The following is a 115,343-nucleotide window of genomic DNA, read 5'->3' on the forward strand; positions in this document are numbered from 1 at the left end:
GGACGCGGAATCGCTTTTTGCCAAGGCTCGAAATGTTCGCGCACTGGTGATTGGCGATCTGATGCTCGACGAGTATCTGTGGGGGAAAGCCGAACGCATCTCTCCCGAAGCGCCTGTTCAGGTGGTCGATATCATCCGTGAGGATCTGCGCCTCGGGGGGGCGGGCAATGTGGTGAACAACCTGGCCGCGCTGGGGTGCAGCGTCTCGATCTGCAGCGTCATAGGCGCGGACGAGAACGGCACAACCCTGCAGCATGTCTTTACGGGCAAGGGAGTGGATGTCGCCGGAGTATTCGAAGACCCTCTTCGCACCACCAGCAAGAAGACCCGCGTGGTGGCGGCCAATCAGCAGATCGTTCGTATGGACCGGGAAACGAAGGAGCCGCTGCGCCCTGAACTGGAGGCTCAGGTTATCGAGTACGTGGAGCGTCATGCAGATGAGTTCCAGGTGCTTCTCCTGTCCGACTATCTCAAGGGGGTCCTCACCGAGAGGGTAGTTCAGGCGGCAGTAGAGGCAGGCAGGAAACGAGGCATTCCAGTAGTGATCGATCCGAAGGGGAGCGATTACAGCAAATACCGCGGTGCGACAATTCTTACGCCGAATCGGAAGGAAGCAGAGCAGGCTGCCGGGATGCCGATCGCCAACGAAGATGATCTGGGTCGCGCTGCCGAACGCATACTTCGGGAGTGCGAACTGGATGCGCTCCTCATCACCCGAAGCGAACAGGGGATGTCCCTCTTCGGGAGCGGAGGATGGCTGACCCACATTCCCACCTTCGCCCGGGAAGTTTACGATGTCACGGGTGCAGGCGATACCGTGCTAGCTGTTATGGGGGTCGCGCTCGCCTGCGGTATAGGCTATGAGGATGCCGCTAGGGTCGCCAATGTGGCGGCTGGTATTGCCGTCGGCAAGGTAGGGACTTCCACCGTGACGCCTTCCGAGGTCATCGGCCTCATCGGTCACGGACATGCCGACAGTGACGCCAAGATCAAGAACCTGGACGTCCTGGTTGAGGTGATCGAGAAGGAGAAAGGGCGGGGGAAGCAAGTTGTGTTCACCAACGGTTGTTTCGACCTCCTTCACGTGGGGCATGTGAAATACCTGCAGAAGGCGCGCTCTTTTGGTGACCTTCTCGTCCTGGGCCTCAACAGTGATGCTTCTGTCAGGCGGCTCAAGGGAGATAAGCGGCCACTCATCCCGCAGGAAGAGCGTGCCCATCTCCTCGCAGCCTTGAACTGTGTCGACTACGTGGTATTCTTTGACGACGATACGCCGCTTGCTCTCATTGAAACACTCAAACCAATGGTGCTCGTGAAAGGGGGGGATTACACGCCGGATACGGTAGTGGGCCGGGATGTAGTGGAATCTTGCGGAGGGCGCGTGGAATTGGTGGAATTTGTGGATGGTAAATCGACAACCAACATCATCGAGAAGATTCTGACCAGTTACGGAGAAGGGCAGTAAAACAGGTTGAAAAGAGGAAGAAGCTCGTATATAGTTCAAATTTTTTGAGGGTCATTCTGAAAGGAGGGTTAATGAAGAAAGCGCTGATCACCGGGATCACCGGCCAGGACGGCTCCTACCTCGCCGAATTCCTCGAGAAAAAAGGGTACGAAGTTCACGGCATCATCCGCCGTTCATCTTCTTTCAATACCGGCAGGATCAATCATATCTACCGGGACCCCCATGAAACGGGAGTCCGCCTTTTTCTCCATTACGGAGACCTCAATGACGCCAGCTCCATCAACAAGGTGCTGCGCGATGTTCGCCCCAACGAAATCTATAATCTCGGTGCCCAAAGTCATGTGCGCGTCTCCTTCGATGTGCCGGAGTACACCGGAGAAGTTGACGCACTCGGTGCCGTGCGAATCCTCGAAGCGATCCGCGAGACAGAGCTGAACACGAAGTTTTACCAGGCGTCCTCCTCGGAGCTTTACGGAAAAGTCGTTGAGACTCCGCAGAAGGAAACCACCCCTTTCTATCCCCGCTCCCCCTATGCGTGCGCAAAGGCGTACTCATACTACATCACCGTCAACTATCGTGAGAGTTACAATCTCTTCGCCTGCAACGGAATACTTTTCAATCACGAGTCGCCGCGGCGCGGCGAGACCTTCGTTACCCGCAAGATCACGCGTGCTGCCGCACGGATCAAGCTAGGGCTGCAGGAGTGCCTCTATCTTGGAAACCTGGACGCCAAGCGCGACTGGGGTTTTGCCGGCGACTACGTGGAGGCAATGTGGCTCATGCTCCAGCAGACGGAGCCGGATGATTACGTCGTCGCCACCGGCGAAACCCATGCCGTACGGGAGTTCGCAGAGAAAGTTTTTGCACGGCTCGACATGCCGCTGGAATGGAAGGGGAGCGGCGTGCACGAGAAAGGGATCGATTCGAAAACGGGCAAGATCGTCATCGAGATAGATCCGAAGTATTTCCGGCCCGCAGAGGTGGACCTGCTTCTCGGGGACCCGGCGAAGGCAAGGCGACAACTAAAGTGGGAGCCGCGGGTCGATTTCGACGGGCTGGTCAACATGATGGTGGATTCCGACCTGAAGCTCGCCGAGCGCGAAAAGCGGGCGAACGGGTGCTGAAATAGAGGTGGAGAATGAGATATTTTTTGCTTTTACTGCCGGAAGTGATGTTGTAGGATTCGGCAGCTGCATCATGAAAGGAAGCAGGACGTAGGCGGTATGAGCATCTTGGTTACCGGGGCAGCCGGTTTTATCGGATTTCACCTCACCAGAAGACTGTTGGATCAAGGCGCAGAAGTTGTCGGTTTTGATAATCTGAATGATTACTACGACGTCAACCTGAAGTTAGCCCGCCTGCAACAGCTCGACGATGAGCATTTCACATTTGTGAAAGGTGATCTCGCGGACAGGAAGGCGGTCGCCGACCTGTTCGCGGAAAACCGTTTCGACATAGTTGTAAATCTCGCTGCCCAGGCCGGCGTCAGATATTCCCTTCAAAATCCCTACTTATATATCGACAGTAACATTTCCGGATTCATCAACGTCCTCGAGGGGTGCCGGCATAATGGTGTCCGGCACCTGGTTTACGCCTCTTCCAGCTCCGTCTATGGTGCCAACACCAAGATGCCCTTCTCAGTTCGTCATAATGTGGACCATCCCGTTTCTCTATATGCCGCAACCAAGAAAGCCAACGAGCTGATGGCGCACACGTACTCCCATCTCTACGGGCTGCCAACTACGGGCCTGCGGTTTTTCACTGTCTACGGACCATGGGGGCGGCCAGACATGGCACTCTTCCTCTTTACGAAAGCCATTCTTGAGGGAAAATCGATCGACGTCTTCGATAACGGCAAAATGCAGCGGGATTTTACCTACATCGACGACATCGTCGAGGGTGTGCACCGTGCGATGTACAACACGCCCAAGCCGAACCTTGCCTGGAGTGGTGACACCCCCGATCCCAGCACGAGCCGCGCTCCTTACCGTATCTACAACATTGGTAACAACAATCCGGTGGAACTGTTGCATTTTATCGAGGTGCTGGAGGAGTGTCTCGGGAAGAAGGCGGAGAAGAATTTCCTTCCTATCCAGGCAGGTGACATGCCGGCTACTTATGCAGATGTCGATGACCTGATGAAGGATGTCGGGTTCAAGCCGGCGACGTCCATCGAACAAGGCGTCGGGAAGTTCGTCGAGTGGTATCGCCGGTATTTCAATTGCTGAAGGAGAGCCATCCGTTGGAAGAGCACCAGAGGAAGGTTTCGGTCATAGGCCTTGCGGTTGCTGTTGCTTTCGGTAAAGAAAAAGAAACCATTCGGGTTCGACATCAATGAAGCACGCATAGCTGAACTTCAGCAGGGGCACGATCGAACGGGAGAGGTGGGTCCCGAAGATCTACGTGCCACCAACATCTCTGCTCTGATCATTGCTGTAGCCCACAATTTTTATCGCGAAATGACATTGGATTCCTGTGTAAAGCTGCTAAAAAGAATTCGGTCTTCGCGGATGTCAAAGGTATATTCGATCCGGAACACGTGAGACTCAAAGAAATGCGTCTTTGGCGCCTGTAAGAATCAGGTGGACGTTTTCGGGCGATTTCCCAATAGAAAGCCAGCCATGGAACTTAAAAACAGAAAAATTCTAGTCACCGGTGCAGATGGTTTCATCGGGTCTCATCTTATCGAGGAACTTGTAAGGCGGGGTTGCGATGTCCGTGCTTTTGTTCTCTACAACTCTTTCAACTCTTGGGGATGGTTGGATCACTCAGAGGTGGAGATCAGAAAGAGCCTGGACGTTTTTTCGGGGGACATTCGTGATCCTCACGGGATAAAGGAAGCCATGAAAGGCTGTGATGTGGTGCTGCACTTGGCTGCGCTGATAGCCATTCCCTACTCCTACCATTCTCCTGATACCTACGTGGACACTAACGTCAAAGGCACATTGAATGTCATTCAGGCCGCCCGTGAACTCGGGGTGGAGAAGGTTGTACATACTTCAACCAGCGAAGTTTATGGAACCGCTCGGTTCGTACCGATAACGGAAGAACACCCCTTGCAGGGGCAGTCACCGTACTCTGCGTCAAAGATCGGCGCGGACCACATTGCCATGTCATTCCATACATCCTTTGGGACGCCAGTGTCGATCATTCGTCCCTTCAATACTTATGGTCCCCGGCAGTCGGCACGTGCGGTTATTCCGACCATAATTTCTCAGATCGCCAGCGGGAGCAGAAAGATCAAGCTCGGGTCCCTTCACCCGACACGGGATTTCAATTACATCAACGATACGGTGGAAGGATTCATCGCCATTGCGGAATCGGACCGGTCCGTGGGCGAGGTGATCAACGTGGGGAGCAACTTCGAGGTTTCCATCGGCGATACCGTCCGGACGATTGCGGATATAATGGATGTCAGCATAGAGATAGAGACCGACGACGTGAGGCTTCGCCCAGAGAGGAGTGAGGTTGAGAGGCTCTGGGCCGATAATCGGAAAGCGCTGGAGGTAACCGGCTGGCAGCCATCGTATGCTGGGTTGTCCGGGCTTAGGCGGGGGTTAACCGAAACTGTGGACTGGTTCTGCAAACCCGAGAATCTCAGACGATACAAGGCGGACCGGTACAATATATGAGGAAATCGATTGTCGAACCGCTAGTCGAGGCACTTCGGACCGTTTTGCCGCCGGTGGGTGCGGTCAGTCTGCATGAACCGTGTTTCACCGGCAATGAGTGGAACTATGTCAAGGAATGCCTTGATACCGGCTGGGTTTCTTCAGTCGGCAAATTCGTGGATCGTTTTGAGGAGGAACTTGCCTCTTTTACCGGTGCCAACTGTGCCATCGCGGTTGTGAACGGTACCGCCGCCTTGCATGTCTGTCTGCTATTGGCAGGTGTCCTCCCTGGCGATGAGGTGCTCATACCTTCACTGACCTTTATTGCCACGGCTAACGCAGTTTCCTACTGTGGTGCAGTTCCTCATTTTGTAGATAGCAACGAGAGGACCCTGGGGCTTGATCCTGTGAAGTTGGAGCAGTACCTAGCGGAGATTGTCGATCTGCAGGCTGGGAGCTGTTACAACCGCAAGACCGGGCGGAGGATCAGGGCAGTTGTACCTATGCACACTTTTGGACATCCCGTCGATCTGGATGCGCTCGTTGATGTATGTGAGCGTTTTTGTGTGGAATTGGTCGAAGATGCAGCTGAATCCATCGGGTCGTACTACAAGGGAAAGCATACCGGCAACCATGGCCGTCTCGCTGCGCTGAGCTTCAATGGCAACAAGACAATAACAACCGGCGGCGGTGGCGCTGTGATCACCAATGACGAGGAGTTGGGCCGACTGGCGAAACACCTGACAACGACGGCAAAGGTTCCTCATCCCTGGAAGTTCAACCATGACATGGTAGGTTTCAACTACCGCCTTCCAAATTTGAATGCAGCTCTGGGGTGCGCGCAGTTGGAGCAGCTCCCGCGCTTTCTGGCGGCAAAGCGCCAGCTTTTCGAAACGTACCATGGAGTGCTGAGAGGATTTGAGGGCGTCAGGCTGATGTCCGAGCCGGAGTTCACCCGGAGCAATTATTGGTTGCAAGCGATTATACTCGACGAATGTATTGCCGATCAGCGTGACATCATTCTTGAGAGGACAAATGCCAGAGGTATAATGACTCGCCCCTGTTGGACTCTGATGCAGAACCAGCCGATGTTTACGGAGTGCCCGAGGATGGAAACCCCGGTAGCGCAAAGTCTTGAGCGGCGGCTGATCAACATTCCGAGCAGCGCTATCCTTACAGACGTGGCAAGGTAAGTCATAGGAGGGGGCCATGACGAGAGAGCCACTAATACTGGTTGGCGGCGGCGGCCATTGCAAATCGTGCATCGACGTCATCGAACTTGAGGCGAATTTTGAGATCGTAGGCATTCTTGACCTTCCTGAAAATGTGGGGCAGCAGATCCTCGGTTACCCGGTGATGGGTACCGACGCCGACATTGGAGGTTTGGCCAAAGAGGTCCGGAATTTTTGTATCACACTCGGTCAGATAAGGAGCCCAGAGAGAAGAATATCCCTCTACCAGCAGCTGAAGATGTACCGATCACGGTTGCCGGCGATTATTTCACCATTGGCTCATGTTTCAAGACATGCCATTGTGGGGGAGGGAACGATTGTCATGCACCAGGCAGTGATCAATGCGGGCGCGCAGGTCGGGATCAACTGTATCATCAATACCAAAGCACTCATTGAGCATGATGCTGTTATCGGTAATCACTGTCATATTTCCACCGCCTCGGTGGTGAACGGCGGAGTGACGGTAGGCACTGGGACATTCTATGGCAGCGGTGCTGTCAGCAAACAAGGAATTACCATTGCAGAGAAAAGTTTTGTGAAAGCGAACAGCCTTGTGACGGGGATTTAAATAGAGATGGTCACGCATCCCTTAGCCGTCGCCGGAGTCATCTATCCTGGAGTTGAGTCTTTTCTCGAGGACTTCCTCGACTCTCTCAGAGCTCAGACCTACACTGCCTTCGACCTCCTCATATTCAATGATGGCGTCGATCAAGGGGTGAAGGCGCTCTTTCCCCCGCAAACCGTGTGGCTTGAGAGCGAGACCCAGATGAGCGTGGCTGAAATCAGGGACTACCTGATCGGCTGCGCACGAAAAAAGTATCTTCAGCTGATCTTCGCGGATTCGGACGATTATTTCTCGCCGAACCGGGTTGCGGAATCAGTGCGATGGCTTTCCACCTACGATTTTGTCTATAACGAGGTTTCGCTGGTAGACAAGGGGGGAGGGATCCAGAAGCCGGAGTATTTCTCATCCATTGGGGTAGCGGAAGAGTTGACACATCCGGCCCAGGTGGAGCATAGCAACATTATTGGTCTGTCGAATTCCGCGGTGAACCTAGCGCGCCTCCCGGAAGTTGCTATCCCTGCTGATTTGATAGCAGTGGACTGGTGGATCTATACAGTTTCCCTGATTAATGGCCTCAGAGGCCGGTTCCTGCGGGATGCCATAACCTTTTACCGGCAGTACGACGCGAACACCATTGGGATGAAGGAAGGCCTTACAGAAGAAAAGCTCAGGCTTGGGTTGAAGGTCAAGAAACTGCACTACGGGAACCTCGTTTGTTACTGCACATCAAGTGGCCGTGTGTCGCTCGCTGAGAGATTCCACAAAAAGTTGGACGAAATTGCGCGGTTGGAAATGCTGGTAGCTGATCAGTCTGTGTGCCGGCAGTACCTGGATAGGGTGAATGCTGATTACATCAGAATCAACGACGGCTGGTGGAGTGAAATAATTTCACTGGATAGGTTGGAGTGTCATGACGTCAAATAGTTTTTACCAGAAAGTATTGACCGGAAAATACCCGTATGTGATCGCCGAGATCGGCTCGAACCACAATGGCGACATTGCTCTGGCAAAGGAGATGATCCGCTCGGCGGCTGGTTGCGGGTGCGATGCAGTCAAGTTTCAGTCGTGGACCCCATCCTCATTGATCTGCCAGGCGGAGTATGACTGCAATCAGAGCTATGACGACTCTCCCAAAAAGCACTTCGGGTCGCTGCGAGATATGGTAGAGCGTTACTATTTGAGAGAAGAGCAGCATTTCGAACTGAAGGAGTTTTGCGATCAGATCGGTGTCGACTTTTGCTCTTCCCCTTTTGCCCCTGAGGAGGTCGACCTGTTGTGCAGGATCGACGTGCCGTTCATCAAGGTAGCATCAATGGATATCAATAACGACGCGTTACTAAGACACATTGCAGGAAAGGGAAAGCCGGTGGTGCTGTCTACGGGGATGGCGTCCATGGCTGAAATCGACAACGCAATAAAGACAATTGAAACTACCGGCAACAACGAAATCGTATTACTGCATTGCATTTCCATCTATCCGCCAGTTAATGACGACATCAACCTGCGAAACATAGTAATGCTGCAGCAGAGCTTTGGATATCCAGTCGGCTTTTCCGACCATTCCCTAGGGGTTAGTATCCCACTCGCGTCAGTCGTGCTCGGTGCCAAAGTAATAGAGAAGCATTTCACCACGGATAAAGACCTGCCGGGGTGGGACCATGAAATCTCTGCTGACCCCGGAGAGATGAAGAGCATCGTGGTGGAGTCGCATAAGATTTGCGATGCCCTTGGATCGTATAAGAGAATTGTTTCCGGGGCGGAGGAGCAGAAGAAGTCCAAGTTTCGCAGGAGCATCGTTCTGAAAAAAAATCTAGTAGCCGGCGAGGTAATCGGGCACGAGGATCTTGACTTTAAGCGGCCAGGAACGGGAATACATCCGGACGAGGTCCGCTATGTTGTTGGCAGAAAGGTGAACCGAAGCATTAATGCTGACGAATTATTGAAATGGAACGATCTTCTTTAGGCCAGAGTATGCGCGAATACAGCAAGGTTAAGATCAGTCACAAGTTGGACATCCGTTCTGCTGTGAAAAGTATCAATGAGACGGGAATTGGGTTTGCTGTCATAGTTGACGATGATGATCTTGTCGTTGGTATCCTGACTGACGGTGATTTTAGAAGAGCTGTCTTGAAAGGTTTGGACCTTAACGACAACGTGCTCAAGATCACCAACCGGGACTTCCGATCTTTGCAGTCTGGGTTCTCACAAGAGGAAGCCATTTGTCTGCTGAAAAGTGGAAATTTCACATTTTTACCGGTAATTCAGGACGGTAGACTGATCGGGATTCTTTCTGAGAATGACTTGCAACAGCCCGAGATTGGGGCGCTGAATAAGAAACTGCAGTCTGAGGTGGTAATTATGGCGGGTGGTAAGGGGACAAGAATGGAACCCTTTACGAAAATACTCCCGAAACCATTGATCCCCATCGGGGACAGGACGATGCTCGAAGTTATTATGGATGAGTATGCGAAATACGGAATCAAAGATTTTCATATCTCAGTTTGTCATAAAGCAAAAATGATCAAGGCGTACTTTGAGTACATCGAGAATGGGTACAATATTCATTACATCAACGAGGATTCTCCCCGGGGTACGTGTGGTGCACTGAAGCTGGCCGAGGGGAAGTTCAATGGTCCTTTCTTCGTCTCAAATTGCGACATTATCATCAAAAGTGACTACTCAAAAATCTTCGAGTATCATCAGTCTCAAGATTTCATGCTCACTATAGTGACATCCATACAGCACATGGTGATCCCTTATGGCGTCTGCGAGTTAAATGATGTAGGTGGATTAAGCCGGATAAACGAAAAGCCCAAATTCGACTATCTGATAAATACGGGTATGTACGTCCTGAACCCTGAAGTACTTCAATACATTCCGACGGATACCTTTTTTGACATTACTGACCTGATTAAGAAGCTTCTCGACCTTAATTTAAAAGTTGGTGTTTATCCGGTTCCCGAACAGTCATATGTGGATGTCGGTCAGTGGGCAGAGTATAAAAAAGCAATAAACATTTTGACAGTTTAGTCTCTGACCCAATACGTAAAAATGTCGAGAAATCAGACTGCAAGCGAAGCTACTAATTTCACGAAGCAGATACTCGGGTAGTACCGAAGATGTTGCAGTTCTGCCGCGGATGGAAGAGAACCAGGAAACGAACAGAGGGCGAAAGTGGCTGAAACGATTAAGATAGGGAACCAGGAAGTAGGAGGGGAAGCGCTCTTCTTCACTATAGAGGAGGGGATGGCGAATCTCGGGAACCTCGATAAGGCCCGCCAGATGGTGGATGTCGCTGCCGGCACCGGTGCTGATGCCATCGAGTTCCAAATGGTGGTGGCAAGTGATCTGTACACCGCGGGCTCGCCCGGACACGAATTCTGCCTCAAGTGCGAGTTCAGTGACACCCAGATTACAGAGCTTGTGCGCTATGTGAAAGGGAGCGGATTAGAGTGTCTGGTGGCACCTCTGAGCCACCGTTTGGTTGAGGTGCTGGTCGCAGCCGGCTGTTCCGGGTTCAACATTAATGCTTCGGACATCAACAATCCGCTGATCATCGACGCCGTTGCTTCCAGCGGAATTCCATTCTTCCTGAGCACACTGCTGGCTACGGAGCAGGAAATTGACTGGGCGGTGAGGCGAATTTTACAGCGGGGTGCATCTCGCTTCTCCCTTTTGCATGGCCAGCACACCATGATGTCTAGCGGCAACGGCGTCCAACCCGCCCAAACGGCGATTGGCTTCGTGACCACTCTAAAAGAGAGGTATGACGTGCCGGTCGGCTTCATCGACCATACCCCCTACACCTGGATGCCTGCTGCCGCCGTCTCAGCCGGCGCCGACGTGGTCACCAAGCACATGGCCTTGTCACGGGCAGACCACGGGCCGGACTGGCAGGTCTGCCTTGAGCCGGAAGAGATGGCGGATGCAGTTGCCTGGGCCCGCGGAATGCGCGTGAGTGTGAAGCGGACTGAGAAGAGGCTTGCCGATGGGGAGGAATTGGATCGCGGGAAGATGAGGAGGAGCATTGTCTCCGCAAAGCCTCTTGCAGCTGGGAGCGTGATCGGTGCCAATGATCTTGTGTTCAAGAGACCGGGTAGCGGAGTAGAGCCCCCGAGATTCACGGAGATGATAGGTAAAGTGCTTTTGCGGGACGTCGAGGAGGACGAACAGGTTTATTTTGCGGATTTTAAGGAGGAATGACAGTGGAACTGGGACTCAAGGGGAGATGCGCGCTGGTTGGCGGGGGGAGCAAAGGGCTCGGCAAAGCCTGCGCCATGCAGCTTGCACGGGAAGGGGTTAACGTTGCCATCTGTGCGAGGAGCCCGCAAATACTTGAGTCGGCGGCAGCTGAGATCAGGGCGGCGTCCGGTGCGAAGATACTCCCGATACAGGCCGACCTCTCCAACCTTGAGGACGTGAACCGAACAGTAGCGCAGACACTGGAGGAATTTGGCAGAGTCGACGTGCTCATCGTGAATTCTGGAGGGCCCCGCCCGGGGAAGTTTGGTGACCTCTCCCGTGAAGACTGGGACGCTGCTTACCGCTCGGTCCTCTACTACGCGGTGGAGTTGTACCGGCTGGTCATCCCGCAGATGAGGGAGAATAAGTGGGGGAGGATCATCAACATCGCGTCGGCCACTGTGAAGGAGCCTTCCGAGACCCTGCTTCTCTCCAACGTGTTCCGCACCGGGCTGGTAAGCCTGGCAAAGACTCTGTCGAGGGACCTAATCAAGGATAACGTCACCATCAACACCATCTGCCCCGCCGCGTTCAGGACAGATCGGGCCATTCAGCTCATGACTGAGCAGGCGAACAGTCAGGGGATTAGCATTCAAGAGGTGGAGCAAAAGATTGTGGAGGGACTGCCTCTCCAGAGGTTCAATGCTCCGGAGGAACTCGCGAACCTCGCCCTGTACCTATGCTCGAATCTTGCCCTGGGTATCACGGGGACAACGATTCAAGTTGATGGCGGGTTGCAGAAGTTCATCTTCTGAGATAGGAAGCAGTTGAAATGAAAATAACCGCGCTGATACAGGTAAGAATGAAATCCGAACGGCTTCCGGGTAAGGCGCTTCTTCCGGTGGACGGCACTCCGGTCATTGGGCACGTCGTGGAAAACCTCAGGGAGTCAAGGTACCTGGACGACATCGTCATCTGCACCACCCGGGAAAAAGATGACGACGCTTTGGAGGCCTTCGCGGTCGACAAGGGAGTCGCAGTGTACCGCGGCGACGTCGAGGACGTAATCAAGAGGTTCCACGGCGCGGCGCTGTGCCATGGCGGCGACGTCATCGTCCGCATCGCCGGCGACTGCCCGATCGTGAGCGTGGACGCGGTGGACCTTCTGGTGGAAAACCATTTGGCCGCGGGGGTAGATTATACCTCGATAGAGCCGGATGCGACACCGATAGGGTCCTTCCCGCAGGTATTCTCCTTCCAGGCGCTGGACCGGCTGACTCGCTACCCGCTCGACTTCAACTACAGTGAGTACATGCTTTACTACTTCACGAACAATCCTGAAGTGTTCTCGCTGAACACTGTCCCGGTACCGGCACAGTACCGCTACCCGCAGTACCGCCTGACCCTCGACTACGAGGAGGACCTGAGGATGTTCGAGGCACTCTTCAAAAAGCTACGCGAGTATCGTCTGTCTTTCAGCCTTAAGAACGTTCTGCTCGTGCTGCAGCGCCACCCGGCGATCGCTGAGCTCAACTCGCACTTGATCCCCAAATACAAGAACATCTACGACGGCCTGATGGACGCCATACACCGCGCGACCACCATCACTTCGCCGCTTCCGAGGTGAAGAAGTGATTTACTGTAAGAAATGCCTGCAGCCTAACACCCGCCCGAACATAAAGTTCAACGAGGAAGGCGTCTGCCCGGGGTGCCTCTACGCCGCCACCCTCGTCGATGTTGATTGGGCCAGCCGCCAAAGCATCCTCAAGGAGATCTGCGAGTTCGGCAGGGCGCACAACTCTTCGGGTTATGATTGCATCATAGGGGTGAGTGGGGGGAAGGATAGCACACGCCAAGCGCTTTATGTGAAGCATGTACTGAAGCTGAAGCCCCTGCTGGTTTCCTGCATTTTCCCCCCGGAGCAGATCACTCACCGCGGCGCGTACAACGTCGAGAACATGATCAAGCACGGCTTCGATACCGTGACCATCGGCCCCGCCCCTGGGATCTGGCGCGAGAACATGAGGCACGGCTTCTTCAAATATGGCAATTGGCAGAAATCGACGGAACTCGCACTTTTCAGCACGGTGCCAAGGCTCGCCACCGCATACCAGATTCCCCTAATTTTTTGGGGGGAGAACCCGGCGCTCACACTGGGGGAACTCGGGACCAACTCCTTGGACTATGAGGGGAACCAGATGAAGCACGGAAACACTCTGGCGGGGGGGGATCCCTCCTGGATGTTCTCGGACAACATAAAGCTCAGGGACCTGCTCTGCTACAGCTACCCCTCCGACGAAGACATGGAGCGGGCCAAACTGCGCATCATCTACCTCGGCTATTTCTGGAAGATCTGGTCCAAGAAGGACAACGGCTCCTTTTCCTGCCTGCATGGCCTCGACATCCGCGACGACCGCCCGGAGGATATGGGGGACATCATGGGAGTGGACGCTCTGGACGAAGACTGGATGAACATGAATCAGATGATCAAGTACAGGAAGTTCGGCTTCGGGCGTGTTACCGAGTTCGTCAACGAGGAGATCAGGTTTGGCCGGATGACCAGGGAGGAGGGGATCAACCTGGTTACCCGTTACGACGGTAAAATATCTGAAAAGATTATCGCAGATTACTGCAGATACCTCGAGATTTCGGTCGAGGAGTTCCACCGCGTGGTAGATTCTTTCACCAATGAGGAGATATTCCAACGGGATGCCCGGGGGGAGTGGAAGCTCAGATATCCGATCGGTGGTACCCATGCGCAATAAGATTGTGATAATTGACTATGGGGTAGGGAACGTGCACTCGGTGGCCCACGCCCTGAAGTTCCTCGGGTACCGCAATGTGGTCTCGAGGGAACCTGAGGTGATCGCGCAGTCCGATGCCTTCGTTCTCCCGGGGGTGGGGGCCTATAGTGAGGCGGCCGTGAACTTGGAGCGCTATAACCTCGTCGAGGTGCTGAATCGCGAGGTGGTGGAAAGGGAGAAGCCACTTCTTGGAATCTGCCTTGGCATGCAGATACTTGGGAACTGCTCGCAGGAGTCCCCCGGCTACCGCGGCCTTGGCTGGATCGACTTCGACGTGGTGGAGATACCCGCTGGGCAGGATCTTAAGGTTCCGCATGTGGGATGGAACACGGTCACGGCCCGGGAAGAGCACTTCCTCCTCAGGAACCTCGAGGAGGAACCCCACTTCTACTTTGACCACAGCTATTACGCCCATGCCAAGAAAGCCGCTGTTGCCGCCTACTGCGACTACGGCAGCCAGCTTCCCGCCATAGTCACCAGCGGCAACGTGGTCGGCGTACAGTTCCATCCGGAGAAGAGCCAGAACAACGGCCTGAAGCTTTTCAGAAACTTCTTCAATTATTTCGGGGTGAAGCCTTGCTAAAGAAACGGATCATTGCGACCCTCATCGTTCGTGAGGGGATCGTAGTGCAGAGCATCAACTTCCGCAAGTATCTTCCGGTAGGGAAGCCGGAAATAGCCATCGAATTCCTGAACTCCTGGGGAGTTGACGAGATCGTTGTGGTCGACATCACGGCTAGTAAGGACAGGGGGCGCAAGGACTACCGCTTCGTGAACGGCATCACCCGTTCCTGCTTCGTCCCGCTTACCGTCGGCGGCGGCATCGACTGCATTGAGGACATCCGCTCGCTGCTTAACTTAGGTGCCGACAAGATCTGCATCAACTCCCATTGCCTTGGCTCCCCAGAGTTCATCACTGAGGCAGCCGACATCTTCGGGAGCCAATGCATCGTGGTCTCTATCGACGTGGCGGGAAATTGCGAAAGCGACTATTTCGTCTACGATGCGTCGCGCGGGGTGGTGACCGACCTGCGGCCGCTAGAGTGGGCGAAGGAGGTGCAGAAACGGGGTGCCGGCGAGATCTACCTCACCTCCGTGGAGCGAGACGGGAGCAAGGCGGGCTATGACCTGAAGCTTGTTGACACGATCGCCAGCGGAGTCGAGATTCCGGTGATCGCAAGCGGCGGTGCGGGAAACGCAGGCGACATCCACGAAGTCTTCTCCAAGACCGGCGCCAGCGCGGCCTCTGCGGCCAATTTCTTTCACTTCTTCGAACACAGCGTCATAACCACCAAGGCGGCCCTTACCAGGTCCCACGACGCCATCAGGCTCAACACGCATGCCAGCTACGCCAAGGCCGACTTCGACGGCGACTTCAGGCTAAGGAAGCTGGCCGATGAGTACCTTCGTGACCTGCTGTTCGAAAGGATCCAGAAGGAAGTGATATGAACTACTGCAAGCGCTGTCTCTACCCCTCCAATCACCCACTGTACCTTACTTTCGATAACGAGGGGGTCTGCTCCGGGTGTCGAGTGCACGAGGAGAAGGACATCCTGGACTGGAACGAGCGGGCCCGAAAGCTGGCCCGCATCTTCGACGAGTACCGCAACCGATCGGGCGCCAACTACGACTGCATCATACCGGTGAGCGGCGCAAAGGACTCCTACTTCATCGTGCACACGGTGAAGAACGTCTTCAAAATGAACCCGCTGCTGGTCTCGTACAACAAGCAGTACAACACAGAGATCGGCATCAGGAACCTCGCCTACCTGAGGACCAGCTTCGACTGTGACTTCTATCAAATGACAGTCTCACCGGAAACGGTGAAGAAGGTAACCCGTGCGACCCTGAGGAAGAGGGGGAGCATCTATTGGCACTGCATCGCCGGACAAACTGTCTATCCGGTCCAGATGGCGGCTAAATTCAAGATCCCTCTGATTGTCTGGGGTGCGCACCAAGGGGTAGACCAGGTCGGAATGTTCTCACATCTGGACGAAGTAGAGATGACCCGCAAGTACCGCAAAGAGCACGACCTGATGGGGCTTGAGGCGGAGGACCTGGTGGACGACTTTGACTTCCTCGGCGAGCAAGACCTGGCCCCGTTTTTCTACCCGGATGATAAGGAGTTGGAAAGCGTCGGGGTGCGTGGTATCTACCTGAACAACTACATTCGCTGGGACAGCAAACAGCAGCATGAAGAGATGATACGGCTCTATGGCTACGAGACGGCCGACCAGACAAGGACTTTCGACCGCTACAACGATATTGATTGCTTTAACTATTCTGATTTGCACGATTACATCAAGTTCCTGAAATGGGGTTACGGGAAGGTGAACGACCATGTGGCCCGGGAGATACGATTGAAAAGGCTCACCGCAAACCAAGGGGCGGAGCTGATACAGCAATATCTTTACCGAAAGCCACAACACTTGGCAAAGTTCCTGGAGTGGATCGGGATGTCGGAGCGCGGCTTCAATTTCATCATCGACCAGCACCGCAGCTCCCAGGTCTGGGAACGGGACGGCGATTGGAATTGGCAACGTAAAGCTGCTTTCGATCAATCTCTGATTGATGATTCCTTTGATGCAGTAGCGCTTGAAAAGAAAGGAGCTTGCGAGTTCGTCCTAACCCCGAGCAGGAACCCCGCTCATAAAGAAGACCGATATGTCCTAGTCGGTAAGGGCTATGTTGATTGACCTGCCATGGTTACGGAATAGTCGATCATCCCTGTACTGCATATGCAGCCTGACTGTTCCAGTTGGTTTCAGGAGTAATAAAATGCTTAAGCAGCCTGTCATGGAGAGGATTATTACCCAGCATGATCAAATCCGTCCTTTCCTCTGAGCTGTGCAAATCTGCCAGCATCTATACATTATCTCGAATCATTAATGCCGCTATACCGTTTTTGATTATGCCCGTGCTGACGAGGTACTTGACACCAACCGACTATGGCATCGTTGCCATGTTCGGAATTCTGGTCGGCATAGTAAGTCCTTTTGTGGGGTTAAGCCTTCATGGAGCCGTGAGCGTCAAATATTTCGACAATACTGAATTGAATCTCCCGAAATATATCGGCAACTGTGTTTTTGTACTGCTGGCGAGTACGGTTCTTGTTTCAGGTGTGATGTGGCTTTTTTCAGAACCAATCGCCAAACTCTCGTCTTTTCCCACTGAGTGGCTATGGGCGGTAGTTCTTGTTGCCTTTGCACAATTTATTTCGCTTATAGCTCTAACGATATGGCAGGTTGAGAACAAACCGGCACGGTTTGGAGCATTTCAGAATCTGCAAGTGCTTGTAAATGTCGGTCTCAGTGTCTTTTTTGTTGTAGTAATGGGCAGGGGGTGGCAGGGGCGGCTTGAGGGGCAGATAGTAACGCTCGTCTTTTTTGCGGCTATTGCACTTGTTCTCCTGCGAAAAAATGGTTGGCTAAAGTACGATTTCGACAGAGGAGCTATCAGGCATGCCTTAGCTTTCGGCGTACCTCTTATACCTCATGCACTCGGTGTTCTGCTCATAATGCAAACTGATAGGATTTTTTTGACCAACATGGCGGGCATAGCAACAGCGGGAATCTATTCCGTCGCGTACCAGTTTGGTAGCATTATTGACCTGGGTGCTTCCTCTTTTAATCAGGCTTATGCGCCTTGGTTGTATCGCCAGTTGCCCGAAATCAATGATGAAGGAAAAAGGCGCATTGTGAGGATGACGTACGCCTATTTCGTTTTTGTATTTTTTGCGGCAATTCTTCTTTCTACTGTTGTGCCGTTTTTTCTTTCCTTTTACGTCGGTAAAGATTTTATTGGTGCACAGGCATATATTTTTTGGATTTGTCTGGGTTTTTCCTTCAGCGCGATGTATTACATGGTAACCAACTACATCTTTTTCGCAGGTAAAACAGGTATTCTGGCATGGGTCACTTTTATTTCCGCCATGCTGAACATCGGTTTCAACTACCTGTTTATCAAATTAAATGGTCCAGTCGGTGCTGCTCAAGCTTCAGCGCTAACTTTTTCTATTTCTTTTGTCCTTACCTGGATATTAAGCGCTAAAGTGTATCCCATGCCTTGGAATCTGTTCAAGAGAGCAGCATGCTGACATCAAAAATAATGGATTTCATAAACGAGGTAGAAGGAGTTTTTCCCGTAGACCGCTGGGAGGTCGATGGCTTGAAAGTCTGGCCTCTAATTCGTATCCACCTTTATTTTTCACTTTTTGCTCATCACCATGTAAAAGTCACTACACGACCTAGACGCAATAAATATGTTGCGGCTGTCAATAACATTGTCACCGATATTTTCAAATTTGCTTATGCGAACTACAAAGACGAGAAAAAATGCGCTGCTCTCAAGGAATCAGATGTATTGTTTTTAAGTGACGGGATATCATTTGCTAGTGTGGATGGATATTGGTATGAGAAATTTTGCGATCCTTTGATAAGCGCCTTAAGCGACAAGGAACTCTCTTCCTTGTTGATTACTCCTTCAAGCCGTTATCTTGTTCCGAGAAATACATCTTCCAAATTTATTCAGCCGGGCCTTAGCCTTGCTAAGATACAAGGAGTTCTGCATTCTAAACTCAAGCCAGCATTACGTTGTGATTTGCCGGAATTTCAAGAGTTCATCAATTTTGTAAATGATGCAGATGTGGGCATTTCTGTTCCGAACCTTGATGAGCTAACTCGATTGATATCGTGTCTCAATCAATATGTTATCTATTATGACAAGATTCTGGACAATGTCAGGCCACAAATAGCTGGTATTGTTTGCTATTACAACATTGAGGGCTTGGCTTTTTGTCTGGCGTGCAGAAAAAACGACATTCCATGTTTTGACCTCCAGCATGGATTGCAAGGACCTTTGCATGTGGCTTACGGGCGATGGAACAAGGTGCCACAGGATGGGTATGAAATGCTTCCTTCTTTGTTCTGGTGCTGGAGCGAATCAGAAGCTTCCGCTATCAGGCAATGGAGCCATGCCGCTGATAGCTATCATCACCCGATAGTGGGTGGGAACCCGTGGCTGAATTTGTGGAAACGAAACGCCAGTGAGTTGACAACCAAATACGACAAAATTATCACTAATTCCAGCAAAATGGGCTGGCAACAAAAGAGAGTAATTATCTCTCTGCAATTTGGTGTTGATGATAAAGAAACACTTCAGCCAATACTGGATACAGTAGCTGGCTCTGACTCTTCATATTTCTGGTGGATACGGCTTCACCCGTGTATGCTCGAAAAAAGAAGTGTTGTCAAAGAAATGTTTGACACTTGTGGAAACACAAACATTAATATTGATGAGGCTACCGATTTGCCTCTTTATGCTTTGCTACGCCATGCAGACCTCCATGTTACCCATAGTTCCTCAACTGTGATAGAAGCGGAAAGCTTCGGCGTTCCTTCCATAATTACAAGTGAGTATGGCGCAGAGTTTTTTCCGGATCAGATAGCTTCTGGGTGGGCTGTTTTGGCTTTAAAGAAAGATGTCATTTATGAGGCTATTGCCCGGCAAATACAGCGTTATCCCAAACGTCCGGTGGTCGATGATATAAATGAATCACCTGCCATGGAATACATGGTGGAAGTCGCTAAAAACAAACGGAAGGTAATGAAATGTCAGTAAAATTCGCAATTGTAGGTTGTGGCGCGATAGGTTCACGCCATGCTGCTGTCATCGATGCTGAAGCCAGAGGCAGTATAGTTACGTTCTGCGATACAGTCTCAGAGAAAGCTCGTCTGCTTTCCGAGAAGTATGGCAATGATATAACATGCTACACTGATTACGATGAGATGCTGGCATCGACAGATGCTACGGTAGTCAATATATGTACCCCTCATGGTCTGCATGCTGAAATGGCTATCAAAGCAGCAAATGCTGGCAAGCATATTCTTGTTGAAAAACCAATGGCTTTAACGGTAGCAGATTCCATGGCTATGATTAAAGCCGCCGAAGAGAACTCTGTTCATTTGATGGTAGTAAAACAAAACCGTTTTAATGTGCCTATTGCCTTAACAAAACAGGCCATTGATAGTGGTAAACTCGGAAGAGTTTTTATGGCTCAATGTGATGTTTTGTGGAACAGGCATGACGGCTACTATGCCGAATCCAACTGGAGGGGGAGCAAGACACTGGAAGGGGGTGCTCTCTATACTCAGGCGAGTCACTTCATCGATCTCCTTAACTGGTGGTTTGGTGATGTGGTCGCGGTTCAGGCTGAGATCGCCACCCGGAACCACTCCATCGAAATTGAGGATTGCGGTAACGCTCTGCTGACTTTCGATTCCGGGGTCATGGGGAGCCTCACCTGGACTACGTGCGTCTACAACAAAAACTACGAAGGAAGCATTACCATTATTGCAGAGAATGGCACCATCAAGATCGGAGGGCCGTATCTTAACAAGATCGAATATTGGGATGTCAAGGCCATGCCGCTGCAGGATGACATCATCTTTGTAGATAAGCCGAACGCCTATGGAAAATACCAGGGAACCAGTTCGAATCATGACAAGGTAGTTGCCAATGTCGTCTCAAAGCTCTTGAATGAGCGACATCACGTAGTTGAAGGCGATGAGGGAATCATGTCCATAAGGGCCATCGAGATGATTTATAAACATGCACGGATGGTGTGAGGAGATACGATGCACGAGCCGATCATAAAGGAATCAGCAATCAGGGATGTAGAATTCGGTGAAAATGTAGTAGTCGTAATCCCTGTCAACATGTATGAATGCAGCATCGGTGACAATTCATTTGTCGGTCCTTTTGTAGAGATCCAAAAAGGGGTTCGCATAGGACATCGCTGCAAGATTCAGTCGCATGCTTTCATATGCGAGTTGGTGACGATCGGAGACGACTGTTTCATCTCCCATGGTGCCATGTTCATCAACGATACCTTTGCTGGCGGCGGCCCGGCCAGAGGGCGGAAAGAATTATGGAGATCCACTTCGATAGGGAACAACGTATCGATAGGGACTAATGCGACCATCCTGCCGGTGAAGATCTGCGACAATGTCGTGATCGGCGCAGGTGCGGTTGTCACGAAGGATATTGCCGAGCCGGGTATATACGCGGGGAACCCGGCCCGGAAAATTGGGGGCTGTGAACGATGCCGGTAAAATTCCTCGATCTACAATCCCAGTACCATACAATCAAGCCCGACATCGATGCAGCAATCGAGTCGGTGATACGCGAGTCTTCGTTCATAGGTGGGAAACATGTTGCTGCGTTCGAGGAGCGTTTTGCAGAGTACCACCATGTGAACCATTGCATCGGGGTGGGGAACGGGACCGACGCCCTCGAAATCGCTATCGAAGCCTGCAGCCTTCCTCCAGGCTCCGAGATCATCGTGCCCGGAAACAGTTTCATCGCTACGGCAGAGGCCGTGACCAGGGCAGGCCACAGAGTGGTATTCGCCGATGTCGATCCCGGGTGCTACACACTGACGGCAAATACGGTGCTCCAGAAGGTGACTGCGAGGACCGCAGCCATTATCGCCGTCCACCTCTACGGGCACCCGTGCGACATGGGACCGCTCACGGAGTTCTGCTCCGACCGGAACCTCGTTCTGATCGAGGACTGCGCTCAGGCCCATGGCGCCGAGTACTGCGGCCGCAGGATCGGTGGGATCGGCCACATCGCCGCCTTCAGCTTTTACCCGGGGAAAAACCTCGGTGCCTACGGCGACGGCGGAGCTGTCACTACACAGGACGAGGAACTCGCCCGACGTGCGCGAATGATTGCGAATCACGGTCGCCTTGCAAAATACGACCACGAGTTCGAGGGGCGGAATTCTCGCCTGGACGGTCTCCAGGCGGCAATTCTCAACGTCAAGCTTTCCAGCCTCGACGCATGGACACGGCACAGGATAGAAGTCGCTGATGTTTACCTTCGTGAGCTCGCAGACCTCGATGGGCTCACTCTGCCGGTGCGAAATGATTGGGCGCGGCAGGTTTATCATCTTTTCGTTGTTCGAAGCCAGCGGAGGGATGCGTTAAAAACCTTCCTGGCGGGAAAGGGGATCGAGACCGGCATTCATTATCCGATAGCTCTCGCCAAACTGAGGGCGTATGCTTATCTGGGGGCGCCGGACATGTCGGCATTCTGTAACACAGCCGACTCTACACTGCTCAGCCTGCCGATCGGGGAGCACATGTCGCGGGAGCACGTCGATGAAGTTTCGTCCGCGGTGAGAGAATTCTTCGGGCGCTGACATGATCACTATCATCGATTACGGCATGGGGAACCTCGGTTCCATACGGAACATGCTCAAGAAGATAGGTGCCGAGTCGCGAATATCCGGAGACCCATCCGTCGTTGCGGAATCGGACAAGCTGATCCTCCCAGGCGTCGGATCCTTCGACGCGGGGATCAGAAACCTCTCCAATTCCGGGCTGATGCAAGTGCTCAGCGAGCGGGTCACCGAGAGGAAGGTTCCGGTACTGGGAATTTGTCTCGGTATGCAGCTCATGACCAGGAAAAGCGAAGAGGGGACTCTGCCGGGGCTGGGCTGGGTCGATGCCGAGACCGTCCGATTCAGTCCTCCTGCAGGCTCTACGCTGAAAGTTCCTCACATGGGTTGGAATACCGTGACTGCGGCGAAGGAATCGCCGCTTTTCAGCGGTGCGGAGCCGGAAGAGCGTTTCTATTTCGTTCACTCCTACTACGTGCGATGCCTGAACCGTGAGGATGTTCTCCTCACGGCGGAACATGGACAAGAATTCGATGCGGGATTCTGCTGCGGCAACGTAGCCGGTGTTCAATTCCATCCCGAGAAGAGTCACAAGTTCGGCATGCGTTTCCTGCGCAACTTCGTGGAGGTCTTCTAACATGCTTCGCACCCGCGTCATACCGTGCCTCCTCCTGAAGGGGCAGGGGCTAGTGAAAACCCAGAAATTCAAGGATCCAAAGTATGTTGGCGATCCGATCAATGCCATAAAGATCTTCAACGAAAAAGAGGTGGACGAACTCGTGCTGCTCGACATTGCAGCTTCGGTGGAGGAGCGCGAACCCAACTTCAAGATCATCGAAGAAGTGGCCAGCGAATGTTTCATGCCCCTCGGTTACGGCGGCGGCATCAGGTCGCTCGAGCAGATAAAGACGATCTTTTCCCTGGGGGTCGAAAAGGTGATCATTAATACCTCGGCCCACGACAGCCCCGATCTTGTCAGGGCTGCCTCAGACACCTTCGGCAGTCAGAGCATTGTCGTATCCATCGACGTGAAGAAGAATTTCTTCGGGAAATACGAGGTGCATACCCTGTCTGGATCGAGGAACACGAAACAGGATCCGGTTCAGTATGCCCTTGAAATGGAGCAGCGCGGCGCCGGAGAGCTGATTTTGAATTCAGTTGATCGGGACGGGATGATGGCAGGCTATGATCTGCAGCTCGTCTGCAGGGTTGCCGGGGCCGTAGGTGTTCCCGTCATTGCCTGCGGAGGTGCCGGAAACGTCGCACACCTTGCCGAAGCTGCTGCGCGGGGTGCATCGGCCCTTGCCGCCGGAAGCATGTTCGTCTTCCAAGGGAAGCACCGTGCGGTACTGATCAGCTACCCCGAACGCAAGGAACTCGAGCGGTACCTTCAATGAACGCGAGGAATCAATTGACCAGGGAATACAGAATTTGCAGCAGATGCGTAATGGACACCTCCGACCGCGGGATTTTGTTTGACGAAAACGGTGTCTGCAACCATTGCCACAATTATGAGATTATCTCGAAGAGGGTTCTTCTTCCTCCCGAGATCGCTCAGGAAAAACTGCTACAGATCATCGAGAAGATCAAGAGGGACGGAGAGAAACAGGAATACGACTGCATTATTGGCCTGAGCGGGGGGATCGACAGCTCATACCTTGCTCTGCAGGCTAAAAACTTTGGATTACGTCCCCTAGCGGTACACTTCGACAACGGATGGAACTCCGAAATCTCGGTAAAGAACATCGAGAACATCGTCAAGAAGCTCGGCTTCGACCTTTTCACCTATGTCATCGATTGGGAAGAATTCAAAGATCTGCAACGTTCTTTTTTCAAGGCATCAGTAGTCGACATAGAACTTCTGACCGACAATGCGATATTCACTTCACTATATAAGCTTGCTCGGCAGCATAAAATCAAGTATTCGCTTGAAGGCCACAACATAGTCACCGAATCGATAATGGGAAAGGATTGGAACTACTGGAAGTTCGATCTGAAAAATATCAAGGCCATTCAGAAAGAATTTGGCACGTTGAAAATAAAGAGCTTCCCCACAATGGGGCCATGGAAAAGGCTTTTTTTGCAAGTAATGAAAATAATAGAGCCTGTTTACATCCTCAACTTTCTGGAATATGACAAGAAGAAAGCAATGGAGACGCTTGAGAAGGAACTTGAATGGAAGTACTACGGTGGAAAGCACTACGAGTCGGTATTCACCAAGTTCTATCAGGCTTATGTTCTGCCGACAAAATTCGGCATCGATAAGCGCAGGGCCCATCTGTCCAATTTGATCTGTTCGGGGCAGCTGACCCGTGAAGAGGCCGTGGTTGAACTGGAGAGGGAAATTTACCCGCAGGATGAACTGAGAAAAGACAAGGAATACGTAGTTAAGAAACTTGGTTTCTCCGAAGAGGAATTCGACGACATCATGCAGCAGTCACCAAAGTCTCACATGGATTATCCGAATGACTGGGAAAGTTACCATAGAATAGTAGATTCGATAAAGAATCTTAAATGCAGTGTAAGGCGGCGGTAGGCGTTTAAGCCCTCGCTTACGTCAAAGATGGTCGGGATCGGTTGAATATGGTAATTAAATTTAACAGCAGCAATGCAATATGTAAGCTTGCTCTTATTGACATTTTGTTCTTACCTTTTTTAAGGCCTCTGCCGTTAACAATATCAATGCTACCTGTTACAATTTGGGCGGTACTCCATGTCCGTAGGAATACCTATGACAAAGTTCTTATGATGGTTTTTCTGATCCTTTCGCTTCTGAGTCTTGTCTACTCATTTCTTTTTTTCCCTGAGACTTTTTTTGATGGCGAGGTAGATCTGAATGTTTGGACGCAAAACATTATTTTTTTAGGGCTCATAGTCCTCTTCTTCGCCTATTTCGTTCTTTTCAAAGCACTGTTACCAAGATTCGGCCCGAAAAAGGTATACCGCTTCGTACTGATCTATTTCCTGTTATTGCTCGGGTTGTCTGTTTGTTTCGTTATTGATTACAAACGTTACTTTTCTGTCAGGACATTCTGGACGCTCAGCAGTTCGCCGCTTGACGTAGGGGATTTCTCGTCTCTCGTACGGTACACCGGCATGTTTAGTGATCCTAATAATTGTGCCGTCATGGTGGTTGCGCTTTACGCCATTCTGGTGCTTTATGAAACCAGTTCCCTCCTCAAGTTGTTTTTGCTTACTGTCGCCTGCCTCTTTATTTTGCTGACAACGATGAGTAGCACCGGTTTTTTATCTTTTTTTGCAGTGATACCTTTTGTCGCGTACTTTTACATAAAAGGTACTCATGATATTTGGAAAAAAGCGTTGATAGTAGTCTCGATTCTTTTATTCGTTGTGACTCTTCTATCAGTATTGACATATGTACAGAGTACTGATATTGGCAAAGTTGCACTTGAAAGGCTAAGCGGCAATACCGCGTCGACACGACTGGTTAAATTCGAGCAGATGCTCGGCTATGATGCGATCACGAGGCTGGTTGTTGGTACCGGCGGGACCGTTATCATAGGAACGGATTTGATAAGGCCGCATGTCGGACATCTGCATTTTTTTTATAACTATGGCCTATGGGCATACGTTGCATTCATGCTTCTGGTATTCAGAATAAGGCAGGGGATCCCGCTCGTTTACTACACTCCTCTTATTCCTGTTTTTCTGGGATTCAGCGCCAATACTGGTTTCATAGATTTCAGATTCAGCGTTGTTGCTTCTTTGGTTCTTGCTTTCTATTCGATAAATCCCCGGAAATTGGACAGTGTCTGATGAAGGTTCATGTATTCTCCAGATCGAGCTGGTTCGAGCCGCACAGAATAAGGCAGCAGATGTCCGTTCTTATAAGCACTGCCTATGATGTGGAATACCATTCTCCGGACAAGGGTTCTGCCTCTTCCGGACCATACTCCATCGATACGAATATCACTCTCAGGTACTTCAGGTTTTTTGAAGAATTCGCTTCTGTCCCGTTTGTTTCCATCTGGAATGCATTTCGGCTGTTTCTTTATTTCAAAAGGTGTGTGCGCAGTGATGATGTAGTCATTAATTTCTTACCAGAGTTGACCATTTTCCCTATGTCCCCTAGGGTCAAAATCATTTCTGTCGTCAACGATGATTTCGCATCGATGGCACCCAGAGTGACTTCCTTGTGGCTCAAGTTTTTGCTGTCTAGGATGACGTCGTCGTCTTACGCCGCTCTGTATGTTTCCATAGGTCTGATGAAAAAATACCCTTGTGAGAGACAGTTGCTTTTTTATCCATGGTCCGACCAAAAGCGAATGGAACGCGAAGCCCACAAAAAAACCCTACTTTACTGGGGATACATTTCGGTGGCTGTCAATCTGGCCGAGTTCGACCGGATCGCAACTCAGATAGAGGCCAAATCCTTGGGTTTGCGGATTCTCCTGGTAGGTCCTGTTGACGACGCAGTGTCGGTCCTCGTTCAAGACCTTGTCGCCAAGCATGAATGCATTTCTTACCACCCGCCTGCAAAGCTTGAGGACCTCGATCTAAAGGATGTTTTGTTCGGTGTCGAGTTATTGGACCCGGGATTTAAAAACTCACAATTTGTGGAATTTCCTAATAAAGCACCCCGGTTACTTTCATACGGAATTCCCTTGGTACACAGTGGCTGTAGGTTATTAGACAAACCTTTCTTTATTGAGTACAAAGGTAATATTGAAGATGTGGTCTCGTTTGTCAGAACGTATTCCCCTGAGATCAACTCTGCAATAGACGACTATTTCGAGGAAAACAACTCTGCAGCCCGTTTTATGGCCATCGATGAATTGATAAAGGCATGAATATGGCGATAGATTCGGAATCATTGTCATGAAAATACTTATTCTAACAACTAAATTTTGTCATCCTGACGGGTCTCCATGGCTGGTAAGTGAATTAACCGATGAATTCACACGGTTGGGGCACCAGGTTACAGTTCTAAATGTCGAGTGGACAAGATCTTCCATTCAGCTTTCGGATAGGCATCAGCAAAATGACAACCTTGAGGTCAACATCTTTCAAGCCATTCATGCCGAATTGGGTATGCTGTCTGTTGCGATACGGTGGGCCTTGTCGTCATTCAAGGCATTGCCATTTCTATTGAAGCGTTGCCTAAGCAGAGAGCGCTATGACTTGATGATAGGATTTTCTCCGTGCACGGCCCTCTACGCCATCCTGCCTCTTGCTCGATCGATTTCCCATGATTCATGCTTGATCTATTGGGATTTTTTCCCCGTTCACAATCAGGAAATCAGTGGTAAAGCACCAACTTTCTCTCTCCCCATTCTGAAATTCGTTGAGAACAAGCTGGTCGGTCTCTTTTCACGGGTCGGGTGCATGAGCGACAAGAATTTGGAGTTCTTTAACCGCTACTTCGGAGCCGTTCAGAAACAGCAGCGCAGCATCATACCTATCTGGACCTCCTTTTTCGGTGATGATCCCTCCAGTCGACCGAACCCGAGGTTTGCCCCGGCCTCTCGAAAAGTCGTACTGGTTTTCGGTGGTCAGCTTGTTGAGGGACGAGGTGTGATCGAGCTTTGCGAAGCCGTGATAATGGCCCATAGGGAAGATCCTGATATCTCGCTTGTCATTTGCGGAGCCGGGTTTCTGTCGAGCAGGGTCCTCGAGTTGCAGGAGAGGTATCCTGCCGCCATTAGGTACGCAGGGCAGCTTTCGCGGGAAGCCTACTTCGGCATTTTGGGAATGTCGCATATCGGTGTCGTGGCAACAGTAAGCAATGTCAGTGTACCAACGTTTCCTTCCAAGAGTCTTGATTATATGGCCTGTGGGCTACCGATTCTGGCCTCCGTTGAAGCTGCCAGTGATTTCGGTGATTTCGTTGAAAAGAACAATATTGGGAAGGCGTGCCCTGCCGGCGACATTGCGTCCATGAAAGCCGCAATACTCGAGATGGCCACCTCCGGAGAGAAGCTGAAGATCATGGGCAATAATGGAAACAGGTATCTGCGGGCGAATCATTCTGTTCAGCACGTTGCACATCTGATTATAGGAGACTGAAAAGTGTTCACTGGTAATGTTCTAGTTATTACTGGCGGGACTGGATCATTCGGTAACGCCGTACTGAAGCGCTTTCTTCACACCGACATCAAGGAGATCCGGGTATTCAGCCGAGACGAAAAGAAACAGGAGGACATGAGGATCGAGTTGAATTCCTCAAAGGTCAAATTCTACATAGGTGACGTACGCAACTACGACAGCGTGTCGTCGGCAATGCAGGGTGCAGATTATGTTTTCCATGCCGCTGCACTCAAACAGGTTCCTTCTTGTGAATTTTATCCGATGGAAGCAGTCAGAACTAACGTTCTCGGTACCGAAAATGTTCTTAACGCTGCACTGGCAAATAGTTTGAAAAAGGTAATATGTTTAAGCACCGATAAGGCTGTGTATCCGATCAATGCTATGGGAATCTCCAAAGCCATGATGGAAAAGGTGATGACTGCCAAGTCGAGGACGACTGACATTACCAAAACAGTTCTGTGTGGTACCCGATATGGAAATGTCATGGCTTCCCGAGGTTCGGTGATCCCCCTGTTCGTGAAGCAGATTAAGGAAGGAAAGCCTCTTACTGTTACCGATCCCAATATGACACGCTACCTCATGTCACTTGAAGATGCGGTGGATCTGGTGATCTTTGCCTTCCAAAATGCCCGGCAAGGCGACATTTTCGTACAGAAAGCTCCCGCCTCCACCATTCACGATCTCGCCCTGGCGTTGAAGGATTTATTTGATGCAGACAACGCCATCAAGATTATAGGTACTCGCCATGGAGAGAAGCTCTACGAAACGCTTCTTACACGGGAAGAACGTGTAAAAGCCGAAGATCTGGGGGGGTACTTCAGGATCGTTCCCGACGATCGTGATTTGAACTATGGTAAGTACTTCACCGAAGGGGAAGAAAAGGTTTCACAGGTCGAGGATTACAATTCCCACAATACACAGAGATTGGATATCAATGGGATAAAGGAACTGTTGTTGAAACTTCCTTTCATCAAGAACGAACTGGAGAAAAAATGAAGGCCTTGGTAACTGGTGGAGCGGGTTTTATCGGTTCGAACCTTGTCAGGCAGTTGCTGGAAGACCGCCACCGCGTCACGGTTCTCGATAACCTCATGTCGGGATATCGCAGCAACCTGGATTCCCTTTCCGATGCCTGCTTCATCGAAGGAGACATCCGCGACGAGGCTGCTGTAGCCAGGGCGATAGAGGGGTGTGAGGTAGTTTTTCATTTGGCTGCTTCCGTGGGTAACAAGCGCTCCATAGATAATGCGCTGCTGGATGCCGACATCAACGTCATGGGGACGATTAAAGTTCTCGAAGCTGCCCGCAAGGCAGGTGTCCGGAAGATAGTCGCTTCTTCGTCAGCAGGTATTTTCGGGGAATTGAAGACATTGCCTATCAGGGAAGACCATCCGGTGGAACCTGATACCCCTTATGGCAGCAGCAAGCTATGCATGGAAAAAGAGTGTCTCGCGTACGCTAAACTGTATGACATCGAAGCGGTTTGCCTGAGGTATTTCAATGTGTACGGTCCCAATCAGCGCTTCGATGCTTATGGAAATGTCATTCCAATTTTTGTTTTCAAGATGTTGCGTGGCGAGCCGTTGACCATCTTCGGTGATGGTGAGCAGACGCGCGATTTCATCAATGTCAGGGACGTGGTCCAGGCAAATGTCAAAGCCGCCATGAGCCGTGGCGTCTCCGGCGCATTCAATGCCGGCAGCGGAGGCAGGATTACGATCAATAAGCTGGTGGACCTGATCCGGGACGTCTCCAGACTGGAGCCACTGGTGGAATACGGTCCGCCGCGCGCCGGCGACGTCCGCCACAGCCTTGCCGACATTTCAGCGGCACGCGACGCTTTCGGCTTTCAACCCACTATCTCCCTGGAACAAGGGATGGCTGAGTACATGGCCTGGGCCAAGGAGGAGGCGGTCAGGACAGTCGACGTGTAGCGTTCAACATTATGGAGCGAGAGGGATAAGATGCGTATTTTGATATTGGGTGGGGATGGGATGTTGGGGCACCAACTTCTAGAGCAGTATACTCCTCGCCACGAGGTGAAGGTGACCCTTCGCCAGGACCTTGGGGCCTACACGCAAAGCAGGTTATTTACTCCGGACAACTCTTATGCTGGTGTTGACGTCCGGTCACTGGAGAGGCTGGTCGAGGTTATGGCTGACTTCCAACCTGATGCAGTTGTCAACGCGGTTGGGATCGTGAAGCAACGCCCGGATGCTAAGGAGATAATACCCAGTCTGGAGATAAACTCCCTCTTGCCGCACCGCCTGATGTTGCTCTGTAAGGGGGTCGGGGCAAGACTGGTGCACCTCTCCACCGACTGCGTCTTTTCCGGAAGGAAAGGGAACTACCTGGAGACCGACCCCTCAGATGCCGAGGACCTCTACGGAAAGACCAAATACTTGGGTGAGGTCCACGACAGCAACGCGCTGACGCTGCGCACCTCAATCATCGGCCGTGAGCTATCGCGCCGCACCTCCCTTTTCGAATGGTTCCTGGCCCAAAAGGGCACTGTGAAGGGTTTCACCAAGGCCATTTACACCGGCTTCACTACCATCGAGATGGGGAGGATCATCGAGAAGATGCTACTGGAATTCCCGCACGCCAGCGGGGTGTACCAGGTCTCCAGTGAGCCGATCAACAAGTACGAGCTCCTGCTTCTTTTTCGCGAGAAGCTCGGACACAAGATCGAGATTGTCCCGGAGGAAGTCTTCTGTTGCGACCGAAGCCTTGACTCGGCACGCTTCCGTAACGACTTCAACTATGCCCCCCCCTCATGGCCGGAGATGATCGAGGAGCTAGCTGTATGAAAGTCATGACCATTGTCGGGACCCGTCCCGAGATCATCAAGCTGAGTCGAGTAATTGCCGAACTTGACCGGCGCGTGAACCATGTCCTGGTGCATTCGGGCCAGAACTACGACTACGAGCTGAACGGGATCTTTTTCTCCGAGATGCAAATCCGCAAGCCCGACCACTTCCTGAACGCCGTGGGAGAGAGCTTAGCCCACACCATCGGCAACGTCATTGCCAAGGCTGATGATGTGATTGAACAGGAGAAGCCGGATGCCCTTCTTCTGCTCGGCGATACGAATAGCTGCCTCGCCGCGATTTCCGCGAAGCGGCGGAAGATACCGATCTTCCACATGGAGGCAGGGAACCGGTGCTTCGACCTCAGGGTGCCGGAGGAGATCAACCGCAAGATCGTTGACCACATCAGTGACATCAACATGACTTACACAGAGCATGCCCGGCGCTACCTACTTGCCGAAGGGCTGCGGCCGGAGACGGTCATTAAGACCGGGTCCCCCATGATGGAAGTGCTCAAGCACCACCAGAAGCAGATCGAAGGCTCAGATGTGCTGGAGCGTCTGGAACTGCGAAGCGGCGAGTATTTCGTGGTGAGCGCACACCGTGAGGAGAACGTGGACAGCGAGACCAACTTTGGAAATCTTTTGCAGTCGCTTTCAGCCATCGCCGAAAAGTATGACCGCCCCGTGGTTGTCTCCACCCATCCCCGGACCAGAAAGAAACTGGAAGCGATAGGTACCCAGGGTTTAGACCGGCGCATCCAGTTTATGAGGCCGCTCGGTTTCCCCGATTACGTCAAGCTGCAGATGAACGCCGCCTGCGTCATCTCGGATAGCGGCACCATCACCGAGGAATCCTCCATCCTCGGCTTCCCCGCGGTCACCATCCGCCAGGCGCATGAGCGACCGGAAGGGATGGATGAAGGCACCCTGATCATGTGCGGACTAGAATCGAAGACAGTGCAGGAGGCGGTGGAGGTGGTCATGTCCCAGTTCGCCGAGGAACGCGGGCGCTTCAGGATCGTGTCGGACTACGATACCTGCAATGTCTCCCATAAGGTGCTGCGGATCATCCTCAGCTACACGGACTACGTGAACCGGAACGTATGGAAGAAATCCTTGTAGATGAAGATTCTCGTCGTAAGCCAGTATTTCTGGCCTGAAAGCTTTCTTATAAACAACGTAGCCGTCGGACTGGTTGAACGCGGTCATCAGGTGACCGTACTTACGGGGAGCCCCAACTACCCGAAAGGGAGGTTCTTCGAGGGTTACGGGTTTTTTAACGCACCAGAGGAGTATCAGGGGGTCTATGTGGTCCGCGTTCCCTTGATCCCGAGAGGAAGGGGGGCCGGGGTACAGCTTGCCTTGAATTACCTATCCTTTGCAGCATCTGCAAGCATTGCCGGGCCGCTTTTGTGCAGGGGGAAATTCGACCAGATATTTGTTTTCGAACCGTCCCCGATCACGGTGGGGATACCTGCGCTCGTAATGAAGTCGTTAAAGTCGGCGTCGGTGCTGTTCTGGGTGCAGGATCTCTGGCCGGAAAGCCTCTCGGCCACTGGCGCGCTAAGCTCGAAAGTAGTACTGGGATGGGTTGGAAAGCTGGTGCGCGCCATTTACCGCAGATGCGACAGGATTCTGATCCAGTCGAGGTCGTTTGCCGGCTCCGTGATACAGCAGGGGGGCAGCCCGGAACGGATCCGGTATTTCCCCAACTCGGCCGAGAAGGTGTTTACATGCCAATCGGCCTCCGAGGCGGAAATCCCGGCCCTGCCAACGGGGTTCAGGATCATGTTCGCCGGCAACATAGGTGCCGCGCAGGATTTCGGTAACATCATTGCCACCGCCAAGCTGCTTAAGGAGTATCGTGACATCCGCTGGATCATTGTCGGCGATGGCCGCATGCGGCAATGGGCGGAAACCGAGATCGCGCGCCAGGGGCTGGGAGAGATTTTCAGCTTTCTGGGGCGTTATCCCTTGGAAGCCATGCCGGCCTTTTTTGCGCAGGCCGATGCCCTGCTGGTTACCTTGAGAAAAGAAAAGATTTTCGCCATGACCATCCCCACTAAGATCCAAGCCTATCTTGCCTGCGGCAGACCGGTGATTGCGGCCATCGATGGCGAAGGCGCCAAGATAATCGAGGAGGCCGGTGCCGGCTTTACCTGTCCGGCTGAGGATCCCGGCTTATTTGCCCAAGCCGTTTTGAAGATGTACCGGACCTCCTCGGTTGAGCGAGAGAGGATGGCTGCCAGCGGCAGAAAGTACTACCAACTCAATTTCGACAGCGAAGCCCTGCTTGACAAGCTGGTTTTATGGATGCAGGAATTAACCGATGCCAAGAACTGCCATACCCATGAACGATAAACAATCAATGCTTGTAACCGGGGCCACTGGGTTCATCGGCCGTGCTTTTTGTCAATTGCTGATCCAGAAGAGTTACAGTGTTCGGGGCACCATGCTCAGTCATGAAGCTTCCACGTCACTTGTTGACGGGGTGGAGCCGGTGCTTGTCGAGCCGCTGGGACCCGAAACCTCATGGAAACAGGCGTTGGTGGGGATAGATACCGTTGTCCATCTGGCTGCCAGGGTACACATGATGGATGATCCTGCCGCGGATCCCCTAGTTGAGTTTCGCAAGGCAAATGTGGCAGGCACACTTAAGCTGGCCTGCGACGCAGCTACACAAGGTGTCAGGAGATTCGTTTTCATCAGCTCGGTAAAAGTAAATGGCGAGGAATCCGCCATTCCGTACAACTCCGACTCCAGACCGGAGCCCTGTGACCCCTACGGCATCAGCAAATGGGAGGCGGAACAGGAGCTGCGCCGGATTGAAGCTGAAATGGGCATAGAGGTCGTAATTGTCAGACCGACTCTCGTGTACGGTCCCGCCGTAAAGGCAAATTTTCTGAATATCTTGAAGATAATTTCGAAAGGGGTTCCACTCCCTCTCGCTTCGGTGAACAACAGGCGCAGCCTGGTATACCTCGGTAACTTGGTGGATGCACTTGCGGTGTGTGCGGTACATCCTGGCGCAGCGGGAAAGACTTATTTGGTCAGTGATGGAGAGGATGTATCGACACCGGAACTTATTCTCCGAATTGCAAATTCTATGAATACAACTGCACGGTTGTTTCCTTTCCCAGCTGTGTTATTGTTAGCGGCCGCCAGAATGGTCGGTAAGCGTTCCGTTGTGCAGCGGCTGACTGGTTCCCTTCAGGTTGACAGTTCAAAGATCCGTAAAGACCTGAACTGGGTCCCTCCCTACACAATGATGCAGGGCCTCCAGGAAACCGGACAGTGGTTCCTGACGGGGAGATAATGATTGTGTCAGACGCAATTAGCTGTTCCGCCTCGATAGTAATTTTTAATAATCCGCCCCATATGATCCTGAATGCTGTGGAAAGCTTTAGCAGTGCCTGTGGCTTCAAGAAGTTGCTCTATGTTATCGCCAACTCACCTACTCCAGCGCTTGAACACTTTCTAAAACGGCTCCCGATAACCTGGACCTCAATCCCGACATAGGCATCGTTGCGCCTAAAGTAGTCTACAAGAATGGGGAGACGCAGTATCTGAATCGACGCCTTCCGACCGTATTGGACCTGGTCTTGAGGAGATTTCTCCCTCATCGACTTCGGTTTCTGTTCCAGGACAGGCTTGATCGTTACGAGATGAGGGACCTTGGTTACGACCATATCTGCTAGCCTTCTTTTATCTCTGGTGCATCATGCTTTGCCGCACTTCTATCCTGAAAGAAGTGGGAGGGTTCGACCCTCGTTTTTTCCTTTTCAAAGATGTCGATCTATCGAGGAAGGTTCAGGCAAAAGGGTTCAAAACCCTTTACTACCCATTCGTTACAGTGACCCACCATTGGGATCGCGCACCTTATTCGAGCACGAAGATGACGCTGGTAATGATTTGGAATGGCATCAAATACTTTAATAAATGGGGATGGAAGTTTCAATGATGAAGCGGCTGCTCGACCTTTCACTGGGATTGATTCTCGGTATTGTGTTCTTAATCCCAATTCTGTTTGTCGGCTTGTTAGTTCGGCTTACTTCCCGCGGATCAGCTTTGTACTGGTCAGAACGGGTCGGGAGGGGAAATAGTATCTTCAGGATGCCAAAGTTTCGCACTATGAAGACGAACACTCCTGCCGTTGCTACACATCTTCTCCATAATGCGGAACAATTTTTGACGCCAATCGGCGGCTTCCTGAGAAAGACCAGTCTCGATGAACTCCCTCAGCTTTTCAGCATCATCAAAGGCGACATGAGTTTCGTGGGGCCTCGACCGGCGCTATTTAACCAAGATGACCTCATCAGCTTACGTACACAAAAAGGGGTGCATGTACTGACCCCGGGGCTTACTGGCTGGGCGCAGATTAACGGCAGGGACGAGCTTCCTATCACTATTAAGGTGAAATACGACGAGTATTATCTTAACAACCAGTCGTTTCTTCTGGACCTTAAAATCTTATTGTTGACTTTAGTTAAGGTTTTGCGTAGTGAAGGTGTGCAGCACTGAAATTGGCCTCAGCTTGTTCATTCGGACGTGATTTTGGGAGGGGTAATGTTCAACAAAAGGCGGCTTCTCGTATTTTTTGTTGATGTAGGTCTTATAGCTGCTGCGTACGTTCTCGCATTCCTTCTTCGATTCGACTTTGACCTGCCTCCGGATCAATGGAAGGTGTTCCTCAAGGGGCTCGGGATAGTGCTTTCAATTAAACCCCTAGTTTTTCTTGTTTCCGGCCTTTATCGCAACCTCTGGCGGTATGCCTCGCTCCACGATGCTATGGAAATATTTAAAGTCATCACGGTTTCCTCTGTCATGACTGTCTTCGCTGTTATGTACGTCCGGTACTTTGATTCCTTCCCCCGATCGATCTTCATCCTTGACTGGTTTCTCCTTTTTTCCATGGTTTCGTCAAGTCGTCTAGTGTGGCGGATATTCCGCGAGATGTATTTCCTTCCTTCACAGCGGCCTCACAGCGGGAAGCGCACTCTAATTTTGGGTGCTGGGGAGGCGGGTAGCATGCTGCTCAAGGAGATACGGAAGCGGCGCGATTCCGAGTACAACATAATCGGGTTTGTAGATGACGATAGGGAAAAATGTGGAATGCTCCTTCACCGGGTTCCTGTCCTTGGAGACATTGACCACCTCCGGGCACTGGTAAGGAAATACAAAATCCAGGAGCTAATTGTTGCTATCCCCTCCGCCCAGGGGAAGATGCTGCGCCGCATTGTGGGATGTTGCGAGAAGGCCAAGGTAGCGGTGAAGACTATTCCAGGTATCAGCGACATCATCAGCGGTAAGGTGGCTATTTCTCAGATAAAAGATGTGGACATCGAGGACCTGCTAGGGCGGGATGCGGTAGTTCTCGATGAGCATAGCATCAGCAGCTACCTAACCGGAAAGAAGATCCTAGTAAGCGGCGCGGCGGGCAGCATCGGCAGCGAGGTCTGCCGGCAGGTCGCCCGTTTCGAACCGACGAAGATCATTCTCGTAGATGCCGCTGAAACCCCGCTTTTTTATATTGAAAAAGAGCTAGCGGAAAAGCATCCTCAACTTAGAATTATTCCGATCGTGGCAGATATTCGTAACGACGTTCGCATCGAGATGATCTTTGACCAGTTCATGCCGGAGGTTGTCTTCCATGCTGCTGCATACAAGCATGTGCCGATGATGGAGTACAATCCTGTTGAGGCGGTATCCAACAATATCCTCGGTACGAGAAAGCTTGCCGACGCAGCTCATCGCTTTGGCGTCAAAAACTTCGTAATGATTTCGACCGATAAGGCGGTGAACCCTACAAATGTGATGGGCGCGAGCAAGCGGGCAGCGGAAATATATGTTCAGGCTCTTGCCCGAAAGAGTCTGACAAAATTCACCACTGTCCGGTTCGGCAATGTCCTCGGCAGTAACGGCAGCGTAATTCCTGTATTTAAGGAGCAGATTAGTAGGGGGGGGCCCGTTACGGTTACAGACCCTCAGATCATGCGCTACTTCATGACAATACCAGAGGCGACGCAGCTCGTGTTACAGGCCGGATGCATTGGCAACGGCGGCGAGATCTTCGTGCTGGACATGGGGGAGCCGGTGCGGATTATTGACCTTGCTGAGGAGCTTATTCGGTTGTCAGGGTTCATCCCTTATGAGGATATCGATATCGTCATTACAGGGCTGCGGCCGGGGGAGAAGCTTTTTGAAGAATTGCTGATTGAGGGAGAAGGAATAAAGCCAACGAGCCACGAAAAGATAAAGATTGCAGCCGCAGTGCCTTCGAATCTGGATACTGCAAACACGGCCCTTGACGAATTGGCCGAACAGGCAGATGTCTCTGATGTGGGAGGAATTATGGAGTGCTTGAAAGCGCTGGTACCCGAATTTACTCCTTCATACAAATTCAGTGGAGACCCACCACTGGGAATGCAGAAGTTGCGTCCCGATCTGTTTGTTGCAAAAACCTCTCAAAGCAAAATCATCTCTCTCAAAAAATAGTTTGAGAATCAGCTAAATATACTGAAGGAGCACAGCGGCGCCGGTTCCGAAGAAGTTGGAGCAGCGGGTTTTAAGCACACTCATGATTTGCAATAAGCGAACATCCCTTGTCGCCGTCCTTGCCCTCGCTTTTTTCTTCAGTTTCGCGGAGACAAGCTGGGGGCTCGCCTCCAACAATATTCCTCTCGACAGCCCTATGTACTTCTACCTGGAGAAACTGGCTGGTTTCGGTCTGATCAGAGACGATATCACCGGGTTGCGTCCTTACTCGCGGGCGGAAGCGGCGAGACTCGTAATCGAAGCGGAGCGGACCATGGAGGAAAATGGAGGGGGAAGGGACAGGGTGGCAGAGTCGATCCTTAGTGAGCTCCGCATTCTGCTTGCCCGTGAGATCTCCCTCTACCGCGAACCTGATAAAGCCCCTAGGTTCGACTTCAATCCCCTGTCAGGTTACAGGGTACGCAACGTCTACCTTGACGGCGCGTCCCGCAGCTATGAGCGTCCGGTCCACGATCCAGGTGGGGATGGCGTTTTCGGCATTGGTTCGGGTCTGCGGCCCGATAACAGGTACCCCTCTCTCGTGCAGCAGCATGGTACTGAAGGAACGCCGCTTCTGGAGAACAACGAGGGAATCAGATACGTGGATGGCCATAACATAGAGATTCGCGTGGCGGGCGAGGCGTATGCAGGACACTATGTTGCGGGCCTATTGGAGCCGCTCCTCGTATCCTCTAGGAGAACCGATGATACACGGCTCTTTCTGAACAAGGCTTATTTGAAACTTGGAGGAGGAGGGCTCGAAATTGAAGTAGGACGTGACGCAAACTGGTTCGGGCTGGGATATCGTGGTGCCATAACACTTACCAATAATGCGAGAAACTTCGACCATGTCAAGTTGTCAAGCCCCGAGCCGATCAGCCTCCGTTATATCGGAGATATTAAATATGCCTTCATACTCTCCCGCTTCGACCAATCGTCTGCGGGCGGAGTCGAGCGCAGGCCGTACTTCCTTGGGGCTAAGCTTTCGGTGAAGCCTACGGAGAACCTTGAGCTCGGTCTCAACCTAGGCAGGCAGGCGGGTGGGCCGGGGGTGAACAACGGGCTGGGGGAGACAGTGCGAGGTCTAGTTGGCGGCACAAATTCAGACAACACCAACAGTATTGCCGGACTGGAAGCCCGGTACCGGATACCTTTGCTGCGTAATACCGAGGTATATGGTGAATTTTCCGGCGAGGATTCGGCTTTCTTCTGGCCAATCGTCGAGAGCTATGTAGCCGGCTTTTTCATACCCGTTTTAAGTGATTCTGGTAAAGACGACTTTCGTTTTGAGTACTTCTGGGGAGATCAAATTCTGTACACCCATAGCACTTTCCCACAAGGGTATATCTACCAAGGCAGGCCTATTGGTCACTTGCAGGGAGGTGCAGCGCAGGAGTTCTTCTTCCGTTACAGTCATTGGTTTTCCCCCCGAAACAGACTTGCTTTAGAATACATCCATGGTGAGCGTGGAAATGTCGGTCGTGTTACAGTGAATGCCGTCGGAGAGTTTGATCCAGCGGGGATCCTGCAGGCAGTCGAGCGGCGGAATTCGTGGCGGGTTGAATGGAACCTGCCACTGCGCGGTGATATTGATTTCAATGCATTGTATGGCTGGGAACGGATAAATAATGTCGACCTTAGGCCAGGTAGCGATCGGACGAACCAGGTGTTTAAGGTCGACATCAGTTACCGTTACTGACGAGATATTTGTTTCCCGGTACAATTACACAAGTCGGAGTTCACATGGTAAAAAGCATGACCGGATACGGCAAAGCCGAGACTTCCTCCTCCGTTGGCAAGCTTACGGTGGAAATTCGGACTGTAAACCATAGGTATGGCGAAGTGTCGGTGAAATTGCCGCGCACCCTTCTTTCCTGTGAAAACGTGGTAAGAAAGGCAGTTTTTGAGCGGCTCAAGCGGGGGAAGATCGAGGTTTCCATTCAGCAGGAGGCTTCCCCTGGTGCTGGGATAGTTTTGGAGCCGGATATTGAACTGGCGAGGGGCTATGCTGAAGCTTTCCGTAAGCTACAGTCTTCTCTCGGTATAGAGGGGCCGATTCCACTGTCACTGATCGTTTCTCAAAGAGATGTTCTGAATCCTCGTGAAATATCCTCTGCTGCGGAAGATCTGGAGCTTAACCTGCTGGCGGCAGTTCAGCAGGCGGTTGATTCCGTAGACAAGATGCGCATCCGTGAAGGTAATGCACTTGTTCAGGACCTAGAGGAGCGTCGCAAAGGCTTGAACTTATTGATTGCCGGAATAGAGGAAAGAGCTCCGCTGATTGTGGCTGAGCATGCAGCTCGTTTACGTGAGCGCGTCCGGCAGATGCTGGGGGATTTGCAGGTTGACGAAATGCGACTTGCTCAGGAAGTGGCGCTGCTCGCCGATAAAAGTGATGTAACGGAGGAATTGGTCCGGTTTAGGAGTCACCTGCAGCAGTTCGATGAGACGCTTCTGCTCGACGAGCCAGTGGGGCGCAAGCTGGATTTCCTTATGCAGGAGCTCAACCGTGAGGTGAATACCATCGGTTCCAAGGCAAACGACGGAGAGATGGCCGCGGTAGTTGTCCAAATCAAAGCCGAACTCGAAAGAATCCGGGAGCAGGTGCAGAATATCGAGTAGCACACTGAAAAGGCGCTTTCATGAAAAAGGAAGGAATCCTCTTCGTCATTTCGGCTCCATCGGGAGCCGGCAAAACCTCACTTTGCAAGGAAGTCGTTGACATTTTCAAGAACCTGCGGCATTCTGTCAGCTACACAACCCGAAAAGCTAGGCCCGGCGAGCTTCATGGCCGGGATTATTTTTTCATCCCCCCCGAAGAATTCCAGCGTATGGTTTCGGCGGGAGAGTTCGCCGAATGGGCCGAGGTTCATGGTAACTTCTATGGAACGGCCCTCAAGACCCTCCATGAGTACCGCACCAACGGGGTAGACGTCATTCTCGACATCGACTGCCAGGGTGCACGTCAGTTGAAGGAACATTACTCGGGAGGAGTTTTCATCTTCATCCTTCCTCCCAGTTACGGCGAGTTGCGGCGGCGGCTGGACTGTAGAAATTCTGATGCTTGCGATGTTATCGAACGTCGTCTCGAAAATGCGGCAGGAGAAATTCGTGAGTCTCGCTGGTATGATTATATTATAGTTAATGATGTGTTCAGCAAGGCGGTGGAAGAACTCAAGGCGGTGCTGGTGGCGGAGCGGTGTCGCACCTCCCGGGTGATTGAGACGGTTGCTGACATGTTTGAACTTGAGAAAGGAGTGTCCTGATGGCCCGAGTAACTGTTGAAGATTGCCTTGAAAAGGTTGATAATCGCTTTCTTCTTGTAATGCTTGCAGCAAAACGTGTAAAGCAGCTCTACAAGGGTGCTAAGCCGCAAATCGAGAACAAGGGCGGGAACAAGAATGTTGTGATGTCCCTCCGTGAGATCGCTGCTGGGAAGGTTAAGTACGAGCTTTCGTCGCGCAAGAGCCGTTGACGAAAGAGTGGTATTTTTTCGTTCAACCGGATGCGGTTAAACAATTGTCTGGCAGCACTAGAGAAGGCGGCGATATCAATCGCCGCCTTCTTCGTAAGTGGATGAGTAAAACACTCCGTCAACGAGTAAGTTTCACATATGATACGACTGAACGATATCCTCGATAAGCTGACAACCTATAATCCTGCTCCTGATCTGGAGCTCGTTCGAAAGGCGTACGTCTTTTGCGCCAAAGTGCACCAGGGGCAGACCCGTTTGTCGGGAGAACCCTACCTCGTGCACCCGATGGAAGTCGCAGCCATTCTTGCGGACCTGAAGCTCGACGTGGCTACGGTTACGACCGGTCTGCTGCACGACACTGTGGAGGATACCCTCACTACTCTGGAAGAACTGGAGGAAGTCTTCGGAGCTGAGGTAGCTCGGCTGGTGGATGGTGTCACAAAAATCGGTAAAATTCATTTCAAAACCAAGGAAGAGAGCCAGGCAGAGAATTTTCGCAAGATGCTCCTTGCCATGTCCAATGACATCCGCGTTATCCTCGTTAAGCTGGCTGACCGTCTTCACAATATGCGCACTCTTCAGTACCAGCCGGAGCCCAAACAGCGCAGTATCGCCAAGGAAACCCTCGACATCTATGCTCCTATTGCCAATCGGCTCGGAATTTCCTGGGTTAAGAGCGAATTGGAGGATATCTCGTTCCGTTACCTGGACTCGCAAGTCTACTACGATCTTGCCTCCAAAGTGGCAAAGAAGAAAAAGGAGCGTGAGGCCGACGTTGAGGAGGTTCGCGAGATTCTAGCCCAGAAACTGGTGGAGCATAATATAAAAGGAGAGGTATCCGGGCGTAGCAAGCACCTTTATTCAATCTACCGTAAGATGCAGAGCCGCAACGTGGATATTGATCAGATCTATGATTTGATCGCTATACGCGTCCTGGTTGAGGATATCCGCGAATGTTATGAAGTTCTTGGCATAATCCATTCCACTTGGAAGCCGATTCCGGGTCGCTTTAAAGACTACATAGCGATGCCGAAGGGGAACATGTACCAGTCGCTCCATACAACGGTGATCGGTCCCAAGGGGGAGCGGATGGAGGTGCAGATACGCACCCTTGAGATGCACAGGGTGGCGGAAGCCGGGATTGCAGCGCACTGGAAATACAAAGAGGGGAAGGGGTACGACGAGAAGGAAGTAAAGCGATTTGCCTGGCTGCGCCAGCTCCTGGAGTGGCAGCAGGAGCTGCAGGATTCTCGTGAGTTTATGGATACGGTGAAGGTGGAGCTCTTTCCGGAGGAGGTCTACGTCTTTACGCCAAAAGGTGATGTGAAGGCCTTTCCCAAGGGGTCGACTCCAATTGACTTTGCCTACAGTGTCCATACCGATATCGGTCACCGATGCGTGGGTGCCAAGGTTAACGGGAAGCTCGTTCCCCTGAAATATGAACTGAAGACAGGTGACATCATTGAGGTCGTCACGTCCCCTCACCATACTCCGAGCAAGGATTGGCTCAAGCTTGTAAAGAGTTCGCGGGCGAGGAACAAGATTCGCGCCTGGATCAAGACAGAGGAGCGGAAGCGAAGCATATCTCTCGGCAGAGAGATAGTCGAAAAGGATTTTCGCCGTTACTCCCTGAACTTGGGGAAACTGCAGAAAAGCGGCGAGATAAAACGTGTAGCAGCTGAGTTCGGCTTCGTTGCCGAGGATGACCTGATGGCGTCCGTGGGGTACGGAAAGCTTTCGTCCAACCAGTTGATCGGCAAGCTGATTCCTGAAGAACGACTCGCGGAGCACCAGGAGCGCAAGGAGACCCGAGTCGGCAAGGTAATAGAAAAGCTCAGGGGGAAATCGTCCAGCGCTATTCAGATCAACGGCGTGGACGACGTCATGGTCAGGTTCGGCAAGTGTTGTAACCCTCTCCCTGGCGATGATGTTGTGGGTTTCATCACTCGCGGCCGTGGTGTAACCATTCATACCGCTGACTGCCCCCTGGCTATGGAGAGCGATCCCGAGCGGCGGATCGAGGTGACGTGGAACAAGGACAAGAAGACCGCGCTACCCGTCAAGATCCGTGTAGCATGTCATGACGAGAAAGGGATGCTGGCCAATATAACTACCGCCATTACGAATTGCGAGGCAAATATCGTCAGTGCATCCATTCAGAGTACGGTGGACAAACGGGGTCTCAACACATTCGAGGTAGACGTTACCGACTTGGAGCATCTCAACAAGGTTATCAACAGCATCATGAAATTGCGTGGAGTTATTCGAGTCGAGAGGCTTAGAAGCTGACAACGATAGCGCTTACCGTAAGGGAGGAATGAAATGAAAAAGACGATCCATTCGGATAAAGCACCAAGGGCGATAGGCCCTTATTCTCAGGCTGTAATCGGAGGGGGAATGGTGTTTTGTTCGGGGCAGATCCCCCTTGATCCGGAGACGGGGGAGCTTCGAGGGGGTGGGATCAGAGAGCAGACCGAGCAGGTGATGGAGAATATTTCCGCCGTGCTGGGAGTGGCAGGTGTCTCATTCCGAGATATCGTTAAGACGACAATATTTATGACGGACCTGAGCGACTTCGCTATCGTCAACGAAGTGTACGGCAGCCGGTTTGATTCTGAACCGCCGGCACGTTCGACGGTCCAGGTCAGCGCCCTGCCAAGAGGAGCACTCGTCGAAATAGAGGTGATCGCTCTGGCCGGCTGATCGGCAGTGTCGGCAACGAAAAAAAAGCCGCCTGCAAACAACACAGGCGGCTGTCAAACTGCTAATTTTCAGGCCGGGGTCTAGAGTGCCTTCGTCACGCTTCCGGACCTGATGCAGCGGGTGCAAACCTTTACGCTTCTTACAGCCCCGTTGCTGATTGCCTTGACTTTCTGCAGGTTCGGATACCAGATCCTACGGGTCTTGTTGTTGGCATGGCTGACATTGTTACCGAAGCTCGGACCCTTACCGCATATTTCACATACTTTGGACATGTTCGTATACCCTCCGAATAAGCTGAAGCATATTTCTATACCAGAGATACTTTTGGGATGCAAGTCTATTTTAGCACTTCGTGCTCCGTTGTCTCCTGTACTGCTCAAGCAAACCTCTGTTGATACTGTTGAGGAATAAAAATGACCATACTTCGGGGAATCCTTTCGCTCCTGGTGATACTCTTTCTAATCGTTGCCGTCCTCTTCGTAGATTTCGCATACAAGACCTTCTCCCTCCGCCCCCGTGATGTCGCAGCAGACGGGATCGTCGTGCTGGCGGGAGGAAGGGGGCGTGTGGAGGAGGGGTTAAAGCTGTTTCGGGAAGGGAAGGCGCGCTGGCTGTTCCTGATCGGAGTGGACCCATCAGTCCGAAAAGGGGACTTGTTTAAGGAACGCCCAGGAGAGAGCCTTGGGGAGCGTGTCGTCCTGGAAAAGGCTTCCAGAAATACCCTGGAAAACGCCATTTATGCACGGGAGATACTGGTTGACAAGAAGATAAGATCAATCCGGTTAATAACTTCCCGATACCACATGAAGCGCGCAACAGTCATCTTCCGGAACACGCTGCCGAAGGACATAGCCATTTACTCTCACCCCGTGGACAGTAAGAACCTCAGAGGAGAGTGGTGGAGCCACAGTGGCAGCTTCCGGCTACTCTTCGGCGAGTTCTACAAGTACTGCATGTTCAGGTTCTTTTTTCTTTTCGCTTCAGGCGAGTTGCGACCCTCCGTCAACAGTTCTTCGAGTTGATGCCCTATAGTTCCGGCTTATCTTCGATCCTTGGAAATAGCGGCTCCGCCTTGATGATCTTTGTACCTGGGACAAGTCCTCCCCATTGCAATGCGGCGTCGGTCTGCGCACCATCAGTCCCGAGCCATGCCAAGGCCTTTGCAGCGGTTCCGGGCATGAATGCACTGAGGAGAGTGTGCACGATTCGCTGCGATTCGAGGAGGCAGTACAATACCGTTCCAAGCCTTTCCACCTTCGCCGGCTCCTTGGCGAGAGCCCATGGCGCGGTTTCGTCGATATACTTGTTCCCGGCGGAGATGGTCTCCCATATGGCCTGGAGTGCTTTACTGAACGCCAGTTCGGTCAGACATGTCTCGACCTGATCCACCATTGCACTCGTTTTTTTCAGGTGGGCCAGGTCGATGGGTTCAAGCTGTTCCGGCTTCTGAACGATCCCGTCGAAATATTTGTTGATCATGGCAGTTGATCGATTCAAAAGGTTTCCCAGGTCATTGGCCAAGTCGGAGTTGATCCGGTTGACAAGCGCGGCGTGGGAAAAGTCGCCATCAAGCCCGAACGGAACCTCCCGGAGCAGAAAATAGCGCACCGCATCCACGCCGTAGCGGTCGATGAGCATATTTGGCTCTACCACGTTCTGAAGGCTTTTGCTCATCTTCTGCCCCTCCACAGTCCACCAGCCGTGAGCAAAGACCTTTTTCGGGAGCGGCAGTCCGGCGGCCATTAGAAACGTGGGCCAATAAACTGCGTGGAAGCGTAGGATGTCCTTGCCGATGAGGTGGACATCGACGGGCCAGTATTTTCCGAAATCGCCTGACTGGTCGGGGTAACCGAGAGCTGTAATGTAGTTGGCTAGCGCATCGAACCAGACGTAGATGATGTGGCGGTCATTTCCGGGGACCGGGATACCCCAAGTGAAGGATGTGCGGGATACTGACAGGTCTCGAAGGCCTTCCCGTACAAATGCGATAATCTCGTTTCGGCGCGATTTCGGCTGGATGAAGTCAGGGTTTGCTTCGATGTGTGCGAGGAGTTGCTCCTGGTACTTGCTCATCCGGAAGAAATAGGATTCTTCCTTCAGCTTCTCCGTCGGTCTGTTGCAGTCCGGGCATTTGAAATCTATGAGCTGCGTTTCGGTCCAGAAGGTTTCACAGGGGGTGCAATACCAGTCTTCGTACTCACCGAGATAAATGTCTCCCTGCTTCATCACCTTCTCGAACAGGTGTGATACACCCTGCTTGTGCCGCTCCTGGGTAGTGCGAATGAAATCGGTGTACGAGATATCAAGCTTTTCCCAGAGCGCCTGAAAACGCTTTACTACCCGGTCCGCGAGTTCAAGAGGTGTCTCTCCCGCTGTATTGGCGGCTTTTTCCACTTTTTGCCCGTGCTCGTCAGTTCCAGTCAGGAAATGGACATCGTATCCCTGCAGCTTTCGGTATCGGGAGAGCACGTCTGCGGCAAGCGTAGTATAGGCATGGCCTATATGGGGTACATCGTTAACGTAATAGATGGGTGTGGTGATATAAAAAGTGCGGCTCATCGTTTCTCCTTCTTCTCCCGTTCTTTCCCTTCAGGACGGCGATCCCGGCGGGTCTTTCCTCCGGATGGTGCACTTTCCCGCGGCTCGGCTTGCCCCTTCTCGTTCTCCCGACCAGTTTTTTTCTGACGGTCGGAAATCTGTTCGGGTTTTATAGCTTCGCCGTCCAGTACTACCTGTCGATCGTCATCAGTGCGGACGGTTACAGTTCCTTCCAGCACATTCAGCTTTACGACCTCGCCTTCCACTCCTCCGCAGTTGACCCGTTTGCCGCATTTCGGAAGGCATTTGCGCAGGGAGCAGTAGGTTTCAAATTCGTAGCCGAGGCAGCAGAGAAGACGTCCACATTGGCCTGAGATTTTGGTTGGGTTAAGGGCGAGATTCTGCTCCTTTGCCATTTTTACCGAAACCGGTTCGAATTCACGAAGAAAGGAGGCGCAGCAGAGCTCCCGGCCACAGATGCCGATACCGCCGACCATTTTCGCCTCATCGCGCACGCCGATCTGCCTCATCTCTATTCTGGTGTGGAAGGTATGGGCGAGATCTTTCACCAGTTCCCGGAAATCAACACGGCCGTCGGCAGTGAAATAGAAGATAGCCTTGCTTCCGTCGTAGAGGTACTCGACCCTTACCAGCTTCATGTCCATGCCGCGTTCCTTGATCTTCGTCAGGCAAAAGGAGTACGCTTCCTTCTCCCGGGCGGCATTACGGGAGGCGGCATCTATGTCATCGGCGTGGGCTTTCCTGATGATGCTCTTAATTCCTTCAGGGGCATCGGTATCTGCAAATTCTCGTGGTTCTATGACGACGGTGGCAATGCTTTTCCCTCTTTCCGTCTCGACAATGACGCGCTCACCGGTTTTCAGCTGTAGTGCCCCTGCGTTGAAATCATACAGCTTACCCGCTTGCTGGAACTGAACTTTAACTATTCGTACCAAAAATTGCCTCCCAGGGCAGATGCCCCGATTTGTAAGGTTACTGAGGTGGTGTGCATGAAAGGCCGGCGTCGCCGGCAAGTCTCATCAAAAGAATGTCGAGGGCGAGTCGAGTATTCACGTTTCGCTCGATAGCCCGTCGGGCATCATCTACGTGGTGCAGTTTCTCCAGCAGCGAATCACGTGAGTTCCGCCCGGTCTGCTCTTTAACTAAATTCATCAGGTCGGAGTTCACAATCTCCTGGGTGCCTTCGTGAATCAGGAGGGCGTCCCTCAGAAAGACCGTCAGCGTTTCCAGGATTTCTTTGAGTTGGTCTTTGTCAGCAGCAAGCTCTTCCGCGCATCTGAAGAGACTGCCTATGTTCTGGAGCGAGAGGGTTGAGAGCTTGCCGACGACGGAGGCTCTCTGCTGGAGGGTGTCCTCTCGGCTGATGTCGATAGCCTTGCGCATGCTGCCGTCTGCCAGTGAGGAGGCGACTCTTGCAGTATCCGCGGTTACACCTGTTTCGACCAGGTACTTTTCGATTTCTCCTTGCGGCAGAGCAGGGAAATTGAGTTGCTGACAGCGTGAAAGGATTGTCGGCAGGATGCTCCCCGGGTTGCTGGATATGAGTATGAGGAGGGCATCCCCCGGCGGTTCTTCAAGAGTCTTGAGAAGAGCGTTACCGGCCGCGGTGTTGAGGCGGTCAGCTCCATCGATAATACATGCTTTTTTAGGCGCTTCAAAAGAGCGGTATGACAGGACCTTCTGTAATTCTCTTACCTGGTCGATCTTGATGAAGGCGCCATCCGGTTCAAGAAGGTGCAAATCCGGGTGCTGAAGGTTCGTTATCTTTCGGCATGAGGGACATGTTCCGCACCCTTCATCCCTGCCGCAGAACACTGCCTGAATAAAGGCAAGAGCTGTCTGCTTTTTGCCGCATCCTTCAATGCCGGTAAAAAGATATGAATGGGCGATCTTGCCGGAGATAAGAGCTCTCTTCAGCAGCCCTATGGTTCCGGAGAGTCCTCGTAAAGTTGAAAAAGACATTTTGGCTACCAGAACTATAGCTTGAGCCTCTTGAAGACAGCTGCGGCAACTGCGGACTCGATTTCCGCTATGCTTTTCGATCCATCAATGGTTACGAAACGAGCAGGCTGTGACGCTGCCAGTGCCAGGTATCCGTCTCGCACCCGTTGATGAAACTGGATCGATTCAAGTTCAAACCGTTCTTCCCGTGCACCGTTACAGCTGTTGATACGGGAAAAGGCCCTCTCTAGGCCTGTTTCCACCGGGCAGTCGAGCAGCACCGTCAGATCTGGCAGCGTACCGTCGACTGCTTCATCGTTAAGCCGGCTGATGAGAGCCCGATCAAGGTTCCGACCGTATCCCTGGTATGCAAGGGTTGCGTCGGTGAACCGGTCGCAGATGACGGTTTTTCCTGTTGCCAGAGCCGGCTGTATCACTTCCTGAACATGCTGAGCCCGGGCCGCCGCATAGAGGAAGAGTTCTGCCAGGGGAGTCAGGCTGCTGTTCTCAGCGTCGAGGAGAATCTCACGTATCCGGTCAGAGATGCGACAGCCTCCCGGTTCGCGGGTAACGGCCACCCGAAGTTTCAGCTCGGCCAGTTTCTCGGTGAGAAGCTTTACCTGGGTGGTTTTTCCGCACCCCTCTATGCCTTCAAAGGTTATGAACATCCCACACGCCACTTATTTCTTTCCAGAGGTTAAAAAATAAAAAGTATAGGAGAGGGGGATCAATTAATCAAGATAAAAACCAGCGCCAGTGGGCATCTCTATTGATATATTGCGGTGCTTTAGATATAGTCACCTGATCAGCAGGCGAATGAGGGAGAGAAGGGATAACGGCTCGGGACCGATGGAAGCAGATCCGGAAAAGCTGTTCGAATTACAAGATCTTATCGGGCATAGATTCACCGACTGCAGTTTGCTTGTCGAGGCTTTGACGCACCGGTCGTTTATAAACGAAACTACGGACCGTGAAACACGGGACAATGAACGGCTGGAATTCTTCGGAGATACCGTCCTTGACTTCTTTCTCAGTCAACTGCTCCTGGAGCTCTTTCCTGAGAGCCGTGAAGGAGAGTTGACAAAAATAAGGGCATCCCTTGTGGATGAGGATAGCCTGGCGATGGTTGCACGGTCCGTAGGCATCGGCAGCGTCCTCCGGCTCGGACGGGGTGAAGAACGTAGCGGCGGACGTGAAAGGAAATCTATCCTGGCAGATGCCTATGAGGCACTTCTTGCCGCAGTGTACCTGGACGGCGGTCCGGAACCTGCTCGGGTGCTCGTGAAGAAGCACCTCCAGTTCCTTCTCGACAAACGGCAATCGGTGGCTGCCCAGGATTTCAAGACCGATCTCCAGGAACTTACGCAGTCCCGGTTTGGCACTGCTCCAAAGTACATGCTGCGAAAAACCGAAGGACCTGATCACGACCGCACTTTCACTGTCGCTGTCTTTGTAGGTGCCCGCTGTATCGGTGAGGGTAAGGGCCGGAGCAAGAAAGAGGCCGAGCAGAAGGCGGCGAGCAAGGGTATTGAACTGCTTAAGCGAGAGTCGGAATGATTCGGCGCCCAGTGGTCCCTTTTTTTATCTCCCACCATGGATGCCCCCACCAATGCGTATTTTGCGATCAGAACTCTATTGCTGGCGAGAGCCGCAGGCTCCCCACTGCCGATGCCATTGTTGAGAAGATCCGAAACTACATGCGCAGTTCGGGAGGAGGGGTGGTCGATGTCGCTTTTTTCGGGGGTACGTTTACGGCACTACCGACGGACGTTCAGGAACAACTCTTGGAGCCTCTGAAGCCGCTTGTGTCGCAGGGGCATGTCGGAAGCATCCGAGTCTCGACCCGCCCAGATGCTATCGACGTGGAAAGGGTAGAACTGCTGGATCGTTATGGTGTGACCACCGTTGAACTGGGGGCCCAGTCCCTGGATGAAGATGTCCTTGTAAGCTCCGGCCGCGGTCACACGGTTGAGGACGTGTTAGCTGCGTGTGCTCTCCTGAAGGAGCGGGGATTCGCCGTGGGGCTTCAACTTATGGTGGGCCTGCCTGGAGACTCCGGTGCCCGTTCTCTGGTTTCACTTGAGCGCGCACTGGCCCTGGCTCCCGACTTTCTGCGAATATATCCAGCTCTTGTCATTTCCGGAACAGAGCTTGAGCGGCTCTACCGCCAGGGAGCATACATCCCGCTTTCGCTGAAAGAGGCCGTTGTGCGATGCAAGGTCCTGCTGACGATGGCGGAACGAGCCGGCGTTCCGGTTATACGTCTCGGGCTCCAGCCGACTGAGGAGTTATGTTCCTCCGGGGCGATAACGGCAGGACCTTTCCATCCGGCATTTCGACAGCTGGTTGAGAGTCAGAGATTTTTTGATCTTCTAGCTTCCCTTTCTCCCGAAGGCGCTACGGTTCGGGTTCATTGTGCCGCCGGGAGAGTTTCTGATGTCGTTGGACAAAGGGGAGAAAACCGCGAGAGGCTTTTTCGGGAATGCGGGGTGAGGCTGGCTGCAGTGGAGGTCGATCCGTCACTAACCGCACCTGAAGTTCAAGTCCAAACCACAATGTGGACCCGGAGAGGGCACCTTCTCCAGGATCTGCATTACCTGCCGGAGGTAGCCTGAATGTCCGAAAGCATTTTTCAATCTGGATTCGTTTCAATCATCGGACGTCCAAACGTGGGGAAATCTACGCTCCTGAACCGTATTCTCGGGGAGAAGATCGTTATTACATCAGACAAGCCCCAGACGACACGGAACCGGATTCAGGGCATACTCACACTACCTGACGCGCAGATAATATTCATCGACACCCCGGGGATCCACGCCCCCCGATCGATGCTCAACAAGCTAATGGTGGAGACGGCGCTTGCCTCCATAAAAGGGGTGGACGCAGTGTTGTTCCTGGTGGAGTCAAGCGTAGCTGCAGGTGAGAGGGAGAGGCAGATTCTAGAGGCTTTGGCAGGTGCGGAGTCTCCTGTATTTCTTGTAATCAACAAAATTGATCTTGTTTCCAGGGAAGCCCTGCTTCCCCTCATTGCCGGTTATAGCGAGCTCTTCCCTTTTAAAGAGGTTATTCCGCTTTCGGCTGCCACTGGCGATGGAGTGGAGCGGCTCGTGCAAGCCGTCCAGAGGGTGCTTCCTTCCGGCCCCCGTTATTTTCCAGACGATATTTTGTCCGACGTGCCTGAACGCTTCATTGCTGCTGAAATCATCAGGGAAAAAGTCTTCAGGCTTACCCGCGATGAAGTGCCATACTCCGTCGCGGTTGTCATCGACAGTTTTAAGGAACGGGAGGATGGCAATCTAATTTCCATCTCTGCGACCATCAATGTGGAACGCGATTCCCAGAAGGGAATCATCATAGGCCGCAAGGGGGAGATGCTGAAGAAGGTAGGGATGCAGGCCCGGCGGGAAATCGAGCAGCTCATGGGCACAAAAGTGTTCCTTGAGCTCTTTGTCCGGGTAAGCCGGCAATGGAGCGAAAATCCAAGGATGCTTAAGGAGTTTGGTTACGAATGAAACCGATAGTTGCAATAGTCGGACGTCCTAACGTCGGTAAATCCACTCTATTCAACCGGCTTATAGGACGCCGCAAAGCCATGGTGGATGATATGCCGGGTGTCACTCGTGACCGCAACTACGGTGAGGTGACACGATTCGATATTCCGTTCATTCTCATTGATACAGGCGGGTTTGAACCTGAGACAAGCGATCGTCTTCTTCAGCAGATGCGGGAGCAATCGCAGTTGGCAATTGAAGAGGCCGATGTAATCCTTTTTGTTATGGATGCGCGTGACGGGCTGACCCCTGCTGACCGGGATGTGGTGGAGATGCTTCGTCGGGTGGATAAGCCGGTGTTCTATGTCGTCAACAAGGTAGACGGCGAAAAAATGGAAGCAGCTATCGGTGACTTCTACATGTTGGGTGTCGACCTCCTTCACCCGGTCTCTGCCGAACATAACCGCGGGGTGAGCGACCTCATGGATGAAGTGGTGGCTGCCCTTCCGAAACGCGCTGCGGCTGCCGATGAGGAATCTGTTACCAAGATAGCAGTCGTAGGCCGTCCGAATGTAGGAAAATCATCATTGGTGAACCGGCTGCTCGGGTACGAGAGAGTTGTAGCCAATCCCACTCCGGGCACAACCAGGGATTCTATCGACACCTACTTTACGTGCAACCGTCGACGCTACATGCTGATCGATACCGCAGGCATCAGGCGCAAAGGGAAAACTGTTCAGAAGATCGAGAAATACAGTGTAGTCGACGCTTTGCGTTCAATAGACCGTGCGGACGTGGTTCTCATCGTCATCAATGCCGAAGAGGGCGTTACTGAGCAGGATGCCACCATTGCAGGTTATGTTTACGAGGCGGGGAAAGGGTGCATTTTCGTAGTCAACAAGTGGGATACCCTTTCCAAGGACAACAGCACCATCGGCATGTTCGTTGACAAGATTCGCATGTCTTTCAAGTTTTTAGCCTTTGCACCGATTCTTTTTATCTCAGCGAAGAGTGGGCAACGGCTGGGAAAAGTGATTCCGGAAGTGGATAGCGTTATGGAGCAATACTCCCGCCGGATTTCCACGTCGGAACTGAACAGGGCATTTTCAGAGGCTGTTACTGCACATCATGCACCACTCGCCCACGGGAGGCGCGTAAAATTTTATTTCACCACACAGGTCGGCACCAAGCCACCAACTTTCGTGGTGTTTACAAACCAGCCGGACGGAATACATTTCTCCTATGAACGTTACCTTCACAACAAGCTGCGGGAGGCTTTCGGTTTTTCAGGCACTCCACTCCGTCTTCTCTTCAAGGGACGTGAGCGTTCCTGACCCACGAAGAGGTTCACAACAAAGGTTGGTAGGGGAGAAAGAGCACTCGTTATGAGTCTTGCCGGCAGTCTCGAAGACATTGGCCTTGGCGACATCGTCCAGGTGGTATCTTTAAGCCGCAGGTCCGGAATCATTTCACTTCGGGACGCAAACCGGGAGGGTGAGATCGTATTCCGCAGCGGTCGCGTGGTGCGAGCTCGCTCCAGTGACAGGCATGTCGCGATAGGCAAAATCCTTACGGATAAGGGAAATCTCGGTGCCATGGTGCTTCAGGAGGCGCTCCTGGCACAAAAGCAGGAGAAGCATCACGAGGCGCTCGGCAAGCTTCTGGTTCGCAGATATACTCTTTCCGCCGCCGATGTTGAAGCAGCCGCACAGGAGCAGATCGAGCGGGCGGTTCGCGCCCTGCTTGAGTGGAAACAGGGTCATTTCGAGCTCGATCTGTTTGACGATGTTGGCGTAATCGATGGCGCTGCACTCGATCCGATCCCATTACTCCTGGAGCGGGGCTTCGATCCGCATCATTTCATGGCAGATGAGGAAGATGCACACCCGCCTGCAGAAGTCCAGTATGCTCAAGCCGTAAATATAGAAGCCGCTGCTGTTTTTACCCCTATAGATTTTTCACGGCACATTGTGCTCGTCGATGACGACGCTGCAATCATTGATGTTCTTGCCCCGTATTTCAGGGGTAAAGGGTTTGAGGTTACCGCATGCGCGAAGAGTGAGGAGGCTCTTATTCTCCTTGATGACCTGTATCGTAACAACGTTCGCCCCCATGTAGTGATAGACCTGATCATGCCGCGCATGGATGGTTCGGGAATTCTCGGAGGACTCGAACTGCTCGAACTGATACACAGTAACTACCCTGCTCTCAAGCTGGCAGTTATGGCTGATTATCAGAATCTGGAAGCGGAGAGGAAAGTTCAGGGGATGGGACTCCCCTTTCTGCTCAAGCCGCGGCGGGGGGAGCTTAATGACAACGACGCATGCGGAAATTTTGGCGACCGGCTCTTTGCAGGGCTGGAGCTGAAGGAGCAAGAAACGGACAGGTCGGGAGAATCACTTCACGATTTCGAGGAACCTCGGCGCAATACGGATGAGGATATCCCGGCAAAGGTAAAAGGCACTGCAGATAGGGGCATTTCACTTCTACGCAATGTGCTGCGGGAGCTTAATGACCCGTGTCTCGGAGAGGGTATAACGCTGTTGATTTTGAGATTCGCTGGGGAATTCCTCCGTCGCACTCTGGTTTTTCTGGTGGAAGACGGCAAATTCCGCGGCGTCGGTCAGTTCGGGTTTGATGGCGATGATGCATCCGCCCAGTCGGTGAAGAAGTTGTGCATTCCATCCGGCGAGTCTTCAATTCTGGCCGATGCCGTAGAGAGGCGATTTCCTGCCACTGTGTGTCCGGAAGACACACCTGCAAACCGCCTCCTTTTTTCCTGCCTCGGCGGCACGCCGCGTGAAATATTTATCGCCCCTTTAATGGGTGAGAAGGGTGTTGTGGCACTTCTTTACGGCGATAACTTTCCGACGGGTAAACCCATCACGGATACCGATTGCCTGGAGATTTTCATTTTGCAGGCAGGGCATGTTGTGGAAAACAATCTTGAGCGGCTCCTCACGGAGACATGGGGGGAGAGAATATGAAGACGATACTCATTGTAGAAGATTCCCCGGCCATGCGTTCGATGCTTTCATCTACCATCGAGTCCATGGACGGTTTCCGTACCGTTGCTGCAGCCAATGGTTTCGAGGCATTAAGGATACTGCCCCGTGAGCGGATCGACCTCATCCTGACAGACATCAACATGCCGGATATCAATGGTCTTGAACTCATCAGCTTCCTCAAGCAGAACCCACGCTACGAAAAGACCCCTCTGATCATTCTTTCCACCGAGGGGAGCGAGAAGGACCGCACGAAAGGATTGTCCCTGGGAGCAGACGAGTATCTCGTGAAGCCATTCGATCCCGCTAAGCTGCAAGCCGTAATATGCAGGTACGTCGCGTGATGCACAACATGGGTGAAAGATAGGTGGTATGAACGATACTTTGGGAAAAGCGGCAAAGGACTTCCTGGCCGAGGCGGAAGAAATAGTTGACCAGCTGAGCCTCGATCTGGTCGGCGTCGGAGATGCTGCCGAGGAGGGTGACTACAATCCTGACATCGTCAACTCCATTTTTCGTGGTGCACACTCTCTCAAAGGCCTCGCAGGGATGTTCGGTTTCAACGACATCGCAGAGTTATCTCATAACCTGGAGAATCTGCTCGATTCTCTCCGTCTTGGAAAGGTGCAGCTTAACGGGCAGGTGATGACCATCCTGTTCGACTCACTGGATCTTCTCGGCACAATGGTGCAGCATGCAGGCTCGGGAAAGGGCGAGCCCGTGGATCTGGCTTCCGCCATCGTCCGCATCAACGACTGCATCAGGTCCCCCGAGTCGTCTGGCGACGAGGATCAGCTAACGAGCCTGGGACTTTCCGATGCGGCGTTAAAGTCACTAACGGAGTATGAAGAGCATCGCCTTCTGGAAAACATCAGGAAAGGGAAAAGGCTCTATTCAGTTGTTGCTTCCTTCAGTCTCGCTACATTTGACCAGGATCTCGGAGCACTTACCGAAACCCTGAAGGATATGGGGGAGGTAATTAGTACCCTCCCCAGCGCCGGGAGTGGACATGAAGGGATCGATTTCGAGATCCTCTTCGGCACTGACCGGAGAGATGATGAGATCTCCGCTGTTGTAGGTTCGCAATTCATCACTGTACGGCTTCTTAGGGCAGGGAGTGTGAAGCCTGCCACCGATCTGCGGGGAGCCACTCCGATAACGCCGCTCCCGCTGCCTGCTCCTCCCTCGGCTTCCGTACTGCAGAATTTCCAGGATGTGCCTGTGGTAAACGATGTCTCGTCCGGAGATACGTTGTCTGCAAAGAGCATGAGCCGGACGGTGCGAGTCGACATCGGTAAGCTTGACGAACTGATGAACATCGTAGGGGAGCTTGTTCTTTCGCATTCGAAGATAAGTAGCCTGTCTTTTGCGATGCGAAAGGAAGGTTTTTCCTCCTTTGCCATGGAGCTCGGAAAAGCGGCGAAAGGGCTTGAACGAAAGCTGACTGAGCTTCAGAAGGGTGTTATGGAAATCCGAATGATACCCGTCGGGCAGCTTTTCGAAAAGATGTCGCGGATTGTGCGCAAGATTTCCCGTGAACAGGGAAAGAAGATCGATCTTCGAATGTTCGGTGCCGATACGGAATTGGACAAGCTCATTATCGAGGATATTTCAGATCCGATGATGCACATCGTCAGAAATGCCATCGATCATGGAATCGAGCCCGCGGAGGATCGTATCCGCCTTGGTAAAAGCGAGAAGGGTACGATCCGACTCTCTTCCTACCAGAAGGGAAATCATGTCGTAATAGAGGTGGAAGACGATGGGCGGGGCATCGATCTGGAAAAGGTGAGGTGCAAAGCTTTCGACAGGGGCCTGATCCCGAGTATGAACATTTGCGACAAGGACGCGTTAGAGCTCATATTCCTTCCGGGGTTCTCCACTAGTGACCAGGTTAGCGAGATATCCGGACGAGGGGTCGGTATGGATGTTGTGAAAAACAATATCGCTGCCGTGTCGGGGATGGTCGATATCGAGACGGTTCTCTACAAAGGAAGCAAGGTCATCATAACTCTTCCCATCACTCTTGCTATCATAAAGGCGCTCATCATTTCTTCTGCTGGACGGACATATGCTCTCCCGATTACATCTGTTCTTGAAACTATCATCATTGAGCCGCGGGAGATTCTGACCATAGAGCGAAAGGAAGTCATTCAACTCCGGGAAGCAACTCTGCCGCTGCTCAGGCTCGACCGTTTTTTCGAGATAACCAGAGGGAGCGCCGAGGCTTCAGAATCCTTGTATGTAGTCGTCGTGGGGGCAGCTGAGAAACGGCTGGGGATCGTTGTGGAAGACCTGCTCGGTCAGCAGGATATTGTCATTAAGTCCATGGGGGAGACGTTCAAGGGATTCCGCGGGATTTCCGGTGCCGCCGACCTTGGTGACCAGCGAACCATTCTTGTTCTCGATGTGGGAGGAATCATCGGTGAGGCTACGAGGGGAAGCGTTTAACAGTGTCCGTTGACAGAGGACTTCATGTATAAAGTGTTTTACGGCCTGAATGAAAAGCCCTTCAGCAAGACCCCTGACCCCCGCTTTCTATATCTGAGCAGAGGGCATCGGGAAGCCCTCGCCCGTCTGCAGTACGTTATAGAAGAACGGGAGATAGCATTGATGACCGGTGACATAGGGTGCGGGAAAACAACGCTTTCCCGGGCACTCATGGACTCCGTAGGAAGCGGGTATCACTTCTGTTTCGTCTACAACCCTAGGCTAACAGCGATCGAGTTTCTACGTGTAGTGGCACGAAGTCTTCACATTGCCAATCCTCCGGCTGCCAAAGATGAACTGTTAAAGGAGATTACCGATCTCCTTTTCAGGTACCATGAAGATGGACGTTGTCCGGTCGTGATAATCGACGAGGCTCAGATGATTCCCGACCGGGAAATCTTCGACGAGATACGGCTCCTGACAAATTTCCAGCTGGATCACAAGAACCTGCTGAGTATCATCGTAATGGGGCAACCAGAGCTGCGGAGCATACTCGCCGCCCCGGTTTACGAGCCCTTTCGGCAGAGGATCGCACTCAACTACCATCTTAATCCCCTCTCAGTTGAAGAAACCCAGGATTACCTGGATTTCCGCATAGAAGTAGCCGGGGGAACTCCGGGACTTTTCTTTCCCGATGCGGTACAGCGAATATACGAGCTTTCGGGGGGGGTGCCGCGCATGATTAACGTCATAGCTACCAATGCGCTCCTCGAAGGCTTCGGCAGGGATGCGGCATACATCGATGGCAGCATCATCGACGAGATGGCGGGAGAGTTGTTAGCGTGAATAACTTCATAAAGGATTCGCCATGAATCTCGCGGAGATACGTAAAAAGGCGCAGGAGGAGAAGACGGAGCGACCCTCGCCGATCAGTAGTGAAAGAACTGATGTTACGCTGGAGGAAAGCGTCAGGGAAGCGGGAAGAGGAGGTCTTCCCGGATCGACTTTGACGGCTTCACAACGGCCGCCCCAGAGTTTCGACCCGCTTTCCGTTCTTCTTGCGGGAAGAATGCTGGCTGCAGTAGAGGAGGAGCTTCCGGAAGAGCATGCGGAAGAGGGGGTCGATGATGATTTTCAGGAATTCCTCTGCTTTCGCGTCGCTACCGAGCTTTATGCCATCAACATCATGGAGATCAAGGAGATCATCAAGCCGCGCGAGGTTACCGAAGTCCCTCGGGTTCCGGCGTTCGTATCGGGTGTCCTGTCACTGAGGGGTATCATAATTCCGGTGATAGACTTGCACAGGCGCCTTGGACTGGAGGGGACTTCCGAAGGGCCGAAAGTCAGAGTCGTTGTCGTCAAGAAGGGGGAAGAATTCTGCGGCGTGGTGGTGGATGAGGTAATACAGGTGGTAAAAATAGCAGTACCCACCATCGAACAGCCACCCGCGGTACTCGACGGGATCGACAGGGATTTCGTCCAGGGTATAGGCAGGCACGAGGGGCGCATGCTTATCCTGCTGCAACTTGGAAACATTCTTGACCTTACCCTCTGCTGAGTGAAAGGTAATGATCATGAAGAGACGCAAGATCCTGATTGTGGAGGATGAGGAAAGCCTCTTGAGGCTTGAGAGCATTCTGCTCACCTCGAAAGGATTTGAAGTGATCGGCGCAATGGATGGGCCTTCGGCACTGAAGCGGGTCGTTTCGGATCGACCTGATTTGGTCCTGCTCGACGTGATGCTTCCTGAAATGAACGGGTTTGAGGTCTGCCGGCAAATAAGAGCCAATCCAATAGTCAGTCAGACTCCAGTTGTGATGCTGACTGCGAAGAAGAACGGCCAGGATTTCGAGCAGGGGAAGGAATGCGGAGCGAATGCCTACATTACCAAGCCGTTCAAGTCGGCAAAGGTCATAGAGATAATAGAACAGATACTATCCGAAAGCTGCAGCAGCGGGCCTGGTGAGTGATATGAGCGTAGAAATCGAGGAAATCCAGATTGCCTGTTTCAAGCTGGGGGAAGACCTTTTCGGGATCGACATCATGCGGATCAGGGAAATCATCCGTCCGCAGCGACTGTCGAGCCTGCCAAAGGCTCCCTCCTTTGTCGAAGGCGTCATCAACCTGAGGGGAACGATCATCCCTGTAATCGATCTGCACAAGCGCTTCGATATGCCCGGTCTGCAGGAAAGCCCTCACATCAGGCTGTTGATCGTCTCACTGGGACGTCAGCTCATAGGGCTCGTCGTCGATGATGTGACGGAAGTCATCGCAGTACCCGTAAAGGATATCAAGCCTCCTCCCCAGGTTGTGGGGGGCATCGGCGCCGAGTATCTAATTGGCGTTTGCCTTGCCCATGACAACCTTATAATGCTCCTCAACATCGATCAGCTGCTGACTGCAAAAGAAGCGGGCGAGTTGACGGGTATACAGGGTGAACGCCCTGGCGCGAGCCAGTGATTCGGAGCAGATGTGGAGCAGCTACAGGCTATAATCGACAGTCAATACTCTCCAGATGAAGAGACGCGCTGCCAAGCGGTAATCTGCCTGCTTCGGTACCCATTGCAGCAGGTTAAGGCACGTCTTTTCTACGCGATGGGTGACCCTAGCTGGCGTGTCAGAAAACAGGCGGTGGAGGCTGTATGCGGCTCCCGGTTCGACGAAAAGCTTGCAGAAGGAATCGTAGAGCTTTTGAGAGACCAGGAGAATGCGGGATTACGCAATTCCGCGGTCGAGGCGCTGGTGAGAATCGGAGGAGGAGCGGTTCCGCTACTGTCGCGATTTGTACGAGATCCGGATCATGACGTAAGGAAGCTCGTTGTAGATATTCTTGGCGGCATAGGCTCACCCGATACTTTTCCTATTTTGATCGACGCCCTCAAGGATGAGGACGACAACGTCCGTGCGGCTGCAGCGGAAAGCCTCGGGAAAACGGGTGCGGAAGCTGCAGTCCCACATCTCCTGCAGTGTCTTTGCACCGGAGATACTGTTCTTCGTTTTACCGTGCTAGATGCTCTCATCAAAATCGGCAAGCCTTTGCCCATTAACGACTTGCTTGCGCTGGCAACGGATCCCTTTCTCAAGAAGGTAATTTCCCAATGTATGGGGGCTGCAGGAGATCCTCAAGGAGTCCCGTTCCTGCTGCAGGGGCTCCGCGAAACGCGGGCGGTCAGGGAAGCGGCAGCGGCTGCGCTTCTCGATATCAGGCGACGGCTGTCGACAGCGGAGGCGGAGCGGGTCATCGATGCTCCGCTGCATCAACTGCGGGGATCTTCGGTAGTTGATGAGGTTCTGCTTTCGCTGGATTTGAGCGATGAAGCGGTTAAGGAACGGCTGATCGAGTTCCTGGGTATCATCGGCGATCATCGTGCCGCTCCCCGGCTTCTGAGGGAAGCTATAGACCCAGCCCTGGCAGGACCTTGTCTTGATGCTTTATCGGCACTTGGAGCCCCGGCGGCAGAGTTCCTCGTCAATGCTTTTGCCGATGCCACTCCAGAGCAGCGACGTTTTATCGCACACGCCTGTGGAGAGCTTCGTTTGCCCAACTCTGACGAGTTATTGTTACTCGGTATGCAGGACGAGGATCCGGTGCTAAGGCACCTTTCAGTCACTGCGGCTTGGAAGACCTGCGGAGCCCGTGCCATACATGATATTGCTGCCCTGACGGAAGATTCGGTGGAGATTGTCCGGGAATCGGCTCTGCAGGCTATGGTGTGTCTTGCTCCCTCTGCTCTAGAAACGTTGAGGTTCTATGCAGAAGCCTATGCTGCTTCGGAGGTGCCGGAGAAACGAAGGGATGCTGCCAGGCTTTGTGCGGTTCTGAAGGATTTGGATAAACTTTCGATCCTGGTAAAGGATGAAAATGTAGAGGTCCGTAAGTCCGCCGTGGCTGCTCTGGCCGAGATGGGTTCCGATTGCATCGATCTTCTTCTCATGGCTCTTGTGGACGAGGATCCGGACGTGCGGGTGGCTGCGGTAAAGGTCCTTCCTGCGACAGGACGCAAAGAGGTTCTAGATCCGCTGCTTCTCCTGTTGGAGGACCCGGACGCCTGGGTCAGGAGCGAGACCCTCATAGCCATTGGAAAGCTTGGGGACGAGACGGCATTCGAGAGCATCGCTGAGCTGATAACCATGACTGAAGCGCCGGTAGCCATCTCCGCTTTGCAGGCTTTAGCTGAAATCGACAGCCGCCGCGCCTGCGAGAAAGCACTGATAATGCTCGGTCATCGGGATGAGGAGGTTGTAAAGGCTGCAATGGCTATCCTCGAGTCTGGTGACGATGGGTGGGTGGATTCCTATCGGGACATCCTCCTGCAGCACGCCCACTGGGATGTGCGGTGCAGATTCGCTACCCTCCTGGCTCGACTTCGCGGAGCTGATGCGCTGCCCTGGCTGGAATCCGTACTGGAACATGAATCGGACGAGCAGGTCAGGCGGCATTTGTCCGAAGTAGTGGGGCGCCTGAAATGAATTTTTGCAGTGAACCCGAAGTCCCCATGACTGATGAAGAGTTTCGCCTTATCCGCGATGTAATACATGACCACAGCGGGCTTTTCTTCGATTTCGATTTCAAGTATCTGCTTGAGAAACGGCTCAGCAAGCGTTTGATCTCCCTCCAGCTGAACAACTTCACCGAATACTACCGTTTCCTCAAGTATGGCAGGACGAGAGAACAGGAACTGTCCGACACAATGGACATCCTGACCACCAATGAGACTTACTTTTTCCGTGAAGCGTTCCAGCTCAAGGCTTTCACCGAGGAAATCTTGCCCGATGTAAGGTCCCGGAAGGAGAAAAAGGGGGATCGGTCGCTAAGAATATGGAGTGCGGGGTGTTCTACGGGAGAAGAGCCCTATACGATAGCCATTCTTCTCCTTGAGATGGGCTGCTTCGATAACTGGCGGATCGAGGTAATCGGGACCGACATAAGCAACCGCGTGCTGCAGCATGCAAGAAAAGGTATATACGGGCGATATTCCTTCCGAACCACGGAGGGCCGCTATATCGACCGGTATTTCACGAAGGGTGAAGACAGCAATTTCGAGGTTTGCGACAAGGTGAAAGGACTTGTTACTATCAGCCATCTCAACCTCGTCGATCATAGCCGGCTGGCGCTGCTCGGTACCATGGATGTCGTATTCTGTCGTAACGTGATCATCTACTTCGACATAGAATCGAAGAAAAAGGTCATCGATTCCTTCTATAAGGCGCTTTCTCCTAACGGTTACCTCCTTCTCGGGCATTCAGAGTCACTTATGAACATAACTACTTCTTTTGCTCTGAAACACCTGCAGAATGATCTTGTCTACCAGAAACCCGAGACCCGCGGCGGAGTATGCCGATGAGATCTATCAGGGTGGTAGTGGTAGACGATTCCTCATACAGCCGGCGGACCATCGGGAAGATGCTGGAGGATATGCCCAATGTGGAGGTGGTCGGATACGCAGCAGACGGAGAAGAGGGACTCAGGCGAATCATAGATCTGAAGCCCGATCTGGTGACCCTCGATCTCATCATGCCAAGAATGGACGGATTCACCCTGCTGCGTATCATCATGAACACGCATCCTGTCCCGGTGATCGTCATCAGCTCACGCAACGAGGACAGCCGTGTCTTTCAGGCGCTTGAGCTTGGGGCACTGGATTTTGTCGCCAAACCAACCCCCACGATTTCAGAAGAACTCCTGTCGATCCGGGAGGACCTGCAGAACAAGGTCAGAAGCATTATAAGTCTCAACCTGGCCAGAATTTTCACCGCTGACCACCGGGCACCTGTCCCCAGCCGAGCTGACATTTTGGCGCCACGCCACCATTTTTCCACCGAAATTCAGGTGGTTGCCATAGGTGCTTCTACCGGCGGACCCAGGGCACTTCAGACCATTTTTGCGGACCTCCCCGCTTCGCCTCCCTTTGCTATCGTTGTCTCCCAGCATATGCCACCGGGATTCACAAGGGCATTCGCGGACCGCCTAGACCGGGGAAGCAGCTTTACCGTAAAGGAAGCGGAAGATGGTGATCCCGTGCGTCCTGGTAGTGCGCTCATAGCGCCTGGTGGATGCAATCTTCTCTTCGAGAAGAGGGGCGGCGAGGTTGTCGTCTCCTTGAAGGCTCCTCGTCCGGAACATCGGTATTATCCTTCAGTCGATGCCATGTTTACTTCCCTTTCCGCTCTGTTCGGTCCCCGCATGCTTGCCGTGGTTCTGACGGGAATGGGTAACGACGGTAGTGCGGGAGTAAGGGCGGTAAAATCTGCCGGAGGAGTGGTGCTGGCAGAGTCCGAGGAAAGTGCAGTAGTCTTCGGCATGCCCAGGGAGGCTGCCGCCACCGGCTTGGTGGACCGCATAGTGACTCTTGGGCAAATGGGGGATGAGATTCTCAGAATGGCATCCCGGACTGAGGATGGATCTACTTGAAGGTGCTGGCGGAATCCCTTCAGCTCTGAGCGTTGAACCACCTCGACAGTCTGAGAGCTTGCAGCAGCCGACAAAGCGCTTTCTGGGAGAGCGACAGATATGGTAGGATGCCACGTCTGATCGTAAAGATTCATCGAACATGCATCAGCTATATCGGGTCGAGCCATCCAATTATCATGAAGCCGATCAAGTCTGACCGCCCTTCTCGACCTAGCGAAGGTTCTGCTGCATATTTAGTTAACGGTCACAAGAATCTCTATCGGTAGTTTTCCATCCATGGGACATGCAACTCATGTCCATCCTGCTTCTGATTCCACACATGAAACAATGAAGGAGAAGACGTGAAACGCCTCCTGCTTTCCCTTGCGCTGCTCGGGTTTCCCGTGCTTATCTTTGCCAAGGACTTCAAGCTCGTAACCTACTACACGGAAAATGCCGGACGGGCAGTGTTCGAGCACGACGTCCATCTGAAGGCTCTGACCAACAACTGCACGGTGTGCCACAACAAGGCTTTCAACGTCGACCACAAGAAGAACCCTGTAGCCACAATGGCGGATATGGAACAGGGCAAGTCGTGTGGGATGTGTCACAACAAGACCCGTGCCTTCGGGCTTGCCGAATGTACCCGTTGCCATCCGGTAAAGGAGGTGCCCATTGTCATTCCGGATTTCGGCACCCTTACCTTCAGTCACAACGTGCACACAAAGCTATATCTTTGTCAGGACTGTCACAACAAGATATTCAAGGCTGGTCCCGGCAATCCTCACGTCACCATGGCAGAGATGGAGAAAGGAAAGTCGTGTGGCGCCTGCCATGACGACAAGGCGGCTTTCACCGTAAAGGGAAGCTGCACACGCTGTCACACGGTGCGGGATCTGTCACTTCCGGCGGCGTCTTTTTTCGGTCACGACTACCACCTCAAGAAGAACTATCAATGCGGCGATTGTCACAGCCAGCTCTTCATCGCCGGTCCCAACAGCAAGCGGTACAGCATGCTGGACATGGAGCGGGGGCAGTCGTGCGGAGGGTGTCATAACGGAACAGGTGCATTTTCTGTTAAGGGGGACTGTGGCCGGTGCCATAGGGGAGTTGGGGATGTCAGGTTCAAGGCTCACCAGGCCCTGTTCCCTCATGGGTACCATCTGAACATATACAGGTGCAGCGACTGTCACAGCGGCATCATAGTCGGGGGAGCCAGCGCGAAGCGGTATACCATGCAGGAGATGGAAAAACCGCAGTACCGGTCCTGTGGTGCATGTCATCAGGGTGATTTCGCTTTTTCTGTCTCCGGAAGCTGCGACAGGTGCCATAAGGGAACAAGGGAAATTAACTACCCGATCCAGGATGCAGGGAATGTCCTCTTCAGCCATACCTTCCATGTTGAGCGCTACCAGTGCGCCGATTGCCACTACAAGGTCTTCGCCACCGGTTCAAGACGCAAGGGTTATACAATGGCGGAGATGGTGAAAGGGGCATCCTGCGGAGCATGCCACGATGGGAAACAGGCCTTCACAGCCGCTGCCAACTGCGGAAGATGTCATCCGGTAAAGGACATAGAGTTTACGCTTGATGCCCTCTTCGGGCACGACCGGCACCTTCAGATGTATTCTTGCACCGATTGCCACAATAAGCTCTTTGTGGCAGGGCCGAAATACCAGACGAACCGGTATACCATGGTCGATATGGAGAAGGGAAAGTCGTGCGGTGGATGTCACGAGGGTAAGAGCGCCTTTTCAGTCGCCGGGGACTGCGGGAAGTGCCACCGAACCGCCCCCGAACTGACCCTGAAAGTTCAGGATGCCGGAAATACTCCGTTCAGCCATAAGGTTCATATTTCCATGTACACCTGCGGTGACTGCCACAACGGCATCTTCACAACTGGTGTTGCCGCGAAGAGGTACAACATGGCCGATATGGAAAAAGGAAAATCTTGTGGCGCCTGTCACGACGGGAAGGCCGCTTTCACGGCTGCCGCCAACTGTGCCAGGTGCCATCCGGTAAAGACCCTGAAGCTTGCCGGTGCAACATTCAGCCATGACTTCCATATCGGGCTCTACCGGTGTAACGAATGCCACAGCAAACTCTTCAACCCCACTCCGCTCAACCTGCGGCGTTCTATGAAGGAGATGGAGGGGGGCAAGTCGTGCGGCGCATGTCATGACGGAAAGACAGCCTTCTCCGTCACGGGAAACTGTACAAAATGTCATAAGTTGCAAATGATCAAGTTTGACTTCCCGGACAAGCCGCAGACCAAAAGCGTCAAGTTCAGCCACAAGGTACATATCGGCAGAGGCTACGAATGCAGCAATTGCCATTACAAGCTCTATCCTTCCGAAGGGGTAAAGAAACCGGTAACGATGGGGGAAATGTCACAGGGAAAATCGTGCGGGGCTTGCCACGGGCAGGGAATGATTTTTAATGTCAGCGACAACGCATATTGCGAGAAGTGCCACGTGGGGGAGACGGAGCCGGCTCCGGAAGAGGGTGGGCAGTAATCGGTGGTTGAGATGATTGCATGTAAACGGCACATGTGCTACAAAAACAGGCTTGCCGCACTGTGCGGGAGCCTGCGGCAGTGGTGGTTGCACTCCCCGCTAATACTACGGCCCGTCCTTAAAGGACATGGGTGGAGGTAGCTATTTTGGAAGAGCGATATGTTCCGAAAGAAGTAGAGGCGAAATGGCAGGAATACTGGGAATCGAACCGCAGCTTCAAGGTTACCGAGGATCCGGGGAAGCAGAAATATTACCTGCTGGAGATGTTCCCGTACCCCTCGGGGCGCATACACATGGGGCACGTGCGCAATTACTCGATCGGTGATGTGGTCGCTCGCTACAAGCGTATGCAGGGACTGAACGTCCTGCACCCCATGGGGTGGGACGCGTTCGGAATGCCCGCAGAAAATGCCGCGATCCAGAATAAGAGCCATCCAGCGAAATGGACTTATGAGAATATCTCCTACATGCGTAACCAGCTGAAGAGGATGGGTTTTTCATACGACTGGGACAGAGAGCTGGCCACGTGTGACCTTTCCTACTACCGGTGGGAACAGCTCGTTTTCCTCCAGATGTACCGGAAGGGTATCGCATACAAGAAGAGTTCATACGTCAACTGGTGCCCGAAATGCGAGACGGTTCTCGCCAACGAGCAGGTGGAAGACGGATGCTGTTGGCGGTGTGATAATGAAGTCAAACAGAAGGAGCTGGAACAATGGTTTTTCCGCATCACCGACTACGCTGAGGAGCTACTGGACTGGACGAACCGTATGCCGGGCTGGCCGGAGCGGGTCCTCACGATGCAGCGGAACTGGATCGGAAAGAGCTACGGGTGTGAGATCGATTTTCCCCTCGAAAATGGAAACGGCTCCATCAAAGTCTTCACCACACGCCAGGACACCCTTTTTGGCGCCACCTTCATGTCACTCGCCCCCGAACACCCGCAGGCTCTTGCGCTGACGACGGCAGACCGCCTTCCCGAGGTGCAGGCTTTCATCGAAAAGGTGCAAAAAACTGAGAAAGCGAAGCGGACCGCTGACGACCTGGAGAAGGAGGGAGTATTCACCGGCTCTTACTGCCTCAATCCGGTAACGGGACGAAAAATGCCTGTCTACCTCGCCAACTTTGTTCTTACCGACTACGGCACCGGTGCGGTGATGGCGGTGCCGACCCATGACCAGCGGGACTTTGAGTTTGCGCGTAAATACGATCTGCCGCTTCAGGTGGTAATCCAGCCTGAAGGTGAAGTTCTCGACCCTACGACCATGACCGAGGCGTTTGTTGCTGAAGGGATCATGACAAACTCCGGCCAGTTCGATGGTCTCCCCAGCAACCAGGCAAAGCAACTCATAGCGGATTTTCTGGAGAAGCAGGGGATTGGTAAGAAAACCGTCAATTTCAGGCTTCGCGACTGGGGCATCTCCCGTCAACGTTACTGGGGAAATCCTATTCCGATCATCTATTGCGATACGTGCGGAGTCGTGCCGGTTCCCGAGAAAGACCTTCCGGTGGTGCTCCCGATGGATGTTGCTTTCACCGGCGAGGGGGGAAATCCGCTGGCGAAGGTAGAGGAATTCTTCAATGTTTCATGCCCCACCTGCGGCGGTCAGGCCCGCCGGGAGACGGATACGATGGACACGTTCGTTGAATCGTCCTGGTATTTTCTCCGCTACTGCTCACCGGATGTCGAGACGAGTCCTCTTGATCGGCAGCGGGCGGAATACTGGATGTCCGTCGATCAGTACATAGGTGGTATCGAGCACGCTGTTCTTCACCTTCTCTATGCCCGCTTTTTTACAAAAGTCATGCGGGATCTCGGATACGTTGCTATTGACGAGCCTTTCGTAAACCTTCTCACTCAGGGAATGGTGATCAAGGATGGCGCCAAAATGAGCAAATCCAAAGGGAACGTCGTTGATCCCAATGCACTCATTGAGCGGTACGGCGCCGATACGGCACGTCTCTTTTCCCTCTTTGCCGCCCCTCCCGAGAAGGACCTCGACTGGAGCGACCAGGGAGTGGACGGTAGTTACCGTTTTCTCAACCGCGTATGGAAGTTCGTGAGAGAGTGCCTTCCTTTAGTAGAGGGGGTTGAAGCGTTTGCCGGCGGCCCTATCACTGAAGAAGGTAAAACATTGAGACGCGTCGTCCATAAGACGATTCGTAAAGTAACCGACGATGTTGGTGAACGTTTCCACTTCAACACCGCAATTGCCGCTATCATGGAGCTGGTCAACTCCCTCTACGGCTTTGAACAGAAAAATCTGCGTGAAAACGCGCCGGTTCTCAGGGAGGCACTGGAGAGCGTAGTACTTATGCTTGCTCCTTTCGTTCCGCATTTTTCCGAGGAACTATGGGAAAAGCTGGGGCATGCCGGAGGGATCGACCGGCGCGGATGGCCCGGGTTCGACCCGGCAGCTGCGGTAGAGGAGGAGCTCCTGGTAGTAGTACAGGTTAATGGAAAGCTGCGCGGCAGGGTCATAGTCTCTGCATCAGCTACCGAGGATGATGTGCGCAAGGCGGCCTTGGCCGACGACAAGGTCTCTTCTTTCGTTGCAGGAAAAGAGTTGAAGAAGGTCATATATGTTCCTGGCAAGCTCCTCAACATCGTTGCCGCATGAAGAATAGATCCTGGAGGTATTTCAGAGATAGCCGGTCCCTGTTCACAGCAATCCTGAAAGGGGTACTTCTTGTTGCTGTCTTCGTAATGCCAGGCTGTGGGTACCGTCTTTCGGGTGGCGAATACAACTCCTCCATCCTTCATGACAGGACGATAGCTGTTCCTCTTTTCAAGAATGCAGCATTGCGTCCCAACCTCGAAACTTTTTTAACAGCCGCGCTGCGCGATGTCATCGCTCAACGCGGCTGTTCGACCGCTCCCGACGACAGTGCGGAGCTGCTTCTGACAGGCAAGGTTCTCTCTTACTCGTCCAACGCGGTTTCGTATACCCCCGATGACCGGATTCGGGAATACCGTGCTGCCATCACCATTGAGGCCACGCTGCAAGCCCGGGAGGGGGGCACGGTGCTATGGCGAGGCACGTTGAGTGGCGGCCAGGACTATCCGGCGATGGAATTTCCCCTGAACAATCCCGCTTTGAGCGAACCACTTGGCCCTGCAACAAGGATCGCGCTCCAGCAGAACAATGAAGAAGCGGCCATTCGGGAGGTTGCCCGCAGGCTTGCGGAACAGCTCTTTGACCGGGTTACGGGCAACTTCTGATTGACCGAAATCAGGCAATCACATGAAACCTGAAGAATTCGAAAAAGCGGTTCAAGGCGGAGAAGCCGCAGCTGTATACTACCTCTACGGCGACGAGCCGTACCTGATCGAACGGGCAGCAAAGCGCCTTCTTGACCGGGTGCTTCATCCCGATTTCCGCGACTTCAATTACAACCTTTTTTACGGCAATGAGTGCAAGAGTGAGGAGATTCTCGAAGCCGCATCGACTCTCCCTATGTTCGCAGACCGGCGTGTGGTGCTTGTGAAGCGAAGCAGCGGTCTTCCCGCTGCCACCTTGGAGATGCTTACTCCTTATATCGAAAACCCCGCTCCTTCGTCATGTCTGATCTTCCAGGGAGACAAGATCGACCTTCGTAAGAAGTTCTTCACATCCCTCAAGAAGCAGGGGGCTCTCGTCGAGTTTCGGCGTCTCTACGAAAACCAGATTGTCTCTTTCATCAGGCAGGAGGTTGCTGCCGGCGGGAAGAAAATCGAGGGAGCTGCTGCTGAACTTCTGGGTTACATGGTCGGGACGAATCTGAGAGAACTAGTTTCGCAGTTGGAGAAGCTGGCGGTATATGTCGGAGACCGACCTGACATTACAGTTGTGGATGTGCGGCAGATAGTTTCCGATACCAAGGTCGAGAGTGTATTCGAGTTCGCCAACGCACTTGGGGAACGGCACCTCGGGAAGTCTCTGCGGGCACTTCATACGATACTGCGGGACGGGGAGGCGCCGCTAATGGTGCTGGCGGTTGTTACACGCCATTTCCGTCAGTTGTGGCAGGTGCGCGAGCTGACGGATCGTCGGATGCAAGCTGCGGATATCAGCAAGGCGGCAGGAATCAATCCTTATTTTCTGAAGGGGATAATGGAACAGGCCAGGAACTTCCGGCCTGTGGAGCTGAAGGAAATTTTCGAGCGTTTTTACGCCACCGACCTTGGGCTCAAGAGTGGCGGCGGGAAGCCTGCTTTTCTCATGGAGATGCTTGCGATCGACATTTGCGGAAACAGGTGAGCAGAACGAAAAAGGGCTCAAGAAATGAGCCCTTTTCTAAATATCAGTTCGGGACTATCAACCGAGGGTGTTTACCAGCTTTGTCAGGCGGGAAACGTTGCGCGAAGCGTTTGAGCGGTGGATCACTCCCTTGGTGGCGGCGGAGTCAATCACGGGAATAGCTGCTGCAAGAGCCTGCTGGGCTGCGGCTGGATCTTTCCCTGCGACTGCTTCCCGTACGAATTTTATGTAAGTCCGCAGCGTCGAGCGGATATGCTTGTTCCGTTCGTACTTCTTCTTGTTCTGCTTGATTCTCTTCAGCGCCGACTTATGGTTTGCCAAACTACACCTCCCTGGATGTTGAGCATTGATGCGTAAACTTTTTAAAGGTAGTCTTATAGCATCGGCACCAAAGGGTGTCAAGGAAAAAACCGCGAGGTGAAAACGTTCGTGGATACAGCCATACCAGAAACTGAAATAAGGATCGAGTATTACCGCGCATCGGGTCCAGGCGGGCAGCATCGAAATGTGACTGATTCCGCGGTACGTATCCGTCATCTTCCGACCGGCATTGTCGTTCATGCGTCTGAAAGCCGTTCCCAGGCGAAAAACAGGGAGGTTGCCCTGAGGCGGCTGGCAGATGCCCTGAAAAAAAGGCTTCATAAGCCAAAACCCCGTATACCAACCAAACCCACCAGGGCAGCCGGGGAGAAACGACTTCTACTCAAGAAGAGCATCGCGGCAAAAAAGAGGTTGCGGTCTACACCGGTTGATTAACCGATGCCCCTACCCGTATATGTGAACGATGCCCCATCCTTGACCTTTCATGGGCAATGGAGTATTTTGTGCCATTCCATCAGGAAAAGGGGGCAGATCATGGGCCGTCCCGGCTGGGATGAGTACTTCATGGAAATAACGCACCTGGTGGCAAAGCGTTCCACCTGTCTCCGTCGTCAGGTGGGGGCGGTGCTGGTCAAGGAAAAGAATATACTTGCCACTGGTTACAATGGAGCACCTTCCGGAATATCGCATTGTCTCGATGTCGGCTGCCTGAGAGAGGAGATGGGGATACCTTCGGGGCAGCGTCACGAGCTGTGCCGTGGACTTCACGCGGAGCAGAACGCTATAATCCAGGCAGCAAGGCATGGGACGAATATTGATGGAGCAACGCTCTACTCCACGACGATGCCCTGCATCATCTGCTCGAAGATGATCATCAACGCGGGCATCGGGCGTGTCGTATACGAAGAGGGTTATGCGGACGAGCTGGCTACTGAACTTATTCGAGCATCAGGAGTTGTTGTCGAAAAATTTGCTTTTTCCGCGAATCAAGATCAAGGGGGGGAGCTTCCATGAAATGTCCTTTCTGTGCTTCTCCTGACAGTAAAGTCGTTGATTCTCGTCCCGATAAAGGGGGCGCTACAATCCGCCGCCGGCGGGAGTGTGAATCGTGCGGCAAGCGGTTTACTACCCATGAGCGTGTAGAGGAAATTCTCCCTTTGGTGCTCAAAAAGGATGGTCGCCGCGAGCCCTTCGACAGGCTCAAGCTTGTCGCCGGGCTGCAGAAAGCATGTGAGAAAAGACCGGTATCGGTGGAGACCATAGAGCGGCTGGGTGACCGGCTTGAAGCGCGGCTTCAGGAGGGGGGGGAGCGAGAGGTGCCGAGCACGACCATTGGGGAGTGGGTGATGAACGAGCTCCACGAGATCGACCAGGTGGCCTATGTCCGATTTGCTTCGGTGTATCGCTCCTTCAAGGACATCAACGAGTTCATGTCAGAGCTCCAGGACCTGCTGAAGAAATAGTGATGGGGGAGGCTGCAGCGCATACGGAGATGATGATGCGGGCCGTATCACTGGCGCGAAAGGGGATAGGAAAGACTTCTCCGAATCCAGCTGTAGGATGTGTCATCGTCAGGGACGGGGTCATTGTAGGGGAAGGCTGGCACCGCAAAGCAGGGACTCCGCATGCAGAGGTGCATGCACTGCGGCAGGCCGGTGAGCATGCTGCGGGAAGCGACGTTTATGTTACGCTGGAGCCATGTGCCCACCATGGCAGGACTCCGCCGTGTGCAAATGCGCTCGTTGCGGCTCGCGTGGGGCGAGTGTATGTCGGCATGATCGACCCGAACCCGTTGGTTAGCGGCAAGGGAGCCGCAATCATCAGGGGAGCTGGAATACCGGTCGAGATAGGGACATGCAAAGAGGAGTGCCGGCGTATCAACGAAGCCTTCATCAAGCACGTTACCACCGGACTTCCCTTGGTCGTGCTAAAAAGCGCCATGTCTCTCGACGGTAAAACTGCCACGATGTCCGGAGATTCCAAGTGGATAACCGGTGAAAAATCTCGTGCATACGTGCACAGGCTCCGAGGAGTTCTCGATGCAGTAATGGTGGGGGCCGGCACCGTAATCGCCGACGATCCGCTTCTTACCTGTCGCACAGGGGGGAGAAACCCCCTGCGCATCATCGTGGACTCGAACCTCCGCACCCCTCTCAATTCACAGTTGGTACTGACAGCTCAGTCGGTGCCTACGATCATGGCAACTGTTGCTGGCTATGCTGAAGCTGCGCCTTTCCGTGCCGCACGAATCGAGGTTCTCCAATGCCGAGCCCGGGAGGGACGTGTAGACCTGCACGATCTTTTCCGGCGGTTAGGGGAGATGGGAATCCAATCAGTTCTGCTGGAGGGTGGAGGTACTCTTGCCGGTGAGGCCTTCCGTCTGCAACTCATCGACAAATTTCTCCTGTTCTACGCCCCGATTCTGCTTGGTGGAGCCGGTGCCGGTCCTTTTGCCGGTGCCGGGCCAGAAATGATTTCAGGAGCACTGCGGCTGCGTGATGTCACGGTGAGGCGTTTCGGGGATGATCTGCTGGTGGAGGGGTATCCGGAGGGGAAATGTTTACGGGTCTGATCGAAAATATCGGGAGATTAGTAGCGCTCAGCCGGACAGGTAGTGCTGCCCGTCTGAAGGTTGCAGCCGAGTACCCGGCAGGAGAGGTAAATCTCGGAGATTCCATTGCAGTGAACGGCGTCTGTCTCACCGTAACTACCATCGACGGTGACACGCTTTCCTTCGATACATCCCCCGAAACTCTCGAACATTCCACATTCCGGATCTTGCAGCCAGGGGCCCGCGTAAACCTGGAGCGTGCTCTCCGCGTTTCCAGCCGTCTGGACGGGCACATCGTTTCCGGTCATGTGGACTGTATTGCTACGGTGGTTGAACGCAGGCCAGTGTCGGGTAATGTCATTTTCACCTTCGCCGTACCTCCTGAACATGCGAGGTTCATTGCAGCAAAGGGATCAGTGGCGGTAGACGGTATAAGCCTTACCGTTAACACAGTGGAGGAAAATAGATTTACTGTAAACATCATACCGCTCACCGCAGACCATACAACGCTGTCTGAAAGGAAACCGGGAGATCAGGTGAATGTTGAGACCGACATCCTCGCCAAGTACATGGAGCGTCTCCTCAGCTTCCGCGGGTGCGGGGATGACGGGGGAGTGACGCTGGAACTGCTTGCGAAAAGCGGGTTTATGTGAGATAAGTGTCGTTTCGGTTGCCGGGTAGCGCGGGACAAGCAGAGGACAGGCGATGCAAGTTGCGAAGATAGAAGATGCCATAGAAGACATCCGACAAGGAAAAATGGTCATTCTCGTCGATGACGAGGATAGGGAAAATGAGGGTGATCTGACCATGGCCGCTGAAATGGTCACCCCCGAAGCCATCAACTTCATGGCCAAATACGGTCGGGGCCTCATCTGCCTGACACTTACGGCAGAAAAATGCGATGAGCTGAGGCTTCCACTCATGGTATCCAGCAACACCTCATCATTCGGTACTGCCTTTACGGTCTCCATAGAGGCGAAAAAGGGCGTTACTACCGGTATCTCCGCCGCTGACCGAGCCCATACCATCAGGACTGCCGTTGCAGATGGTGCCAAGCCTGAAGACCTGGCGAGGCCGGGGCATGTATTTCCTCTTCGGGCCAAGCCCGGGGGGGTCCTGGTGCGAGCCGGTCAGACCGAGGGCTCCATCGACCTTGCCCGCCTGGCCGGGCTTCGCCCCGCAGGGGTCATTTGCGAGATCATGAACGAGGACGGCACCATGGCCAGGATGCCGCAGCTCAAGAAGTTCGCCAAGGAACATGGCCTGAAGATCTGCACAATAGCCGACCTTGTTGCGTACCGCATGAAGAACGAACTGCTTGTCCGGCGTGCCGCCGAAGTCGTTCTTCCCACCTGTTTTGGAGGGGACTTCAAGGCGATTGCCTTCGAGAATGATGTGGACCAGCTGGAACATCTGGCGCTCGTGAAGGGGAATGTGAAGGGCTCGGAGCCCGTTCTCGTCCGTGTCCATTCCGAGTGCCTGACGGGGGACGTCTTCGGCAGCCGGCGCTGCGACTGTGCCGATCAGCTCCACGCCTCCATGGAGATGATCTCCGATGAGGGGAAGGGGGTCGTTCTCTACATGCGCCAAGAGGGGCGGGGAATAGGCCTGATCAATAAGCTCAAGGCTTATGCTCTCCAGGATCAGGGCAAGGATACCGTCGAGGCGAATCTGGAACTAGGTTTCAAGGCAGATCTACGCGATTATGGAATAGGCGCTCAGATCCTCGTAAACCTGGGGATCAAGAATATCCGTCTCATGACCAACAACCCGAAAAAGATAATCGGTCTCGAAGGGTATGGGATAAACATCATGGAGCGGGTTCCCATAGAGGCGGTACCCTCATCGACCAATATCCGTTACCTGCAGACAAAGCGGGAAAAGCTCGGACACCTGCTCGAAACCATCGACTCCAATAACATATGACGCGAAGGAGGTCCTATGCCGACATTCTATGAGGGGAAACTCAATGCTGCAGGTCTCAAGTTCGGCATTATAGTAGGTCGTTTCAACAGCTTCATCTCCGATCGGTTGCTGGAAGGGGCTCTGGATGCCCTATTGCGACACGGCGCTGCCGACGCGGATATCTCCGTTACCCGCGTGCCCGGTGCCTTCGAAATTCCGCTGGCCGCGAAAAAACTGGCCGAAAAAGGGGAATACGACGCCCTCATCTGCCTTGGTGCGGTTATACGCGGTTCCACCCCCCATTTCGACTTTGTGTCTTCGGAGATGTCGAAGGGCATTGCGCACGTTTCACTTTCCACAGGCCTTCCCATTGCATTTGGTGTACTCACCACCGATACGATCGAGCAGGCTATCGAGCGGGCGGGCACCAAGTCAGGAAACAAAGGATTCGAAGCCGCCATGACAGCCATAGAAACTGCGAATCTATGTAAGGAGCTGGTCTAGTGGGAGTACGCAGGGAAGGAAGGGAGCTGGCACTTCAGGCCCTCTACTCGATGGACATGAATCAGCTCGACATGCGGGCCACGCTCCAATCTTTCCGGGAAAATGTCCGCGCGACCGGGCTGGTCCGATCGTTCGCCGAAGAATTGGTTGCAGGGGTAATTGATAAGCGTGAGGAGATTGACCGTTTGATCGAGGAGAAATCGAAAAACTGGGCGATTTCCCGCATGGGGAAGGTCGATCTCAACATCCTTCGCCTGGCGGCGTATGAGCTATGCTACCGGAGCGACATCCCGAAGAACGTAACCATAAACGAGGCGATCGAAGTAGCGAAAAAATTCGGCACAGAGGAGTCGCCAGCCTTCGTAAATGGCATTCTGGATGAGATATCCTCCGGGATTACCGAGAAGTCTTAAGCATAACCTGGTCATCAATGTAGTGAGGGATTATGAAACAATTGAATATAGGTCTCATTGGTTTCGGTACCATTGGTACCGGTGTCGTGAAGCTTTTGGCTGCAAACGGAGGGCTAGTAGAAGAGAAGGTCGGCGCACGGCTTGTACTAAAAAAAATCGCTGACCTGGATATTACAACAGACCGAGGCGTGACTGTATCTCCTGATGTTCTAACGACCGACGTTAATCAGGTGCTTGAAGATCCCGAAATTTCCGTAGTTATCGAGTTGATAGGCGGCTACGAGCCGGCGCGCTCCTTCGTTCTGCGGGCGATCGAGCATGGGAAGCATATCGTCACCGCCAATAAGGCTCTGCTCGCAGTGCATGGGGAAGAGATATACAGTGCTGCAGCAGAAAAGGGAGTCGAAGTCCTGTACGAGGCGGCGGTCGGAGGAGGCATTCCCGTTCTTGCCGCCATAAAGGGGAATCTTGCCGGGAATAACTTCACGACTGTTCTAGGTATCCTCAACGGCACGTGCAACTACATCCTGACCAGGATGACTCAGGAAGGAGCCGACTTCAGCGAGGTTCTCAAGAAGGCCCAGGAACTGGGCTATGCCGAGACCGACCCCACCTTCGATGTAGAAGGGGTAGATACAGCGCACAAGCTTTGCATTCTTCTCTCCCTCTGTTTCGGTTCAAGGATATCCTTCAAGGATATCTATACCGAAGGAATTTGCTCCATCTCTGCCATCGACATAAACTTCGCCCGTGATTTCGGATACAAGATAAAGCTTCTCGCAATCGGCAAGAGAGACGGGGACAGAATCGAAGCGCGGGTTCATCCGACGATGGTTCCGGTAAATTATCCCCTGGCGGATGTCGACGGAGCCTTCAATGCCATCCGACTCACCGGCGACTTCGTTGGACCTGTCATGTTTTACGGCCGTGGAGCAGGAATGGACCCCACAGCCAGTGCCGTCATCGGCGACGTAGTCGATATTGCACGCAACCTGATGACCGGCATCGACCGCCGTTGCACGCCGCTAGGCTACCAGGATCACCATGTAAGGACGCTTCAGATCAAGCCGATGGGGGAAGTGGTAACCAAGTACTACATCCGGTTCAGCGCGGTGGACAAACCTGGCGTGCTTGCACGTATTGCCGGGGCTCTCGGCAAGTACGATATCAGCATCGAGTCCATGATCCAGTCGGCGCGACAGGCGGGAGAGACCGTCCCCATCGTCATCATGACACATGAGGCTCGGGAAATGGATGTAAGGGCGGCCCTGGATGAGATAGACTCGTTCGACATAATTACCGAAAAGAGCAATCTGATCCGCATCGAGGACAACCTCGAATAACGCAGTTACTGTATGTAAACAAGCGCCTCCGGGCGCTTTTTTTGTACCTACTGCGTATTCAACTCGATAATGAGGGAGCCGTTCCGTGGTGTCAGTTCGCTGAAATAGTGGATCGAGGTAAACCTGGGGGAGGGGGCGGGAACGACCGTGGAGCTGAAGCGGCTGACATAGATCAGGTAGGCAATGCCATAGGCAGCGGCAGTTGAGAGGTTCGTCTCGCTGTCTTCCCCAAGGAGCGTGCGGCTCGGCTCGTATGGAATATCCGCCCGCAGAGCGGGCCAGAATCGCTCATCTTCCTTCGGCAGTCCGACGTCGTGAGCCGAAACTATGCCGGTGAAGTAATGGCCAAGCCTCGTCTTTCGCATTTTCAGATCGAGGGTCTTGCTGTGAGCGTTGGTGACCAAGTAAACATCTTTTTCGTGATGGCGCAGAAAGAGGAGAAAATCTACTACGAAGGGGTGGACCGCGATCAGGTGATCCACTTCCCGCTTGAGGAGCGGGATGTCAAGGCCGAGCCTCTCCGACCAGTAATCGAGATCTGTCCAGTTAAGGGTTTTCTCCTGCGAATTGAACATTGCGTGTAGGAGCTGCTTCGCTTCTGCAACAGGCATCCGGTGCTTTGCCGCATAGGTTTTGGGCACGTGTTCGAGCCAGAAGTGGTCGTCGAAGTGCCTGTCGAGAAGCGTTCCATCCATGTCCAGCAGTACGGTGTCTATGTTGTTCCAGTCGATGATCATCGGATAGTCCTATGAAAAAAGGCCCTCAAAGGGCCTTTTCCTCTATGAAATTCCTTATTGTGTCGATGTTTGCATCGAGCACCTGGCAGCGGGAGGGGAGTCGCTCAATACCTTGTAGGGAAGGGGGCAGGGGGGGAGGCTCCCCGATGGCCTTTTGCACTGCATCAGCGAATTTGGCGGGGTGGGCGGTGGCGAGGCAGATGGCTGTGGCCTCCGGACCCACAAGGTCCATAGCGGCCTTTACCCCTACGGCGGTGTGGGGGTCGAGGAGATATCCTGTCTCTTGGTGAAAATTGGCGATGGTGGCGATAGTATCCTGTTCGTTCACCGATTCCGACAGAAATTCTTTCCGGACCCGGTCCTTTTCGGTGTTGGTGAATTCCATACGACCGGTTTTGGCGAACAACTCGAAGGTTTCCCGGACCCGCTTCGGGTCCTGGTCGAACAGGTAGTAGAGGTATCGTTCGAAATTGGAAGCCACCTGGATGTCCATGGAAGGGGATGCCGTTTGAACCACATCGGCAAGCGAGTAGTCTCCATCGTTGATGAAACGTGTAAGAATATTATTTTCGTTTGTCGCAAGCAGGAGCTTCTTTATGGGTAGCCCCATATGCTTGGCTACGTACCCCGCGAAAATGTCGCCGAAATTGCCGGTCGGTACTGAGAAGACAACCTCGTTCCTGCTGCGGTCAGTGGCACGGAGCCAGGCATAGAAGTAGTAGACGACCTGTGCCAGGACCCGAGCCCAGTTGATGGAATTGACTGCCCCGAGAGCATGTTTTTCCTTGAAACTGAGGTCGCTGAACATCGCCTTCACCATGTTCTGGCAGTCATCGAAAGTACCGCGAACAGCAATGTTGAAGACGTTGGGATCGGTAACGGTGGTCATCTGGAGCGCTTGCACCGGCGACGTCTTCAGATGTGGGTGGAGAATGAAGATGTTGATGTTCTCTTTTCCACGGACCCCGTAAATTGCGGCGCTTCCAGTGTCTCCGGAGGTGGCGCCTACTATGTTCATCTTCTGTCCCCGCTCCTTTAGCAGGTACTCGAACAGGTTGCCGAGGAATTGCAGTGCCACATCCTTGAAGGCGAGCGTGGGGCCATGAAAGAGTTCGAGCACATAAATGTCGTTTTTTCTCACCAGCGGAGTTATTTCCTCTGTGGTAAATGTGGCATAGGAGCGGTCGATCAGGATTCGAAGATCATTCGGGGGGATGTCGTCGGCAAACCGCGAGATGATTTCGAAGGCAAGCTCCGGGTATGAGAGCTCTCGCCAGTCTTCAAGCATTGAGAGGGGAATAAGGGGGTACTGCTCGGGAAGGAGAAGTCCTCCATCGTTGGCAAGACCCATCATTACCGCATCCTTGAAAGAAACCGGTTGTATGAGTCCTCGTGTGCTGATGTAGCGCATGCATGTCTCCGGGGATTTTTTCTGGGCTGAAATAAAGCACTGATACTAGCAGTAAATGCCTGTATTGTGAAGGGGCTTAAACTGGTGATCGGGCTGCTTCAGGTATAGATCGGTTTCATTATTTTCAAATCCCGCTACGGTTGCTGTGAGACCGTTACTGATGTAACTTCCTATTGTAGAGATGGGTTCTTAACAAAAGCGTTGACAGCCTCAATAAAGTCTATTATAACCATATTAACTATAGCTTTGGTGGAGAATTTGGCAGATGATCTCGATGCGCAGCAAATATGCCCTGAAGGCGTTGAGCTTTCTCGCAAAATCGAAGGGAAAGGATACGTTCCTCATTTCCGAGCTTGCCGAGGCCGAGAACATTCCGAAGAAATTCCTAGAGGCAATCCTGCTGACGCTTAAAAGTCAGGGTATACTCAGCAGCAGGAAAGGCCCCGGCGGCGGCTATTCTCTTGCAAAAGCACCCTCAACCATAACGATAGGCAGTATCATACGTGCTTTTGAAGGAGACCTTGCCCCTGTTCAATGTCTTTCCGAGACATCCACCGGAGTCTGCCCCGAGTGCGTAGATGGGCCGACTTGCGGCACCAGGCTTGTGATGGGTGATGTGCACAGTGCGGTTACATCGGTTATCGATTCGGTGACGCTTGCCGATATGGTGGAACGGAGCGAGTTCGAGCGGCAGAAGCTTCTTCAGCAGATGGACTACGCCATCTAAAAATTTTTGCTTATTTATCTAGAAATTCTATAGAGTAGGCAATGCGGTTAAATAGAAAGGAGAGCATCATGGGACGCGTCTATGCGGACAACTCGCAGTCTATCGGCAACACTCCACTGGTTCAGCTGAACCACTTGACGAAGGGAGCCAAGGCCACCATTCTTGCCAAGATCGAAGGGCGAAACGCAGCGTATTCGGTAAAGGACCGGATTGGCGCCAACATGATATGGGATGCCGAGCAGCGCGGGGTCCTCAAGCCGGGGGTCGAGATCATCGAGCCCACCAGCGGTAACACTGGGATCGCCCTCGCCTACGTTGCGGCTGCGCGCGGTTACAAGCTGACCCTCACCATGCCGGAGACGATGAGCATCGAACGCAGGCGTGTGCTAGCGGCTCTTGGCGCCAACCTTCTCCTCACGCCGGGACCTGAGGGGATGAAAGGTGCTGTCGCCAAGGCCGAGGAAATTGCGGCTTCCGACCCCCAGCGCTGGTTCCTGCCGCAGCAGTTCAAGAATCCTGCAAATCCGGCTGTTCACGAGAAGACTACGGGGCCTGAGATCTGGAACGACACCGACGGAAAGATCGACGTCCTCGTTTCGGGTGTAGGCACCGGCGGTACGATCACCGGCATCTCCCGCTACATCAAGAACACACGAGGGAAGAAGATCCTTTCCGTCGCCGTCGAGCCGAAGGAGAGCCCGGTGCTTACCCAGAAGCTCGCAGGGCAGGAGCTCAAGCCCGGCCCCCACAAGATCCAGGGGATCGGCGCAGGGTTCATCCCGGATACCCTTGATCTTTCCATCGTCGACCGGGTGGAGCAGGTTTCCAGTGATGATGCCATTGAGTTTGCAAGACGTCTCTCCCGGGAGGAAGGTCTTCTTGTAGGCATATCTTCCGGCGGGGCGGTGGCTGCTGCGGTTCGCCTCGCATTCGATCCGGAATTCGAAGGAAAGACGATCGTTGTTGTTCTCCCGGATGGTGCCGAGCGGTATCTCTCCACTGCACTTTTCGAGGGAATCTGATGAAGGATAAGGATGCATTTCAGTGACCAGAAGCTGTAGGCCGGAGTTGCGTGACCATCCATGCAACGCCGGCCTTTTTATTCTGAAGGAGCCGTACCGGCAAAAGTCTATTAATGTTATAGATTTTGTCTATATTGTTGTTGACTGTTTTGATTTCATTGGTTATCATCGGCTCCAGTACAAGCTAAAAGGATCTGAGTCTGGCTGACAGAGAGACTGGAGACTCGAAATGTCGCAACAACATAATCTTCGGATCGAAACACTTCTCATCCATGGCGGCACAGAGCCGGGGCCGGCCGGAGCAACCAATGTGCCCATCGTCCAGGCGTCGGCATTCGCATACGAGGCCGCAGAGGATCTTGAAGACGTCTTTCGCGGCCGGAGAGCAGGTCAGATCTATACGAGGCTGAACAATCCGACGACCGAAAGCCTGGAGCGGCGTCTTGCCCTTCTGGAAGGGGGGATTGCCGCCGTTGCCACCGCTTCGGGGATGGCCGCCATCAGCACTGCCGTTCTTACCATCCTTCGCGCCGGAGACGAGCTCCTCTCCTCCTCATCCCTCTTCGGCGGGACCTATTCACTCTTCCGCGATACACTCAGCAATTACGGAATCGTCACCAAATTCATCGATCCGACCGATACCGCGCTCCTGGAGCAGGCGGTCTCGGAACGAACCAGGCTCATCTTCATCGAAACCATCGGAAATCCGAAGATGGACGTGCCCGACATTTCGGCCATCGCCACGATCGCCCGGGAGGCCGGCGTTCCCCTCATGGTTGATGCCACAGTCACTTCTCCTTACCTTGCCAGGGGGCGCGACCTCGGGGCCGACATCGTCATTCATTCAACGAGCAAGTTCATCAATGGAACCGGGAGCGTCATCGGTGGCGCCATCGTCGATGCCGGCACCTTCGACTGGAATAGTCCGAAGTTCCCCCACTTCGAGCAGTTCGTGAAGAAGTACCGGCAGTTCGCGTTCTCCGCGCGGCTCCGAAAGCTGATGCACAAGGACCTGGGCGCTTGCCCGGCTCCCATGAACTCGTTCCTCCTCACTGAAGGGATAGAGACCCTCGCACTCAGGATGGACCGGCACTGCGAAAACGCCCTCAAGCTCGCTACCTTCCTGAACTCCCATCCGAAAGTGAAATGGGTCAACTATCCCGGGCTCGCTGATTCCCCGTTCCACGACGTTGCAACACGTCAGTACGGCGGCAAATACGGCGGTCTTCTCACTTTCGGTCTTCCCGGAAAGGAAGAAGCATTCCGGCTCATCAACGGCCTGCGCATTGCGAAAAACCTTGCCAACATAGGGGATGCGAAGACCCTCGTCATCCACCCCGCGAGCACCATCTGCTGCGACTACTCGGCAGACCAGCAGAGGCTCCTCGGCGTCTCCGACGAACTTGTCCGGGTTTCCGTCGGGCTCGAACACAGCGACGATATCATCGGCGACTTCGCTGATGCTCTCAACTCTCTCTGAAAGGAACATCTGTATGCAGCTGACTGTAAACGGCAAACCCGCAATCATCGAAGGAAAGGACTCTCTGGGCATCCAGGCGCTCCTGGAGGAACTCAAGGTGAAGGATGCGCTCTACGTGACCGTGGAGCTTAACGGCGAGATCGTCGACCGCGCCGACTTCGACGGGACCATCGTGAAAGATGGCGACACCCTGGAATTTCTTTATTTCATGGGCGGGGGAAGAGGGTAGAGGCCTAGCTATAGGTCCCATACGACTAGGACCTATTGGACCATAACTACCTGGAATCCAGTGTACCAGAAAGGTTTGTCATGCTTACAGAAGACCAGATCCAGCGTTATTCCCGCCACATCATCCTCAAGGAGGTCGGTGGTAAGGGTCAGATGAAGCTCCTCAACGGAAAGGTGCTCATCATCGGGGCCGGCGGTCTCGGGGCTCCCATCGCCCTCTATCTGGCCGCGGCCGGGGTCGGCACCATCGGGATCGCCGATGCCGACACCGTCGACGTGACCAACCTCCAGCGCCAGGTGATCCATTTCACAGACGACGTGGGGAAGCCGAAGGTACAATCGGCTGCTGAGAAGATGCGGGCGATTAACCCCGACGTGAACGTGCGGACCTACGAGGAGTGGATATCCGCCGCCAACATCGCGCAGATCATCGCCGACTACGACTTCGTCATCGACGGCACCGACAACTTCGCCGCGAAATTTCTCATCAACGACGCGTGCATCCTCGGGAACAAGCCGTATTCCCATGGCGGGATCCTCCAGTTCGACGGCCAGACCATCACCATCGTGCCGGGTGAGTCGGCGTGCTACCGCTGCATCTTCCCGACCCCGCCTCCGAAGGACGCGATCCCCACATGTTCCCAGGCCGGGGTTATCGGGGTTCTTCCGGCGGTGATCGGCTCGATCCAGGCCACCGAGGCGGTGAAGTATCTCCTCGGCAAAGGCGAGCTCCTCACGGGGCGGCTCCTCACCTACAACGCCCTCAAGATGAAGTTCCGCGACGTCACCATCCGCCGAAGCACCCGCTGCCCGGTCTGCGGGGAGAACCCCACCGTCACCGAGCTGAAGGATGAGCTCGATGCGATGAACGTCTGCGATCTGGAGAAATAGCATGCTCACCATCCCGAAGATGATCTATGATGCCCTCGTCGAGCACGCGCGCAGAGACTTCCCGCTGGAAGCCTGCGGCATCCTCGGGGGGAGTGACGGTGTCGTCACCGAACACTACGCGATGACCAACACCGACAAGAGCAACGAGCACTTCATGATGGACCCGAAGGAGCAGTTCGCGGTGGTGAAGGACCTGAGGGGGAAGGGGAAGGGCATGGTGGCGATCTACCACTCCCACCCGGAGACCCCGGCGCGCCCCTCCGAAGAGGACATCCGGCTCGCGCTTACCCCGGATGTCTCTTACGTGATCGTTTCGCTGGCGGGCCCGGAGCCTGTTGTGAGGTCGTTCAAGATCACCGAGGGGATCAGTACCGAAGAGGAAGTTTTAATTCAGTAAAGACTTGCCACGGAGCCACAGAGATACGGAGGGACTTGGCACTAAAGAGATTGTTCTCTGAGCCTCTGTGTCTCTGTGGCGGATTTCAAGGAAGATAGAAAGGATCAAGCAATGTCCCAGCAGCCCACCAAAATCGATCTCGGCAACCTCAAGGCCGGCGGCTTCATCAAGGAGCGCGGAAAGGACCTCTTTACCGTGCGGCTCCGCATTCCCGGGGGGCGGCTCCCTATCGACCGCCTCAAGAAGATCGCCGAAGTGGCTGAGAAGTTCGGTGGCGAGTTCGTCCACCTGTCGGTTCGCCAGTCCATCGAGCTCATCAACGTCAACTTCAAGGACTTCGATGCGGTGGTTGCGGAGCTCGGGGAGGCGGATCAGAAGGTCGCATCCTGCGGCGCACGCGTCCGCGTCCCGACTGCCTGCGGCGGATGCGAATACAACCCGAACGGGCTCGTCGACACCCAGAAGTCGGCCCTCGAGGTGAACGAGAAGCTCTTTGGGATTCCCACCGCCCACCACAAGTTCAAGGTCGGCTTCGCCGGCTGCCCCTTCGACTGCCCCAAGTCCGCCACCAACGACGTCGGCTTCCAGGGGGCGATCTGGCCTGAGCTCGACCGCGACGGATGCATCAGCTGCGGGATATGCGCCAAGTCGTGCACCGACGGGGCTTTGAAAATGGGGGAGGACGGGAAGCCGGTGTTCGATGCCGAGCGCTGCACCTGGTGCGGCGACTGTGTCAAGGTATGCCCTACCGAGGCCTGGAAGGCCGCGAAATGCGGCTACACGGTGAGGATCGGCGGGAAGTGGGGGAGAAACCCCCTCATCGGGACCCTCTACGCCACGTTCCTTCCCGAGGAGAAGGCCGTCGACTTCATCGCCTCCGTCCTCGCCTGGTACAAGGAGAAGGCGGAAGGGAAGGGGCGGATCCGGATCGGCGACATCATCCTGCAGGAGGGGGCGGATTCCCTTCTGGAGCATCTGCGGCGCGAATTCCCCGATTTCGTCGTCGAGAAGACGATCCCGCCGCAGATCGTGGAAACCCAGGTAGGAACGAGGAGCTGACAGATATGAACACAATCGATCTGAGGGGCGTCGCATGCCCCACGAACTTCGTAAAGGCAAAGCTTGCTCTCGAAATGGTCGAGACGGGGGAAACGGTCCAGTTTCTCATCGACGACGGCGAGCCGGTTAAAAACGTCCCCCGCAGCCTGAAGGCCGAGGGGCACAAGCTCCTCGGGCTCAAGCAGGCCGAGGAGGGGCACTACGTCCTCGAACTGGAGAAGGGGGAGGAGTAGTAACTCCCTCGTACCGCCTCCAACGAACCGCGTCCACTGACATGAAAATCGACCAGAACAGACTGAACATTCTCACTGCACACCCGACTCAGCTGCCGGCTGCCCATGACCTGCGGCGTGACGGGCGCATATTCTTCGTCGGCGGCGAGCTGTCGGTGAACGAGACGCTCGAGACGATGTTCGACAGCTTCTGCACCGAGTCCACCGATCTGTTCTACCTCTCCTTCGGCCCGAAGGAGACCTGCCAGCGCGGGATGGAGATGGCGCGGCAGATCAAGAAGAACTTCAGCGTGAGGCTCATGGGGCGTTTCGACTTCCCTGCCCCGGCGTCGTTCACCGAACATGCCTACGCTGCGGGGGTGGATATTCTCGACATTCCCCTCTGGGTGTTCGATCCCGCAGTGGCCACCCAAAGGGGCTTCGATACCGCCGCTACCATCGAGTCCCTTCGGGACGCATGCTCGGTTTTTCCCCGCTGGTCGGTGGCCTCGACACTGCTGTTCGGTCCCGAGCCTGCCGACTCGACTATGAAGGGGATCGATACCCTGCTCAAAGAGGGGATTGTGCCGCTGCCCGCCATAGCGTGGTCCGAATCGGGTGCCGCATCGGAAGGCATCGAGGCAGCCCTGAAGCACCTCGCTTGCGGGTGGAAGAGCCATGACGTTACGATAAAGCCGCTCATCCCGCTGATCCGTTACACGACGCCGCTCATCCCGCTGGAGCAGCCCGGTCTGTTCCGTGGGCTCATCGACAAGTTGCAGGATCGTCGCCATCTTGCGGCATCCGATCTGCGCAGGCACCTCAGGGTGCAAGCCGCGGAGAATTCCCTGGACTCCGCCGGACTCTGATGGAACAGATTACCTTCGACAAACCGCTCAAGGTGGACCGGCGCCCGATCTGGCTCATCCTGTTCGACCGCACCTTCCACTACCAGATCTTCGGCGGGCTGATCCTGCTGTGTGCATTCCTGTTCAACCTGACCCCTCCCCAGGGGCTCACGGTCCAGGGGTACCACGCGATGATCCTCTTCGGTGCCACCGTGTTTCTCTGGGTGTCGGGGCTGCTCCCACTTGCCGTCACCTCGCTCGTGGCAATGGCGATGATTCCGCTCCTGGGGATCATGGAAGCAAAGAAGACCTACGCCATGTTCGGCAACGAGGCAGTCTTCTTCATACTCGGAGCCTTCATCCTCGCGGCGGCGATGACCGGGTCCGGCCTTTCCACCCGCCTCGCCCGGGGCATGCTGGCGACCTTCGGCAAGACTCCCACGAGGCTCGCCCTGACGGTATACCTCCTCTGCGCCTTTCTCTCGTTCTGCATGAGCGAGCATGCCGTGGCTGCGATGATGTTTCCCATCGTGGCGGAGATCAGCCAGAGTCTCCGGCTCGACGGCGAGCGGGGGAGCTACGGAAAGCTTCTTTTCATGAGCATAGCCTGGGGATGTGTCATCGGCGGGATCGCCACCTTCCTCGGCGGCGCGCGGGCGCCGCTGGCGGTCGGGATGCTTCGGGAGACCACCGGGCTCGACTTCTCCTTTTTCGAATGGACGATGGCGGCGATCATGATCGTGATCCCGCTTCTCGCAATCGGGTTCATGCTGCTGCTCAAGCTCTTTCCACAGGATATAGCCAGCGTCGACGAGGGGCTCAGGTTTCTTAACCGAAAGAGGCTCGAAGCGGGACGGATGAGCTATGACGAGATGATCGTGGCGGTGGTGATGGTCGCAACCATCCTTGCCTGGATCTTTTTCGGCAAAGCACTCGGGCTTGCCGCAATAGCCACACTGGCTGTTGCAGTCCTCTTCACCTGCCGGGTCGTCTCGTGGCAGGCGATCGAGGAGTACGTGAACTGGGGCGTCATCCTCATGTACGGTGGCGCGATAGCCATCGCCTCGGCCCTCGAGAAGACAGGTGCGGCGCAGTGGCTGGCCGGGAAGGGGTTGGCGGGTCTGGGCCACTCCCCGTTCATGGTGATCACTATCATCTCGCTCATTTCCCTGCTTCTGACCGAATGCATCAGCAACGCCGCCGTGATCGCGATCCTCCTCCCCATCGGGATCAGCCTTGCGAAGAGCATGGGAATGGACCCGCGGGTGATGACCCTGGCGGTGACACTCCCCGCGGGGCTTGCCTACTGTCTCCCGATGGGGACGCCTGCCAACGCAATCGTGTATTCATCGGGATTCCTGAAAGGACGGGAGATGATCGTCTCGGGTCTCGTGATCATGACGATCTCGTGGCTGCTCTTTCTCGCGTCGGCCCGGTTCGTCTGGCCGCTTCTTGGATTCAAGATCTGACCCTGTTGGTTTAGGAAGGATTCGAAGATGAATGTAACTGTTGTGCCGGAAGATGTTACTCCCGCCGATATACTCCGCGCGGGGATCGAAGCCGCAAAAGGCCCGGTGTCCCTTGCCTGCTCATTCTCCCTCGAGGACGTGGCGATCATCGACATCGCCCACGAGGCGGGGCTGAAACTCGGCGTCTTCGCCATCGACACCGGCCGCCTCAACGAGGAGACCTACGAAGTGTCGGAGGCGCTCGTCGAGCGGTACCGCCTGAAGATCGACTGGTACTTCCCACGCCACGAGGATGTGGAGCGGCTCGAGCGGGAGAAGGGGCTTTTCTCCTTCCGCGAGTCGCTGGAAAACCGCCACGAGTGCTGCCACATCCGGAAGGTGGAACCGCTGTCCCGGGCGCTGTCGGGGCTGGCCGGATGGGTTACCGGGATGCGCAAAGGGCAGGGGGTAACACGGGGGGGGCTCGCGCCCATCGAGCTAGACGAGCTCAACGGCGGCATCCTCAAGATAAACCCGTTCCTCGCCTGGAACCACGAAGAGGTACTCGCATATACAAAGGAGCGGAACCTGCCGGTGAACCGGCTCCTTACACAGGGTTACTGCTCCATCGGCTGCGCCCCCTGCACCCGCGCCATCAAGCCCGGGGAGGACTGCAGGGCGGGGAGGTGGTGGTGGGAGGATCCAGAAAACAAGGAATGCGGCCTTCACCGCAGGTGAGTGCGACGTCATATTCGCGCCCTTCCGCCGCCGGTTCCTCCTCAGGCTCCTCGACGTAGCGCTGCTACGCCTGCGGGCCATCGGTCGTCGCCGACGACGGAATCATCGCGAATCTGACGCCGCTGCCCGTTATTCGCTTTCTGCGGGGGGCGACGATCTGAGGCAAAATCCGCAGCCCTGGCAATGTCGTTGTAAAGGTCGAGTCCGAAGATTTTCTTTTACCCTTCACTCTTCGAATTTCACCTTTCGACCGAATGGAGAAAAGTATGAGTAACAACCTGACCCACCTGCAGCAGCTCGAAGCCGAGTCGATCCACATCATCCGTGAGGTCGTTGCCGAGTTCTCGAATCCGGTGATGCTCTACTCCATCGGGAAGGACTCGGCGGTGATGCTGCATCTGGCGCGCAAGGCCTTTTACCCGGCGCCGCCTCCGTTTCCGCTGCTCCACGTGGACACCACCTGGAAGTTCCGCGACATGATTACCTTCCGCGATCGGATGGTCGCGGAATGCGGCCTCGAGCTCCTCGTGTATACCAACCAGGACGGGGTCAACCGGGGGGTCACCCCTTTTACACACGGCTCAGCCCTCTATACCGACATCATGAAGACGGAGGGGCTCAAGCAGGCGCTCGACAAGTACAAGTTCGATGCGGCTTTTGGCGGGGCGCGCAGGGACGAGGAGAAATCACGTGCGAAGGAGCGTATCTTCTCCTTCCGCAGCGCGAACCACCGCTGGGACCCGAAGAACCAGCGCCCCGAGCTCTGGAGCCTCTACAACACCCGGGTGAAGCCCGGCGAGAGCATCAGGGTGTTCCCCCTCTCCAACTGGACGGAGCTCGACGTCTGGCAGTACATTCACCTGGAAAACATCCCCATCGTTCCCCTCTACTACGCGGCGGTCAGGCCGGTGGTCGAGCGGGACGGGATGCTCATCATGGTGGACGACGAGCGTCTCGAGCTGAAGCCGGGTGAGACGGTGCAGTACAAGTCGGTCCGGTTCCGGACGCTGGGTTGCTATCCGCTCACCGGCGCTGTCGAGTCTGAGGCCGACACGCTGCCGCAGATCATCCAGGAGATGCTCCTCACCCGCACATCGGAGCGGCAGGGGCGCCTCATCGATCATGATCAGGCGGGAAGCATGGAGAAGAAGAAGCAAGAGGGTTATTTTTAATAGGTCTTATAGGTCCTATAAGTCGTATGGGACCTATAACAAACGAGGCTATATGGCACACCAATCCGAACTGATCGAAAAGGACATCCTGGCGTTTCTAAAGAGCCAGGAGGAGAAGTCGCTCCTGCGCTTCATCACCTGCGGCAGCGTCGACGACGGGAAGAGTACCCTCATCGGGCGTCTTCTCTGGGATTCGAAGATGGTCTTTGAGGACCAGCTGGCGGCGCTCGAGGCCGACAGCAAGAAGGTCGGAACGCAAGGGGGCGCTATCGACTACGCCCTTCTTCTCGATGGCCTGCAGGCCGAGCGGGAGCAGGGGATAACCATCGATGTCGCCTACCGCTTCTTCTCCACCGATCTTCGCAAGTTCATCGTCGCCGACACACCGGGCCACGAGCAATACACCCGCAACATGGTCACCGGCGCTTCCACCGCGAAGGTGGCTGTGATCCTCGTCGATGCCCGCAAGGGACTCCTCACCCAGACCTGCCGCCACAGCTATCTCGTCTCCCTCGTCGGAATCCGCCACGTGCTTCTCGCGGTGAACAAGATGGACCTGATCGGCTTCGATAGGGAAAAGTTCGAGAAGATCGTCGCCGACTACCGCACGTTTGCCGAGCCGCTGGGGTTCACGTCGATCACGGCGATTCCCATCTCGGCGTTGAACGGCGACAACATCATCGAGTCGAGCGACAACACTCCGTGGTACGAGGGTTCGACCCTGATGAAGTACCTCGAGACGGTCCAGGTGGAGGGTGACAACCGCCACCAGCCGTTCCGGCTCCCGGTCCAGTGGGTCAACCGCCCCCACCTCGATTTCCGCGGGTTCTGCGGCACCATCGCCGCCGGAACGATCAGGCCCGGCGACGAAGTTCGGGTCGCTTCCTCGGGACGTACGAGCCGTGTCGCCCGTATCGTCACGATGGGGGGTGATCTGGCGGAGGGGGTTGCAGGACAGGCGGTGACGGTCACCCTCAGCGATGAGATCGACATCAGCCGGGGCGACATGCTTACCCCGACCGATGCGCCCCCCCTCCATACCCGTCATCCGGAGGCACACCTGGTCTGGCTTCACGACGAACCGCTCCAGCCTGGGCAGCTCTACCTTGTGAAGACTGCCTCGGCGGTGACTCCCGGGAGGGTGACGGCTGTCCACTACGGGGTCGACGTGAATACCCTCGAGCAGAAGCAGGTGACGACCCTAGGGCTGAACGGCATCGGCGTCGTCCGGCTGGAGCTCGACCGCCCCGTGTCGTTCGACCCGTATCGGCAGAACCGCGAGACCGGAAGCTTCATTCTCATCGACCGCTACACCAACGCCACGGTTGCAGCCGGGATGGTCATCTCCGCGCCCGTCGATCCTGACGCGGTGGAGGTTACCCGGTTCGTGCCGGAGAAGGTGCACTGCGAGGAAACCGCACCCACCCGTTTCAGCCTCAGTGAGGCCTCGATCAGCGCAGGGGGGGGCGTCGACCTCACCGCCGAGGGGTGTGCCATCGAGTTCGAGATCTCCCCGGGCTTCATCGATCACCTGGGCAGGGGGAACAGGGTCCTCTTCAGGCTCAACGAGCTTGCACAGCTCCCCGCAGTAGCGCTCCTTGCATTCGAGCACCGTCTCTCGTTCGAATTCGACCGCACCCCCGACGGTCTCAGCATCCTTTTATACAGGCGGGGGATCAAACCTTCGGGCACCCTTTACGCAGATGACGGCACCGGGATCTGACGCTTCAGAAAAACTCGGAACCCGTGTTCTGGTGCTGGGCAGGTGGAGCCCTGGCGGTGAACCCGCGAAGTAGGCTGTATGCCGGCGCGGAAACCGCTCCACCGACCCCATGGTCCACAATCTTGAGCGTTCAACCTGACGGATCAGGCTTCCCTGATCCATCTTTTTTTCAAGGCCGCCAACTTTTTCCCTTGACGGATGAGGGCAAATCCATTATTGATATAATCCATAGCCTTTGTAGAAATATGCCTGCCCCTAACAGGCATTTATTTGTACCGCGTAGTCTACCAAATCTATAGACAAAGCAAGGAGGGTATGATGAAAAGGATCGCCAATGTCATTCTGGCAGCAGCTGTAGCTCTCGGTGTATCTCTCCCCGCGGCAGCCTCTGCGGACACCACGCTTCTCAACGTTTCATACGATCCGACCCGCGAACTGTATACCGACATCAACAAGGCGTTTGCCCAGCAGTGGCAGAAAAAGACAGGGCAAAAGCTCACCGTCAAGCAGTCCCACGGCGGCTCCGGGAAGCAGGCCCGGGCCGTCATCGACGGTCTCGAAGCCGATGTGGTGACGCTGGCACTCGCGTACGACATTGATGCCATCGCCCAGAAGGGGCTGATCAAGCAGGGCTGGCAGAAGGAGTTGCCTCACAACAGCTCTCCGTACACATCTACAATCGTCTTCCTCGTGCGGAAGGGAAATCCCAAGAAGATCAAGAACTGGAACGACCTGGTAAAACCGGGTGTATCCGTTATCACTCCCAACCCCAAGACATCCGGCGGGGCCCGCTGGAACTACCTTGCCGCCTGGGCCTTCGCGCTTCACGAAAAGGGTGGTACCGAGGCCAAAGCCAGGGAGTTCGTGACGAAGCTCTTCAGGAATGTGCCGGTCCTCGATTCCGGCGCTCGCGGCTCCACCAACACCTTCGTCCAGCGCGGCCTTGGAGATGTCCTCCTTGCATGGGAGAACGAAGCGTTCCTTGCCATCAACGAACTGGGCCCGGACAAGTTCGAGGTGGTTACCCCCTCTGAAAGCATTCTCGCCGAGCCTCCCGTTACCGTCATCGACAAGGTCGTTGACAAGCGAGGCACCCGGAAGGTTGCCGAAGAGTACCTGAAGTTCCTTTACACCGACGAGGGGCAGAGGATTGCAGCCAAGCACTACTATCGTCCTATCAACAGCAAGATTCCCACGAAGCTGGCAAAAGTGAAGCTCTATACCATAGATCAGGCGTTCGGCGGCTGGCAGAAAGCCCAGAAGACGCACTTCGCCGACGGGGGCGTGTTTGACAAGATCTACAGCGCCGGGAAATGATTCCACGGGGACAGCTAAAGCTGTCCCGTCTAACCATGAGTATGTGGAAGCGTGATCCCGAGCAAGAGGAAACGCAATGGCGATGAAACCTAAATTCCCGACGAAAGCTGATGTCATAGCCCGCACCCCCGATCCGGCTGTCCGCGAGATGCTGAAGCACATGGAGCAGGCGGGGATCGAGACGGCTTTCGACCGTTTCGATGCGCAGAAACCCCACTGCGGGTTCGGCCTCGCCGGGACGTGCTGCAAGAACTGCCACATGGGACCGTGCCGAATCACGCCCAAGAGCCCGCGAGGCGTCTGCGGCGCCGATGCCCACCTCATCGCCGCCCGGAACATCCTTCGCTGGACCGCCGCCGGGGCTGCCGCCCACGGCGCACGGGGGCGCGAGGTTATGCTTGCCCTCAAGGGGGCGGCGGAAGGAACCCTCGACCTCCCGATCCTCGGCCCGGAGAAGGTCGTCGCTACTGCCAAGTCATTCGGCATTTACGACGAGAAGAAATCGGTCCAGGAACTGTCAGGAGAGATATCCCTGATACTTCTCGAAGACCTCTGCCGCACGATCCCCGGACCGTACCGCACCCTGGAGGCACTGGCGCCACCCGAACGGCTTCAGGTCTGGAAGGAGCTTGACATCCTGCCGGTAGGCGCCTATCACGAAATATTCGAGGCGCTCCATCGCACCACCACCGGCACCGACGGCGATTGGGAGAACACCGCGCGGCAGGTCCTGCGCTGCGGTCTGGCCTTCGCCTGGAGCAGCGTCGTGGGGTCATCCATCGCCATGGACTGCCTGTACGGGCTTCCCAAGCGGAGCCGCGTTACCACCAACCTCGGCGCGATCACGGAAGGTTCGGTCAATATCGCGGTGCATGGCCACTCTCCCGTGCTTGTCGCCGCCATCGTGAAGGCAGCCCGGCGCTCGGACCTACTCGATGCCGCGACCGATGCAGGCGCTTCGGGAATCCGGCTCTACGGGATCTGCTGCTCCGGTCATTCGGCCCTCGCCAAGTTCGGGGATATCACCCCGCTTACCAATGCCGTCGGGGCTGAACTGGCCCTTGCCACCGGCGCCGTCGATCTGTGGGTGGCCGACGTCCAGGACGTCTTCCCCGGCATCATGGACGTGGCGGCATGCTTCCATACCCGCGTCGTCACCACGAGCGATTCCGCGAGGCTTCCCGGCGCCGAGCACATCGCCTTCGATCATCACCATTCCAATCTCGACCAGGCGGACGACCTGGCGGAACGGATCGTCCGGCGCGGAATCGGGGCGTTCGGCCTCCGGCAGCAGGGGAAGGTCTTCATTCCGAAAGCCCGGATGGACGCGGAGGTTGGTTTTTCCGTCGAAAAAATCCTTGCCACGTTCGGCAGTGGCGAGGTGCTGGTAGAGCACCTTAAGAGCGGCCGCATCCGCGGTGTTGTCAACCTGGTCGGGTGCAACAACCCCAAGGTCCTCTACGAGGAGACCATCGTGAAGGTGGCGGACGAACTGATCGCCCACGACGTGCTCCCCCTCACCAACGGCTGTGCCGCCTACGCGCTCCTCAAACTCGGCTTCTGCCTTCCCGAAGGTCTCGAAGGGGCAGGGGAGGGGCTCAACGCCGCGCTGGGCGAGCATGGTCTTCCTCCCGTCTGGCACATGGGTGAATGCCTCGACAACGCCCGGGCTTCAGCTTTCTTCCGCACCATTGCCGCAGCCACGGGGGAGCCGCTGAAAAAGCTGCCCTTGGCGTTTTCAAGTCCCGAGTGGTCCAACGAGAAGGGTATCGGGGCGGCCATGGGGTTTCGCCTGCTGGGGCTCAATTCGTACCACTGCGTCGCCCCGCCGATCTCCGGATCCGACAAGCTCTCACGGTTTTTTTACGAGGACACCCGGGAGTTGCTCGGAGCGGTGATGGTCGTTGACCCCGACCCTGTCGCGCTTGCCCGTCAAATTGTCGCCGATTTCGATGCACGCCGCGCCGGTCTCGGCTGGAAAGTTCCAGTCCCGCCGTCAGAGAAACGGCTGTCGGTGCTGCAGCACGAAAAACAACACGCTCACGCCCACCTTCACGGGCACAGCCATACCCACGAGGAGGATCATCATGATTAAGGCACTGCTTCACGGATCGAAGGCTGCGGTTGCTTCGGCAGCACTACTCGCTGCATTGCAAGTTTTCGGAGGGGTTGCCCGGGCAGCCGATATCCCTACGCTGAAGATCGGCTACCTTCCCCTTACCCATTCGATGGCCGTAGTGGTTGCTGACAAACTGAATACAGGGAAATACCGCAACGTGAAGCCTGAACTGGTGAAGTTCAGTTCATGGCCGGAACTTCTCGATGCGTTTAACTCGGGCAAAATCCAGGCTGCCTCCGAGCTGATGGCCCTCGCCCTCGCCGGAGCGGAGCGGGGCGTTCCCGGCTCGGTTGTGGCATTGAGTCACCGTCATGGCGACATCCTTACCGTGGCGAAGGACGTCAAGTCGGTCCGTGAGCTGAAGGGAAAGCGGGTGGCGATCCCCCACCGGATGTCCGTCCACAACATCCTCCTTTCCCAGGCCCTGAAAAAGGAAGGGCTTACCTTGAAGGACGTTCAGTGGATCGAGATGCCGCCTCCCGACATGCCTGCCGCCCTTGCACGGGGTGACATCAAGGGATTCATCGTTGCGGAGCCGTTCGGTACGAAGGCGATACAGGCAGGGTTCGGGAAGAAACTCCTCAATGCCAAAGATATCTGGCCCGACTACATCTGCTGCGCGCTCGTGCTCAACCCGTCGTTCAAGAAGAAATACCCGGCGGCTGCCAAGGAGTACATCGACAGCTTCACCGCCGCCGGCAGGTTCATCGACGCCAACCGCGGGGAAGCCATCAGGATCGCCCGGCAGTACATGAACATCGACGAGAAGGTTTTCGTTCAGTCCCTTACCCATGACGTGACCTACTCGGACCTTCGCCTCAAGCGCGGAGAGGTGGAGCAGCTGCAGAAATACGCCCTCGAGCTGAACCTGCTGAAAAAGCCGGTGAACCTCGACAGCCTCCTCGATACCACGTTCGTGGCTGCGCCTGCGAAGAAAGGCAAAAAGTGAAAACCGCTATCCGCACCATACTCCTGCCCGCCGTCACGTTCCTGGTCGTGCTGGCGGCGTGGCACGGAGCCTCCATCCTACAGCTCTACCCGGAGCACCTTTTCCCGTCACCGCTCACGGTAGCAAAGGGTGCGGAGGAAATTTTCAAGACCGGGGAACTGTGGCAGAACGTCTGGGTAAGCCTTCTGCGGTTCGCCGCGGGCTACGGGGCCGCCGCCTTCCTCGCGCTGCCGCTGGGGCTTCTCTTCGGCAGGTGCCTTCTGCTCTGGAGTGCCGTCGACCCGCTGATCCAGGTTCTGAGGCCCGTTTCCCCCATCGCCTGGTTCCCGCTCATAAGCCTCTGGTTCGGGATCGGGAACCTGCCTGCGGTGGTCATCATTTTCCTTGCTGCGTTTTACCCGATTCTCCTGACTACCGTAGCGGCGGTTAAGAACGTACCCCCGGTGTACCTCAAGGTGGCGAAGAACCTGGGGGCGTCGCGGCGGAAGGTGCTGTGGGATGTGATAGTCCCGGCCGCCTTCCCCCAAATCACCGTGGGGTTGCATATCGCCATCGGCGCGGCCTGGGTGTTTCTCGTGGCGGGCGAGATGCTGGGTGTCCGCTCGGGACTCGGCTACCTCATCATCGACAGCCGGAACAACCTTCGCACCGATCTCGTCATCGTCGGCATCATCTTCATCGGGGTATCCGGCCTCGTCATCGACCGGCTCATGGGACTTGCGGAGCGGTGGGTGAAACGGCAGTGGGGTGCGGCATGACGGCGAATCCATTGGTGAAGATACGTCTGGAAGGGGTAGAGAAGCGGTTTACCTCCGCCGGCGGAAGCGAGCAGACGGCGCTTTCCCGACTGGACCTGGAAATCCGCTCCGGGGAGTTCGTCTGCCTCGTCGGGCCCAGCGGCTGCGGGAAGACGACGCTCATCAACCTGCTTGCCGGATTCGAAAAGCCCTCCGAGGGGAGCGTTACCATCGACGGGCGGCCGGTTGCGGGTCCCGATCCGGACCACATCATGATCTTCCAGGATTACGGGCTCTATCCCTGGAAGACGGTACTCGGCAATGTCCTCTTCGGGCTGCAGTCCCGCAGGGTTCCGGTGGCCGAGGCACGGGAGCGGGCACTGGCCGCCCTGGATCTCGTCGGTTTGCGGCAGTCGGCGGAGAAGCACCCTCATGAGCTCTCGGGGGGGATGAAGCAACGCGTTGCCATTGCCCGTGCACTGGCCGTGGAGCCGAGCGTCCTTTTCATGGATGAGCCCTTCGCGGCACTCGACGCGTTCACGAGGCTGCACCTGCAGGACGAGCTGCTCCGGATATGGCAGGAGAAGCGCCCCACCGTTGTCTTCGTCACCCATGATCTCGACGAAGCCATTGCCCTCGGGCAACGGGTAGTGCTCATGGCGCCGTTTCCCGGAAGAATACAGCGTGTCCTCGACGTGAGCCTGCCGTATCCTCGGGAGCGCACCCGGGAAGACTTCGCGGTTGTGCGCCGGGAACTGTTCAACGAGTTCCATCTCGTGCACCAGCAGGCGTCAAGCAGCGATTACGCAATTTGAAACAGCTAGCAAGGCAGGAGAGGATAACCGTGAAAGTACGTGACAGCGGCATGCCCGAAGAGGAAATGTGGTCGACCTTTTTCGATCCCTCCTCCATTTTGAGCACGTTGGGGTTTTCAGCCGATACAGGCGATATAGTGGAATTCGGGTGCGGCTATGGGACCTTCACGCTTCCGGCGGCAGCTCTTGTTTCGGGAACGGTCAGTGCCTTCGACATCGAGCCTGAGATGGTTGCAACAGTACGTAAAAAGTGCCGCGCGCAGGGTATCCGCAACGTAGCTGCCGAAGTCCGGGATTTCGTTGCCGATGGGACGGGGCGCGATGACGATTCACAGGACGGAGTGCTCCTTTTCAATATCCTTCACCACGAGGAGCCGGTTCAGCTCATGCGGGAAGCCTGTCGGATCGTCCGCCCGGGTGGCGTGGTTGCCGTGATTCACTGGAATTACGACCCTTCCACGCCGCGGGGGCCGGCAATGGAGATACGGCCGAAGCCGGAACAATGCATTTCGTGGGGAGTGGCTGTGGGGTTCGACCGTGAAAACATCATCTCTTTCCATCTCCCGCCGTATCATTACGGCCTGCTTTTCAGAAAAAGCAGTCGCTGAGGTCTCGACATGGCGAAAAAATCACCGTCTTCCGTTCTTCCGGGTTTCGGCCCGACAATGGGGTACACGATATTCTATCTCAGCATCATCGTGCTCATACCTCTTTCCGCCCTCGTTATCAAGAGCGCCGGACTCTCCTGGAGTGACTTTGTCGAAGCTGTCGCCTCACCCCGCGTTATCGCATCCTACAGGGTGACGTTCGGGGCCGCACTCCTGGCTGCCCTCGTCAATGCCGTTTTCGGCGTTCTCGTGGCGTGGGTGTTGGCCCGGTACCACTTTCCGGGGAAGCGGCTCGTCGATGCGCTCGTCGATCTTCCTTTCGCACTCCCCACCGCCGTTGCCGGGATAACGCTTGCGACCGTATATTCACCCAACGGCTGGATCGGGCGCTACCTCGACCCCCTCGGAATCAAGGTTGCGTTCACGCCCCTTGGCATTCTCGTTGCCATGACGTTCATAGGGCTTCCTTTCGTGGTGCGGACCGTACAGCCGGTGATCGAGGAAATGGAGAGCGAGATCGAGGAGGCTTCCGCCTGCCTCGGGGCGAGCCGCTGGCAGACCTTCAGCCGCGTGTTGTTCCCGCTTCTGCTCCCATCGATCCTGACCGGATTCGCTCTCGCATTCGCGCGCGCGGTGGGGGAGTATGGGTCGATCATCTTCATTGCCGGCAACATGCCGATGGTTTCGGAGATAACGCCTCTCATCATAATCACCAAGCTGGAGCAGTACGACTATCAAGGGGCGACGGCGGTGGCGTCGGTGATGCTGGGGGCGTCGTTTCTGTTGCTGCTCGTCATCAACCTGCTGCAACGGTGGAGTCGCAGGTTTGCGGAGTAGTGGATGGTTGCGCTCATCTTCCGCCCATCTTCGCTTCGCACTCGATCGCGCGATCCTCGACGTAGCTCCGCTACGCCTGCGGTCTCGCTCACTCGGTGCAAAACGAATCTGGCCGAAATCTGCGCGCAATAAGGTTTAACCACACAAGATGAACCAGGAGCTTTAGCTGTTGGCGGTTCCGAGGAGATGGTGGAGGCTCGGTAGTGGAGGGAAAAGCCGGAGCTACGAGCGGACGCCGCCGAGCGTTGAGCGGAGGCTGCGAGGTAAGTGTTAGCGTAGAGCGCGGTGAAGCGGGCGTCGGTGCAGGTCCGCAGCTCCGGGTCGACCTGAACGAACGAGAATCCGCCATCTCCGCCTCCGGCGCCAAGTCAAAGAATTATGAGTCTTCGCCATCTCCGTCCTCCGCCGAGTCGAGGGTTGAAGTGAAAGAACGAAAGTGGGGTTTGAAGTGAAAGCAAACAGACCGAAAGAACTGACCGAACCGGCGGTAATCCGCTGGCTTCTCACCGCGGTGGCGCTTCTGTTCCTGGGGCTGATTCTTTTCCTTCCGCTGGCGGCGGTATTCAGTCAGGCATTCGAGAAGGGGTGGGATACCTACGTTGCCGCACTGCGGGAGCCGGACACCCTGTCGGCCATCAAGCTGACGCTCGTCACGGCGGCGGTGGCGGTTCCTCTCAACCTCTTTTTCGGGGTTGTAGCTGCGTGGGCCATCGCCAAATTCACGTTTCGGGGGAAGCAGTTTCTCATCACGCTCATCGATTTGCCGTTTTCCGTGTCGCCGGTCATCTCCGGCCTCATCTACGTGCTCCTCTTCGGGCTCCAGGGGTGGCTCGGACCCTGGCTTTCGGCGCACGACATCAAGATCATTTTCGCCGTGCCGGGGATCATCCTTGCCACCATCTTCGTCACCTTTCCTTTCGTAGCCCGTGAGCTGATCCCGCTTATGGAGGCCCAGGGGAAAGAGGAGGAAGAGGCCGCCATGGTGCTGGGTGCTACGGGGCTGCAGACCTTTTTCCGTGTGACCCTTCCCAATATCCGCTGGGGCATCATCTATGGGGTAATCCTCTGCAACGCCCGGGCCATGGGGGAATTCGGTGCCGTCTCCGTCGTTTCGGGCCACATCCGGGGGAGCACCAACACAATCCCCCTCCATGTCGAGATCCTCTACAACGAATACAACTACACGGCTGCCTTTGCGGTGGCTTCGCTGCTTGCCTTTCTCGCTCTCGTGACGCTCGGCGTCAAGACCGTGGCTGAATGGAAGATGAAGGAGAACCTGTCATGAGTATCGCAATCGAAGGGGTCAACAAGCATTTCGGCGTGTTCCACGCTCTCAAGGATGTCACTCTCACCATCCCGTCGGGGGAGCTCGTGGCGCTCCTCGGGCCTTCCGGGTCGGGAAAGACGACGCTTCTGCGTATGATAGCCGGACTCGATTCCGCCGACAGCGGGAGGATCCTTTTCAACGGAGAGGATACAACGAAGCGCCACGTGCGGGAGCGCCAGGTCGGGTTCGTGTTTCAGCACTACGCGCTGTTCCGCCACATGACGGTCTTCGAGAACGTTGCCTTCGGCCTTAAGGTCCGCGCCCGTTCAGCAAGACCCCCGAACGGGGAGATCAGGGAGAGGGTGATGAACCTCCTTCGGCTCGTTCAGCTCGAAGTGCTGGCGGACCGCTACCCTGCGCAGCTCTCGGGTGGGCAGCGCCAGCGGATAGCGCTCGCGCGGGCTCTCGCGGTCGAGCCCCAGGTTCTCCTCCTCGACGAGCCGTTCGGCGCCCTCGACGCCAAGGTGCGTGCGGAGCTTCGCCGCTGGCTGCGCCAACTCCACGACGAGATCCACGTGACGAGCGTCTTCGTCACCCACGACCAGGAGGAGGCCCTCGAGGTGGCCGACAGGGTCGTCGTGATGAACGAAGGGCGCGTCGAGCAGATGGGGACCCCCGACGAGGTGTACGAGCACCCGGCGAACCCCTTCGTCCTCAACTTTCTCGGAAACGTCAATCTCTTCCACGGCCGGGTCCATAACGGACAGGCTACCCTCGGCGGGATGACTCTGGAGGCGCCGGAACACTTCGGAGCCGAGAATACTCCGGCCGTCGGGTACGTCCGCTCCCACGACATCGTCGTAGAGCGACTCCCTTCCGATGATTCGAGCCTGGAGGCGGAGGTGGTGCATATCCAGGCGGTGGGTCCGTCGGTCCGGGTAGAGCTTTCGCTTCGCGAAACTACTGAAACCATGGAGGCTGAGCTCACTCGGGAAGCGTACCAGGAACTCGCTCTCGAGAAGGGGGAACAGGTTTTCGTCAGACCGCGGAAGGTGAGGGTTTTCGTGGAGGATTATCAGATTTAGGAAAGAGGTTTGGGACTGATGGCTGGCGGAGGCTTTCGTAGATAAGGTACGCAAGGCACCTCTACAAAGCGGTGCCTTGTCTCTTTTTCAGCATCTTCCACTTACTTCTTCTCAGTAAAGGTGACGTACGCTTCCCGAAGTCTCAACAGATGTTTCCTGATGTAGGATTCGCTCAATCTGTCCTTGTTGTAGAATACACGCTCCAGGTTAAAAGCCGTTTCTGGCCGAATGCCGATTGGCGTTCCCAGAAAATTCAGACTGCCTTCTCCCGCTATCTCCGTTTCCTGCTCGTAGCTGAAATTCTCGGTGCCCCGCACCTGCACCAGTCGTGGCTTCATGTCCCGCCGCGGCGTCAGAGGGATTTCGAGCTGGATGCCTCCGGCCTGATGAGACCTTCCGTCGGCTGCTTCAGAGTTCTTGTAGAAGACGGTGATTGCGGTGTCTCCGAAGAACCGTTTCAACTCCACTACCGCCCCCCTGTCTTCTGGGAAGAATTTTCCCGCTGTTCCTTCCAGGCATGTATCGAATTGAGAGAAGTAGTACCTGTATCCAGCAAGGTACGATTCCATTCGTCTGCTTCCTCTGGCGTTCTCGCCGTAAAGCTGGATCAGCCTGAAGCGGTGCTTTCCTGCGCCGGGTGTCCACATCGCCTCGTTGAGGGTGCCGTAAAGGTTGTGCACCACCATCCCCGCCCCCAGGTTGAGCATCAGCGTGGACACCGGCTTGAGCGCCTGGAAAAGCATGAGGCGGTCCAGCTGACTGTCTTTGCGATCGTTGCGGAACGCTCTTCCTGTATCGAAATTCCGGCTCCATGTAAGAGGGATGTCCGCTCGTGCATCAATTACTCCACCCTTCCAGGTGTTGATGAAGAGTTCGGGTTTGAGCGACAGAAGGTAATCAAAAGAGCTCACTTCCGTTCCCAGGTACGTTCTGAGCCCTGGCTGGATCATTAGGCTTGAGGTGAGCCAGGATGGGTTGCCGGGGCTGGTGTATTGTACGTCACCATCTTCCTCAATTTCCGGAGTCACCTTCAGGGAACTCTGGAGTCTTCCGGGGGAAGCGCTTTTCATAAAGGAGGCAAACGCTTCCAGAGGTGCCGAAATCTGGAGAATGCATATCCCTTTTTTCTTTACGATGAGACGCAGGGTCGAGAATCCTGCAGGAACAATATCCGTTGTGGTTCCTAGAACAACGCCGAGTCCATCGAGCTCGTTGTGGTTGAAAATGTTGTTTTCATATTCCACTACCAGTAGATCCGATCCACGTGTACCGACACGCACGTTCTGAAAGCCGTATTCGGTAAGCCGCGCCTGGAGGTTTGCAGCTGTCCCAAAGTGTGCTGACGGGGCTGCGTCTGTAGAGGGTGTGGTTATCTCGGTGGTGGGAACTGCTGAGATTTCCGGGGGGTGGGCTGCGGGTGTCTGGGGTAGCGGCTTGAGTGCGGCTGCGCTTTTTGTCCGGTCGGTTCCGATGGGGAACTGCATTCCGATTGCAAAGTCCGGACGCTCCGGACGGTGGCTGAAATTTGTTTTGGCGGTGATCTGAAGGTTCACCGGGTACCCGAAAAGGTGGGGTGTAACCAGGCGCAGCCCCCCATGGAACTCCTCTGCGTCGTACTCGCCGATACCATACAGCCAGTCAAAGGCTTTGGCCTCTATGCCGCCGAAGAATCCCTCCATTCTGTCAGGGCCCGTGCCGTATCCCGCTGTCAGACGCAGTATCGACACCTGTTTGCTGGCGACTCCGTACCAGGTGTTGAGTTTCTTCGCATCGTGCTGATCCTTCTTTCCGCCAGTCACATCCTGAACACCCAGTGCCAGTTGAGGAAGCCAGCTATCCTCCGGTATAAAAGGCATCTTCAGCTTGGCGTTCCCCGAAAGATCCGAGATGTACCGTGATGTGTCACTAGGTGCTTCCGTAAAGCGGGCTGTCAATTCGAGAAAGGGAAGGAGGCCGAAGGATACGAGATAGTTGTCCTGATGGTCGATAGCACCGCGCCACTTGCGTTCTTTCTGGTTTGAATAGAGAAGGTATACCTTTCCCTCCTCCGTCACTTCGGCAGTGGGTATGTTCAGGAGCCCGGTGAAGCCCTGCATTGACAGGGCGTTGTGGAATTCCTCTGCTTTCGGTTCGGTAGTGTTGAGAAAGAAAACTGTGAAGGATAGAAAGCAGAGCAGTATCCGCAACAGATCGATCTTCATGACAGGTCCTTAGCCCCGGTTTATTAACATGGCTTATTGGCGGGCACTATTGCACAAGAGGAGCCCAAAATCAAGTCGGGTCAGTACCCGGTGAGCAATCATATCTGCCGTTAAGGAGTCTCTTTCAGAAGAACCATGTAGGCGCTCGGCAGATGATGGAAGTGCCGTATGAAACCCGGTATCAAGTTGTACTGGTAGCCGCCGATACGATACACACGAAAAAAAGTACTGTATGTGGGGATCGATGGGAAAGGTTCTTCTCGACAACCTGAAGGCAGGAATGGTGCTTGCGAGCGATGTCCACGACCGCACCGGTCGGTTGCTGCTCGGTGCCGGTTCGGAGCTTTCCGAGAAGCATCTTCACATCTTCCGCACATGGGGGGTCGCGGAGGTCGAGATTACCGGCGTTGATACCGCCGATAGCACCTCGATTCTCCCCTCCGATGTAACACAGGAAGAGCTTGAGGCGGCCGAACGGGAACTTGCACCCCTTTTTCGCCTGGCGGGGGGACATCCCGCCATGAGGGAACTTCTGCGCCTGGCAGCGATACGGAGGGTTCTGCATGTCCGGTGATGCAGCAATATCGGTCGAATCCGTTGTAGAGCAGACCAAGACTGTATACTCTCTCCCCTTTTTCTACGAACGCCTCAACGAGACGATAAACCACCCCCGCAGTTCCATCGCCGACATTGCAAAGATCATGACGGAGGATCAGGGGCTTACCGCCCGGATACTCAAGCTGGCTAACAGCCCGATGTTCGGCTACTACTCAAAGGTCGACTCTATCAGCAAGGCCCTTACGATCATCGGGACTCAGCAGTTGCGGGACCTTGCCCTTGCCGGTTCGGTAATAAAGCTGTTCCGCGGGATCCCGGAAGAACTGATAAGCATGGCTTCCTTCTGGCAGCACAGCATTGCTTGCGGCATCGTCGCCCGTTGCCTGGCTGCCTATCTGCGGGAGAGCAACGTAGAGAGGTTTTTCGTCGCCGGCATTCTTCATGACGTGGGGCAGCTAGCGATGTGCACGACTATCCCCGAGACGGTGCGGGACATCTTCGAGACCAGCCGAAAGACAGAGAAGCTTTATCATGTTGCGGAGTACGAATGGCTTGGCTTTGATCACTCCGAAGTAGGTGGTGCACTTTTTCGCGCATGGAAGATCCCGTCCAGCATCATAGAGCCGGTAGCCTGTCACCATGCGCCGTGCAGGGCCGCCACATTTCCGTTGGAAGCCGCCGTGATCCACTTGTCCGACATAATCTGCCAGGGGATCGGATTCGGCCACAGCGCCGAATGGTTTGTTTGCAGTCTGGATGAGAATGCTTGGAACAGGCTGGGGATGCCGGTGAGCGTACTTTCGACGGTCCTGAAACAGGCCGAGCCGCAGATCGAAGAGACGTTTTCGATTCTGACGGAGGACCAATGACCGGCGAGGGCGCTTCTACCTCCGTCCAATTCCTCCAGGAGCGTGTCGAGTACCTGGAGGAGATGAATCGCAGGTACATGTCGATACTCGACATGCTCACCTCCAGCGGCGACTATCATGGCGAACTCGCCCGCGCCCAGGATACTCCCGGAATATTTCACGCCACCCTGAACCAGGTGCGCCGCCTTCTTCCTTTCGGTACCATGGGATGTTTGGAATCCCTTGATGACGGAAGCTTCGACCTTTCGGCCTGTTTACCGGAAGATTGCAGTGAGTCGCTGCAGCAGGAGGTGGATCGGAAGATACTGGACGGCACTTTCGCGTGGGCCCTCAACCGTAACCAGGCTATTCTTCTTCCGCTGGACGACAGCCGAAACCTGCTTCTGCACGTAATAGCGACACGTTCGCGGATTCGCGGAATGTTCGCCGGTATTCTTCCCCAGGCATCTGCATCGGTGGACGCCGCTGCGCTCAATGCCCTTTCCATAGTCTTCTATACGTGCTCTCATGCCCTCGAAAGCACCATGCTTTATAATCTCCTTCGCCAGAATATGGTCAACCTGGAGGAACGTGTAGAGGAGCGGACGCGCGAGCTCGAAGTGGCGCGTCGTCAGGCTGAGGCGGCCAATACCGCAAAAAGCGAGTTCCTTGCAAACATGAGCCATGAGATCCGGACGCCGATGAACGGTGTTATCGGAATGACTGAACTACTTCTCGAAGGGGGACTTCCACCTGAGCAGGAGCGGCAGTATCTTCGGATCATCAAGGATTCGGCTGACAATCTGATGCTCATCATAAATGACCTCCTTGACCTTTCAAAGATAGAGGCGGGTAAGCTGGAGCTGGACAAAGCGCCCTTCATGCTCCGCACGACGGTAGGAAGCCTTCTGCGATGCCTTGCGGCGCGGGCGGGACAGAAGGGTGTCGAACTAGTCTTCACCCCCGAGGCGGCTGTTCCGGACCGGTTGATAGGCGACGGCGCACGGCTTCGCCAGGTGCTGATAAACCTCGTCGGAAATGCCATAAAGTTCAGCGACAGGGGGGAGATCGAGACGTCCGTCAGGGTTGCGGAGAGCGAAGGCAGCCTTCGTCTCCACTTCTCCGTTACGGACCAGGGCATCGGTATCGCTCCGGAAGCCTGCTCACGTATATTCAACGTCTTCGAGCAGGCGGATTCCTCCACTGCAAAGAGCTTCGGCGGGACAGGGCTAGGGTTGGCGATCTGCAGGCGGCTCGTGGAGTTGATGGGGGGGGAGATATGGGTCGAGAGCCGGGTCGGTGTCGGGAGCACCTTTCATTTCACCGTCACCGTGGAGCCGGAAGAATGCTGTACCTCTGATGGCATCGTCACTACTGTGCAGGGGAAACGGGTACTTGTCGCCGACAGAACGGGACAGAACCGGAACATGCTCGCCTCCTTCATGACAGGCTGGGGGATGTGTCCGTTAACGGCCGGGAGCATAGCGGAGGTGATGCATGCCGTACAACAGCACCGGGAGTCCCTCGATCTCGTTCTCATAGATCTGCAGTTGCCTGGAGTGGAGCAGCTTGATGCATTGTGGGACCGGGTGAACCTGCCGATGATCCTTATGGGTAGCGCAGCTAATGCAGGGAGAGGAGAGACGCTTCAGCGGCGGAAATGCTCGGCGTACCTGGCGAAACCAATCGTTCATGACGAACTGCGCGAGACCCTGGAAATGCTCTTTTCGAAGGGGGACGAGGCACAACTTTTACCCGAGTCGGACCGCTCCGGCCATCAGTTGCCCTCGTTATCCATCCTGGTGGCTGATGATGTTGAAGCAAATCGTGAGCTGGCAAGAGCAATACTGGAGAAGAACGGACATCGTGTGACTCTTGTTCCCAGCGGTCGGGAGGCCATCGAAGTGACTGAGACCATAGACTTCGATGTAGTGCTTATGGACGTACAGATGCCGGAAGTCGACGGCCTTGAGGCCACCAGAACCATCAGGCGGCGTGAGGCCGGCAACGGTGGACATCTCCCCATTCTTGCATTGACGGCGTACGCAGCGAGGGATGACAGGGAAAAATGCATCGCAGCAGGTATGGACGGTTATGTGTCCAAACCCTTCAAGGCGGAGGAGTTGCTGAGCGCCGTAGCTTCGCACTGTGGCCGTTCAATTTCTCTTGTCGAGTCACCGCCGGTTGTTTCCAGAGAAGTTGAGGTCGAGGGGGAACATCTGGCCATATTCGACCGTTGTGGGCTGCTATCCCGCCTGGGCGGGCAGGAAACTCTTTTCCCCCGTTTTATCGGCCTGTTCCGGACAGGAGTCGCGGAACGATGGGAAAAGTTGTCGGAGGCCGCCCAGCGCAAGGACGGAGAAGAAATGCGGGTGCACAGCCATTCCATCAAGGGGGTTGCGGCCAACATCGGAGCCTCACGGGTTGCCGATGTGGCGAGTCGTATAGAGAAAGCGGTTCTCGCCAATGAACTGCCTGAAGCCTTGTCACTCCTTCCCGCACTCCGCAGCGAACTCGATGCGTTCGCGCGGGTTACCGAGGAGATCATGCCATGACTGCCGTCTGCATACTCATTGTCGATGATGAGCCTTTGAACCGGGAGTTGTTAGCAACAATGCTGAGCGACGGCGCACAGACGCTCCATGCTGCCGACGGGCAGGAGGCGCTGGATGTCCTGGCTGCTAATCCCGGAGTGGATCTGATTCTCCTCGATCTGGAGATGCCTCGCATGGACGGGTATGAGACCCTTCAGGTGTTGAAGAAACATCCGGTCTGGAGGGACATACCGGTGATAGTAATAACCGCTAGCAGTAATGATGTGAAGCGTACGCTGGCGTTGGGAGCCAATGATTTCCTTCCGAAACCGTGCGATGTCGAGGAACTGCAACTGCGGGTAAGGAATCATGTCAGGTCGAAAAAGCTTCTCGATCTGACCAAGGATGTGAATGTGGTCCTTGAACGGGAAGTAGCCCATAAAACCGCAGCCCTGCAGAGTGCGCTCGATTTCTCCCGTGCAACCGAATATGAGATAAGCCTTCGACTGGGCCGGACGGCTGAGTTTCGCGACCTCGAAACCGGCATGCACACCCGCCGGATCAGCGAGATGGCAGATGCGCTAGGGACCTTGGCGGGGCTGCCTGCTGAGGAATGCAAAGTGCTCCGGTACGCCGCTCCGCTTCATGATGTGGGGAAGGTAGGGATTCCCGATCGTATACTTCTGAAACCGGGAAGGCTGGACGAGCAGGAATTTGAAATAATGAAACTGCACACGCAGATCGGCGGCAAAATTCTCGCCCATGCAGAAAAATATCCGGTGTTGGACGCGGGACGTATTATCGCGCTTCAGCATCATGAAAAATGGGACGGAACGGGATATCCGTTAGGATTGAAGGGAGAGGGAATCCACCTTTACGGCCGCATAGTGATGGTGGTTGACGTATTTGACGCCCTTTGTTCCGCCCGCCCCTACAAAAAACCCTTCACACTGGAACACACCATAGGGATCCTGAAAAAGGAGAGTGGAATCTTTTTCGATCCGGCTCTTTTGCAGCTGTTTCTGGATAATTTGGAGCAGTTCGTGGTTATCCGGCGGGAGCTTGAGGATACTATGGAGGTGCAATCAATCTCACCGGCGGCCTCGGGGGCTAAATGGATGGCCGGCGGATAATGGAAAGGAGAAAGAATGGCGGAATATAGATGTCTTGTAGCGGACGATGACGAACTGGGGAGAGAACTGATAGCACAGTATCTGGATGGTTTAGCGGTATGCACTATGGCGGAAAACGGTCGCCAGGCCGTAGACAGCTTCGTGGCGGCCAAGGCCAAAGGGGAGCCCTTCGATCTTGCCATTCTCGATATCGTTATGCCGGAGATCGACGGCCATGCGGCAGGAAAGGAAATTCGGCGGATTGAGCGGCTGGAGGGAGTGCCTGTTTCACAGCAGGTAAAGATCATTATTCTTTCGTCCCGCAATGCTCCCCAGGACATAATGGAGTCTTTCATGTCGGCCCAGTCGGCGGCGCACCTCGTGAAGCCGGTGGAACCTGCGAAGCTGCGCGAGACGCTTGGAAAACTTGGAATACGAAAGCGTGCCTAGCGGCAGAGGATCATGATCTGCCTGAAGGTAATTCTGAAGCCATGTTGCGTGCCTGTCGCTAAAGATCCTTCACGCGGAAAGTCAGGGGGATGTCCACGCTTATCTCTTCACCGGGGATCGAGTCTGGAACGGCGGGAAATGTCCCGGCGTACCTGACGGCTCGTAATGCCGCATTGTCGAGCACGGTATAGCCGCTCGATTTTACAAGCTCTACATGCTTCACAGATCCGTTGCGCCTCAATACGCACACCACGAGAGATCGCCCCTCGATTCCAGACTTCAGTGCGACCAGCGGATACTCCTTGCGCCGCTCAACAAGGTGACGCACCGAAGCTGCATAGGAGTTTCTCAGGTCGAGGAGGGGAGAGCGTTCTGCGCGCGGTTGTGCCTGTATGGATCGAAAGGTTGCTGTATCTCGTTTTACCCGCCATAATTTCTCTCCTCCTTCCTCTGATCCACGCGAGATACGTTCCGGACGGGGCGCTGCGGGTGAGGAACTTACCGCAGCCAGTGAATCTCGCATCTCCGTAATCACCACTTTGTTCTCCCGCTGCTGTCCGATTTCGGAATGACGTTCCTCATTGTTGATCTGTTGGGGAGTTGGAGGAGGTGGGAGCGCGCGATGCTGTGTGATCTTCATCTGTTTTATCGGCTGTTCCTGCCCCTTCTGCTTTTCCCTATCCCACATGAGAAGCAGTGTGATCGCCAGTATCTGAAGAACCAGGAACAGCGCGAGAAACTTTCCTCCCCGTAATGTGCTTAAGCCTTTTCCTGAGTGCTTGCTTCGGGAGCGCGTTTTTATCTCCCGATAATCATTGAGATCCTTTGAATTTATGGAATTCGACATCTGCCATTCCTTTCGATAGCTCGGCAAACTGATACAGAGCCGGACAATGCACTTCGAGTTACGGATGGGAAAAGTGTAGCCTGAAATGAGCATCATTCAACTGGATCAGCTGTGGGTGAGGGTGGAGAACAATCCCGAATGGAAGCGCTAATGGGGGGCCAGGATCTCGAAAATGTATATGATGATTTCTATGGCAATGAGGGCGATTATGATGATCTCCAGGCGGGATGCCCGGATGGCGTGGCTTAGAGTGGAAAAGACTTCTGTTATGTCCATTAGTGTCTCGGATTTGTGTTTGATCTCCTGGTAGCGCTGATTGAGCTCGAACATGTTTGCCATAGTAAGATATAGACGGTCTGCCTCGGGGTTGTCCCAAGTGATCTCCGGCTTGTCGAGAATCATCACCGATGCTATGGAACTGTATTTGAAGCTTAAAATCTGTGAAGCAAGCCGTCCAAGTTTCTTGTCCGGGACGGTGAGCTTTCCCTGGTGCAGGAGCGCTATCATTCCCTCCATCTCATCGAGCACTTTGTCCACTTGCTCTTCGATCCTTTCCAGCGCCACCGATTTTGCGATAACAAAAGCAATAATATCGACAAAAGCAGTATTATAGTGGGACATCACCGCATAATCATTGGTGATGGCCAGGGCGCCGGTATTTTCTATGCGAAGCGAATAGTGGTCTTGGTATTTCAGGCTGGGAAGGTCGGCAAAAATGTCGCTGATGTTCCTCATCTCCCGGAAGAAGAGTTGCAGGACATCAGAAGGGCAGTCAAGAAACACGACGCCGCCAAAGAAATAAAGGTACACCTGTGGTTTTCCGGTTTCGCCAGGGGAGAGCGCCTGCATCGTCAATGGATCGAGCAGGAGCGGCTCTTCCCATCGGAGCTTCCTGGTAATGCCGAACCGTGGACCGAACTTGTTAAGATCGATCTCGCCAGCACATGCGTATGCTATGAAATGATGCTGCTGCATCTGCTACCTCTGGAATGGACTCGCTGAAGTTTTTGAAGATTGAATAATCTATCATGCCCCATGGGTTGTTTCCATAATATCATTGCTTGGCAGCGACCGGAAAGGTACAGAAAAGGGCACAGACAGTTCACCAGGTAGACGCCTTTTTGCTTGACAATGGGCAGTCGGCTGCGGTATACAGTCAACTTTACCGGAGGCGGGGTGAAATATCCTCCTAGGGATCCAAGGAGGTTTTTCTTGCTTCTGGTGCAACATTCAGGCGGTGTAGCTCAGCTGGTTAGAGCATACGGCTCATATCCGTAGTGTCCGGGGTTCAAGTCCCTGCACCGCCACCAATTTTCAACCCCCTCCTTTCCCAGGTGGGGGTTTTTTGCATTCTGCCGCCGCCGGAGAGGCCGGGATCAAATGCTGAAAACGGTGCTTGCGTCGATAACTGAATATGGACTTTTTGTCCCTGGTGCTGCGATAGTCGTTGCCGTTTCCGGTGGGGCCGACTCGGTGGCTCTTCTTGATATCCTCTCCAGGCTCCCGGATTACAAGTTGCGTCTTGTGATCGCGCACCTCAACCACCATCTGAGAGGCAATGAATCGGATGAAGATGAACAGTTCGTCAGAGGGTTGGGAGACCGGTACCGGGTGCCGGTGGAGACTCGAGGAGTTGACGTAGCGAAGGTTGCCCGTGATAAGGGCCAGTCACTCGAAGAGGCGGGGCGGAAATGTCGGTACGACTTTTTCGCAGCGGTCGCTGAAAAACATGGTGCTTCTGTAGTGGCAGTCGCGCATCATGCGGATGATCAGGCTGAGACGGTTCTCATGCGGCTACTGCGCGGCAGTGCCGGGACCGGGCTCTGCGGAATGCTTCCGCTGTCCCAGGATGGACGGATAGTGCGGCCCCTGCTGGGTGTTACGAGACGGGAGATAGAGGAATACCTGTCCGAGCGGGCTATTCCCTTCAGAACTGACAGCAGTAATGCCGACCCCCGGTTTCTTCGCAATCGAGTCCGACATGAACTGCTTCCCCTTCTTTCCACTTACAACCCTGCGGTGTCCAAGCGACTTACGGCTACAGCCGATGCTTTGGCCGCCGATGAGGATCTACTGGAGCGGCTTGCAGCCGAGCTTTTAGACCGGCATGCAGAGGTGTTGCCTGGCCGGGTGCTTTTGCGGGCAGCAGGGGTGAGGGAAGAACCCCGTGGGGGCAGGCTGCGGCTTTACCGTCATGCATTGCGCCACCTGAAGGGCGATCTTCAGCGAATAGGCTATTCCCATCTGCAGGAGACCGACCGACTCCTTTTTTCTCCTCGGCCGCATCTTTCGCTGAACCTGCCAGGGGTGACGGTGGAAAAAAGCTACGGTTCTGTTATCTTCACTCTTTCGGACTGCTTAACCCACTGGGAAGGCTTCGACATTGAGATCGGCGGCCAAGGGCTCTTCAGCCTCAAAGGTTGCGGATTCCTTGAAGTGACTGTCCAGGTGGATGCCCCCGGCGAAAATGGAATGAAAAGCTCCGCCCTGATCGATCTCGGAACCGCCCCTTTTCCATGGTGCATACGTACATTCCGAAACGGTGACCGTTTCATTCCTTCAGGGATGTCAGGACACAAGAAGGTGAAAGACCTTCTCATGGAGGCGAAGGTTCCCAGATCGGATCGGCGCCGAGTGCCGCTGCTCTATTGCGGTGACGATCTTCTCTGGGTCTGCGGGATACGCAGGTCGGCGGTTGCTCCAGTTACCGCTTCAACCCGGCTTGTTGCCAAGGCGATGTTCATCCCCGATAGAGGTAAACCCGCTTGTAAAAGCGGTGTTGATATGATATCTAATCCCACTTAAAGTACATTTATTCAACCACTTCAACTAAAGCGCACACGCTGCTGCGCGCTCAACGCATCAAGGGGGTATCCTTGAATCAATTTTATAAGAACCTGGCGCTCTGGCTCGTGATCAGTCTCATGATGATCCTGCTCTTCAACCTCTTCAACAAGCCGAAGCCAAACCAGGAAAGGCTCAATTACAGCGAATTCATCGCGGCTGTGGATGCGGGCAAGGTTGGATCGGTCACCATCCAGGGCAACGATGTCATCGGCAAGTTCACCGACGGCAAGGAGTTCAGGACCTACAAGCCTTCGGATGCAACCATATCCGAGACACTGCTTGATAAGAAGATAGCTGTATCGGCACGGCCCGAAGAGGAGAAATTCTCCTGGTTTTCGATTTTCGTGTCCTGGTTCCCGCTGATTCTGCTAGTCGGGGTGTGGATATTCTTCATGCGGCAGATGCAGTCCGGTGGAGGAAAGGCGATGTCGTTCGGCAAGAGCCGGGCAAAGCTCCTGACTGAAGCGCAGGGAAAGGTGACGTTTGAAGATGTTGCCGGCATCGAGGAGGCAAAGGAGGAACTGGAAGAAATCATTTCCTTTCTCAAGGATCCGAAAAAATTTACCAAGCTCGGCGGGCGAATCCCCAAAGGAGTGCTCCTGATGGGACCTCCGGGCACGGGTAAAACCCTTCTGGCCCGTGCCATTGCAGGAGAGGCAGGCGTTCCTTTCTTTTCCATTTCGGGTTCCGATTTCGTCGAAATGTTTGTCGGGGTCGGAGCTAGCCGTGTTCGTGATCTTTTCGTCCAGGGCAAAAAGAGTGCTCCGTGCATCATATTTATCGATGAGATAGATGCAGTGGGGCGTCACCGCGGCGCAGGGCTCGGCGGTGGACATGACGAGCGGGAGCAGACCCTCAATCAGCTGCTTGTAGAGATGGACGGTTTCGAATCCAACGAAGGGGTCATTCTTATCGCTGCGACCAACCGCCCTGATGTACTTGATCCGGCACTGCTCCGGCCTGGGCGTTTCGACCGACAGGTAGTAGTGCCGCGTCCAGACGTGAAAGGGCGCGAGGAGATTCTCAGGGTGCACACAAAAAAAACGCCGCTGGGATCCGGAGTCGATATGGGAGTTATCGCACGTGGAACTCCCGGATTTTCCGGTGCCGACCTTGCCAATGTGGTCAACGAGGCAGCTCTGCTGGCTGCACGAAAAGGCAAGAACGCAGTTGATATGCAGGATTTCGACGATGCCAAGGATAAGGTTCTTATGGGGGTCGAGCGGCGGAGTATGGTGATTTCCGAGGAGGAGAAAAAGAATACCGCCTACCACGAAGCAGGCCATACTCTTGTGGCGAAACTTATACCAGGCACCGATCCGGTGCACAAGGTCTCCATTATTCCCCGTGGGCGCGCTCTCGGTGTGACGATGCAGCTTCCGATCGAGGACAAGCACAGTTACTCGCGAGAGGCTCTGCTCAATCGGATCGCAGTGCTCATGGGGGGGCGCGCGGCGGAGGAGATTGTTTTCAATACTATGACCACGGGTGCCGGCAACGACATTGAGCGAGCCACCGAGATTGCCCGCAAAATGGTCTGTGAATGGGGAATGAGCGACAAACTCGGCCCTGTCAGTTTCGGTAAAAAAGATGAGCAGATTTTTCTCGGCCGGGAAATGGCAACACAAAAAAACTACAGCGAGGCTACTGCTGTCGAGATCGATGTCGAGATCAGGCGTATCGTCGATGAAAATTATGCCCGGGTTCTGCAACTTCTGAGGGACAAGATCGATGTCCTTCATAAGCTTTCTCTGGAACTTATCGTGAAAGAGAATCTCTCAGGAGACGAGGTCGACCGTATCATTAAAGAGGTTTCGCTTGCAGGAGCGCCTCAGGCTACTCCTCCCGTACCTTCTGTCTGATGAAGTGTGCCATGCGGCTGTTGTCGGTGAGGTCCCTGGCAGATGCACAGCGGGACCTCGCTGCACTGGGAATCGATCCGTTCTCCCTGCGCAGTTTCGCTCCCAAAATGCTCTACCGGGTGGTGAAGGTAGACGGGGTAAATCTCGACGATGTGGCCCTTTTAAGAAAGGAGCTTTTGGCTCTCGGAGGAGACGTCGCAGTCGGCCGCAGTGGAGTGGAGGAAACTGGCAGGACGACCGCCATCCTTATGGGATCCGACAAGCAGATGCGAAAGCTCTGCTCCTTCCTGTCCGGTTTCCAACTTGATTTTTCGACATTCGCCAACGACCTGCTCAGGCTGCTCGATAACGAGGCGAATCTACAGCGCCACTGGCATGTCGGCGGGAAAATTCTCGAATTTTCCCGCCGTTTGTGCATCATGGGCATTCTGAACCTCACGCCGGATTCTTTTTCGGACGGTAACAGGTACCGATCTGTCGACGAGGCGGTTGAGCGTGCATTGCAGATGGAGGAGGATGGCGCCGATATAATCGACGTGGGCGGAGAAAGCACCCGTCCTTTTGCGCCACCTGTATCGGAACTGGAGGAGTTGCGCCGGGTGCTGCCTGTGCTGGAAAAGCTCAACGGGCGCCTTAAGGTGCCAGTTTCGATTGACACCTACAAAGCTGCTGTAGCCAGGGAAGCGATCGCTGCCGGAGCCGCCATTGTCAACGATGTAAGTGGGTTCACATTTGACCGGCAGATGGCGGAAACGGTGGCAGAGACCGATGCCGGAATGGTGCTCATGCACACGCGCGGCCGGCCACATGAAATGCAGAAGGATACTAGGTATAAGGCACTCGTCGACGAGGTGATACATGATCTTCGCGCGGCGGTTGGCCGAGCAGTGACCGTGGGCATTGATGCACAGCGTATTGTGCTGGACCCAGGAATCGGCTTCGGCAAGGACGTACGCGGCAATCTCGAAATTCTGGGAAGGCTATCCGAATTCGGAGTGCTGGGACGTCCCATACTCATAGGAACTTCGCG

At 54.5% G+C, this 115,343-nt stretch carries 112 protein-coding genes and 1 tRNA gene (2 of these 113 cut by a window edge); 101 read left to right on the plus strand and 12 right to left on the minus strand.

Features of this window, described 5'->3' with window-relative positions:
* The 33 genes from hldE to CFB04_RS02250 form a co-directional block, all read left to right on the plus strand.
* Positions 1–1,465 carry the 3' portion of a bifunctional D-glycero-beta-D-manno-heptose-7-phosphate kinase/D-glycero-beta-D-manno-heptose 1-phosphate adenylyltransferase HldE gene (hldE, locus tag CFB04_RS02090; RefSeq protein WP_088533733.1) on the plus strand. The gene continues 11 nt to the left of window position 1, outside the view, so only the last 1,465 of its 1,476 coding nucleotides appear in the window; the start codon falls outside the window, past its left edge; the stop codon is at positions 1,463–1,465.
* A gap of 71 nt (positions 1,466–1,536) precedes the next feature.
* Complete coding sequence (gmd, locus tag CFB04_RS02095) at positions 1,537–2,589, plus strand: GDP-mannose 4,6-dehydratase (protein ID WP_088533734.1); 1,053 nt, start codon at positions 1,537–1,539, stop codon at positions 2,587–2,589.
* Between the two features lie 99 nt (positions 2,590–2,688).
* Positions 2,689–3,693, plus strand: coding sequence for an NAD-dependent epimerase (locus CFB04_RS02100; protein WP_088533735.1), 1,005 nt, complete (start codon positions 2,689–2,691; stop codon positions 3,691–3,693).
* A 393-nt stretch (positions 3,694–4,086) separates the two neighbouring features.
* A complete protein-coding gene (locus CFB04_RS02105) occupies positions 4,087–5,097 on the plus strand; it encodes an NAD-dependent 4,6-dehydratase LegB (RefSeq protein ID WP_088533736.1) in 1,011 nt (336 codons plus the stop codon).
* The gene (locus CFB04_RS02110; protein WP_088533737.1) at positions 5,094–6,269 is read left to right on the plus strand and encodes a LegC family aminotransferase; all 1,176 of its coding nucleotides are present in this window, start codon (positions 5,094–5,096) and stop codon (positions 6,267–6,269) included. Before CFB04_RS02105 ends, CFB04_RS02110 begins: the two co-directional genes overlap by 4 nt.
* A 16-nt stretch (positions 6,270–6,285) precedes the next feature.
* Positions 6,286–6,876, plus strand: coding sequence for a NeuD/PglB/VioB family sugar acetyltransferase (locus CFB04_RS02115; protein WP_088533738.1), 591 nt, complete (start codon positions 6,286–6,288; stop codon positions 6,874–6,876).
* A 6-nt stretch (positions 6,877–6,882) separates the two neighbouring features.
* On the plus strand, positions 6,883–7,797 hold the full coding sequence (locus tag CFB04_RS02120; protein WP_088533739.1) for a hypothetical protein: 915 nt from the start codon (positions 6,883–6,885) through the stop codon (positions 7,795–7,797).
* A complete protein-coding gene (locus tag CFB04_RS02125; protein ID WP_088533740.1) occupies positions 7,784–8,836 on the plus strand; it encodes an N-acetylneuraminate synthase family protein in 1,053 nt (350 codons plus the stop codon). Before CFB04_RS02120 ends, CFB04_RS02125 begins: the two co-directional genes overlap by 14 nt.
* 8 nt (positions 8,837–8,844) lie before the next feature.
* Entirely contained in the window at positions 8,845–9,903 is a 1,059-nt protein-coding gene (locus tag CFB04_RS02130; RefSeq protein WP_197692550.1) for a sugar phosphate nucleotidyltransferase, read from the plus strand.
* A gap of 144 nt (positions 9,904–10,047) precedes the next feature.
* A complete protein-coding gene (locus CFB04_RS02135) occupies positions 10,048–11,076 on the plus strand; it encodes an N-acetylneuraminate synthase family protein (RefSeq protein WP_088533742.1) in 1,029 nt (342 codons plus the stop codon).
* Positions 11,077–11,078: 2 nt separating this feature from the next.
* Entirely contained in the window at positions 11,079–11,870 is a 792-nt protein-coding gene (locus CFB04_RS02140) for an SDR family oxidoreductase (protein ID WP_231934339.1), read from the plus strand.
* A gap of 17 nt (positions 11,871–11,887) precedes the next feature.
* Positions 11,888–12,682, plus strand: coding sequence for a cytidylyltransferase domain-containing protein (locus CFB04_RS02145; RefSeq protein ID WP_088533744.1), 795 nt, complete (start codon positions 11,888–11,890; stop codon positions 12,680–12,682).
* A gap of 4 nt (positions 12,683–12,686) precedes the next feature.
* Complete coding sequence (locus CFB04_RS02150) at positions 12,687–13,820, plus strand: N-acetyl sugar amidotransferase (protein ID WP_088533745.1); 1,134 nt, start codon at positions 12,687–12,689, stop codon at positions 13,818–13,820.
* Positions 13,810–14,442, plus strand: coding sequence for an imidazole glycerol phosphate synthase subunit HisH (hisH, locus tag CFB04_RS02155; protein WP_088533746.1), 633 nt, complete (start codon positions 13,810–13,812; stop codon positions 14,440–14,442). The genes CFB04_RS02150 and hisH (CFB04_RS02155) overlap by 11 nt, the downstream gene beginning before the upstream one ends.
* Positions 14,436–15,308, plus strand: a complete 873-nt coding sequence (gene hisF, locus CFB04_RS02160; RefSeq protein WP_088533747.1) for an imidazole glycerol phosphate synthase subunit HisF — start codon at positions 14,436–14,438, stop codon at positions 15,306–15,308. The genes hisH (CFB04_RS02155) and hisF overlap by 7 nt, the downstream gene beginning before the upstream one ends.
* Positions 15,305–16,555, plus strand: a complete 1,251-nt coding sequence (locus tag CFB04_RS02165) for an N-acetyl sugar amidotransferase (RefSeq protein ID WP_088533748.1) — start codon at positions 15,305–15,307, stop codon at positions 16,553–16,555. Before hisF ends, CFB04_RS02165 begins: the two co-directional genes overlap by 4 nt.
* Positions 16,556–16,677: 122 nt before the next feature.
* Positions 16,678–17,955, plus strand: coding sequence for a lipopolysaccharide biosynthesis protein (locus CFB04_RS02170; RefSeq protein WP_088533749.1), 1,278 nt, complete (start codon positions 16,678–16,680; stop codon positions 17,953–17,955).
* A complete protein-coding gene (locus tag CFB04_RS02175; protein ID WP_088533750.1) occupies positions 17,949–19,478 on the plus strand; it encodes a glycosyltransferase in 1,530 nt (509 codons plus the stop codon). The genes CFB04_RS02170 and CFB04_RS02175 overlap by 7 nt, the downstream gene beginning before the upstream one ends.
* Positions 19,469–20,485, plus strand: coding sequence for a Gfo/Idh/MocA family protein (locus CFB04_RS02180; protein ID WP_088533751.1), 1,017 nt, complete (start codon positions 19,469–19,471; stop codon positions 20,483–20,485). The genes CFB04_RS02175 and CFB04_RS02180 overlap by 10 nt, the downstream gene beginning before the upstream one ends.
* Positions 20,486–20,494: 9 nt before the next feature.
* A complete protein-coding gene (locus CFB04_RS02185; RefSeq protein WP_088533752.1) occupies positions 20,495–20,971 on the plus strand; it encodes an acyltransferase in 477 nt (158 codons plus the stop codon).
* Complete coding sequence (locus CFB04_RS02190) at positions 20,962–22,065, plus strand: DegT/DnrJ/EryC1/StrS aminotransferase family protein (protein WP_088533753.1); 1,104 nt, start codon at positions 20,962–20,964, stop codon at positions 22,063–22,065. The genes CFB04_RS02185 and CFB04_RS02190 overlap by 10 nt, the downstream gene beginning before the upstream one ends.
* Before the next feature lies 1 nt (position 22,066).
* Complete coding sequence (gene hisH, locus CFB04_RS02195) at positions 22,067–22,681, plus strand: imidazole glycerol phosphate synthase subunit HisH (RefSeq protein ID WP_088533754.1); 615 nt, start codon at positions 22,067–22,069, stop codon at positions 22,679–22,681.
* A 1-nt stretch (position 22,682) separates the two neighbouring features.
* Positions 22,683–23,441 (plus strand): AglZ/HisF2 family acetamidino modification protein, encoded by a 759-nt coding sequence (locus CFB04_RS02200; protein ID WP_088533755.1) that lies wholly within the window; start codon positions 22,683–22,685, stop codon positions 23,439–23,441.
* Positions 23,438–24,580, plus strand: a complete 1,143-nt coding sequence (locus CFB04_RS02205; protein WP_088533756.1) for an N-acetyl sugar amidotransferase — start codon at positions 23,438–23,440, stop codon at positions 24,578–24,580. The genes CFB04_RS02200 and CFB04_RS02205 overlap by 4 nt, the downstream gene beginning before the upstream one ends.
* 47 nt (positions 24,581–24,627) lie before the next feature.
* On the plus strand, positions 24,628–25,821 hold the full coding sequence (locus CFB04_RS02210; protein ID WP_088533757.1) for a hypothetical protein: 1,194 nt from the start codon (positions 24,628–24,630) through the stop codon (positions 25,819–25,821).
* 59 nt (positions 25,822–25,880) lie between these two features.
* Positions 25,881–26,855 (plus strand): hypothetical protein, encoded by a 975-nt coding sequence (locus CFB04_RS18180; protein WP_157698691.1) that lies wholly within the window; start codon positions 25,881–25,883, stop codon positions 26,853–26,855.
* A gap of 28 nt (positions 26,856–26,883) precedes the next feature.
* On the plus strand, positions 26,884–28,071 hold the full coding sequence (locus CFB04_RS02220; protein ID WP_088533759.1) for a glycosyltransferase family 4 protein: 1,188 nt from the start codon (positions 26,884–26,886) through the stop codon (positions 28,069–28,071).
* A 3-nt stretch (positions 28,072–28,074) separates the two neighbouring features.
* Positions 28,075–29,088, plus strand: a complete 1,014-nt coding sequence (locus CFB04_RS02225; RefSeq protein WP_088533760.1) for a polysaccharide biosynthesis protein — start codon at positions 28,075–28,077, stop codon at positions 29,086–29,088.
* Positions 29,085–30,026: an SDR family oxidoreductase gene (locus CFB04_RS02230; protein WP_088533761.1), complete on the plus strand. Its 942-nt coding sequence runs from the start codon at positions 29,085–29,087 to the stop codon at positions 30,024–30,026. Before CFB04_RS02225 ends, CFB04_RS02230 begins: the two co-directional genes overlap by 4 nt.
* Positions 30,027–30,056: 30 nt before the next feature.
* Entirely contained in the window at positions 30,057–30,902 is an 846-nt protein-coding gene (locus tag CFB04_RS02235) for an SDR family oxidoreductase (RefSeq protein ID WP_088533762.1), read from the plus strand.
* Positions 30,899–32,026, plus strand: coding sequence for a non-hydrolyzing UDP-N-acetylglucosamine 2-epimerase (wecB, locus tag CFB04_RS02240; RefSeq protein ID WP_172825423.1), 1,128 nt, complete (start codon positions 30,899–30,901; stop codon positions 32,024–32,026). Before CFB04_RS02235 ends, wecB begins: the two co-directional genes overlap by 4 nt.
* Positions 32,027–33,265: a glycosyltransferase family 4 protein gene (locus CFB04_RS02245; protein ID WP_088533763.1), complete on the plus strand. Its 1,239-nt coding sequence runs from the start codon at positions 32,027–32,029 to the stop codon at positions 33,263–33,265. It begins immediately after the preceding gene.
* Positions 33,234–34,220 carry an SDR family oxidoreductase gene (locus CFB04_RS02250; protein ID WP_231934341.1) on the plus strand — a complete coding sequence of 329 codons (987 nt, stop codon included), beginning with the start codon at positions 33,234–33,236 and terminating at the stop codon, positions 34,218–34,220. Before CFB04_RS02245 ends, CFB04_RS02250 begins: the two co-directional genes overlap by 32 nt.
* A 118-nt stretch (positions 34,221–34,338) precedes the next feature.
* Here the strand turns inward: CFB04_RS02250 and CFB04_RS02255 are convergent, their stop codons facing one another.
* Positions 34,339–34,593 (minus strand): hypothetical protein, encoded by a 255-nt coding sequence (locus CFB04_RS02255; RefSeq protein ID WP_088533765.1) that lies wholly within the window; start codon positions 34,591–34,593, stop codon positions 34,339–34,341.
* Positions 34,594–34,625: 32 nt separating this feature from the next.
* Between CFB04_RS02255 and CFB04_RS18485 the strand changes: the two genes are divergently transcribed.
* The 9 genes from CFB04_RS18485 (at position 34,626) to CFB04_RS02300 (ending at position 43,616) form a co-directional block, all read left to right on the plus strand.
* Entirely contained in the window at positions 34,626–34,865 is a 240-nt protein-coding gene (locus CFB04_RS18485; protein ID WP_088533766.1) for a glycosyltransferase, read from the plus strand.
* Positions 34,865–35,425 carry a sugar transferase gene (locus tag CFB04_RS02265; protein ID WP_088536670.1) on the plus strand — a complete coding sequence of 187 codons (561 nt, stop codon included), beginning with the start codon at positions 34,865–34,867 and terminating at the stop codon, positions 35,423–35,425. The genes CFB04_RS18485 and CFB04_RS02265 overlap by 1 nt, the downstream gene beginning before the upstream one ends.
* Positions 35,426–35,470: 45 nt before the next feature.
* The gene (locus CFB04_RS02270; RefSeq protein WP_088533767.1) at positions 35,471–37,399 is read left to right on the plus strand and encodes a nucleoside-diphosphate sugar epimerase/dehydratase; all 1,929 of its coding nucleotides are present in this window, start codon (positions 35,471–35,473) and stop codon (positions 37,397–37,399) included.
* An 82-nt stretch (positions 37,400–37,481) separates the two neighbouring features.
* Positions 37,482–39,137, plus strand: coding sequence for a capsule assembly Wzi family protein (locus CFB04_RS02275; RefSeq protein WP_088536671.1), 1,656 nt, complete (start codon positions 37,482–37,484; stop codon positions 39,135–39,137).
* Between the two features lie 44 nt (positions 39,138–39,181).
* Positions 39,182–40,060: a YicC/YloC family endoribonuclease gene (locus CFB04_RS02280; protein WP_088533768.1), complete on the plus strand. Its 879-nt coding sequence runs from the start codon at positions 39,182–39,184 to the stop codon at positions 40,058–40,060.
* 20 nt (positions 40,061–40,080) lie between these two features.
* A complete protein-coding gene (gmk, locus tag CFB04_RS02285) occupies positions 40,081–40,704 on the plus strand; it encodes a guanylate kinase (RefSeq protein WP_088533769.1) in 624 nt (207 codons plus the stop codon).
* The gene (gene rpoZ / locus CFB04_RS02290; RefSeq protein WP_088533770.1) at positions 40,704–40,913 is read left to right on the plus strand and encodes a DNA-directed RNA polymerase subunit omega; all 210 of its coding nucleotides are present in this window, start codon (positions 40,704–40,706) and stop codon (positions 40,911–40,913) included. Before gmk ends, rpoZ begins: the two co-directional genes overlap by 1 nt.
* Positions 40,914–41,051: 138 nt before the next feature.
* The gene (locus tag CFB04_RS02295; RefSeq protein ID WP_088533771.1) at positions 41,052–43,202 is read left to right on the plus strand and encodes a bifunctional (p)ppGpp synthetase/guanosine-3',5'-bis(diphosphate) 3'-pyrophosphohydrolase; all 2,151 of its coding nucleotides are present in this window, start codon (positions 41,052–41,054) and stop codon (positions 43,200–43,202) included.
* A 33-nt stretch (positions 43,203–43,235) separates the two neighbouring features.
* Positions 43,236–43,616 (plus strand): RidA family protein, encoded by a 381-nt coding sequence (locus CFB04_RS02300; RefSeq protein ID WP_088533772.1) that lies wholly within the window; start codon positions 43,236–43,238, stop codon positions 43,614–43,616.
* 80 nt (positions 43,617–43,696) lie between these two features.
* Here the strand turns inward: CFB04_RS02300 and rpmB are convergent, their stop codons facing one another.
* Positions 43,697–43,888, minus strand: a complete 192-nt coding sequence (gene rpmB / locus CFB04_RS02305) for a 50S ribosomal protein L28 (RefSeq protein WP_088533773.1) — start codon at positions 43,886–43,888, stop codon at positions 43,697–43,699.
* A 141-nt stretch (positions 43,889–44,029) separates the two neighbouring features.
* Here rpmB and CFB04_RS02310 point away from each other — a divergent pair, with 141 nt between their 5' ends.
* Positions 44,030–44,638, plus strand: coding sequence for a YdcF family protein (locus CFB04_RS02310; RefSeq protein WP_088533774.1), 609 nt, complete (start codon positions 44,030–44,032; stop codon positions 44,636–44,638).
* A gap of 4 nt (positions 44,639–44,642) precedes the next feature.
* Here the strand turns inward: CFB04_RS02310 and metG are convergent, their stop codons facing one another.
* The 4 genes from metG to tmk are packed head-to-tail and all read right to left on the minus strand — an operon-like array spanning position 44,643 to position 48,784.
* Positions 44,643–46,175 (minus strand): methionine--tRNA ligase, encoded by a 1,533-nt coding sequence (gene metG, locus CFB04_RS02315; protein WP_088533775.1) that lies wholly within the window; start codon positions 46,173–46,175, stop codon positions 44,643–44,645.
* Positions 46,172–47,110: a stage 0 sporulation family protein gene (locus CFB04_RS02320; RefSeq protein WP_088533776.1), complete on the minus strand. Its 939-nt coding sequence runs from the start codon at positions 47,108–47,110 to the stop codon at positions 46,172–46,174. The genes metG and CFB04_RS02320 overlap by 4 nt, the downstream gene beginning before the upstream one ends.
* A gap of 37 nt (positions 47,111–47,147) precedes the next feature.
* Positions 47,148–48,137, minus strand: coding sequence for a DNA polymerase III subunit delta' (gene holB / locus CFB04_RS02325; RefSeq protein ID WP_088533777.1), 990 nt, complete (start codon positions 48,135–48,137; stop codon positions 47,148–47,150).
* A gap of 14 nt (positions 48,138–48,151) precedes the next feature.
* On the minus strand, positions 48,152–48,784 hold the full coding sequence (gene tmk / locus CFB04_RS02330) for a dTMP kinase (protein WP_088533778.1): 633 nt from the start codon (positions 48,782–48,784) through the stop codon (positions 48,152–48,154).
* Between the two features lie 148 nt (positions 48,785–48,932).
* Between tmk and rnc the strand changes: the two genes are divergently transcribed.
* The 18 genes from rnc (at position 48,933) to holA (ending at position 70,190) form a co-directional block, all read left to right on the plus strand.
* The gene (rnc, locus tag CFB04_RS02335; protein WP_369833200.1) at positions 48,933–49,673 is read left to right on the plus strand and encodes a ribonuclease III; all 741 of its coding nucleotides are present in this window, start codon (positions 48,933–48,935) and stop codon (positions 49,671–49,673) included.
* Positions 49,670–50,731 carry an elongator complex protein 3 gene (locus CFB04_RS02340; protein WP_088533780.1) on the plus strand — a complete coding sequence of 354 codons (1,062 nt, stop codon included), beginning with the start codon at positions 49,670–49,672 and terminating at the stop codon, positions 50,729–50,731. Before rnc ends, CFB04_RS02340 begins: the two co-directional genes overlap by 4 nt.
* Positions 50,732–51,628, plus strand: a complete 897-nt coding sequence (era, locus tag CFB04_RS02345; protein WP_088533781.1) for a GTPase Era — start codon at positions 50,732–50,734, stop codon at positions 51,626–51,628. It begins immediately after the preceding gene.
* Positions 51,625–52,941 (plus strand): ribosome biogenesis GTPase Der, encoded by a 1,317-nt coding sequence (gene der, locus CFB04_RS02350; protein ID WP_088533782.1) that lies wholly within the window; start codon positions 51,625–51,627, stop codon positions 52,939–52,941. The genes era and der overlap by 4 nt, the downstream gene beginning before the upstream one ends.
* A 51-nt stretch (positions 52,942–52,992) precedes the next feature.
* Positions 52,993–54,594, plus strand: coding sequence for a response regulator (locus CFB04_RS02355; protein WP_088533783.1), 1,602 nt, complete (start codon positions 52,993–52,995; stop codon positions 54,592–54,594).
* On the plus strand, positions 54,591–54,956 hold the full coding sequence (locus CFB04_RS02360) for a PleD family two-component system response regulator (RefSeq protein WP_088533784.1): 366 nt from the start codon (positions 54,591–54,593) through the stop codon (positions 54,954–54,956). Before CFB04_RS02355 ends, CFB04_RS02360 begins: the two co-directional genes overlap by 4 nt.
* A gap of 28 nt (positions 54,957–54,984) precedes the next feature.
* Positions 54,985–57,063, plus strand: coding sequence for a chemotaxis protein CheA (locus tag CFB04_RS02365; protein WP_172825424.1), 2,079 nt, complete (start codon positions 54,985–54,987; stop codon positions 57,061–57,063).
* A gap of 24 nt (positions 57,064–57,087) precedes the next feature.
* A complete protein-coding gene (locus CFB04_RS02370; RefSeq protein WP_088533786.1) occupies positions 57,088–57,888 on the plus strand; it encodes an ExeA family protein in 801 nt (266 codons plus the stop codon).
* A 22-nt stretch (positions 57,889–57,910) separates the two neighbouring features.
* Positions 57,911–58,600 carry a chemotaxis protein CheW gene (locus CFB04_RS02375; protein WP_088533787.1) on the plus strand — a complete coding sequence of 230 codons (690 nt, stop codon included), beginning with the start codon at positions 57,911–57,913 and terminating at the stop codon, positions 58,598–58,600.
* Positions 58,601–58,616: 16 nt separating this feature from the next.
* Entirely contained in the window at positions 58,617–59,012 is a 396-nt protein-coding gene (locus CFB04_RS02380; protein ID WP_088533788.1) for a response regulator transcription factor, read from the plus strand.
* 1 nt (position 59,013) lies between these two features.
* Positions 59,014–59,502 (plus strand): chemotaxis protein CheW, encoded by a 489-nt coding sequence (locus CFB04_RS02385; RefSeq protein ID WP_088533789.1) that lies wholly within the window; start codon positions 59,014–59,016, stop codon positions 59,500–59,502.
* Between the two features lie 12 nt (positions 59,503–59,514).
* Complete coding sequence (locus CFB04_RS02390; RefSeq protein ID WP_088533790.1) at positions 59,515–61,512, plus strand: HEAT repeat domain-containing protein; 1,998 nt, start codon at positions 59,515–59,517, stop codon at positions 61,510–61,512.
* A gap of 26 nt (positions 61,513–61,538) precedes the next feature.
* On the plus strand, positions 61,539–62,387 hold the full coding sequence (locus CFB04_RS02395) for a protein-glutamate O-methyltransferase CheR (protein WP_231934343.1): 849 nt from the start codon (positions 61,539–61,541) through the stop codon (positions 62,385–62,387).
* A complete protein-coding gene (locus CFB04_RS02400; protein WP_088533792.1) occupies positions 62,384–63,454 on the plus strand; it encodes a chemotaxis response regulator protein-glutamate methylesterase in 1,071 nt (356 codons plus the stop codon). Before CFB04_RS02395 ends, CFB04_RS02400 begins: the two co-directional genes overlap by 4 nt.
* A 341-nt stretch (positions 63,455–63,795) precedes the next feature.
* Entirely contained in the window at positions 63,796–65,949 is a 2,154-nt protein-coding gene (locus CFB04_RS02405) for a c(7)-type cytochrome triheme domain-containing protein (RefSeq protein WP_088533793.1), read from the plus strand.
* Between the two features lie 146 nt (positions 65,950–66,095).
* A complete protein-coding gene (gene leuS, locus CFB04_RS02410; RefSeq protein ID WP_088536672.1) occupies positions 66,096–68,570 on the plus strand; it encodes a leucine--tRNA ligase in 2,475 nt (824 codons plus the stop codon).
* Positions 68,567–69,172 carry an LptE family protein gene (lptE, locus tag CFB04_RS02415; RefSeq protein ID WP_088533794.1) on the plus strand — a complete coding sequence of 202 codons (606 nt, stop codon included), beginning with the start codon at positions 68,567–68,569 and terminating at the stop codon, positions 69,170–69,172. Before leuS ends, lptE begins: the two co-directional genes overlap by 4 nt.
* Positions 69,173–69,194: 22 nt before the next feature.
* Positions 69,195–70,190: a DNA polymerase III subunit delta gene (gene holA / locus CFB04_RS02420; protein WP_088533795.1), complete on the plus strand. Its 996-nt coding sequence runs from the start codon at positions 69,195–69,197 to the stop codon at positions 70,188–70,190.
* Positions 70,191–70,247: 57 nt separating this feature from the next.
* On the opposite strand, the gene rpsT is transcribed toward holA, so the two are convergent.
* Positions 70,248–70,511 carry a 30S ribosomal protein S20 gene (rpsT, locus tag CFB04_RS02425; RefSeq protein WP_088533796.1) on the minus strand — a complete coding sequence of 88 codons (264 nt, stop codon included), beginning with the start codon at positions 70,509–70,511 and terminating at the stop codon, positions 70,248–70,250.
* A 108-nt stretch (positions 70,512–70,619) separates the two neighbouring features.
* Here rpsT and CFB04_RS02430 point away from each other — a divergent pair, with 108 nt between their 5' ends.
* From CFB04_RS02430 to CFB04_RS02470, 9 genes are all read left to right on the plus strand, one after another.
* On the plus strand, positions 70,620–70,946 hold the full coding sequence (locus tag CFB04_RS02430; protein ID WP_231934515.1) for a peptide chain release factor-like protein: 327 nt from the start codon (positions 70,620–70,622) through the stop codon (positions 70,944–70,946).
* Between the two features lie 99 nt (positions 70,947–71,045).
* Complete coding sequence (locus CFB04_RS02435) at positions 71,046–71,525, plus strand: cytidine/deoxycytidylate deaminase family protein (RefSeq protein ID WP_088533798.1); 480 nt, start codon at positions 71,046–71,048, stop codon at positions 71,523–71,525.
* Positions 71,522–71,974 carry a transcriptional regulator NrdR gene (gene nrdR, locus CFB04_RS02440; protein WP_088533799.1) on the plus strand — a complete coding sequence of 151 codons (453 nt, stop codon included), beginning with the start codon at positions 71,522–71,524 and terminating at the stop codon, positions 71,972–71,974. The genes CFB04_RS02435 and nrdR overlap by 4 nt, the downstream gene beginning before the upstream one ends.
* A gap of 2 nt (positions 71,975–71,976) precedes the next feature.
* A complete protein-coding gene (ribD, locus tag CFB04_RS02445; RefSeq protein WP_088533800.1) occupies positions 71,977–73,083 on the plus strand; it encodes a bifunctional diaminohydroxyphosphoribosylaminopyrimidine deaminase/5-amino-6-(5-phosphoribosylamino)uracil reductase RibD in 1,107 nt (368 codons plus the stop codon).
* The gene (locus tag CFB04_RS02450) at positions 73,068–73,715 is read left to right on the plus strand and encodes a riboflavin synthase (RefSeq protein ID WP_088533801.1); all 648 of its coding nucleotides are present in this window, start codon (positions 73,068–73,070) and stop codon (positions 73,713–73,715) included. The genes ribD and CFB04_RS02450 overlap by 16 nt, the downstream gene beginning before the upstream one ends.
* Positions 73,716–73,767: 52 nt before the next feature.
* The gene (locus CFB04_RS02455; RefSeq protein ID WP_088533802.1) at positions 73,768–74,988 is read left to right on the plus strand and encodes a bifunctional 3,4-dihydroxy-2-butanone-4-phosphate synthase/GTP cyclohydrolase II; all 1,221 of its coding nucleotides are present in this window, start codon (positions 73,768–73,770) and stop codon (positions 74,986–74,988) included.
* Between the two features lie 15 nt (positions 74,989–75,003).
* The gene (gene ribE, locus CFB04_RS02460) at positions 75,004–75,471 is read left to right on the plus strand and encodes a 6,7-dimethyl-8-ribityllumazine synthase (RefSeq protein WP_088533803.1); all 468 of its coding nucleotides are present in this window, start codon (positions 75,004–75,006) and stop codon (positions 75,469–75,471) included.
* A complete protein-coding gene (nusB, locus tag CFB04_RS02465; protein ID WP_088533804.1) occupies positions 75,471–75,884 on the plus strand; it encodes a transcription antitermination factor NusB in 414 nt (137 codons plus the stop codon). Before ribE ends, nusB begins: the two co-directional genes overlap by 1 nt.
* Before the next feature lie 32 nt (positions 75,885–75,916).
* Positions 75,917–77,227, plus strand: a complete 1,311-nt coding sequence (locus CFB04_RS02470; protein ID WP_088533805.1) for a homoserine dehydrogenase — start codon at positions 75,917–75,919, stop codon at positions 77,225–77,227.
* A gap of 47 nt (positions 77,228–77,274) precedes the next feature.
* Here CFB04_RS02470 and yrfG read toward each other — a convergent pair whose 3' ends face one another.
* Entirely contained in the window at positions 77,275–77,964 is a 690-nt protein-coding gene (yrfG, locus tag CFB04_RS02475) for a GMP/IMP nucleotidase (protein ID WP_088533806.1), read from the minus strand.
* A gap of 25 nt (positions 77,965–77,989) precedes the next feature.
* Positions 77,990–79,375 carry a threonine synthase gene (gene thrC, locus CFB04_RS02480; protein ID WP_088533807.1) on the minus strand — a complete coding sequence of 462 codons (1,386 nt, stop codon included), beginning with the start codon at positions 79,373–79,375 and terminating at the stop codon, positions 77,990–77,992.
* Between the two features lie 265 nt (positions 79,376–79,640).
* On the opposite strand from thrC, the gene CFB04_RS02485 reads away from it, so the two are divergent.
* The 22 genes from CFB04_RS02485 (at position 79,641) to CFB04_RS02590 (ending at position 101,054) form a co-directional block, all read left to right on the plus strand.
* Complete coding sequence (locus CFB04_RS02485) at positions 79,641–80,102, plus strand: Rrf2 family transcriptional regulator (RefSeq protein ID WP_088533808.1); 462 nt, start codon at positions 79,641–79,643, stop codon at positions 80,100–80,102.
* Positions 80,103–80,170: 68 nt separating this feature from the next.
* Positions 80,171–81,124, plus strand: a complete 954-nt coding sequence (cysK, locus tag CFB04_RS02490) for a cysteine synthase A (protein WP_088533809.1) — start codon at positions 80,171–80,173, stop codon at positions 81,122–81,124.
* A 229-nt stretch (positions 81,125–81,353) separates the two neighbouring features.
* A complete protein-coding gene (locus CFB04_RS02495; RefSeq protein ID WP_088533810.1) occupies positions 81,354–82,604 on the plus strand; it encodes an O-acetylhomoserine aminocarboxypropyltransferase/cysteine synthase family protein in 1,251 nt (416 codons plus the stop codon).
* Positions 82,605–82,617: 13 nt separating this feature from the next.
* A complete protein-coding gene (gene thiS, locus CFB04_RS02500; protein WP_088533811.1) occupies positions 82,618–82,833 on the plus strand; it encodes a sulfur carrier protein ThiS in 216 nt (71 codons plus the stop codon).
* Between the two features lie 80 nt (positions 82,834–82,913).
* Positions 82,914–83,723: a molybdopterin-synthase adenylyltransferase MoeB gene (locus CFB04_RS02505; RefSeq protein ID WP_088533812.1), complete on the plus strand. Its 810-nt coding sequence runs from the start codon at positions 82,914–82,916 to the stop codon at positions 83,721–83,723.
* 1 nt (position 83,724) lies between these two features.
* Positions 83,725–84,120: a M67 family metallopeptidase gene (locus CFB04_RS02510; protein WP_088533813.1), complete on the plus strand. Its 396-nt coding sequence runs from the start codon at positions 83,725–83,727 to the stop codon at positions 84,118–84,120.
* Between the two features lie 111 nt (positions 84,121–84,231).
* Positions 84,232–85,179 carry a 4Fe-4S dicluster domain-containing protein gene (locus CFB04_RS02515; RefSeq protein ID WP_088533814.1) on the plus strand — a complete coding sequence of 316 codons (948 nt, stop codon included), beginning with the start codon at positions 84,232–84,234 and terminating at the stop codon, positions 85,177–85,179.
* Positions 85,180–85,184: 5 nt separating this feature from the next.
* Positions 85,185–85,412: a sulfurtransferase TusA family protein gene (locus CFB04_RS02520; protein ID WP_088533815.1), complete on the plus strand. Its 228-nt coding sequence runs from the start codon at positions 85,185–85,187 to the stop codon at positions 85,410–85,412.
* A gap of 41 nt (positions 85,413–85,453) precedes the next feature.
* Positions 85,454–86,260, plus strand: coding sequence for a hypothetical protein (locus CFB04_RS02525; protein ID WP_088533816.1), 807 nt, complete (start codon positions 85,454–85,456; stop codon positions 86,258–86,260).
* A complete protein-coding gene (locus CFB04_RS02530) occupies positions 86,260–87,708 on the plus strand; it encodes a DASS family sodium-coupled anion symporter (protein ID WP_088533817.1) in 1,449 nt (482 codons plus the stop codon). The genes CFB04_RS02525 and CFB04_RS02530 overlap by 1 nt, the downstream gene beginning before the upstream one ends.
* A gap of 27 nt (positions 87,709–87,735) precedes the next feature.
* Positions 87,736–88,425 carry a phosphoadenylyl-sulfate reductase gene (locus CFB04_RS02535; RefSeq protein ID WP_088533818.1) on the plus strand — a complete coding sequence of 230 codons (690 nt, stop codon included), beginning with the start codon at positions 87,736–87,738 and terminating at the stop codon, positions 88,423–88,425.
* Positions 88,426–88,679: 254 nt separating this feature from the next.
* A complete protein-coding gene (gene cysD / locus CFB04_RS02540) occupies positions 88,680–89,597 on the plus strand; it encodes a sulfate adenylyltransferase subunit CysD (protein WP_088533819.1) in 918 nt (305 codons plus the stop codon).
* A gap of 52 nt (positions 89,598–89,649) precedes the next feature.
* Positions 89,650–91,320 (plus strand): sulfate adenylyltransferase subunit CysN, encoded by a 1,671-nt coding sequence (gene cysN / locus CFB04_RS02545; RefSeq protein WP_088533820.1) that lies wholly within the window; start codon positions 89,650–89,652, stop codon positions 91,318–91,320.
* A gap of 318 nt (positions 91,321–91,638) precedes the next feature.
* Positions 91,639–92,637, plus strand: coding sequence for a sulfate ABC transporter substrate-binding protein (locus CFB04_RS02550; RefSeq protein ID WP_197692607.1), 999 nt, complete (start codon positions 91,639–91,641; stop codon positions 92,635–92,637).
* Between the two features lie 76 nt (positions 92,638–92,713).
* Positions 92,714–94,732: an anaerobic carbon-monoxide dehydrogenase catalytic subunit gene (gene cooS / locus CFB04_RS02555; RefSeq protein WP_088533822.1), complete on the plus strand. Its 2,019-nt coding sequence runs from the start codon at positions 92,714–92,716 to the stop codon at positions 94,730–94,732.
* A complete protein-coding gene (locus tag CFB04_RS02560) occupies positions 94,725–95,705 on the plus strand; it encodes an ABC transporter substrate-binding protein (RefSeq protein ID WP_088533823.1) in 981 nt (326 codons plus the stop codon). Before cooS ends, CFB04_RS02560 begins: the two co-directional genes overlap by 8 nt.
* Positions 95,702–96,463: an ABC transporter permease gene (locus tag CFB04_RS02565; RefSeq protein WP_197692554.1), complete on the plus strand. Its 762-nt coding sequence runs from the start codon at positions 95,702–95,704 to the stop codon at positions 96,461–96,463. Before CFB04_RS02560 ends, CFB04_RS02565 begins: the two co-directional genes overlap by 4 nt.
* On the plus strand, positions 96,460–97,257 hold the full coding sequence (locus tag CFB04_RS02570; protein ID WP_088533824.1) for an ABC transporter ATP-binding protein: 798 nt from the start codon (positions 96,460–96,462) through the stop codon (positions 97,255–97,257). The genes CFB04_RS02565 and CFB04_RS02570 overlap by 4 nt, the downstream gene beginning before the upstream one ends.
* Positions 97,258–97,286: 29 nt before the next feature.
* Complete coding sequence (locus CFB04_RS02575; protein ID WP_088533825.1) at positions 97,287–97,865, plus strand: class I SAM-dependent methyltransferase; 579 nt, start codon at positions 97,287–97,289, stop codon at positions 97,863–97,865.
* Positions 97,866–97,874: 9 nt separating this feature from the next.
* Positions 97,875–98,702 (plus strand): sulfate ABC transporter permease subunit CysT, encoded by an 828-nt coding sequence (gene cysT, locus CFB04_RS02580; protein ID WP_088533826.1) that lies wholly within the window; start codon positions 97,875–97,877, stop codon positions 98,700–98,702.
* 448 nt (positions 98,703–99,150) lie between these two features.
* On the plus strand, positions 99,151–99,987 hold the full coding sequence (cysW, locus tag CFB04_RS02585; protein WP_172825425.1) for a sulfate ABC transporter permease subunit CysW: 837 nt from the start codon (positions 99,151–99,153) through the stop codon (positions 99,985–99,987).
* On the plus strand, positions 99,984–101,054 hold the full coding sequence (locus tag CFB04_RS02590) for a sulfate/molybdate ABC transporter ATP-binding protein (protein WP_088533827.1): 1,071 nt from the start codon (positions 99,984–99,986) through the stop codon (positions 101,052–101,054). Before cysW ends, CFB04_RS02590 begins: the two co-directional genes overlap by 4 nt.
* Before the next feature lie 101 nt (positions 101,055–101,155).
* Here the strand turns inward: CFB04_RS02590 and CFB04_RS02595 are convergent, their stop codons facing one another.
* Complete coding sequence (locus CFB04_RS02595; RefSeq protein WP_088533828.1) at positions 101,156–103,255, minus strand: YjbH domain-containing protein; 2,100 nt, start codon at positions 103,253–103,255, stop codon at positions 101,156–101,158.
* A gap of 244 nt (positions 103,256–103,499) precedes the next feature.
* On the opposite strand from CFB04_RS02595, the gene CFB04_RS02600 reads away from it, so the two are divergent.
* From CFB04_RS02600 to CFB04_RS02620, 5 genes are read left to right on the plus strand one after another with little or no spacing between them, the layout of a single operon-like run.
* Positions 103,500–103,829 carry a hypothetical protein gene (locus CFB04_RS02600; protein ID WP_088533829.1) on the plus strand — a complete coding sequence of 110 codons (330 nt, stop codon included), beginning with the start codon at positions 103,500–103,502 and terminating at the stop codon, positions 103,827–103,829.
* Entirely contained in the window at positions 103,819–104,682 is an 864-nt protein-coding gene (locus tag CFB04_RS02605; protein WP_088533830.1) for an HDOD domain-containing protein, read from the plus strand. Before CFB04_RS02600 ends, CFB04_RS02605 begins: the two co-directional genes overlap by 11 nt.
* The gene (locus CFB04_RS02610; protein WP_088533831.1) at positions 104,679–107,216 is read left to right on the plus strand and encodes a hybrid sensor histidine kinase/response regulator; all 2,538 of its coding nucleotides are present in this window, start codon (positions 104,679–104,681) and stop codon (positions 107,214–107,216) included. The genes CFB04_RS02605 and CFB04_RS02610 overlap by 4 nt, the downstream gene beginning before the upstream one ends.
* Positions 107,213–108,328: an HD-GYP domain-containing protein gene (locus CFB04_RS02615; protein ID WP_088533832.1), complete on the plus strand. Its 1,116-nt coding sequence runs from the start codon at positions 107,213–107,215 to the stop codon at positions 108,326–108,328. Before CFB04_RS02610 ends, CFB04_RS02615 begins: the two co-directional genes overlap by 4 nt.
* Before the next feature lie 15 nt (positions 108,329–108,343).
* Complete coding sequence (locus tag CFB04_RS02620; protein WP_088533833.1) at positions 108,344–108,757, plus strand: response regulator; 414 nt, start codon at positions 108,344–108,346, stop codon at positions 108,755–108,757.
* Positions 108,758–108,815: 58 nt separating this feature from the next.
* On the opposite strand, the gene CFB04_RS02625 is transcribed toward CFB04_RS02620, so the two are convergent.
* Both CFB04_RS02625 and CFB04_RS02630 read right to left on the minus strand, forming a co-directional pair.
* On the minus strand, positions 108,816–109,604 hold the full coding sequence (locus CFB04_RS02625; protein WP_157698692.1) for an energy transducer TonB: 789 nt from the start codon (positions 109,602–109,604) through the stop codon (positions 108,816–108,818).
* Positions 109,605–109,751: 147 nt separating this feature from the next.
* Positions 109,752–110,579: an RMD1 family protein gene (locus CFB04_RS02630; RefSeq protein WP_088533835.1), complete on the minus strand. Its 828-nt coding sequence runs from the start codon at positions 110,577–110,579 to the stop codon at positions 109,752–109,754.
* 258 nt (positions 110,580–110,837) lie between these two features.
* On the opposite strand from CFB04_RS02630, the gene CFB04_RS02635 reads away from it, so the two are divergent.
* From CFB04_RS02635 to folP, 4 genes are all read left to right on the plus strand, one after another.
* Positions 110,838–110,914: transfer RNA gene (locus CFB04_RS02635), tRNA-Met, on the plus strand.
* Between the two features lie 70 nt (positions 110,915–110,984).
* A complete protein-coding gene (gene tilS, locus CFB04_RS02640; RefSeq protein ID WP_088533836.1) occupies positions 110,985–112,409 on the plus strand; it encodes a tRNA lysidine(34) synthetase TilS in 1,425 nt (474 codons plus the stop codon).
* Positions 112,410–112,480: 71 nt separating this feature from the next.
* Positions 112,481–114,313: an ATP-dependent zinc metalloprotease FtsH gene (gene ftsH / locus CFB04_RS02645; RefSeq protein ID WP_088533837.1), complete on the plus strand. Its 1,833-nt coding sequence runs from the start codon at positions 112,481–112,483 to the stop codon at positions 114,311–114,313.
* A gap of 11 nt (positions 114,314–114,324) precedes the next feature.
* On the plus strand, positions 114,325–115,343 hold the 5' portion of the coding sequence (folP, locus tag CFB04_RS02650; protein ID WP_369833204.1) for a dihydropteroate synthase. 184 nt of this gene lie beyond the right edge of the window; only the first 1,019 of its 1,203 coding nucleotides appear in the window; it begins with the start codon at positions 114,325–114,327; the stop codon falls past the right edge of the window.

Origin of the sequence: Geobacter sp. DSM 9736, assembly GCF_900187405.1 — a bacterium.
Lineage (GTDB): Bacteria > Desulfobacterota > Desulfuromonadia > Geobacterales > Geobacteraceae > DSM-9736.

Excerpts from the sequence above, each read along its gene's own strand:
- gmd (WP_088533734.1), top strand. The coding sequence starts at position 1,537 with ATGAAGAAAGCGCTGATCACCGGGATCACCGGCCAGGACGGCTCCTAC.
- CFB04_RS02100 (WP_088533735.1), top strand. The coding sequence starts at position 2,689 with ATGAGCATCTTGGTTACCGGGGCAGCCGGTTTTATCGGATTTCACCTC.
- CFB04_RS02105 (WP_088533736.1), top strand. The coding sequence starts at position 4,087 with ATGGAACTTAAAAACAGAAAAATTCTAGTCACCGGTGCAGATGGTTTC.
- CFB04_RS02110 (WP_088533737.1), top strand. The coding sequence starts at position 5,094 with ATGAGGAAATCGATTGTCGAACCGCTAGTCGAGGCACTTCGGACCGTT.
- CFB04_RS02115 (WP_088533738.1), top strand. The coding sequence starts at position 6,286 with ATGACGAGAGAGCCACTAATACTGGTTGGCGGCGGCGGCCATTGCAAA.
- CFB04_RS02120 (WP_088533739.1), top strand. The coding sequence starts at position 6,883 with ATGGTCACGCATCCCTTAGCCGTCGCCGGAGTCATCTATCCTGGAGTT.
- CFB04_RS02125 (WP_088533740.1), top strand. The coding sequence starts at position 7,784 with ATGACGTCAAATAGTTTTTACCAGAAAGTATTGACCGGAAAATACCCG.
- CFB04_RS02130 (WP_197692550.1), top strand. The coding sequence starts at position 8,845 with ATGCGCGAATACAGCAAGGTTAAGATCAGTCACAAGTTGGACATCCGT.
- CFB04_RS02145 (WP_088533744.1), top strand. The coding sequence starts at position 11,888 with ATGAAAATAACCGCGCTGATACAGGTAAGAATGAAATCCGAACGGCTT.
- hisH (WP_088533746.1), top strand. The coding sequence starts at position 13,810 with ATGCGCAATAAGATTGTGATAATTGACTATGGGGTAGGGAACGTGCAC.
- CFB04_RS02165 (WP_088533748.1), top strand. The coding sequence starts at position 15,305 with ATGAACTACTGCAAGCGCTGTCTCTACCCCTCCAATCACCCACTGTAC.
- CFB04_RS02170 (WP_088533749.1), top strand. The coding sequence starts at position 16,678 with ATGATCAAATCCGTCCTTTCCTCTGAGCTGTGCAAATCTGCCAGCATC.
- CFB04_RS02175 (WP_088533750.1), top strand. The coding sequence starts at position 17,949 with ATGCTGACATCAAAAATAATGGATTTCATAAACGAGGTAGAAGGAGTT.
- CFB04_RS02180 (WP_088533751.1), top strand. The coding sequence starts at position 19,469 with ATGTCAGTAAAATTCGCAATTGTAGGTTGTGGCGCGATAGGTTCACGC.
- CFB04_RS02185 (WP_088533752.1), top strand. The coding sequence starts at position 20,495 with ATGCACGAGCCGATCATAAAGGAATCAGCAATCAGGGATGTAGAATTC.
- CFB04_RS02190 (WP_088533753.1), top strand. The coding sequence starts at position 20,962 with ATGCCGGTAAAATTCCTCGATCTACAATCCCAGTACCATACAATCAAG.
- hisH (WP_088533754.1), top strand. The coding sequence starts at position 22,067 with ATGATCACTATCATCGATTACGGCATGGGGAACCTCGGTTCCATACGG.
- CFB04_RS02200 (WP_088533755.1), top strand. The coding sequence starts at position 22,683 with ATGCTTCGCACCCGCGTCATACCGTGCCTCCTCCTGAAGGGGCAGGGG.
- CFB04_RS02205 (WP_088533756.1), top strand. The coding sequence starts at position 23,438 with ATGAACGCGAGGAATCAATTGACCAGGGAATACAGAATTTGCAGCAGA.
- CFB04_RS02210 (WP_088533757.1), top strand. The coding sequence starts at position 24,628 with ATGGTAATTAAATTTAACAGCAGCAATGCAATATGTAAGCTTGCTCTT.
- CFB04_RS18180 (WP_157698691.1), top strand. The coding sequence starts at position 25,881 with ATGTCCGTTCTTATAAGCACTGCCTATGATGTGGAATACCATTCTCCG.
- CFB04_RS02220 (WP_088533759.1), top strand. The coding sequence starts at position 26,884 with ATGAAAATACTTATTCTAACAACTAAATTTTGTCATCCTGACGGGTCT.
- CFB04_RS02230 (WP_088533761.1), top strand. The coding sequence starts at position 29,085 with ATGAAGGCCTTGGTAACTGGTGGAGCGGGTTTTATCGGTTCGAACCTT.
- CFB04_RS02235 (WP_088533762.1), top strand. The coding sequence starts at position 30,057 with ATGCGTATTTTGATATTGGGTGGGGATGGGATGTTGGGGCACCAACTT.
- wecB (WP_172825423.1), top strand. The coding sequence starts at position 30,899 with ATGAAAGTCATGACCATTGTCGGGACCCGTCCCGAGATCATCAAGCTG.
- CFB04_RS02245 (WP_088533763.1), top strand. The coding sequence starts at position 32,027 with ATGAAGATTCTCGTCGTAAGCCAGTATTTCTGGCCTGAAAGCTTTCTT.
- CFB04_RS02250 (WP_231934341.1), top strand. The coding sequence starts at position 33,234 with ATGCCAAGAACTGCCATACCCATGAACGATAAACAATCAATGCTTGTA.
- CFB04_RS02255 (WP_088533765.1), bottom strand. The coding sequence starts at position 34,593 with ATGGTCGTAACCAAGGTCCCTCATCTCGTAACGATCAAGCCTGTCCTG.
- CFB04_RS18485 (WP_088533766.1), top strand. The coding sequence starts at position 34,626 with ATGCTTTGCCGCACTTCTATCCTGAAAGAAGTGGGAGGGTTCGACCCT.
- CFB04_RS02265 (WP_088536670.1), top strand. The coding sequence starts at position 34,865 with ATGAAGCGGCTGCTCGACCTTTCACTGGGATTGATTCTCGGTATTGTG.
- CFB04_RS02270 (WP_088533767.1), top strand. The coding sequence starts at position 35,471 with ATGTTCAACAAAAGGCGGCTTCTCGTATTTTTTGTTGATGTAGGTCTT.
- CFB04_RS02275 (WP_088536671.1), top strand. The coding sequence starts at position 37,482 with ATGATTTGCAATAAGCGAACATCCCTTGTCGCCGTCCTTGCCCTCGCT.
- CFB04_RS02280 (WP_088533768.1), top strand. The coding sequence starts at position 39,182 with ATGGTAAAAAGCATGACCGGATACGGCAAAGCCGAGACTTCCTCCTCC.
- gmk (WP_088533769.1), top strand. The coding sequence starts at position 40,081 with ATGAAAAAGGAAGGAATCCTCTTCGTCATTTCGGCTCCATCGGGAGCC.
- rpoZ (WP_088533770.1), top strand. The coding sequence starts at position 40,704 with ATGGCCCGAGTAACTGTTGAAGATTGCCTTGAAAAGGTTGATAATCGC.
- CFB04_RS02295 (WP_088533771.1), top strand. The coding sequence starts at position 41,052 with ATGATACGACTGAACGATATCCTCGATAAGCTGACAACCTATAATCCT.
- CFB04_RS02300 (WP_088533772.1), top strand. The coding sequence starts at position 43,236 with ATGAAAAAGACGATCCATTCGGATAAAGCACCAAGGGCGATAGGCCCT.
- rpmB (WP_088533773.1), bottom strand. The coding sequence starts at position 43,888 with ATGTCCAAAGTATGTGAAATATGCGGTAAGGGTCCGAGCTTCGGTAAC.
- CFB04_RS02310 (WP_088533774.1), top strand. The coding sequence starts at position 44,030 with ATGACCATACTTCGGGGAATCCTTTCGCTCCTGGTGATACTCTTTCTA.
- metG (WP_088533775.1), bottom strand. The coding sequence starts at position 46,175 with ATGAGCCGCACTTTTTATATCACCACACCCATCTATTACGTTAACGAT.
- holB (WP_088533777.1), bottom strand. The coding sequence starts at position 48,137 with ATGTCTTTTTCAACTTTACGAGGACTCTCCGGAACCATAGGGCTGCTG.
- tmk (WP_088533778.1), bottom strand. The coding sequence starts at position 48,784 with ATGTTCATAACCTTTGAAGGCATAGAGGGGTGCGGAAAAACCACCCAG.
- rnc (WP_369833200.1), top strand. The coding sequence starts at position 48,933 with ATGAGGGAGAGAAGGGATAACGGCTCGGGACCGATGGAAGCAGATCCG.
- CFB04_RS02340 (WP_088533780.1), top strand. The coding sequence starts at position 49,670 with ATGATTCGGCGCCCAGTGGTCCCTTTTTTTATCTCCCACCATGGATGC.
- era (WP_088533781.1), top strand. The coding sequence starts at position 50,732 with ATGTCCGAAAGCATTTTTCAATCTGGATTCGTTTCAATCATCGGACGT.
- der (WP_088533782.1), top strand. The coding sequence starts at position 51,625 with ATGAAACCGATAGTTGCAATAGTCGGACGTCCTAACGTCGGTAAATCC.
- CFB04_RS02355 (WP_088533783.1), top strand. The coding sequence starts at position 52,993 with ATGAGTCTTGCCGGCAGTCTCGAAGACATTGGCCTTGGCGACATCGTC.
- CFB04_RS02360 (WP_088533784.1), top strand. The coding sequence starts at position 54,591 with ATGAAGACGATACTCATTGTAGAAGATTCCCCGGCCATGCGTTCGATG.
- CFB04_RS02365 (WP_172825424.1), top strand. The coding sequence starts at position 54,985 with ATGAACGATACTTTGGGAAAAGCGGCAAAGGACTTCCTGGCCGAGGCG.
- CFB04_RS02370 (WP_088533786.1), top strand. The coding sequence starts at position 57,088 with ATGTATAAAGTGTTTTACGGCCTGAATGAAAAGCCCTTCAGCAAGACC.
- CFB04_RS02375 (WP_088533787.1), top strand. The coding sequence starts at position 57,911 with ATGAATCTCGCGGAGATACGTAAAAAGGCGCAGGAGGAGAAGACGGAG.
- CFB04_RS02380 (WP_088533788.1), top strand. The coding sequence starts at position 58,617 with ATGAAGAGACGCAAGATCCTGATTGTGGAGGATGAGGAAAGCCTCTTG.
- CFB04_RS02385 (WP_088533789.1), top strand. The coding sequence starts at position 59,014 with ATGAGCGTAGAAATCGAGGAAATCCAGATTGCCTGTTTCAAGCTGGGG.
- CFB04_RS02395 (WP_231934343.1), top strand. The coding sequence starts at position 61,539 with ATGACTGATGAAGAGTTTCGCCTTATCCGCGATGTAATACATGACCAC.
- CFB04_RS02400 (WP_088533792.1), top strand. The coding sequence starts at position 62,384 with ATGAGATCTATCAGGGTGGTAGTGGTAGACGATTCCTCATACAGCCGG.
- lptE (WP_088533794.1), top strand. The coding sequence starts at position 68,567 with ATGAAGAATAGATCCTGGAGGTATTTCAGAGATAGCCGGTCCCTGTTC.
- holA (WP_088533795.1), top strand. The coding sequence starts at position 69,195 with ATGAAACCTGAAGAATTCGAAAAAGCGGTTCAAGGCGGAGAAGCCGCA.
- CFB04_RS02435 (WP_088533798.1), top strand. The coding sequence starts at position 71,046 with ATGGGCCGTCCCGGCTGGGATGAGTACTTCATGGAAATAACGCACCTG.
- nrdR (WP_088533799.1), top strand. The coding sequence starts at position 71,522 with ATGAAATGTCCTTTCTGTGCTTCTCCTGACAGTAAAGTCGTTGATTCT.
- ribD (WP_088533800.1), top strand. The coding sequence starts at position 71,977 with ATGGGGGAGGCTGCAGCGCATACGGAGATGATGATGCGGGCCGTATCA.
- CFB04_RS02450 (WP_088533801.1), top strand. The coding sequence starts at position 73,068 with ATGTTTACGGGTCTGATCGAAAATATCGGGAGATTAGTAGCGCTCAGC.
- CFB04_RS02455 (WP_088533802.1), top strand. The coding sequence starts at position 73,768 with ATGCAAGTTGCGAAGATAGAAGATGCCATAGAAGACATCCGACAAGGA.
- ribE (WP_088533803.1), top strand. The coding sequence starts at position 75,004 with ATGCCGACATTCTATGAGGGGAAACTCAATGCTGCAGGTCTCAAGTTC.
- CFB04_RS02470 (WP_088533805.1), top strand. The coding sequence starts at position 75,917 with ATGAAACAATTGAATATAGGTCTCATTGGTTTCGGTACCATTGGTACC.
- yrfG (WP_088533806.1), bottom strand. The coding sequence starts at position 77,964 with ATGATCATCGACTGGAACAACATAGACACCGTACTGCTGGACATGGAT.
- thrC (WP_088533807.1), bottom strand. The coding sequence starts at position 79,375 with ATGCGCTACATCAGCACACGAGGACTCATACAACCGGTTTCTTTCAAG.
- CFB04_RS02485 (WP_088533808.1), top strand. The coding sequence starts at position 79,641 with ATGATCTCGATGCGCAGCAAATATGCCCTGAAGGCGTTGAGCTTTCTC.
- cysK (WP_088533809.1), top strand. The coding sequence starts at position 80,171 with ATGGGACGCGTCTATGCGGACAACTCGCAGTCTATCGGCAACACTCCA.
- CFB04_RS02495 (WP_088533810.1), top strand. The coding sequence starts at position 81,354 with ATGTCGCAACAACATAATCTTCGGATCGAAACACTTCTCATCCATGGC.
- thiS (WP_088533811.1), top strand. The coding sequence starts at position 82,618 with ATGCAGCTGACTGTAAACGGCAAACCCGCAATCATCGAAGGAAAGGAC.
- CFB04_RS02505 (WP_088533812.1), top strand. The coding sequence starts at position 82,914 with ATGCTTACAGAAGACCAGATCCAGCGTTATTCCCGCCACATCATCCTC.
- CFB04_RS02510 (WP_088533813.1), top strand. The coding sequence starts at position 83,725 with ATGCTCACCATCCCGAAGATGATCTATGATGCCCTCGTCGAGCACGCG.
- CFB04_RS02515 (WP_088533814.1), top strand. The coding sequence starts at position 84,232 with ATGTCCCAGCAGCCCACCAAAATCGATCTCGGCAACCTCAAGGCCGGC.
- CFB04_RS02520 (WP_088533815.1), top strand. The coding sequence starts at position 85,185 with ATGAACACAATCGATCTGAGGGGCGTCGCATGCCCCACGAACTTCGTA.
- CFB04_RS02525 (WP_088533816.1), top strand. The coding sequence starts at position 85,454 with ATGAAAATCGACCAGAACAGACTGAACATTCTCACTGCACACCCGACT.
- CFB04_RS02530 (WP_088533817.1), top strand. The coding sequence starts at position 86,260 with ATGGAACAGATTACCTTCGACAAACCGCTCAAGGTGGACCGGCGCCCG.
- CFB04_RS02535 (WP_088533818.1), top strand. The coding sequence starts at position 87,736 with ATGAATGTAACTGTTGTGCCGGAAGATGTTACTCCCGCCGATATACTC.
- cysD (WP_088533819.1), top strand. The coding sequence starts at position 88,680 with ATGGAGAAAAGTATGAGTAACAACCTGACCCACCTGCAGCAGCTCGAA.
- cysN (WP_088533820.1), top strand. The coding sequence starts at position 89,650 with ATGGCACACCAATCCGAACTGATCGAAAAGGACATCCTGGCGTTTCTA.
- CFB04_RS02550 (WP_197692607.1), top strand. The coding sequence starts at position 91,639 with ATGAAAAGGATCGCCAATGTCATTCTGGCAGCAGCTGTAGCTCTCGGT.
- cooS (WP_088533822.1), top strand. The coding sequence starts at position 92,714 with ATGGCGATGAAACCTAAATTCCCGACGAAAGCTGATGTCATAGCCCGC.
- CFB04_RS02560 (WP_088533823.1), top strand. The coding sequence starts at position 94,725 with ATGATTAAGGCACTGCTTCACGGATCGAAGGCTGCGGTTGCTTCGGCA.
- CFB04_RS02570 (WP_088533824.1), top strand. The coding sequence starts at position 96,460 with ATGACGGCGAATCCATTGGTGAAGATACGTCTGGAAGGGGTAGAGAAG.
- cysT (WP_088533826.1), top strand. The coding sequence starts at position 97,875 with ATGGCGAAAAAATCACCGTCTTCCGTTCTTCCGGGTTTCGGCCCGACA.
- CFB04_RS02590 (WP_088533827.1), top strand. The coding sequence starts at position 99,984 with ATGAGTATCGCAATCGAAGGGGTCAACAAGCATTTCGGCGTGTTCCAC.
- CFB04_RS02595 (WP_088533828.1), bottom strand. The coding sequence starts at position 103,255 with ATGAAGATCGATCTGTTGCGGATACTGCTCTGCTTTCTATCCTTCACA.
- CFB04_RS02600 (WP_088533829.1), top strand. The coding sequence starts at position 103,500 with ATGGGAAAGGTTCTTCTCGACAACCTGAAGGCAGGAATGGTGCTTGCG.
- CFB04_RS02605 (WP_088533830.1), top strand. The coding sequence starts at position 103,819 with ATGTCCGGTGATGCAGCAATATCGGTCGAATCCGTTGTAGAGCAGACC.
- CFB04_RS02610 (WP_088533831.1), top strand. The coding sequence starts at position 104,679 with ATGACCGGCGAGGGCGCTTCTACCTCCGTCCAATTCCTCCAGGAGCGT.
- CFB04_RS02615 (WP_088533832.1), top strand. The coding sequence starts at position 107,213 with ATGACTGCCGTCTGCATACTCATTGTCGATGATGAGCCTTTGAACCGG.
- CFB04_RS02620 (WP_088533833.1), top strand. The coding sequence starts at position 108,344 with ATGGCGGAATATAGATGTCTTGTAGCGGACGATGACGAACTGGGGAGA.
- CFB04_RS02625 (WP_157698692.1), bottom strand. The coding sequence starts at position 109,604 with ATGTCGAATTCCATAAATTCAAAGGATCTCAATGATTATCGGGAGATA.
- CFB04_RS02630 (WP_088533835.1), bottom strand. The coding sequence starts at position 110,579 with ATGCAGCAGCATCATTTCATAGCATACGCATGTGCTGGCGAGATCGAT.
- tilS (WP_088533836.1), top strand. The coding sequence starts at position 110,985 with ATGCTGAAAACGGTGCTTGCGTCGATAACTGAATATGGACTTTTTGTC.